The sequence below is a fragment of the Pseudomonas xionganensis genome (assembly GCF_009763245.1).
Taxonomy (GTDB): Bacteria; Pseudomonadota; Gammaproteobacteria; order Pseudomonadales; family Pseudomonadaceae; genus Aquipseudomonas; species Aquipseudomonas xionganensis.
The window spans coordinates 697528-810160 of record NZ_WKJZ01000001.1 but is presented as its reverse complement, the minus strand read 5'-3'; the positions used below and the strand labels follow the sequence as shown (position 1 = coordinate 810160).

Genomic DNA, 112633 nt, shown 5'->3' with positions numbered 1-112633 from the left:
AACTCAAGCTGTCGATCCGCGACCTGAAACACGAAGTCGCCCACCTGATCGCCCTGCGCCCGGATGCCGACCTCTTTATTCAGGCGCTGCGCAAAGCAGGCAAGCAGGTGGTGCTGATCACCAACGCCCACCGCGACTCACTGTCGCTGAAGCTGGAGCGCATCGAACTGGCGCCCTATTTCGATCGTCTGATCAGTTCCCACGACTACGGTTTCCCCAAGGAAGACCAGCAGTTCTGGCATGCCCTGCAGCAGGACATCGAGTTTGCGCCTGAACGCAGCCTGTTTATCGATGACAGCCTGCCGATCCTGCGCAGCGCCGCGCGCTTTGGCGTTGCCCAACTGCTCGCCGTGCGCCAGCCGGACAGCCAGGCCGGACCCAAGGACACCGAGGAGTTCGCAGCAGTCGAAGACTACCGCGCCCTATTGCAGGGGCTGTAGGGTGGCAAAGCGCGAAGCGCTTTCCACCTGTGGCCGCCGCAGCCCCCTCCGGCAGATGTAAACGCGACAACCGCTCTACGGAATGCGCAGCACCTGACCCGGATAGATCTTGTCCGGGTGGCTGAGCATCGGTTTGTTGGCCTCGAAGATTTGCGGATAGGCATTGGCGTTGCCGTATTCGGCCTTGGCAATCGCACTGAGGGTATCGCCCTTCTTCACCGTCACAAAGCGCGCCGCCGGAGCGGGCGTGGCCACGCTGATATGGTCTTCCACTTCGGCGACACCGGCCACGTTGCCCAGGGCCAGAAGAATTTTCTCCTTCTCTTCCTGGCTGGCCACTTCGCCTCGGGCAATGACCTTCTCGCCCTCAACACTGACCTGAATATTGGGGTTGCCCAAACCCACCTTGGCCACATGCGCCGTCAGTGATTCGGCGGCCTGCGCCTCATTCCCTACCAGCGATTCCCACAGTTTGACACCCGCCTCTTTGACAAAAGCAAACATACTCATGCGCAATCCTCTGCTATCGATCAATCCGACAGACCTGAATTGGCCTGCCGTCGGTGAGTCTAGACAGAGTTTCCCAGCTTGGGACTGAGCGCCAACAAATCGCCGACTGACGCCTGCACGCTTTGCCGTCTCAGACAGGCACCAACAATGCGGCCAGGGCTGTCCGCAAGCGCTCGGGAATGCTCACCGGCCGGTTGCTGGCACGGTCGACAAAGACGTGAACAAAGCGCCCCGCCGCACAGGCCTCGTTCTCCCCGGCCTTGAACACCGCCAGCTCGTACTGCACCGAGCTATTACCCAGCTTGCCGACGCGCAGCCCCACCTCGACGGCCTCGGGAAAGGCGATGGAGGCGAAGTAGTCGCACGCCGAACTGACCACAAAACCCACCACCTCGCCGTTGTGGATATCCAGGCCACCGACCTCGATCAGGTAGGTGTTCACCGCGCTGTCGAAGTAGCTGTAGTAGGTGACGTTATTGACGTGGCCATAGAGGTCATTGTCGTGCCAGCGCGTGGTGATCGCCTGGAAGTGACGGTAGTCGCTGCGTAGATGCTGGGGTTGGCTCATCGATAGTCCTTGGGTTATCTCGGTGCGCGCGGCGCACCAATGGCAATCTCGTTTCAGTAGGCCGCCTGGTAGATGGCCAGGGCCTGCTCCTGGTTGATTTCGCGCGGGTTATTGACCAGCAGGCGCTGCTGCAGCATGGCGTCCGCCGCCAGGGTCGGCAACAGCGCCTCGCTCACCCCGGCATCGCGCAAGCGCGTGGGCAGACCACTGCGCAGGCTGAAGCCGACCAGCGCCTCAATCAGTTGCTCGGTTTGCTCCAGGGCACTGCCGGCGCGCAGCTGCGCCCCCAGCACCAGCGGCGCCAGCTCGGCGTATAGCGGCGCAGCCGCCGGCGCATTGAAGGCCAGCACTTGGGGCAGTACCAGGGCGTTGGACAGCCCATGGGGAATATGGCAATGCCCGCCCAGCGGATAGGCCAGGGCATGCACCGCTGCCACCGGGGCGTTGGCGAAGGCCTGGCCGGCCAGGCAGGCGCCGAGCAGCATGGCCTGACGCGCGTCGCGATCAGAGCCGTCCTGCACCACCCTATCCAGATTGGCCGCCAGCAAACGCAGGGCCTCGCGGGCCAGCAGATCGGACAGCGGGTTTTTCTTCAGCGCGCTGGTGTAGGCCTCGATGGCATGCACCATGGCATCGATACCGGTGGCGGCGCTCACCGCCGGTGGCAGACCGAGGGTCAGGTCGGCGTCGAGCAGGGCCAGATCCGGCAGCAGCAGCGGTGAGACCACGCCCATCTTGGTCGTCTCACCGGTGGTGACGATGGCAATAGGCGTCACCTCGGAGCCGGTGCCGGCGGTGGTCGGCACCTGGATCAGCGGCAGCCGCCGCCCCCGGGCATTGCCCACGCCATAGAGCTCGCCCAGGCCCTGGTCACAGTCCGGATGGGCCAGCAGCGCCACCAGCTTGGCCACGTCCATGGAGCTGCCACCGCCAAAGCCGACCAGCAACTCAACCTGCAGCTCACGGGCCTGGGCCACGGCATCCAGCACCACGGCCTCGGGTGGATCGGCTACGACCCGGTCGAATACCTGCACAGCCATGTCGGCGCGGGCAAAACCCGCCAGCACGGCATCGAGCAGCCCCAGGCGGGCGATCCCGGGGTCAGTGACGATCAGCACGCGGCGGGCGCCGCGCTCGCGACAGAGTTCGGCCAGACGCACGGCCGCGCCGGCTTCGCAGAGGATCTGCGCGGTGGTGGCGAAGCTAAATGGGTGCATGGGGTGCTCCTCTTGTTATTCGATACAATTCGGTGCGCCCGGCGCACCCTAAGGGTTTATGCACAGGGTGCGCCTCCTATGTAGGGTGCGCCGTGCGCACCAACAGTTCGCCGTTAAAACGCAAAACTCTCCTCAGGCATCGCCATCAGGCACTGCGCACCGCCCAACAACGCCTCGCGGTGGCCGCTGGCGCGCGGCAGCACGCGGCGCAGGTAGAACGCGGCGCAGTCCAGCTTGGCCTGATAGAAGGCCACCTCCTGAGTACCCGCGTCCAGCGCATCCTGTGCCCGGGCGGCCGCCTGCAACCAGAAACCGGCCAGCAGTACATAGGCCGAATACTGGAGAAAGTCCACCGAAGTGGCGCCGATCTCCTGGGCATCGCGCTGGCAGGCCGCGATCACCTCGGTACTCAGCTCACGCCATTCGCCCAGGCGCGCCTGTACCAGACTGGCCATCTGCGCCAGAACCGGACGGGGCAGCTGCGTCTCGCACAGCGCGCTAAATTCGGCCTGCAGCGCACTCAATTCGGCGCCGCCGTCAAACAGCAGCTTGCGCCGGATATAGTCCAGCGCCTGGATACCGTTGGTGCCCTCGTACAGCTGGGTGATGCGGCTGTCGCGCATCAACTGCTCCATGCCCCATTCGCGGATATAGCCATGGCCGCCATAGACCTGCACACCCAGGCTGGCCACTTCCTGGCCCATATCGGTACAGAAGGCCTTGACGATGGGAATCAGCAGCGCCGCACGCCTGCCGGCTGCCTTGCGCGCCTCGGGCGAAGCGGCGCCGTGCTCCAGGTCGAGCTGCCGCGCGGTATAGGCGGCGAGCATGCGGCAGCCTTCCACCAGGGTCTTCTGGGTCAGCAACATGCGCCGCACATCCGGATGCACAATGATCGGATCGGCCGGTTTGTCGGCGGCCTGCACACCGCTCAGACCGCGAGATTGCAGACGCTCCCGGGCGTAGCGCAAGGCGCCCTGGAAGGCGGCCTCGGCGATACCCACCCCCTGCAGACCGACCTGAAAGCGCGCGTCGTTCATCATGGTGAACATGCAGGCCAGGCCCTGGTTGGCCTCGCCGATCAACCAGCCCGTGGCGCCGTCGAAGTTCATCACACAGGTGGAGGCGCCCTTGATGCCCATCTTGTGTTCGAGGGCACCGCAGCTCAGGGCATTGCGCGCGCCCGGCGTGCCATCGGCCGCGGCAATAAACTTGGGCACCAGCAGCAGCGAAATACCCTTCACGCCCGCCGGTGCATCGGGCAGACGCGCCAGCACCAGATGAATGATGTTCTCCGACAGATCCTGCTCACCGCCGCTGATAAAGATCTTGCTGCCCGTGACCTTGTAGCTGCCATCGGCCTGGGGCTCGGCGCGGGTGCGCAGCAGGGCCAGGTCGGTGCCGGCCTGGGGTTCGGTCAGGCACATGGTGCCGCTCCAGCGGCCGCTGACCATTTTTTCCAGATAGGCCTGCCTGAGCGTTTCGCTGCCGTGCTTGTGCAGCGCCAGCACAGCACCTTCGGTCAGCCCGGAGTAGACGCGAAAGGACAGTGAGGCGCTCATCAGCATCTCGTGGAAGGCAAAGCTGACCAGCTGCGGGAAACCCTGGCCGCCATATTCCAGCGGCCCGGTCATGCTCGCCCAGCCGTTGTCCACGTACTGCCGGTAGGCCTCGGCAAAGCCTTTGGGTGTGGTCACCGCGCCGTCCACCAGTTGGCAGCCCTGCTCATCGCTATTGCGGTTGAGCGGGGCAATCTCGCCGGCGGCAAAGGCCGCGGCCTCCTCCAGCACGCCGTCGATCAGCTCGCGATCCAGGCCGTTGCCCAGGCGCTCGCAGTGAGCGGCGGCATCGAACAGTTCGTGCAGCACAAAGCGCATCTCACGCAGGGGCGCCTGATAGCTCATACCCGGCCCTCCTGCACATCCGCGAAACGCTTGCCATCGGCAACCAGCCGCTCGATCAACGGCGCCGCCTGCCAGTGCTCGCCTAAGCGGGCCTGCAGGGTGCCGAGACGATCGAGGATGGCGCCCAGGCCCTGGCCGTCGGCCCAGTTCATGGGCCCGCCCTGGTCCATGGGGAAGCCGTAGCCGTTGAGGTAGACCAGGTCGATATCTGCACTACTGCGGGCAATGCCCTCTGCGAGAATCTTCGCCCCCTCGTTGACCAGGGCCAGCAGGCAGCGTTCAAGAACTTCCGCGTCAGTGATCGCGCGGCGGGCAAAGCCCAGCTGCTCGGCCACCTGCAGCACCAGGGCGTCCACCGCCGGGTCATGCAGCGCCTCACGGCTGCCCTCGGCATAGCGGTAATATCCCAGTCCGACCTTCTGCCCGAAGCGGCCCAGGCCGCACAGCCGATTATCCACCTGCACCGCCACATCATCCTGGCCACGGCCGGCCAATTCGCGGGCGCGCCACTCCAGGTCGATGCCGACCACGTCGTACATGCGGAACGGGCCCATGGCAAAACCGAAGGCCTGCAGGGCGGCGTCCACCTGTTGCGGCAAGGCACCTTCGAGCAGCAGCATGCGTGCCTCGCGCACATAGGTATGCAGCATACGGTTGCCGATAAAGCCGTGGCAGTTGCCGGCCACCACCGCCACCTTACCGATGCGCTCGCCCAGGGCCAGGGCCGCGTCCAGCACCGCCGGGGCTGTCCTGGCGCCGCGCACGATTTCCAGCAGTTTCATGATGTGCGCCGGGCTGAAGAAATGCAGGCCCAGGACCTGCTCGGGCCGCGCCGTCACGGCGGCGATGGCGTCGATATCCAGCGCCGAGGTGTTGCTGGCCAGGATCGCCGAAGGTTTCAGCACGGCATCCAGTTCGCGAAAGATGCGCTGCTTGAGTTCGAGGTTTTCGTATACCGCTTCGATCAGCAGATCGACCCCGGCCAGGGCCGCATAGTCCGTCACCGGGGTTACCCGAGCCAGGCGCGCGGCGGCGTCCTGCTCGCTGATACGCCCGCGCTGCACCTGCTGGGCATTGGTCTGCGCCACCAGGGTCAGGCCCTGGTCGAGCACCTGCGGGTTGTTATCCAGCCACAACACCGGGATGCCGGCGTTGACCAGGCTCATCACGATACCGCGGCCCATGGTGCCGGCACCGATCACCGCGGCCTGGTTGAGGGTAAAAGCAGGGTGGGTCATCGCAACGCCTCCGGGACGAGAAAAAATCAATCGCCCGCCACCTTATGCAAGACGCTACTATTTTTGAAATTTAGTCTTGTGATACGTCATATTCGCCCAATGAATAGCCAGAACTTCGACCTCAACCTGCTGCGCGTCTTCGATGCCCTGATGCGTGAGCAGAATGTCTCCCGCGCTGCCGAGCGCCTGGCCCTGAGCCAGCCGGCGGTGAGCAATGCCCTGGGGCGCCTGCGCGAGCTGCTGGACGACCCGCTGCTGGTACGGGTCGGCCGGCGCATGCGCCCGACGCCCCGCGCCCTGGCCCTGGAAGGGCCGATTCGCAGCGCCCTGCAGCAGATCGAACAGAGTGTCGGCGCCAGCGAGGCCTTCGACCCGGCCAGCAGCCGCCAGCGTTTCTGCATCGCCGTCACCGACTACGTCGAGCAACTGTGCATGCCGCGCCTGCTGCAACAACTGGGCGAACAGGCGCCGGCCATGCGTATCGATATCCGCCACCTCAGCCCCAGCCTGCCGGCCGAAGCCCTGGACCGTGGCGAGCTGGATCTGGTGCTGGGCCGCTTCGATGAAGTGCCGGCGCGCTTTGCCCGCCAGCACTGGCTCAGCGAGACCCTGCTGCTGGCCCTGCGCCGCGACCATCCCCTGGCGACAGGCAGCATGGACCTGCCGCGCTTTCTGCAACTGCGCCATCTCTGGGTGCATGGCGGCCAGACCCGCGGCATGGTCGACCAGTGGCTCGGCGAACAGGGCCTGTGCCGGCAGATCGCCTACAGCACGCCGAACTACCTGCAGGCGGCCCATATCGTCGCCGGCAGTGAACTGGCCGCGGTGTTGCCCAGCCAGCTGGCCCGGTATTTCGCCAGCCTGCTGCCCCTGCAGCTGTTCGAGCTGCCCTTCGCCCTCGGCCCCTTCCACCTGGAGATGGTCAGCCTGGTCCAGCGCCAGCGCGAACCGGCCCTGCACTGGCTGATGACACAGATCGCCGCCATCGGGCAAAGCGCCCCGGTGTAATGCCACAGGCTTTCTATACTCAGGGGACGAAAAACGGAGGTGGCTATGGGCAAGTCGGGCTGGATGCTGCTGCTTGGGCTCTGGAGCGCCGCTGGCTGGGCGAAGAGTCTGGATGTACAGCTGCTGGACAACAAGGGCAAGGCCCTGGGCGAGGCGGTGCTATGGATCGAGCCCGGCCCGGCCCTGGGGCCTGACACACCCGCCCTGATGGATCAGAAGCGCCGCCAGTTCACCCCCTATATCCTGCCGGTGCAGGTGGGTACTACGGTGAGCTTCCCCAACTCGGACCCGATCAACCACCACGTCTACTCCTTCTCTCCGGCCAAGCGCTTCGAGCTGCGCATGCACCAGCACAAGGCCGCCCCCCAGGAGGTGCTGTTCGAGCAGCCCGGCCTGGTCACCCTGGGCTGCAATATCCACGACTGGATGCTCGGTTTTATCCTGGTGCTGGACAGCCCCTGGTTCACCCAGACCGATAAGGACGGTCGCGCCCGCCTGGACTTCAGCCCCGCCGCCGGTCAGCGCCTGCATGTCTGGCACCCACGGATCAACGAGACCAGCGAAACCACCCAGCGCCCCCTGGGCGGCGAGACCAGCCTGACCTGGCAACTCAGCAGCCCGCTCAAGCGCGACCCCAGACCGAAAACGCCGAAGATGCGACCCCAGGGCAAGGGCGGCTACGTGCCATGACCCTGCGCGGCAAGATCCTCGGCTTCTTTCTGCTGTTGCTTCTGGCGGTGATGGTGCTGTTGCTGGCCTTGGTGTATCGCTCCACCTACCAGCACACCCTGCGCCAGGTGGCCAGCCAGCTGGACTTCGCCCATGGCGTGCTGGCCCACGAGCTGCAGAGCCGACGCCAGGCGCAGAGCGCCATGGCCGACCTGATCGCCAAGGACTTCACCCTGCTCGGCGAGATCGCCGACCTGGTGGCCAGCCCGCAGCAGCAGGCGCAGTCGCTGTCTGCCGCCCTGGAATCCTTCGCCGCCCGCAGCCAGGCCAGCTTCGCCCTGGTCAGTGCGCCCCAGGGCCAGGTGCTGGCCGGCACCAGTGACGAGCTGCTGCCCGGCGCAGCACTGCCCTGGCGCGATCTGCTGGATGAAGAGGACCCCGAGAGCGCTGAACGCCTGGTGGTGTTCGCCGGCCGGGTGCTGCATGTCAACGCCACGCCGATCTTCGCCCCGCGGCCCAACCTGATGGGCTGGCTGCTGATGGCCTTCGAACTGGACGATCAGGCCACCACCCTGCTGGCCGAGCTGAGCGGGGCCGATGTCGCCCTGCTCGACGGCGCACCCGGCGCCTACCGGGTGCTGGCCAGCAATCTGACGGGGCTGCCCCGGGCCGAGCTGGCCGGGCAACAGCTGAGCCAGGCACCGGGGGTGTTTCGCTTCGAGCTGCAGAACCTGCAACAGGTGGCCCTGCGCGCGCCCCTGGGCGACACCCAGGACGACCTGCAGGTGCTGCTGATGCGCTCGCTGTCCGCCGAACTGGCCGACTACCAGCCACTGCAATGGCAACTGGCGGGCATCTTCGCCATCGCCCTGCTGCTGGCCGGCCTCGGCGCACTGTGGATCGCCAACACCGTCAGCCGTCCCCTGAGCCAGATGGTCGCGAGCGTGCGGCGCATCGCCGGCGGCGATTACCATGCACCCATGGCCACCCAGATCGGTGGCGAAGTGGGCCTGCTGGCGCGGGAATTCGTCGCCATGCAGCAGGGCATTGCCGAGCGCGAGGCCACCATCAGCTTTCTCGCCTACCGTGACCCGCTGACCGAGCTGGCCAACCGCAACCGTTTCGTCGCCGAACTGCAGCAGGCCCTGGCCCGCTGCGCCCCCGGTGACAGCGTGGCGGTGCTGCTGATGGACCTGGACAACTTCAAGGACCTCAACGACACCCTCGGCCACGACGCTGGCGACCAGCTGCTGTGCCAGCTGGCCGAGCGCCTGCAGCAGCGCCTGCGCGCGGATGAGCAACTGGCACGCCTGGGCGGCGACGAGTTCGCCCTGCTGATTCCGCGCTGCGACCCCGGCCAGGTCATCCCCGCCGCTGAGCACTACCGCGGCGCCCTGCAGCAACCCTTCGCCGTGCGCGGCATCAGCATGACCCTCAACGCCACCCTGGGCATCGCCCTCTACCCGGATCACGGCGAAAGCGCCGGCAGCCTGCTGCAGCATGCCGAGGTGGCCATGTACCTGGGCAAGGCGCAGCGCTCGCCCTATGCCCTGTACCGCCCCGAGCTGGACCGCCACAGCCTGCTGCGCCTGGCCCTGATGAGCGAGCTCAAAGGCGCGGTGGAAGGCGGCCAGCTCAGCCTCTATCTGCAACCCAAGCTGCATATCCACAGCCGCTGCCTGTATGGCGTGGAATGCCTGGTGCGCTGGATTCATCCGGTGCACGGCTTTATCCCGCCGGACGACTTTATCCCCCTGGCCGAGCAGACCGGCAATGTCTGCGCCCTGACCCGCTGGGTGGTGCGCACCGCCGTGGCCCAGGGCCGCGCCTGGCAGGAACAGGGCCTGGAGCTGAAGACCGCGATCAATGTCTCCGCCCTGGACCTGGCCGACCCCGGCTTTGCCGCCTTTATCGCCGAACAGCTCTCCGAGCAGGGCCTGAGCGCCGCCAGCCTGATCGTGGAAATCACCGAAAGCGCGGTGATGGCCGACCCGGAACAGGCCATGGGCCAGCTGCAGCAGCTGTGCGAGCTGGGCGTACTGCTGTCGATCGACGACTACGGCACCGGCTACTCGAGCATGGCTCAGCTCAAGCGTCTGCCGGTGCATGAGCTGAAGATCGACAAGTCCTTCGTGCAGGATCTGCTAAGCAACCCGGACGACGACATCATCGTGCGCTCCACCATCGAGCTGGGGCACAACATGGGCCTGAAAATCGTCGCCGAAGGGGTGGAAACCGAGGCCATTCTCGAACGCCTGGATCAGCTCGGTTGCGATATCGCCCAGGGCTATCTGCTGAGCAAACCCCTGCCACCAGCCGCCTTCGCAGAGTGGTTGGCCGCCACTCATTGGCAGGTGCCAGGTCTGCCGGACTGAGCCGGGCCGTGCTGCAGCCTATGGCGACGGGACACGACGACTCGCCTGCAGTCGCCTATCGCCCAGCACCGACGCAAAAAGGCCGCTGGTGCCCTCTGCGGAGCGCCAGCGGCCTTTCTGAAGAATCTGCTGTTACAGCGAGGCTTCGCCGATCAGCATGCCATGCATCACCCAATAGATCTTGCGCCCGGACTGCAGGGTCAATGGGCTGCGGCTGGTAATCGCCCAGCCCTTGGTCAGCAAGTTGTCGATATGGGCACGTAATGCCGGCAACGTGCGCTGTTCCTGCTTGGCTGATTCCATGAGGTTCGTCCCTGAGTCCGTGTGCCAAAGGCCAACCCGGCAAGAGTTGGCATTTCATCCGTGAGCCATGTCGCAAAGCATAGTGGCCCTGTGCCTTATGCCAAAGCGCCAGCCAGCCAAGCTGGTGTCAGCCAAAGGCGCCGTCCGTATATGGCCAATGGCTTACACCGCTTTGTCCAGACCATCGACCATTGCGACTGCGGCAGGGCGCGGCGCACTGAACTCCAGGTAGTCATCCTGCAGCCGGCCATAGCGCAGCAGCGCCAGATCCAGCAGGTAGTTCTGGTAGAGCTTCCAGGGCGCGCGGTCGCCCTGTTTGGGGATTCTGTCGGCGGCGCGCTGGATATAACCACTGGCCAGGTCGAGAAAGGGCGCCTCACGCACGCTGCCTTGGCTATCGCGCGGCGTGCACTGGCGCATGCCGATGGCGTCCATATGCCGGATCAGGCGGCAGAAGTACTCGCTGGACAGATCCGCCTTGAGCGTCCAGCTGGCGTTGGTGTAACCCAGCACCACGGCGGCATTGGGCAGATCGCGCAGCATGATGCCGCGATAGCCCATGCTCCTGGCCGCATCGAAGGGCACGCCATCCACCGCCACCTGCATGCCGCCAAACAGCTGCAGCTCCAGCCCGGTGGCACTGACGATCACGTCCGCCGCCAGCTCCTGACCGTTTTGCAGGCGGATACCGTGCTCGGTCAAGCTGTCGATCTGCGCGGTGACCACCGAGGCCTTGCCCTGGCGCAACACGCGAAACAGATCGCCATCGGGCACCGCGCAGACCCGCTCGTCCCAGGGTTTATAGCGCGGGCTGAAATGGCGCATATCAAAATCCGCCCCCAGCTGGCGCCGGGCCAGACCCAGCAGCACCTTGCGCACCAGCTTCGGCATGGCCTTGGACAGCTTGTAGAACAGCAGTTGCAGGGCCACATTGCGCGTACGCGCCAGGCGATAGACCCAGGTCTGCGGCAGAAAACGGCGCAGCCAGTTGGACAGCGGATCCTGCTCGGGCAGGCTGACCACGTAGGTGGGCGAGCGCTGCAGCATGGTCACATGCCGGGCCTTGTCGGCCATGGCCGGTACCAGGGTCACGGCCGTGGCACCGCTGCCGATCACCACCACGTTCTTGCCGCTGTAGTCGAAGCCCTCGGGCCACAGCTGCGGGTGGATAAAGTCCCCCCGGAACTGCTCACGCCCCTTGAACTCCGGGGTGTAGCCGGCTTCATAGCGGTAGTAGCCGGTACACAGCAGGAGAAACTGGCAGCCCAGCTGGATCGGCTCGGGCTCATCACCGCGCTGTACCTGCAGGGTCCAGCGGGCACTGCTGCTGCACCAGTCGGCGGCCAGCACCCGGTGGCGGTAGCGGATCTTCGCCTCGATGCCGTATTCCCGGGCGGTTTCCTCGATATAGCGGCGGATCGACGGGCCATCGGCAATGGCCTTGGCATCGGTCCAGGGCTTGAAGTTGTAGCCCAGGGTAAACATATCCGAGTCGGAGCGGATGCCGGGGTAGCGGAACAGGTCCCAGGTGCCGCCCAAGGCCGCGCGCCCTTCGAGCAGGGCGAAACGCTTGTCCGGGCACTGGCGTTGCAGATGACAGGCAGCCCCCACGCCGGACAGGCCGGCACCGATAATCAATACGTCCAGATGTTCCACCACCACACTCCTGCCCTGAAGGTTGACCCTAGCAGCCTACACCGGCTGCCCCAATACGCCAGGCTCAGGCTTTGCCATGTGCCTGTCAGCCAACCTTTAGCCGGTGCCAGGACGCTGGTTTACACTGCCGCCCCACTGAGCCCAAGGACATTGCCCCCGCCATGCACAGCACCGCCCTCGCCACCCTGGAGCAGCATCTGCTGCACGCCCTGAGTCCAGCGCCATCAGAAACCCGCCGCCTGTTCCACGGCCGCGGTCGCTGCTGGCCGGGGCTGGAGCAGATCAGCGTGGATTGGCTGCAGGGCATTGTGCTGGTCACCCTGTTCAAGCAACCGGAAGATGAACAGCTGGCCGAGCTGCAAGCAATGCTTATGCGCCTGACCCGGAATCCGGCCTGGCAGGCCAGTGGCGCCCACAGCCTGTTGCTGCAGCAGCGCTATCTGGCGGACAGCCCCAGCCACTGGCTGCTGGGCGAGCCGCGCGGGCAGTGGCCGATCCGCGAGCACGGGCTGCACTACCTGCTGGACCTGGGTCACAAGCAGAACACCGGCCTTTTCCTCGATATGCGCCTGGGTCGTCAGTGGGTGCAGCAGCAGGCCGCCGGCAAGCGGGTGCTCAACCTGTTCGCCTACACCTGCGGCTTCTCGGTGGCGGCCATCGCCGGCGGCGCCCGCCAGGTGGTCAATCTGGATATGGCCAGGGCCGCCCTGAGCCGAGGCCGCGACAACCACAGACTGAATGATCACGACCTGAGCAAGGTGGTGTTTCTCGGCCATGAGCTGTTCAAGTCCTGGGGCAAGCTGAGCAAGTACGGCCCCTATGACCTGATCATCATCGACCCGCCATCCTTCCAGCGCGGCAGCTTCGTGCTGGGCAAGGACTACCCCCGGGTGCTGCGCCGCCTGCCACAGCTGCTGGCTGCCGATGGCCAGGTACTGGCCTGCTGCAACGACCCGGAAGTCGGCCCCGACTACCTGATCCAGACCATGGCCGAGGAAGCGCCGACACTGCACTTCAGCCAGCGCCTGGCTAACCCACCGGAGTTCCCCGACAGCCAGCCGGACAGCGCGCTCAAGGCATTGGTGTTTCAACTGAGCCGCAGCTGAATGTGCGCGGGAGCACAACGGGCCTGCGCTATGGCAAAAGGCTTACACGCCGCCAGGCCATTGCCCCCTGTTGCCAAAGGATTTGCCGCACTAATCTGCACCCATCCACTGAGCGACAGGATGCGCTCGGGATCAGGGACGATCGACCATAGCCAGGCAGGTTGCCAACAGGATGTTGGAATGGTCAGGAAAAAACCCGCTTCGGCGGGTTTTTTGTTGTCCGTTATTCCTGGCGCCGCCGCTACGCGGGGCCAACCCTGCGCCAGGAATTGCTCGTGCGTGCAGCGGCAGCGGGCTATAGCAGCGACTGCAGCTGCACCTCTTCCACCCCGGCAGTCCGCTCCGGGGCCTGCACGCCAGTCAGCTCGCTGATCAGCTGCCACTGCTGATCCAGCTCATGGCTGACCGCTTCCATTCTGCCAATCATCTTCGTCGCGGCATGGCGCACACCAGGGTCCGGGCTGCGCAGCAGGTCGAAGGCCAGCGAAGTCAGCGACGCCGTCAGGTGCGTCAGGCTGCGCGAGGTCAGGCTCAGCAATTCGCTCAGTTGCTGCTCTTTGTTACTCATGGGGTGGCCATCCTTGCCGGGGCAGTCAATATTGAGGAGGGGCGACGAACCAGGTTGCCGTGTAGCAGAGCAGCAACAGGGCGGACGCAACAATGATGAGCTTGTCGAGCATGGGCGAGATCCTTTCGCAATTGAGAAATGTGCGGTACAGCTTTACCCCAATGCATCCGCGTAGAGCAAGGGCTTTCTCTCTGAATCCCTGCGCCAACCAGCCGGCGACCGAGCAGAGTGCGCCATGCGTGCTACCTTGAATCAGACCTGACTGTTTCCCGCCCCGGAGATGTTCCATGTCTACTCTGTATCGCCTGGTAACCCGCAGTGATTTCGACGGCCTGGTCTGCGCCGCCCTGCTCAAGCACCTCGACCTGATTGACGACATTCTGTTCGTCCACCCCAAGGACATGCAGGACGGCAAGGTGGCGATCACCGCCAACGACATCACCACCAACCTGCCCTATGTCCCAGGCTGTTACCTGGCGTTCGATCACCACCTGAGCGAGACCCTGCGCAACCAGCCGGCCAGCAACCATATCATCGACCCCGATGCGCCCTCGGCGGCACGGGTGGTGTGGCAGCACTATGGCGGCTACGACACCTTCCCGCGGGAATGGGACGAAATGATGGACGCGGTGGACAAGGCCGACGCCGCCCAGTTCAGCCGCGAGGACATCCTCGACCCCGAGGGCTGGGAGCTGCTCAGCTTTATCATGGATGCACGCACCGGCCTGGGGCGCTTCCGCGATTTCCGCATCGCCAACTACCAGTTGATGATGCAGCTGATCGACTTCTGCCAGACCCACGGCATCGACGAAATCCTCGAACTGCCCGACGTGGCCGAACGGGTTGCCCTGTACAAGGAGCATGACCAGTTGGCGCGCCAGCAGATCCAGCGCTGCGCCACGGTGTACAACAACCTGGTGGTGCTCGACCTGCGTAATGAGGAGACCATCTATGCGGTCAACCGCTTCGTCATATACGCCCTCTACCCCCAGTGCAACATCTCCATCCATGTGATGTGGGGCGTCAAGCAGCAGAACACCGTGTTCGCCATCGGCAAGTCGATCCTCGACCGCAGCTCGCAAACCAATGTCGGCGAGTTGTGCCTGCGCTACAACGGCGGCGGTCATGCCAACGCTGGCACCTGCCAGGTGGCCAATGAGGAGGCCGCCGAAACCCTGCGCGAACTGATCAGCGAAATCACCGCCGATGGTTAGGCAGAACGCCGCTGGCCAGCGTCCATCTGTTGATTTAGATCGCTGGGCAGGCGCTCCTCATCGGGTTTAAGCTGTTGCTCATGAGCACAGCCCCCTTTATCGAGCCGCTTGCCCACAGCCGCACGGATGCGCCTTCAGGGCTGCGTATCGGTGGAGACTGGACGCTGGCTCATTACGCCCAACTGGAGCCCCAGGTGCTGGCTCTGCAAGGCCATCTGGATAACCACTCCAGCATTGACCTGACCGAACTGGGCGCCCTGGACACCGCCGGCGCCGCCCTGCTGGTGGGGCTGCTTGGCAGCCAGCGCCTGGCCCAGCTGGCGACCCAGGCGCCCAATCTGGCTACCGAGCGCCGTGCACTGCTACAGACCGTGGGCCAGGCCATGGCTGCAGCGAGCGACATGCCCCCGCATCGCCCTCTGGCCACCTGGCGCGAGGTGCTCGGGCATATCGGCCAGGCCCTGGAAGAGTTCTACCAGCAGTGCGTTGACCTGCTGGGCTTTATCGGCCTGACCCTGGCGACCATGCTGAAGATTCTCCTGCGCCCGGGGCGCTGGCGCATGACCTCACTGGTGGCCCATCTGGAGCAGAGCGGGCTGAACGCGGTGCCCATCGTCGCCCTGCTGACCTTTCTGGTCGGCGCGGTAGTGGCTTTTCTCGGCGCCACCGTGCTCGCCGACTTCGGCGCCAGCATCTACACCGTGGACCTGGTGGCCTTCTCCTTCCTGCGCGAGTTCGGCGTATTGCTCACCGCCATCCTCATGGCCGGGCGCACCGCCAGCGCCTTTACCGCGCAGATCGGTTCGATGAAGGCCAACGAGGAAATCGACGCCATCCGCACCCTGGGCCTCGACCCGCTGGAACTGCTGGTGCTGCCGCGGGTGTTCGCCCTGCTGATCGCCCTGCCGATCCTGACCTTTATCGCCATGCTCAGCGGCATCCTCGGCGGCGCCGTGGTCTGCGCCCTGAGCCTGGATATCTCGCCAACCATGTACCTGGCCATGCTCCAGGAAAATATTGCCCTCAAGCACTTTCTGGTGGGCCTGGCCAAGGCACCGGTCTTCGCCTTTCTGATCGCCGTGATCGGCTGCCTGGAAGGCTTCAAGGTCACCGGCAGCGCCCAGTCGGTAGGCGAGCGCACCACCTCCAGCGTGGTCCAGTCGATCTTCGTGGTGATCCTGCTGGACGCCCTCGCCGCACTGTTTCTGATGGAGATGGGCTGGTGACGGGCGAATCGATCATCCAGGTGCGCGGGCTGGTCAACCGCTTCGGCAGCCAGACCGTGCACCAGAATCTGGACCTGGATCTGTACCGCGGCGAAGTGCTGGGCGTGGTCGGCGGCTCCGGCACCGGCAAGTCGGTACTGCTGCGCTGCATACTCGGCCTGCGCCGGGCCAATGCCGGCAGCGTGCGGATCTTTGGCGAAGAACTGCTCAACCTGCCACCGCAGCGCCGCTCACAACTGGAGCGGCGCTTTGGCGTGCTCTACCAGCGTGGCGCGCTGTTCTCCTCGCTGACGGTGACGGAAAACATCGCCCTGCCGCTGATCGAACACGCCAGCCTCACCCGCCCGGCCGCCGAGCGCCTGGCCCTGGTCAAGCTGGCCCTGGTCGGTCTGCCCCGCGAGGCCGGCGACAAATACCCCAGCGAACTGTCCGGCGGCATGATCAAGCGCGCGGCCCTGGCCCGTGCCCTGGCCCTGGAGCCGGATATCCTGTTTCTCGACGAACCCACCGCCGGCCTCGACCCCATCGGTGCGGCGGCCTTCGACCAGCTGATCCTGACCCTGCGCGACGCCCTGGGCCTGAGCGTGTTTCTGGTCACCCATGATCTGGATACGCTCCATACCATCTGTGACCGCATCGCCGTACTGGCGGAGCAGCGCGTGCTGGTGGCCGATCGCCTGGAAGTGGTGGCGGCAACCCGCAACGCCTGGATTCATGATTATTTTCACGGCCCGCGTGGACGCGCGGCCGCACAGGCCGCCACTGGCGTGCCAGGGAGCAACTGAATGGAACCCCGTGCCCATCATGTGCTGATAGGCCTGTTTACCGTGTTGATGGTGGCCGCTGCCCTGGGCTTTGCCCTGTGGCTGAGCAAGGCCAGCTCGGAGCGGGAATTCAGCGACTACGATGTGATCTTCACCGAGGCAGTCAGTGGCCTGTCCCAGGGCAGTGCCGTGCAATACAGCGGGATCAAGGTGGGTGACGTGATCAGCCTGAGCCTGGATGCGGACGATCCGCGCAAGGTCCATGCGCATATCCGCGTCAATGCCAGCACCCCGATCAAGCAAGACACCCGCGCCCGCCTGTCCATCACCGGCATCACCGGCGCGGCCCTGATCCAGCTGCACGGCGGCAGCCCGGAAAGCCCGAGACTCCTGAGCCAGGATGGCAAGCGCGCAGAAATCATCGCCGACCGCTCGCCGCTGTCGCGTCTGATGGCCAATGGCGAGGACCTGCTGATCAGCGTCACCCGCCTGCTGGGTAGGGCCAATCAGGTGCTGTCGCGGGAGAACGTCAAACGCATCAGCAACACCCTGGACAACCTGGAGCAGACCAGCGCCGCCGTCGCAGAGCAGCGCGACGAGCTGCGCCAGGCCCTGCAACAGATCAGCCGCGCCAGCCGTGAGGCCAGTGAACTGATGCGCAGTGCCAACCAGCTGGTCAACACCGAGGGGCGCGCCGCCTTCGCCAACGCCAACCGCTTGCTGGCCTCCCTGGAACGCAGCAGCGGCCAGGTGGAAAGCCTGCTCGGCGACAATCGCGCCGCCATCGACGGCGGCCTGCAGGGGGTCAGCGAGCTGGGCCCGGCACTGATCGAGCTGCGCGAAACCCTCAGTGCCCTGCGCTCCTTCGCCCGTCGCCTGGAGGAAGATCCGGCCGGCTACCTGCTGCGCAGCGACAGTATCAAGGAGTTCCAGCCATGAGCCTTTTCCGTCCCCTGCTCGCCCTGCTCCTGAGTGGCCTGCTCGGCGCCTGCTCGATCCTGCCCAAAAGCGAGGTGCTGAGCATCTATCGCCTGCCGGCCCAGCCCCTGGCCAGTCAGCCGCCTGCGGCGAACTGGGCGCTGCGGGTCAACAAGCCCTACAGCAGTCAGCTGCTCGACAGCACACGCATCGCCGTGCTGCCACCGGGGGATCAGATCAGCGCCTACCAGGGCGTACGCTGGAGCGACCGCGCCCCGCTGCTGCTGCGCGACCGGCTGATCGATGCCTTCCGTGACGACGCGCGCATTGCCGCGGTGAGCAGCGATGACAGCCGCCTGCATGCCGAGCTGGAGCTGAGCAGCGACCTGCGCGCCTTCCACAGCGAATACTGGGATGGCCGCGCCGAAGCGCGAATTCTGCTGGATGTGCGCCTGGTGCAGAGCGGCAGCCTGCGCATTCTCGCCAGTCGTCGCTTTGCCGTCAGCCAGGCAGCGGCCGATACCTCGGTTGGCGCCGTGGTGCAGGCCTTTGGCCTGGCCGCCGACCAATTGGCAGAAGAGCTGGTGAGCTGGACCCTGGAACAGGGCCAGGCCACCCATAAGCCTTAACAGGAGAGCGCCATGGACGCCTTTATGCAAGCCGCCATCGACGAAGCCCGCCAGGGTCTGGCCGAAGGCGGCATTCCCATTGGCTCGGTGCTGGTGCACAGGGGCCGGATTATCGGCCGCGGGCACAACCGCCGGGTACAACAGGGCAGCGCCATCCGCCATGGCGAAATGGATGCCCTGGAAAACGCCGGCCGGCAGAGCGCCCAGACCTACCGCGAGTGCGTGCTCTACACCACCCTCTCACCCTGCGCCATGTGCAGCGGGGCGATCCTGCTGTACGGCATCCCCAAGGTGGTCATCGGCGAGAACCAGACCTTCCTCGGCGAAGAGGCCCTGCTGCGTGAACGCGGGGTGCAGCTTGAGGTGCTGCACAACGGTGAATGTCTGCAGCTGATGCAGGCCTTTATCGCCGCCCAGCCGAGACTATGGAACGAGGATATCGGCGAGTAGGGATTAGCCCTGCTGCGCCGCCAGCCACTCACGCACCTCGGCATAGGGGTAGTCCTGCAGCGCGGCAAAACCGCCGAGCTGGCGGGCCTTGAGCTTGCTAAACAGCGGCACGCTGATGCCGCAGAGAAAGCGCGTTAGGCACTCAGCGCTCGGCTCGCTGCCTTTTAGCTCGCGGTACTTTTCAGTAAAGGCAGCGCACAAACGCTGAGGCTCCTGCCCTGCAAGCGGCGGCAGGGCCAGTGGCGCCGGCAGCTCAGCGACCTGGCCCCGGCACACCGAGCAATGGCCGCACTGCTGCGGCGCGTTGCCATCGCCGAAATAGGCGGCCAGGCGCTGACTCAGGCACTGCTCGCTGGCGAACAGGGCGAGCATGGCGTGAATTCGCTGGATCTCGCTGCGTTCATGCCGGCTGAAATAGCCATACAGTTCAGCGCTGAGTGCGACCGGATCGAAACCCGGATCGAGCAGGGCATAGACCTCGGTCATCTGCTTGCTTTCCAGTTCGATCCAGCCCTGCTCCTGAAAATAATCCAGCGCCTTGATCACCCGCACACGCTCGGCTCGGTGCTCCCGATACAGCCGCTCGAAGTCCACCGTGCACCAGGTCCGCGCGCGCTGCGAAGTGCTGATCAACGCCTCGACAAACTGCCGTCGTTCGCCCTCGAATCTGGCGGCCAGTGCTTCGGGCTCGATCAGGTATTTGAAGCGATAGTCGGCAAAATAGGCATAACGCGGGGCGATGATGCCCTTGAGTTCAAGCTGCACCAGCAGGGTCTTGAGCGGCAGCTGGCGGATATTGCTCTGCTCGCTCAAGGCATTCAGCATCAGCTCCCACTCGCCGTTCTGGCTGTCACTGAGCAGCTTGTCCAGCACGCAACGAATGCCGGAAAGCTCCGGCGTATCGCCGTAGATGAAGTTTTCCAGCACATTGAGGCTGTCGCGATTGGCCAGCACCAGGCAATCCGAGGGCTGGCCATCACGGCCGGCGCGGCCGACTTCCTGGCTGTAGTTCTCGATGGACTTGGGCAGGTCGAAGTGCACCACATTGCGAATATCGGCCTTGTCGATGCCCATGCCGAAGGCAATGGTGGCAACGATGCAGTTGATCTGCCCGGCCATAAACTGGCGCTGCAGCGCCTCGCGCGCGTCATGGGCCATGCCGGCATGGTAGGCGCGGGCAGCGATGCCCCGCTGGCTCAGGCGCTCGGCCACCTGCTCGGCAGTCTTCTGCTGGGTGACGTAGACGATGCTCGGCTGTCCGACTTTCTCCGCCAGCCACTGCTGCAGGCGGCGCTGCTTGTCTATGCCGGCGACCGGCTCCACCAGCAGGTTGAGATTGGCCCGGTAGAAACCGGTGGTGACCACATCCGCCGCGGCGATGGCGAACTTCTGCTGCATATCGGCCACCACAGGCGGCGTTGCGGTGGCGGTCAGCAACAGCACCTGGGGAATACCGAACTGGCGCTGGTAGTCCGGTAGCTTGAGGTAGTCCGGGCGAAAGTTGTGGCCCCACTCGGACATGCAGTGAGCTTCGTCGATCACCAGCAAAGAGATCGGCACCTGGGCAATAAAGTGGCGAAAGCGTTCGTTCTTCAGGCGTTCCACCGAGATCATCAGAATCTTCAGCTCACCGGATTTAGCCCGCGCCATCACCTCAGAGGCCTGCTCGCGGTTTTGCCCCGAATCGATACTGGCGGCGCTGATGCCACGCCCATGCAAAAAGGCCAGCTGGTCCTGCATCAGCGCCAGCAGGGGAGATACCACCAGGGTCAGGTGCGGCAGGTGCAGGGCCGGCAGCTGGTAGCACAGCGACTTGCCAGCACCAGTGGGGAAGATCGCCGCCGCCGAACGCCCGGCCAGCACCGCGCTGACCACCCGCGCCTGACCCGGCCGCAATTGCTGAAAGCCAAACACAGATTCCAGGGTACTCATGGCTGTCACTCCATCGACCGCAGCCGAGCTAAAAACGATTAAGACCTACAAGCCGCCCTGCTATTACCAATCCAACTAACACCAGCGGCCACACAGGCGTACAGTCAACTCATGCCAATAAGAAAGGAGATGGGTATGCAGCTATCGGGTTTCAGCGGCAGCCTGCCGTGAGCTTTACCCAGACCAGCACCTGACGCCGCCATGCAATTCGAAAGCGCCAGCGGCCTCTCGCGACATATCGACACCTCTCTGGCAGTAGCCAGTTGTGCTGAAGTCGACAGCCCGAGGCAAGGCACTGGAAATCGCCTGAGTTGCCAACCCGTAAGGCTTCTGGTTCGGGTCAGCTACAGAGCAACACCCGAGGCCGTGCAGAGCGGCCACCTGAGTTGAGTTAAGCGCAACCTTAGCAAAATGTGCCTGATCTGTTCGCAGATACGCACCCAAAGCCGCCTCCGGGCGGCTTTTCCTTATTCCATCACCACCAACGCAAAAAACCGCCCGAAGGCGGTTTTCTGTGTGGCCAGCGCTGCAGCTTAGAGCTGCGGGCCGGCGTTCTTGATGGCGTCGCTGACGTCGAACTTCTGGAAGTTGTCGATAAACAGCTTGGCCAGGCCTTTGGCGGCTTCGTCGTAGGCGTTCTGGTCAGCCCAGGTGTTGCGCGGGTTGAGCAGGTTGGTTTCCACACCCGGCACCGACTTCGGCACGCTCAGGTTGATGATCGGCAGCAGCTCGGTCTCGGTGCCGATCAACGCGCCGCTCTGAATGGCCGCGATCACGCCACGGGTGGTGGGGATGTTGAAGCGCTTGCCGACGCCGTAACCACCACCGGTCCAGCCGGTGTTGACCAGGTAGACCTTGGAGTTGAAGCCACGGATACGCTTGATCAGCAGCTCGGCGTACTCGCCAGCCGGACGCGGGAAGAAGGGTGCGCCGAAGCAGGTGGAGAAGGTCGACTTGATGCCGCTGCCGCTGCCCATCTCGGTGGAACCGACCAGAGCGGTGTAACCGGAGAGGAAATGGTAGGCCGCCTGCTCTTCATTGAGGATCGACACGGGCGGCAGTACGCCGGTCAGGTCGCAGGTCAGGAAGATCACCGCATTGGGCTCGCCACCCAGGTTCTTCTCGCTGCGCTTCTCGACAAACTCCAGCGGATAGGCGGCACGGCTGTTCTGGGTCAGGCTGTCGTCGCTGTAGTCCGGCACGCGCTCGGCGTCGAGCACCACGTTCTCCAGCACGGTACCGAACTGGATGGCTTTCCAGATCACCGGCTCGTTCTTCTCGGACAGGTCGATGCACTTGGCATAGCAACCACCCTCGATATTGAACACCACGCCCTCGCCCCAACCGTGCTCGTCGTCACCGATCAGGTAACGCGACTCGTCGGCGGACAGGGTGGTCTTGCCGGTGCCGGACAGGCCGAAGAACAGGGTCACATCGCCTTCTTCGCCGATGTTGGCGGCGCAGTGCATGGGCAGCACGTCCTTTTCCGGCAGCAGGAAGTTCTGCACGCTGAACATGGCCTTCTTCATTTCACCGGCATAACGCATGCCGGCGATCAGCACTTTCTTGGCGGCGAAGTTGATGATCACGCAACCATCGGAGTTGGTGCCATCGCGCTCGGGCACACACTCGAAGTTGGCAACGTTGAGGACTTTCCACTCGTCCTTGCCGGCCGGGTTGTAGGCGCTCGGGTTGATGAACAATTGGCGGCCGAACAGGTTCTGCCAGGCAGTGGCGGTGGTCATCTTCACCGGCAGGTAGTGATCCTCGGCGGAACCTACATGAACGTGGGACACGAAGAAGTCCTGGCCACGGTTGAACTCTTCCACGCGATCCCACAGGGCATCGAACTTGTCGGCCGGGAACGGACGGTTGATGGCGCCCCAGGCGATCTTGGCCTCGGTGCTCGGCTCCTGCACGATGTAGCGGTCGGCAGGCGAGCGGCCAGTACGATGGCCGGTGCGCACCACCAGCGCGCCATTGGCGGCCAGCTCGCCTTCGCCGCGGCGAATGGCTTCTTCGACCAGTTGAGCGGCACTGATGTCGGTGTACACGGCAGTGTTGGCTTGCGTCATGTGGGTCCCCGTCGGCCGGCAGGCCGAGTCTTCCGAACGTTTTGTAGTAGAGAACTGAGCACTACTACAGCGAAAAAAGTGCGCCGGATTATGCCAGAAAAGCCGGCTGCGGGTGCAGCCTCTGATCAGAACAAATCCGGCCCTGATGCGACCATTTGACTCAGTGGCGGGTATCCGCCGGTCCCTGGCTACCACCACCGGCAAACAGCTGGGCAATATCGGCAGCATCAAAGGCGTAGCGCTCATTGCAGAACTGGCAGTCGATTTCCACCTGGCCGCCATGCTCCTGTACCAGCGCCTCGGCATCCGTCTGGCCCAGACTGATCAGGGCTCGGCTGGAGCGCTCGCGCGAGCAGCTGCAGCGGAACTGCAGGGCGCGGGGCTCGAACAGACGCAGGGCCTCCTGATGATAGAGGCGGTGCAGCAGGGTTTCGTTGTCCAGGCCCAGCAGCTCTTCCAGCTGCAGGGTATCGGCCAGGGTCACCGCATGCTGCCAACTGGCTTCACGCTCTTCCGGCTCTTTCAGGCGATCCGCAGGCAGTTGCTGCAGCAACAGGCCACGGGCGCGCAGACCATCGGCGGCCAGCCAGAAACGGGTGGGCAGCTGCTCGGAGGTGGCGAAGTAATCGGTCAGGCTATCGGCCAGAGTGGCGCCACTGAGCTCGACGATACCCTGATAACGCTGCCCACTCCTGGGGTCGACGGTCATGGCCAGCACGCCATCGGGCATCAACTCGCGCAGGCCGGCGTCAGCACCGATCTGCTCGGCCTGGTAGCGAGCAATGCCGCGCACCTCACCCTCGCTGGAGCACTCCACCATCAGCAGAGGCACGGCACCGCTGGAGCTGGCCTGCAGCACCAGCAAGCCCTCGAACTTCAGCGTCCCCACCAACAGGGAGGCGGCCGCCAGCAGCTCGCCTAACAACTGGGCCACCGGCTGCGGATAGTCGTGTTTGGCCAGCACATGGCGATAGCTGTCGCTCAGGCCAACCATTTCACCGCGAATATCGCTGTCATCGAACAAGAAACGCTGGGAAAAATCAGGCATGCCACTTTCACTGAATCTAATCTGGCCGCCGATTTTAGCGATAAACCGGCTGCCTACCTAGCACCTCTTATCTATAGCCTGCGCAGGCAAAAACTATGGTCGTCATACGCCCGGGGAACTAATCGACAAACGGGGGGGTTATCGCTTTGCATTGTGCAAGGCGACTCCCTAACATTCGCGCGCGCTAAAAACAGTCACCCACGACAGGGAAGCTTTTTCGATGTCCACTCACTTGTTCACGCCTCAATGGCGCCCGCGCGCCCTGCTGGCCTGCCATATTGTCGCCCTGCTGCTGCTCGCCAGCTGGCTGTGGCTGCCAACCCGCAACCTCTGGAACCAGTTCGACCTGCAACTCTTCACCCTGCTCAATGAGCCCGTACATGGCGCCGGCCTGTGGGCCCATATCTGGGCCATCGGCAGCATGCGCCCGGTGGACCTGGGCGTGGGTGTGCTGATGCTGGCCGTGATGCTCAAGGCCAACCTCGTGTTCAGCGCAGCCCAGGTGCGCAAGGCGCTATATGGCTTCCTGAGCGCACTGCTGGTGATGCTGCTGTTTCGTGTGGGCTTTGCCGAACTGGTCAAGCTGATGGACTGGCAGCGGCCCAGTGCCTCTCTGGTGGTGGAAGGCGCGGCCCGCCTGACCGAACTGTTCCCCGACTGGGAAGAACGCTGGGACATGAAGGACAGCGCCAGCCGCAGCTTCCCAGGTGACCACGCCTCGGTGCTGCTGATCTGGGCCATGTTTATGAGTTTCTTCGCGCGCACCTGGCGCCTGCTGCTGGTCTGGACGATGGCCCTGATCTTTATCCTGCCGCGTCTGGTGGCGGGTGCTCACTGGGGCTCGGATGCCTTTGTCGGCGGCGTGTTTCTCGCCCTGCTGGGCCTGGCCTGGGCCTGCTTTACCCCCTTCGCCTACCGGGCCAGTGAATGGCTGGAGAAGGTCACCCTGCCGCTGACCCAGGAGCTGGCCAAGCTGCCGCTGCTGGGCCAGTTGAGCCTGATCCGCGGGCGCTGATCCGAGATTGAGCAGTGCGGGGCGCACTAGCGCCCTGCAGCTTCAAGGCGACCGCAGTGCATTTATCCTGAGTGATGCGCGCCTGCTGGGGCGAATATATCCGCGAATTTCGCAGTTCAAGGCGCGCCTGTATCAGCAGCGGATGGGGCAGTGCCACAAAAAAGCCGACGCTAGCGTCGGCTTTTTGCGTTACCCAGGAGCGCTTAGAACTGCGCGGCATCCAGCAGATAGAGCGACTCGCTACCGGCCTTGACCGAAGCCGTCAGCGAGTGGATACGCGGCAACAGGCGGGCGAAGAAGAAACGCGCGGTGCCCAGCTTGCTCACGTAGAACTCGTCCTGATCCTGCTTGGCCAGGGCAGTACGGGCCATCAGCGCCCACATGTAGGCGTAGGCGGTGTAACCGAACACCTGCAGGTACTCGACCGAGGCGGCGCCTACTTCGTTCGGGTTGGCCTTGGCCCGATCCAGCAGGTCGCTGGTCATCAGTTCCAGGTTGGCGATGGCGTCTTTCAGCGGGCCTGTGAACTCGGCCAGCGAGGCGTCGGCGCTGTCGGTAAAGGCTTTGATCTCTTCAGCGAAGTGCTTGTAGAACGCACCGCCGCTGCCCACCACCTTGCGCCCGACCAGGTCGAGCGCCTGAATACCGTTGGTGCCTTCGTAGATCTGGGTGATGCGGCAGTCGCGGATCAGCTGCTCCTGGCCCCACTCGCGGATAAAGCCGTGGCCACCGAAGATCTGCTGGCCGTGCACGGTGGTTTCCAGGGCCATATCGGTGAGGAAGGCCTTGGCTACCGGGGTCAGCAGGGCGACCAGTTCTTCGGCACGCTTGCGGGTCGCGGCGTCTTCGCTGTACTTGGCGGTGTCCAGCTGCATAGCCACATAGCTGGAGAAGGCACGACCGCCCTCGTTCAGCGCTTTCATGGTCAGCAGCATGCGGCGCACGTCCGGATGCACGATGATCGGGTCAGCCACCTTGTCCTTGGCCACCGGACCGGTCGGCGCGCGGCTCTGGATACGGTCGCGGGCGTATTCCACGGCGTTCTGATAGCTGCGCTCACCCAGGGACAGGCCCTGAATGCCGACGCCCAGACGCTCGTAGTTCATCATGGTGAACATGGCGGCCAGCCCCTTGTTCGGGGCATCGACGATCCAGCCGGTGGCACCGTCAAAGTTCATCACGCAGGTGGCCGAGGCCTTGATGCCCATCTTGTGCTCGATGGAGCCGCAGGACAGCGAGTTCTTCTCACCCAGGGAGCCGTCGTCATTGACCATGACCTTGGGCACCAGGAACAGCGAGATGCCTTTCGGGCCCGCCGGAGCATCGGGCAGCTTGGCCAGCACCAGGTGGATGATGTTCTCGGTCAGGTCGTGCTCGCCGCCGGTGATAAAGATCTTGGTGCCGGTGATCTTGAAGCTGCCATCGGCCTGCGGTTCAGCCTTGGTGCGGATGATGCCCAGGTCGGTGCCGGCATGGGGTTCGGTCAGGCACATGGAGCCGGCCCAGACGCCCGAATACATGTTCGGCAGGTATTTCTCTTTCAGCTCTTCGCTGGCGTGGGCATTGATCGACAGGCAGGCCCCGGCGGTCAGCATGGGGTACAGGCCGAACGACAGGTTGGCCGAGTTGACCATTTCCTCGACCTGAGCCGAGATCACCTTGGGCATGCCCATACCGCCGAATACCGGGTCACCACCGACACCAACCCAGCCACCCTCGGCGTAGGTCTTGTAGGCCTCGGGGAAGCCGGCCGGGGTTTTCACCGCACCGTCGGTCCAGGAGCAGCCTTCCTCATCGCCACTGCGGTTAAGCGGGGCGATGGTACCGGCAGTAACCTTGCCGGCTTCTTCGAGAATGGCGGCGGCGGTGTCTTCGTCCACCACTTCAGCCAGGCCGGGGAGCTGCGCCCACAGCTTGGAAACTTCAAACACTTCATTGAGCACGAAGCGCATATCGCGCAGGGGAGCTTTGTAGTCAGCCATGGAGCAGATCCTCGAACAAACCAGCAGGTATACGGATGTGCCTGAAGTCTAACCGAACAACTTTTTAGACACATAGCGTCGCGTAATGACCAGTTGGTCGCCATTCGTTTGATCGGCCGCACTCAGCAAAAACCCGCCAACGGGCGGGCTCTTGCGGGTGTCTGCCGTCCGTCAGAGGACGAAGTGCTCGGCCGGCAAGTCCATCATGCAGGCACTGCCTGCCTCGGCCGCCGCCAGATGGGCAGCGGTGCGTGGCAGCAGGCGCTGGAAGTAGAAGGCGCAGGTGGCCAGCTTGGCCTGGCAGAAGGCCACCTCCCCCGCCCCGGCGGCCAGCTTCTGCTCGGCGACCACGGCCATCCGCAGCCAGAAATAGGCCAGGGTGACGTAGCCGGAGTACATCAGGTAATCCATCGACGCCGCCCCCACTTCATCCGGGTTCTTCATGGCCGCCAGGCCGATTTTCTGGGTCAGCGCGCCCCACTGCTGGTTAAGGCTCGCCAGCTGGGCAACATAAGCCTTGAGCTGTGGATGCTCGGCCTGGGCCTCGCAGAACTTATGCACGATCCGGGTAAAACCGCGCAGCAGCTTGCCCTGGCTGCCGAGCACCTTGCGCCCGAGCAGGTCGAGGGCCTGGATGCCATTGGTGCCCTCGTAGATCAGGGCAATGCGGCAATCGCGCACCAGCTGCTCCATGCCCCATTCGCGGATGAAACCATGGCCGCCGAACACCTGCATGCCATGGTTGGTCACCTCCAGACCGGTCTCGGTCATAAAGGCCTTGCAGATCGGGGTGAGGAAGGCCAGCAGGTTCTCGGCTTCCTCGCGCTGCTCGGCGCTGGTACCACGATGGGCCTGATCGAGCAGCTGCGCGGTGAAATAGGCCAGGGCGCGGTTGCCTTCGTTGAAGGCCTTCATGGTCAGCAGCATGCGTCGCACATCGGGGTGAACGATGATCGGGTCGGCGGCCTTATCCGGCGCTTTCGGCCCGGTCAGCGCACGCATCTGCAGGCGCTCGGTGGCGTACTTGATCGCCCCCTGGAAGCTCGCCTCGCCCAGACACAGGCCCTGCATGCCGGTGCCCAGGCGCGCGTGGTTCATCATGGTGAACATGCAGTTGAGGCCCTTGTTGGCCTCGCCAATCAGGTAGCCAGTGGCGCCGTCGAAGTTCATCACGCAGGTGCTTGATGCCTTGATGCCCATCTTGTGCTCGATCGAGCCACAGCTGACGCCATTGCGCGCGCCGGCTTCACCGGCGGCATCGGGGAGGAACTTGGGCACGATAAACAGCGAGATGCCCTTGGTGCCCGCAGGAGCGTCGGGCAGTTTGGCCAGCACCAGATGGACGATGTTCTCGCTCATATCGTGCTCGCCGGCGGAGATAAAGATCTTGCTGCCGGTCACGGCATAGCTGCCGTCGGCCTGGGGCACGGCACGGGTCTTGATCAGGCCCAGGTCGGTGCCGCAGTGGGCCTCGGTCAGGCACATGGTGCCGGTCCAGCGGCCCTCGGTGAGCTTGCTCAGGTAGGTCTGCTTCTGCGCTTCGCTGCCATGAGCATGGATGGCCGACATGGCGCCGTGGGTCAGGCCGGGGTACATGCCCCAGGCGGTGTTGCTGGCGCCAATCATCTCGCTGATGATCAGCCCCAGGGAGTGCGGCAGGCCCTGGCCACCGTAAGCCGGGTCAGCCGCCAGGCCGTTCCAGCCGCCCTCGACATACTGGGCAAAGGCTTCCTTAAAGCCGCGAGGCGTACTCACTTCGCCATCGTTGAACCGACACTCTTCTTCATCACCGCTGCGGTTCAGCGGTGCCAGTACCTGCTCGCAGAACTTGGCACCCTCTTCGAGAATCGCGCCGAGCATATCCGGGCTGGCATCGCTGGCCCCCAGGGCGGCGTAGCTGCCATGAAAGTCGAAGACATCATCGATCAGAAAGCGCATATCGCGCAGCGGGGCCTTGTATTCGGGCATGCTCGTTCTCCATCAGCAGGCGTGCGGGGCGCGGGTTTAGAGCCCGAGCTTCGGCCACCCTGGAGCACAGCACAACGACGCTGCATGGGCTGAATGCGCTGCCATAACCAGCCCAGCAAACGGGTCGTTATCCGCCGCCGGATATAAACCTGAACGCCAGCGCGGCGTTCGCCTTGCTGGCAGCCATAAAAAAACCGCCGCCCCATTCGGGGTGGCGGTTTTTGTGCAGCAACTGCGGGTGGCTTAGTAGCCCAGGGCGAAGTCTTCTTCGGCCATGTCCATCAGGTTGCTGGCGCCGGACAGCATGGCTTCCACATGGGTGCGGGTACGCGGCAGGATGCGCGCGAAGTAGAAGCGGGCGGTCTGCAACTTGGCCTTGTAGAAGGCCTCGTCGTCAGTACCGGCAGCCAGCTTCTCGGCAGCCAGGCGCGCCATGTCGGCCCAGAAGTAGGCCAGGCAGGCGTAACCGGAATACATCAGGTAGTCCACCGAAGCGGCACCGACTTCTTCACGGTCCTTCATCGCGGCCATGCCCACTTTCATGGTCAGGTCGCCCCACTCCTTGTTCAGCTTGGCCAGCGGCTCAACGAATTCCTTGACGGCATCGTTGGACTCGTTGGTCTGGCAGAACTTGTGCACGATCTTGGTGAAGTTCTTCAGGGCGCCGCCCTGGGTCATCAGGATCTTGCGGCCCAGCAGGTCGAGGGCCTGAACGCCGGTGGTGCCTTCGTACATCATGGAGATGCGGCAGTCACGCAGGTTCTGCTCCATGCCCCACTCGGCGATAAAGCCGTGGCCACCGTAGATCTGCATGCCGTGGGAAGCGGACTCGAAGCCGACTTCGGTCATAAAGGCCTTGGCGATCGGAGTGAGGAAGGCCAGCAGTTCGTCGGCGGCTTTCTTCTCTTCTTCGTTCTGGCTGTACTTGACGATGTCGACCTGCTTGGCGGTGAAGTAGACCATGGCACGGTTGCCTTCGGCGAACGCCTTCATGGTCAGCAGCATGCGACGCACGTCCGGGTGCACGATGATCGGGTCGGCCGCCTTGTCCGGCGCTTTCGGGCCAGTCAGGGAACGCATCTGCAGACGCTCGCGAGCGTACTTCAGGCCACCCTGGAAGCCGATTTCGGCGTGGGCCAGGCCCTGCAGGGCGGTACCCAGGCGGGCGGTGTTCATAAAGGTGAACATGCAGTTCAGACCTTTGTTGGCCGGGCCGATCAGGTAACCGGTGGCGCCGTCAAAGTTCATCACGCAGGTGGCGTTGCCGTGGATGCCCATCTTGTGCTCGATGGAGCCACAGGACACGGCATTGCGCGCGCCGATGCTGCCATCTTCCTTCGGCAGGAACTTGGGCACGATAAACAGCGAGATACCCTTGGTGCCTTGCGGGGCGTCGGGCAGGCGGGCCAGGACGATATGGACGATGTTGTCGGCCATGTCGTGTTCGCCAGCGGAGATAAAGATCTTGGTGCCGGACACCTTGTAGCTGCCGTCAGCCTGCGGCTCGGCCTTGGTGCGCAGCATGCCCAGGTCGGTACCGCAGTGCGGCTCGGTCAGGCACATGGTGCCGGTCCACTCGCCGGATACCAGCTTGGTCAGGTAGGTGTGCTTCTGCTCGTCGGTGCCGTGGGCGTCCAGGGTGTTCATCGCACCGTGGGACAGGCCCGGGTACATGCCCCAGGACCAGTTGGCGCTGCCGACCATCTCGCTGATCACCAGACCCAGGGACTCCGGCAGGCCTTGGCCGCCGTGGTCAACGTCATGGGCCAGGCTCGGCCAGCCACCTTCAACGAACTGCTGGTAGGCCTCTTTGAAGCCAGTTGGGGTTTTCACGCCTTCCGGGGACCAGGTACAGCCTTCGGTGTCACCCACACGGTTCAGAGGAGCGATCACCTGCTCACAGAACTTGGCGCCTTCTTCGAGAATGGCGTCGACCATGTCCGGAGTAGCGTCCTGGCAGCCAGGCAGGCTTTGATAGTGCGCTTCGTAGCCGAGCAGTTCGTCGCGAACGAAACGGATATCACGCAAGGGGGCCTTGTAATCAGGCATAGCGGTTAACCTCTGCGGTGGATTCTTGGTGTGTAGGTGACCGTCACGCGGTCGTTTTCGGGACCATTCCCGCACCTGGCTTGCCACTGACAAACCAGGCAAATCAAACAGGCGTTTGAAACATACGTTTATGCCCTGGTGATGTCAACACCCCCTGGCGACTGTCAGGCCTGCAGATTGATCAGCTCGCCGATGGGCGGCAGCGCAGCGGCGCGCTGGTAAAGATCAAGACTAGGCGGTGGCGGCAGATCCTGCTGCACGGTGCTGCTGCTTTTTGTCTGCTCGGCCGCCTGCTGCTCAGCCTCCCGTTGCTTGGCTTCTTCCGCACGCTGAGCCTGAGCTTCGCGACTGGCCTGGGTCTCCTCCCGGCGCAACTGGGACAATTCGGCCCGGGCCTGGGCCATCTGCACCTGGGCCTGGGCGGCAACACGCAGGTCCTGCGCCGAGGGCTCAGCCGGGGCCAGGGCGGCACGCAGGACGATTTCCATCTTGCGCAGGGTGGCTTGCGGGTCATTGGGAATCGGGCCGCTGTCGATGCTGACCTCGCCCCCTACGGCGTAGCGCTTGCCATCCGGCCCACGGGTGTAGGTATAGCTGGGGGCGCCGGTGTAGCGCCCGCCGACGGCAGCGTGGGCCTGCTCATGGGCGCGGACTTCCTGGTCGCGCTGGCTGAGCTTGGCAAGCTCCAGCTGTTCAAGACGCTCCTCGCGCGGGCTGGCCTGCTCCCGACCATCGGCACGGCGTTCTGCGTTCTGTTCACTGGACTTATCGGCCTCTTCGCGAGCCGAAGCAGATTGTTCGTCCGCCAGAGCCTGGGGGGCACTGGCGGGCGGCTGGGTGGCGCGGGCTATATCGGCACTGACGTCCGGGGAAACACTGGACGAAACAGGTCGTGCCGGCAGTAATGAGGCTGCAGGCGCAGGATACGACGAGGCGCCGCCTATCTGCATGCAATCACTCCTCGCCCCTGAGTCACCTGCTCCCTTTGGCCCTGATTACGCTCGGGGCTAGCGTGTCAGGCGCTGGTATCGATCAGGGTGCCGAGCACTTCATCGGCGGTCTTGACCACCTTGGCGCCGGCTTCAGCCTCGTTCTGCCCCTGACGCAGGGCCACCAGGCTTTCCGCCAGATCGGGACGACGCTGCTCGGCAGAGCTGGGCGCCGGATTGACCTGGGTGGCCGGCGGCGCAGAGCTGGGCTGAGGTTGTGCTGCGACCGCATTGCTGGCGATATCCGCAGCGGCCTGATCAACCCGGCGCTGGCCGGCTTGAATGGTATTGATGCCTGAGTTGAAGGCGCTTCCAGAAATTTCCATGCGCAAGCTCCCGCTATGGCAAGTCGGTAACGCTTCAATTGAAGCAGACTTTGCTCAAAAAATGTACGAGCAAAAGGCTATGGCTTTGTTACTGCTTATAGCTGATGCTGCAAAAAACCCAGGTCCAGATGGCTGGCCACTGCGGCCGGCATGGCCTGCGCCAGGCGCGGCACAAACCCCAGACAAGGCGCTGACAGGCGCTCGGCCAGGGTGGCCAGGTTATCCTCCAGACGCGAGGTCTGTGGGTCGACCAGGTTGGCCACCCAACCGGCCAGCGGCAGCCCGTCACGGGCAATGGCCTCGGCCGTCAGCACAGCCTGATTGATGCAACCCAGGCGTACGCCGACCACCAAGATCACCGGCAAGCCCAGGGCCACGGCCAGATCAGACAGATTCTCGCGGCCGGCCAGCGGCACGCGCCAACCGCCCGCGCCTTCCACCAGGGTCAACTCGGCGCCCTTGGCCAAGATAGCCTGGACCGGCCCGAGCAGACTGGCCACATCCAACTGTACCCCCGCCTCACGGGCGGCCAGATGGGGCGCGATGGCGGGCTCGAAAGCCAGCGGGTTGACCTCGTCATAGCGCAGCGCCAGGCTGCATTCACCCAGCAGCGCCAGGGCGTCGTCATTGCGCAGACCGTCAGCCGTGCGCGCACATCCCGAGGCTACCGGCTTGGCCGCGGCGGTGGTCAGTCCACTCATCCGCGCGGCATGCAGCAGACCGGCGGCGATGGTGGTTTTGCCGATTTCCGTATCCGTACCCGTAACAAAAAAAGCTGAAGGCATGGCTATTGCTCCTTACGCAGCAGGCCGTAGACCACCTGATAGGTGGCGGGCAGCCCCTGGGGCTGGCGGAACTGTTCATAGGCATCGAGCAGCGCCCGCATACGCGCCCGCCCGGTCAGACCACCGGGCCGGCCGGGGTTGAGATTATGTGCCCCCAGAGCTTTCAGCTCATGGGTCAGGCTGCGCAGATCCGGGTAATGCAGCACTTCAGCCTGGCGCTGCAGGCTTAGCAGCTGCAAGCCGGTTTGGTCGCACAGGCGCTGGTAATCCTCGAAGCGGCGGAAGCGGTTGACGTGAACAAAGCCGTCTACCGCCTGCCAGCTATCGCGCAGCTCCTGCAGGGTGCCAACGCACAGGCTGCTGAAAGCCAGCACGCCACCGGGACACAGCACCCGTTCGGCTTCGCTCAGCACCGCCTGGAAATTCGCGCACCACTGCAATGCCAGGCTGGAAAACAGCAGGTCGCAGGACGCCTCACGCAACGGCAGGCGTTCGGCATCACCGGCGATAAACTGCTGTGCACCGCCCAACGGCTGCGCATGGCGCAACATGCCTTCGGCGATATCCATAGCCACGCCCTGGCTGGTCGGGAAACGCTCGCCCAGGGCGCGACTGAAATAGCCGGTGCCACAGCCCAGATCGAGCCAGCGCGCTGAGCTGATCGTGGCGGGCAACTGCGCCAGCAGCTGCTGGCCGACCGAACGCTGCAGGGCGGCGACACTGTCGTAGCTCTCGGCGGCGCGGGAGAAGGAGGCGGCCACCTGGCGCTTGTCTGGCAGGCCGCCAGCCTGGAAGGCTTCAGTCATCGGCTAACCTCGGCGTAGGGTGCGCCGTGCGCACCATGGCAGCCTCTGAGGCGGTGCGCACAGCGCACCCTACACAGAACTCAGTCATCGCCGGCCTCATGCAGAAAGCCCTGGATCGCCGCGGCCACTTCATGGGGTCGCTCCAGAGGAAAGGCGTGGCTGGCCTGATCGATCAGGCCGATTTCGATATCGGGCAACAGCTCCAGCAAGGCTGACGCAGCGCCAGCCGGTACCAGGCCATCGGCGCCGGCAAATAGATGCAGTTGTGGGCCGACAAACCCCTGCAGGGCCGCGCGGGTATCCAGGGCCGCCAGCAGATCCAGACCCGCCAGCAGGGGCTCAGCCTGGGGCTGCGGCGCGGCGCCGAGCAACTGCCGCGACAGGCCACGGGCATCCGCGGCGCCCTGGGCACAGAGCAGGGCAAAGCGTTTCAGGGTGGCGGACGCATCGCTGGCGCAACCCTGGCGAAAGACATTAAAGGTCTCGGCCGGCATAGCCGCAGGCCAGCTTGGCGCGGCGACAAAGCGCAGATTGCTGGCCAGGGTCAGCAGACCGGCACAGCGCTCGCCCCGGCGCGCGGCCAGCTCGGCGGCCAGCATGCCACCCAGGGACCAGCCGCCGAGCCAGGCATCCTGTGGCAGATTGGCATCCAGCTGATCCAGCCAGTCGGCGGGGTCGCTGGAATCCAGCGGCGGCAGCGGTTCGATCTCGACATGCAGGCGCGGATCGAGGCCACGCAGGGCAGCCGCCAACGGCTCCAGCGGCGCAGTGCCGAGGCCCCAGCCGGGCAGCAGGATCAGGCGATCACGCATGGACGGTATCCTCGCCAGCCAGCAACGGCCAGCACTCGGCCAGGGCCTCCAGCAGCAGTTCCAGCTGCTCCCGACTATGGGCGGCGGACAGGGTCACGCGCAGGCGCGCGCTGCCGGCCGGCACGGTGGGCGGGCGAATGGCGGTGACCAGCAGGCCGCGCTCGCGCAGCAACTGCGACAGCTGCAGGGCGCGACCGCTGTCGCCGACCAGGATCGGCTGGATCGGCGTGGCGCTGTCCATCAGCTCCAGGCCGATGGCCTGGGCGCCCTCGCGAAAGCGCCGGATCAGGCCATTCAGGTGTTCGCGGCGCCAGTGCTCGCGGCGCAGCAGCTCCAGGCTTTTCAGGGTGGCGCAGGCCAGGGCCGGCGGCTGGCTGGTGGTGTAGATATAGGGGCGGGCGAACTGCACCAGAGTCTCGATAAATTCTTCGCTGCCGGCGACAAAGGCGCCAGCGGTGCCGAAGGCCTTGCCCAGGGTGCCGACCAGCACCTGCACATCCTCCACACCCAGGCCGAAGTGCTCGACGATGCCAGCGCCGGTGGCGCCCAGGGGGCCGAAGCCATGGGCGTCGTCGACCATCACCCAGGCGCCGACCTTGCGCGCTTCGGCACAGAGCGCCGGCAGATCGGCCAGGTCGCCATCCATACTAAATACGCCATCGGTAACGATCAGCGTGTTGCCCGTCACTTTGCGCAGGCGATTGGCCAGGCTCACCGCATCGTTATGCAGGTAGCGGGAAAAGCGCGCGCCGGACAACAGCCCGGCATCCAGCAACGAGGCGTGATTAAGCCGATCCTCCAGCACGCTGTCGCCCTGCCCGACCAGGGCGGTGACCGCGCCCAGGTTGGCCATATAACCGGTGGAAAACAGCAGCGCACGGGGCCTGCCGGTAAATTCGGCCAGGGCTTCTTCCAGCTCATGGTGCGGGGTGCTGTGACCGATCACCAGATGCGACGCGCCGCCGCCCACGCCCCACTTCTGCGCCCCGGCACGCCAGGCTTCGATCACCTCGGGGTGGCTGGCCAGGCCCAGGTAGTCGTTGGAGCAGAAGGCCAGCAGCTCGCGGCCATCAACCTGCACCCGCGGCCCCTGCGGTGATTCCAGCAGCGGGCGTTGGCGATAGAGGTTGGCGGCGCGGCGCTCGGCGAGGCGAGTGGCAAGATCGAAAGGCATGGCAAAACCCGGTGGATAACCGCAAGCGGGTTATCCACCCTCAAAGGACTACGTCGGGTGGATGACGCGAAGCTCATTCACCGCCTGAATTCAGACCGCGGCGTTATAGAACTGCTGGGAGTCGCGCTGTTCCACCAGGGCCTGCTCGATGGCCGCCTGGTGCACTTCGTCGGCGTGCTCTTCGCGCGCTTCCGGCTGGATGCCGAGGCGGGCGAACAGCTGCATATCCTTGTCGGCCTGGGGGTTGGCGGTGGTCAGCAGCTTCTCGCCGTAGAAGATCGAGTTGGCGCCCGCGAAGAAGGCCAGGGCCTGCATCTGCTCGTTCATCGCCTCACGGCCGGCGGACAGGCGCACATGGGACTTGGGCATCATGATCCGCGCCACGGCGAGCATGCGGATAAAGTCGAAGGAGTCGACGTCCTGCTCATCAGCCAGAGGCGTGCCCTTGACCTTGACCAGCATATTGATCGGCACGCTTTCCGGGTGCTCCGGCAGATTGGCCAGCTGGATCAGCAGCCCGGCGCGATCATCCAGGGACTCGCCCATGCCGAGGATGCCGCCGGAGCAGATCTTCATCCCCGCCTCACGCACGTGGGCCAGGGTTTCCAGGCGCTCGGCGTAGGTGCGGGTGGTGATGATATTGCCGTAGAACTCCGGCGAGGTGTCCAGGTTGTGGTTGTAGTAGTCCAGGCCGGCGGCGGCCAGGGCCTGGGTCTGCTCCTTGTCCAGCTTGCCCAGGGTCATGCAGGTTTCCAGGCCCAGGGCCTTGACCCCTTCGACCATCTTCAGCACATAGGGCATGTCCTTGGCGCTCGGGTGCTTCCAGGCCGCGCCCATGCAGAAGCGGGTGGAGCCAATAGCCTTGGCCTCGGCGGCCGCTTTGAGCACCTTTTCCACTTCCATCAGTTTTTCTTTATCCAGACCGGTGTTGTAGTGGCCGGACTGCGGGCAGTACTTGCAGTCTTCCGGGCAGGCACCGGTCTTGATCGACAGCAGGGTGGACACCTGCACGCGGTTGGCATCGAAGTGCTGACGGTGCACGGTCTGCGCCTGGAACAGCAGGTCATTGAACGGCTGCTGAAACAGCGCCTTGACCTCGGCGAGGGTCCAGTCATGGCGGGTGGAGATGGCGGCAGTGGCACTCATGGCAATTCCTTCGACGCGGGTGGCGTTCTGGTTGGGGCTGCGCGCATCACCATGGGCGACGCGGCATTCAGGCTTAGGGCATCATATGTGGATCTTGGATGCTGTCAACCAAACACAAGACACAGGTTTACATCTGATTATTTTTTAATCGCTCTCTCGCAGGACTCTTTATGCAGGTAGAAGGCTTTTTTGGCTGGCTGGGCCACGCCATTGGCAGTGTCATTCGCTTTGTGGTGGATCTGTTATCGGGCTTTCTCGGCGGCATTGCCGATGCCATCGATGATTTCTTCGCCGGCATGGCCCAGGCCATTGGCATCAACCAGTCGATCTTCAGCTTTATCTTTCTGGCCCTGGGCCTGTTCCTGCTCTACAAGGGGGTATGCGCGCTGACACGCAAGGCCTTTGTCGCCGGCGTGCTGTGGCTGCTGCTGGGTCTGATGCTGCTGGGCTGGCTGATCCGCTGAGGCCGACCTAGAGTAATGGCATTTGCTCAAGGAAGAGCCGCATGTCGTTACTGCCCCTGCGCCGCCCCTGCTGGTTACAACAGCGCCCCTGCTGCCTGCTCTGCGACGAACCGGCCGAGCCCGGACACCCCCCCATCTGCAGCCCCTGCGAAACCGACCTGCCCTGGCTGGGCAGCCACTGTCGGGTCTGTGCCCTGCCGCTGCCCCTGGCGGACATGAGTTGTGGCGCCTGCCTGAGCAAGCCACCCAGTTTCAGCCGAGTGGAAGCGCCCTGGCGCTATGCCTTCCCGGTGGACAGCCTGATCACCCGCTTCAAGCATCAGAGCCACTGGCCCATCGGCCACCTGCTTGGCGAATTGCTCGCCGAGCATCTGCGTCATGCCTTTGATGAGGGCCTGACGCGCCCCGACCTGCTGCTCCCCGTTCCCCTGGCCAGGCAACGTCAGCGCCAGCGCGGCTTCAATCAGGCCGCCATGCTGGCCCGCTGGCTCAGCAAGCCGCTTGATCTGCCCCTGCAACTGCATTGGCTGCAACGGGTGATCGACACCCCCGCCCAGCAGCAACTGGACGCCGCCACCCGCAAGCGCAACCTGCGTCATGCCTTCGCCCTGGCCCCCGGCAGCCAGGTCAAGAGCCTGCACCTGGCCCTGATCGATGATGTGCTGACCACCGGCGCCACCGCCGAACGCCTGGCACGCCTGCTGCTGGACGCCGGCGCGGCACGGGTGGATGTGTACTGCCTGGCGCGCACACCGAAGCCGGGGGATTAAGCGGCCAGCTACGGATAAGCGCTACACTCTGCGGCCAATTACCCTGGAGTCGCCCATGTCCCATCCCTTTGCCGCACTCACACCCGATCTGGTGCTGGATGCCGTGGAGAGCATCGGCTACCTCAGCGACGCCCGCGTGCTGGCCCTGAACAGCTACGAAAACCGCGTCTATCAGGTGGGCATCGAGGATGAAACGCCGCTGATCGCCAAGTTCTACCGCCCCGGGCGCTGGTCTGACGCGGCGATACGCGAGGAGCACAGCTTCAGCTTCGAGCTGGCCGAGTGCGAGGTGCCGGTGGTGGCGCCGCTGGTGCGCGACGGTGAAACCCTGTTCGAACACGCCGGCTTTCGCTTTGCCCTGTTTCCAAGACGCGGCGGCCGGGCGCCTGAGCCGGGCAATCTGGATCAGCTTTACCGCCTCGGCCAGCTGCTCGGCCGCCTGCATGCGGTGGGTTCACTCAAACCATTCGCCCATCGCGAGGCACTGGCGGTCGGCAACTTCGGCCACGAATCCCTGGCCACCCTGCTCAATGGTGGTTTTATTCCGCGCAGCCTGCTGCCGGCCTACGAGTCGGTGGCGCGCGATCTGCTCAAACGCCTGGACGCCCTGTTCGCCGCCCACCCGGTGCAGGCCATCCGCCTGCATGGCGACTGCCACCCCGGCAACCTGCTGTGCCGCGACGACACCTTCCATATGGTCGACCTGGACGACTGCCGCATGGGCCCGGCGGTACAGGATCTGTGGATGATGCTGGCCGGCGAGCGCCACGAACGTCTCGGCCAGCTGTCCGAACTGATGGACGGCTATCAGGAGTTCCACGACTTCAACCCCCGCGAACTGCCGCTGATCGAAGGGCTGCGCAGCCTGCGCCTGCTGCACTACAGCGCCTGGCTGGCGCGACGCTGGGACGACCCGGCCTTCCCCATCAGCTTTCCCTGGTTCGGCAGCGAACGTTACTGGGGCGAGCAGATTCTGATTCTGCGCGAACAGCTGGCCGCGCTGGATGAAGAACCGCTCAAACTGTTCTGACGCGCTCTGGGTAAACCGGATGCGCCCCGGATTGCATCCGGGCTACAGGACTGCTTTCGGGACCAATGCGTAGGGTGCGCCGTGCGCACCCTACGAACGCGGGTTTCTACAGAGAGACCGCTACAGTTACCCGGCTATGTGTAACGCCTTTTTTACAGCCAGGTGGCGTTTGCCCACACAGAAAAACCTGCCCATCCAGACAAGCTCATCGCCCGCCGACTAGAATCCCGGCCTTTACCAGTGCCTCAACAAGGACTCCCCATGGCCACCGCCAACCCGCGTCGCGGGTATATTCTCGGCCTGACCGCCTACATTATCTGGGGCCTGTTCCCGCTCTACTTCAAGGTGATCGAGCAGGTACCGGCACTGGAGATCATCGTCCACCGGGCGCTCTGGTCGGCCTTGTTCGGCGCCCTGTTGCTGCTGGTCTGGAAACACCCCGGCTGGCTGCGCGAGCTGCGTGACAATCCATGGCGCCTGGCCGTACTGGCTGCCAGCGGCCTGCTGATCGCCAGCAACTGGCTGGTCTATGTGTGGGCAGTCAACAATGAACGCATGCTCGAAGCCAGCCTGGGTTACTACATCAACCCGCTGGTGAATGTGCTGCTCGGCATGCTGATTCTCGGCGAGCGCCTGCGTCGCCTGCAGTGGCTGGCCGTGGGCCTGGCCGCCCTGGGCGTGGCGCAGCAGGTGTGGCAACTGGGCAGCCTGCCCTGGGTGTCCCTGGTGCTGGCCCTGACCTTCGGCTTCTACGGCCTGATCCGCAAGCAGGCGCCGGTCGCCGCCCTGCCCGGCCTGGTGGTGGAAACCTGGCTGCTGCTACCCCTGGCCATGGGCTGGTTACTGCTGCATCCGGTGGCACTGAGCACCCAGGCCGAGTTCTGGAGCACGCCCCAGGCGCTCTGGCTGATCGCCGCTGGCCCCATCACCCTGGTGCCGCTGGTGTGCTTCAACGCGGCGGCACGCCATCTGCCCTACACCACCCTGGGTTTCCTGCAGTACCTGGCGCCGACCCTGGTGCTGTTACAGGCGATCTTCCTGTTCGGCGAGCACTTTAGCCCCAGCACCCTGTTGGCCTTTACCTTTATCTGGGCCGGCCTGGGGCTCTACAGCCTGGATGCCTGGCTCAGCCTGCGCAAACGCCAGTCTGCCTAGGGCAGAATGCAGGGGGCAATGGGTAGGGTGCGCTGTGCGCACCGAGGCTGGCAGCCAAGCACAGGTGCGCACAGCGCACCCTACTGAGTTCAAGCAGCGCAAACACCTGCCTGTATAAAAAACGATCAACCAGGCACAGCCCTGGCCACGCCTGGGCTATGCTCGCTTACCCCCGGCTTATCCACAGAAGCATCCCCGGCCCTTGTGCAAAACAGCGCGGTAACTGCTTAATTTCCAACCACTTAGCAAAAAGCCCCGGGACACTAGGCGGTGCTCCGGGGCTCCTCATGCTACCCACAGTCTTATCCACAGACCGCGTGGATAAGGCTGTCAGCTGTCGGAATGCAGCTTAAGTTCCACCATCAGATCATCGGCCAGGGTTTCCAGTTGGCTCTGCAGCTGTTCCAGGGCCAGGCTCTGCGGCACCGCCAGCAAGGCTTCGGCGCGGAACAGCAACTCGCCACTCATGGGTGCCGGCAGCACCTCGGTGTTCAGGCTTTCCAGGTTGACCCCATGGCTGCTGAGCAGACGGGTGATATCACGCACGATACCAGGGCGATCATTGCCCACCAGCTCCAGACGAATCTCCTGCCAGGCCTGGGTCGGCGCCTCGCCACCCGGCGCCACCAGCACACGAATGCCCTGGGCCTGCAGGCCATCCAGAGCCGCCACCAGATCGGCATGGGCCGCCCGGGGCACTTCTACCCGCAGAATGCCGGCGAACTGCCCGGCCATACGCGCCATACGGCTTTCCAGCCAGTTGCCACCCTGCTCGCTGATGCACAGGGCGATGCGCTCCACCAACCCCGGTTGATCCTGAGCGATAACCGTCAATACCAGATGATCCATAAACAACTCCTTGCGCGGCACTCAGTCGAGCGCCAACCAGTAGGTATAGAACACCTCGTCTCGCACATAGCCAAGGCGTTCATAGAGGGCCTGTGCAGCCAGATTGCCTCTTGCCGTCTCCAACTGCAAACCGCAGGCTCCCGTGGCCAGGGCATGCTGCCGGGCCGCATTCATCAACGCCTCGCCCAGGCCCTGACGCCGTGCCAGGGGGCTGACATACAGATCGCTCAGCAGCCAGGCCGGACGCAAGGCCAGGGAGGCGAAGAAGGGATAGAGCTGCACAAAGCCCAGCCCCCGGCCCTGCTCATCCAGGGCGAGGAACAGCTGCGAATCGCCACGCTGCAGCCGGGTTGCAACAAAGTCGCGCACCTCGCCAGCCGGCTTGGCCACTTCATAGAAGGCCAGGTAGTCGGCAAACAGCGGCGCCAGAAGATCGAGATCGGCCAGGGTGGCCGTACGGATGGGCATAGACCAAGGCCTCATTGTTCGGAGCCTTGAGTATAGGCAGGCTGACAGGGATGACCGAGCCAATATCTTGTATACAGTTTTTGAGTATTTATGTAACAATAATATTGAGAACAAGTGACAAAAAGCCGCACAGAGTGACTGCAAAGCACTTCTTGGTCGCAGAGCGACGCACACCCACTGATTTTCCCCGGATCTTGATGTAGTATGCCGCGCCTCGGACTACAAGACTTAAATTCCCGGGTCCGACGCGGCTATTGAGTAGAGCTGAGCAGAGTGAGGCAAGTGATGACTGAACGCGTTCAAGTCGGTGGCCTGCAGGTCGCCAAAGTGCTGTTTGACTTCGTCAATAACGAAGCCATCCCCGGTACCGGCATCGCTGCCGAGAAATTCTGGGCGGGTGCCGAAGCGGTCATCAATGACCTGGCCCCGAAAAACCGTGCCCTGCTCGCCAAGCGCGATGCGATCCAGGCGCAGATCGACGCCTGGCACCAGGCCCGTAAAGGCCAGGCCCATGACGCGGCCGCCTACAAGGCTTTCCTCCAGGAAATCGGCTACCTGCTGCCGGAACCGGAAGACTTCCAGGCCACCACCGCCAACGTCGACGAAGAGATCGCCCGCCTGGCCGGCCCGCAGCTGGTGGTGCCGGTGATGAACGCACGTTTCGCCCTGAACGCCTCCAATGCCCGCTGGGGCTCGCTGTACGATGCCCTGTACGGCACCGACGTGATCAGCGAAGAAGGCGGCGCCGAGAAGGGCCGTGGCTACAACAAGGTTCGTGGTGACAAGGTGATCGCCTTCGCCCGCGCCTTCCTCGACGAAGCCGCGCCCCTGGCCGCCGACTCCCATGTCAACGCCACCCGCTACCACATCGAAGACCGCACCCTGCTGGTGGAACTCAAGGACGGCAGCACCACCGGCCTGAAAGACGCCAGCCAGCTGATCGGTTTCCAGGGCGATGCCCATGCACCGGTCGCCGTGCTGCTCAAGCACAACGGCCTGCACTTCGAAATCCAGATCGATGCCAGCAGCCCGATCGGCAGCACCGACGCCGCCGGTGTCAAGGACGTGCTGATGGAAGCCGCCCTGACCACCATCATGGACTGCGAAGACTCGGTCGCCGCCGTCGATGCCGACGACAAGGTCGTGGTGTACAAGAACTGGCTGGGCCTGATGAAGGGCGACCTGGCTGAAGAAGTCAGCAAGGGCGGCCAGACCTTTACCCGCACCATGAACCCGGACCGCGTCTACACCAAGACCGACGGCAGCGAGCTGACCCTGCACGGCCGCAGCCTGCTGTTCGTGCGCAACGTCGGCCACCTGATGACCAACCCGGCCATTCTCGATGCCGAAGGCAACGAGATCCCGGAAGGCATCCAGGACGCCCTGTTCACCAGCCTGATTGCCATCCATAACCTCAATGGCAACACCAGCCGCAAGAACACCCGCACCGGCAGCGTGTATATCGTTAAGCCGAAGATGCACGGCCCGGAAGAAGTCGCCTTCACCACCGAGATCTTCGGTCGCGTGGAAGACGTGCTGGGCCTGACCCGCAACACCCTGAAAGTCGGCATCATGGACGAAGAGCGCCGCACCACCGTCAACCTCAAGGCGTGCATCAAGGCCGCCAGCGAGCGCGTGGTATTTATCAACACCGGCTTCCTCGACCGTACCGGTGACGAGATCCACACCTCCATGGAAGCCGGCGCCGTGGTGCGCAAGGCCGCCATGAAGGCCGAGAAGTGGATCAGCGCCTACGAGAACTGGAACGTCGATATCGGCCTGGCCACCGGCCTGCAGGGCCGCGCACAGATCGGCAAGGGCATGTGGGCCATGCCTGACCTGATGGCCGCCATGGTCGAGCAGAAGATCATGCACCCCCTGGCCGGCGCCAACACCGCCTGGGTCCCGTCGCCGACCGCCGCCACCTTGCACGCCCTGCACTACCACAAGGTCGACGTGTTTGCCCGTCAGGCCGAGCTGGCCAAGCGCGAGCGCGCCTCCCTGGACGATATCCTCAGCATCCCCCTGGCCCAGGACACCAACTGGTCGGCCGAGGAAATCCAGAACGAACTGGACAACAACGCCCAGGGTATCCTCGGTTACGTGGTGCGCTGGATCGACCAGGGCGTCGGCTGCTCCAAGGTGCCGGATATCAATGACGTGGGCCTGATGGAAGACCGCGCCACCCTGCGCATCTCCAGCCAGCTGCTGGCCAACTGGCTGCGTCATGGCATCGCCACTGAAGAGCAGATCGTCGCCAGCCTCAAGCGCATGGCGCCGGTGGTTGACCGTCAGAACGCCAGCGATCCGCTGTACCGTCCGCTGGCACCGAACTTCGACAGCAACATCGCCTTCCAGGCCGCTCTGGAGCTGGTGATCGAAGGGGCCAAGCAGCCCAACGGCTACACCGAGCCGGTCCTGCACCGCCGTCGCCGCGAGTTCAAGGCCGCCAACGGTCTGTAATCCGCGACTGCAGCAAAGAGAACCGCCCTCCGGGGCGGTTTTTTTATTCCTGGGTCAAACCATGGCGGGCATACAGGGCGGCAACCCAGTCCTCTGCATAGAGTTGATGCAGGGCGGCCTGCAGGCGCTGTTGCAACTGCGGATCGAACTGCGGGTGGCAGGCAATTTCCTCCATCAGGGTGAGAAAGGGCAGCACCTCCCGCGGCGGTTCGCGGCCATTAAAACTGCTGACCACCGTGGCACTGGTGGCCCACAGACGTGCCCGACCACGCTGCAGCATGCTCAGGTTGAGAGCTTCCTTGTTCGAGTTGATCACCTGCAAGCCGACACTGCTGAGGTATTCGCCGGCACCGGAACCCTGATGACTGAGAATACTCAAGCCGCGGGCCTGCTCCAGACTGGCCAGCTGCAGGTCATCGCCGGCGCGGGCATAGAGGCCCAGACGGGAGATCAGCAAGGGGCCGATCCAGCTGTAGTAAGGGTCGCGCTCCTGACGCCGCTCCACCAGCAGCACACAACTGCCCGGCTCCCGCTGCACCTGGCGCATGGCCCGTTGCAGTGGCAAGAAACTCAGTTGATAGGACGCACCCGCGCGACGAAACAGCTCCGCCACCAGCTCGGGCACCAGGCCCCTCGCCTCACCGCTTTCACTCAGCTGCACCCGCGGCGGTCGCTCCCAGGCATACAGCCGCACCTCGGCCTGCAACGGCAGGCCGCACAGCAGCAGAACGAGGCCGAACAACGACTTAATCCCAGGCATGCAGCGCCTCCGTGTAGGGCAGCGTCTGCCCCGCCGGGCGTTCGTTCCCCAGGGCTGGCCAGGGCGCACCGGGTTGCTGCAACCAGAACAGCGCGCCCTGCTCGGGATTGAGCCTGGGGGCGCAGGCATGCCGCTGACGCTGACCGGCCGCCAGCAAGTATCGGTCGAAGGCGCGAGCCAGGTTCTGTAGGGCCTGAGTCGCACTCAGCTCACCGCTGACCGCCGGGTGCAACTGGCGCCACCAGAGATTGGCCATGCCGCTGTAGTCCGGCACATTGGCCCCGGTCGGCGTCCAGCGCCGCGCCGCCGGGCTGCGGTAGAACTCCACCAGGCCGCCCAGCTTGGGCGCTGCCGCCAGCATGGGCGCGGAGTCCAGGTCGGAACGGCGGATTGGCGTCAGCCCCACCAGGGTCTTGCGCAGCGATACGCTTTTGGCGGTGACGAACTGGGCATATAGCCAGGCGGCCTGCTGTTGCTTGAGCGGGGTGGATTTGAGCAGCGTCCAGGCGCCCACATCCTGATAACCGGATTTCATCCCCTCGCGCCAATAGGCGCCGCGCGGCGAAGGCGCCACCCGCCACCTGGGCAGGCCCTGCTCGTCCACCACGGCGCTGCCTGGCTGGGTGTAGTCGGCGGTAAAGGCGGTGTACCAGAATATCTGCTGGGCGATATGGCCTTGCGCCGCGACATTGCCAGCCTGGTTGAAACTCATCTGCTGCGCCTCGGGCGGCGCATAACGCTTGAGCCAGTCGATATAGCGCTGCAGGGCATAGACCGCCGCCGGGCTGTCCAGGGCGCCGCCACGGGCCATGCTGGCACCGGCCGGCTGGCAGGCTTCGACGCGAATGCCCCAGTCATCCACCGGCAGGCCATTGGGCAGACCCAGATCGGCGACTCCGGCCATGCCCAGCCAGGCATCGGACAGGCGCCAGCCCAGGGAAGGATCGAAGCCACCATAGTCCATATGGCCATAGACCCGCTGCCCGTCTATTTCCTTGACCTGCTCGCTGAAGAAAGCCGCGATATCCTCATAAGCCGACCAGTTCTGCGGCACATCCAGCTCATAGCCATAACGCTGGCGGAAGGCCTGGCGCAATTCCGGGCGTTCGAACCAGTCCTGGCGATACCAGTAGAGGTTGGCGAACTGCTGATCCGGCAACTGGTACAGCTCGCCGTCCGGGGCGGTGACAAAGGGCAACCCGATAAAGTCGGCCAGATCCAGGCTCGGCAGGGTCACCGCGGCGCCCTCCCCATCGATAAAGTCGGACAGTATCAGCACCTGATCGTCGCGAAAGTGCTGGCCGAGCAGATCGCTGTCGCTGATATAGGCGTCATACAGCGGCAGCCCGGTCTGCTGCTGGGTGCGCAGCTTGTTGACCACATCGTCCTCGCCGCTGATCTCGTGAATCACGCGGATGCCGGTCAGCTGGCTGAACAGCGGTGCCAGCACATTGGCCTCGTACCAGTGGGTGGGAATATGCTCGGCGATCACCCGCACCTGGGTGCCGCGCAGAGGCTTGGCCGCCTCGATAAACCACTGCAGTTCGGCCTGCTGCTCGGCCCGACTGAGGGTGCTCGGCTGCAACTCGGAAAGGGCCGCTTCCATGGGCTCCACAGCCAGCGCCACAGCACTGCAATACAAGGCCAGGCCAATCAGAAAACGCATGCACCACTCCCCCACTCCGTGACTTCCACTGTAGCAGAGGGCTGCCCCCGTGCCGGACCCGCATCGCTCCGGGCGCCGCAGAGCGGAGCTAGACTTATGTCCAATGGCCGGCTTGACTGTGCGGCGCGAAGATCCTCATACCCCTTACTCCCGAGGCCGCCCATGAGCTCAGCCGACGCCATCGCCCAAGCCGGCAAGACCGCGGTGTTGCAGAACATCCACGGCACCATGGCGTTCCTGCAGAAATTCCCGCCATTCAACCAGATGGACACCGCGCACCTGGCCTATCTGGTGGAGAACTGCCAGCTGCGCTTCTACGGCGAGGGCGAAACCATCATCCAGCCTAGCGATGGCGTGGTGGAGCACTTCTATATCGTCAAGCAGGGCCGGGTGCACGGCGAGCGCCCGCACACGGCCAAACGCGGCACCGAGACCACCTTCGAGATCGCCACCGGTGAATGCTTCCCCCTGGCCGCGCTGATCGGCGAGCGCGCCACCCGTACCGCCCACCTGGCCGCCGAGGACACCTTCTGCCTGCTGCTGGCCAAGGCTGCCTTCGTCAAGCTGTTCGCCCTGTCCAACCCGCTGCGCGACTTTGCTTTGCGTGGGGTTAGCAGCCTGCTCGATCAGGTCAACCAGCAGGTGCAGATGCGCGCGGTGGAAACCCTGGGCGCCCAGTACTCCCTGGACACCCGCCTGGGTCAGCTGGCCATGCGTCAGCCCATCGGCTGCTCACCGGAAATGCCGCTGCGCGAGGCCGTACGCCTGATGCACGAACAGCAGGTGGGCAGCATCGTGGTGGTCGATCCGGCCAACAAACCCCTGGGCATCTTTACCCTGCGCGACCTGCGCCGGGTGGTGGCCGATGGCGTCGACCTCAGCCAGCCGATCAACCAGCTGATGACCCCGCAGCCCTTCCATCTGCCGCCGGATGCCAGCGCCTTCGATGCGGCCATGGCCATGACCGAGCGGCATATCGCCCACGTCTGCCTGGTGGAAAACGATCAGCTGTGCGGGGTGATTTCCGAGCGCGACCTGTTCAGCCTGCAGCGTGTCGACCTGGTCCACCTGGCCCGCACCATTCGCCACGCCGGCCGGGTCGAGACCCTGGCCGCGCTGCGCAGCGAGGTACGCCAGCTGGTCGACAGCATGCTGGCCCACGGCGCCAGCTCGACCCAGATCACCCAGCTGATCACCCTGCTCAACGACCACACCGTGTGCCGGGTGATCGAGCTGACCCTGGAGGACATGGGCGACCCGGGCATCCCCTTTACCTGGCTGGTGTTCGGCAGCGAAGGGCGCAGCGAGCAGACCCTGCACACCGATCAGGACAACGGCATTCTGTTCGAGGCCCAGGACGCCGCCGAGGCCGCAGCCATTCGCGCGCGCCTGCTGCCCCTGGCCGTGGAGATCAACCAGCGCCTGGCGCAGTGCGGCTTTACCCTGTGCAAGGGCAATATCATGGCCGGCAATCCCGAGCTGTGTCTGTCGCGCCTGGAATGGGCCAAGCGCTTCAACCAGTTTATCCATGCCGCCACCCCGGAAAACCTGCTCAGCTCCTGCATCTACTTCGACCTGCGCGCGGTCTGGGGCGACCCCCAGGGTTGCGAGCAGCTGCGCCAGGCGCTGCTCAGCGACGTGGCCGGCAATATCCTGTTCCAGCGTATGCTGGCCGAAAACGCCCTGCTCCAGCGCCCGCCCCTGGGCCTGTTCCGCGACTTCGTGGTGGCCCGCAAGGGCGCCGAGAAACACACCCTGGACCTCAAGGTGCAGGGCCTGACGCCCTTCGTCGACGGTGCGCGCCTGCTGGCCCTGGCCCACGGCGTGACAGCCTGCAACACCCAGGAACGCCTGCACGCCCTGAGTCAGCTGGGGGTGATCGAGCCCCTGGACGGCGCCGCCTACGAAGAGGCCTACCACTACATTCAGCAGGCCCGTCTGCAGCAGCACCAGCTGCAGGCCCGTGATGGCCTGCCCTACTCCAATCGGGTCGACCCCGACCACCTCAACCACCTGGACCAGCGCATCCTGCGCGAGTCCTTCCGCCAGGCGCAGCGGCTGCAGAGCAGCCTGGCCGTGAGGTATCAGCTATGAGCAAGTTCACCTGGTTCAGTGGCCGTGGCCCGGCCCTGACCCACAATCAGCTGGAACGCCTGCGTGCGCTGCGCGAGCCGGCCGAACTGGATGAACGCAGCCTGCGCCAGCAGCGCTTCGTGGTGCTGGATCTGGAAACCAGCGGGCTGAACATGCGCCGCGATCAGGTGCTGTCGATTGGCGCGGTGGTAATCGACAATGGCGCCATCGATCTGAGTCAGCAGTTCGAATGCACCCTGCAGCGCGACGGTCACCAGGCCAGCGCCAGCACCCTGATCCACGGCATCGCCCCCAGCCAGATCGCCAACGGCGTGGAACCGGCCGAAGCCCTGCTGGACTTTATGGAGTTCGTGGGCGACAGCCCTTTGCTGGCCTTCCACGCCGAGTTCGACCAGCGCATGCTGGCCCGCGCCCTCAAGCAGAGCCTGGGCTACCGCCTGCGTCATGCCTTCCTCGATGTGGCCGAGATCGCCCCCCTGATCTGCCCCCAGGCCAAACCGGGCCTCGCCGGCCTGGATGACTGGACCGCGCATTTCGGCCTGCAGGTGCAGGAACGCCACCACGCCAGCGCCGATGCCCTGGCCACCGCCGAACTGGCCCTGATCCTGCTGAGCAAGGCCCGCCAGCAGCAGCTGGACAGCCTCCCGGCCCTGCTCCAGGCCCTCAACAGCCGCCGCCGCCAGCGCGCCTATTCGATGTAGTTCCTCAGCCACCACCTCGTAGGGTGGATGACGCTTTACCCATCCACCAGGATTGCGACGCAGCCCTGCGGTGGATGAAAAGAGCGTCATCCACCCTACGCAGCATCATTAGTTCTGCTTGCCGCCAGCAGCCCTACAAATCGCGCATCAACAGGCCGTGGTCCAGCTGCACCTCGGCCGGCAACGGCAGGTACAGCACATGACCATCGCCCGGGGCGACCGACACGGCCTGGCCCTGGCGGTTTTCCAGCTGCTCCAGGCTAAAGCGCAGATTGCCCTGGGGCGTCATCAGCTCCAGGCCATCACCCAGGGCAAAGCGGTTCTTGACCCGCACCTCGGCCAGCTCGCCACGGCGCTCGCCGGTCAGCTCACCGACAAACTGCTGCTGTTCCGAGACCGAGCTGCCGCGCTCGTAGTTCTGGTATTCGTCATGCACATGGCGGCGCAGAAAGCCCTCGGTGTAACCGCGATGGGCCAGGGACTCCAGCCCCGCCAGCAGGCTGCGGTCGAAGGGCTTGCCGGCCAGGGCGTCATCGATGGCGCGGCGATAGACCTGGGCGGTGCGCGCCACATAGAAGTGACTCTTGGTGCGCCCCTCGATCTTCAGCGAATGCACACCCATGCGCACCAGACGCTCGACATGCTGCACCGCGCGCAGGTCCTTGGAGTTCATGATGTAGGTGCCGTGCTCATCCTCATAGGCGGCCATCTGCTCGCCGGGACGGGTGCTGTCTTCCAGCAGAAACACCTGATCGGTGGGCGCACCTACACCCAGGGTCGGTTCGACCATGCGCACGATATCGCCCAGCTCGTTCTCGGCGGCCGGCTCGGCCTTGTATTCCCAGCGGCAGGCATTGGTGCAGGTGCCCTGATTGGGGTCGCGCTTGTTGATATAGCCCGACAGCAGGCAGCGCCCGGAATAGGCCATGCACAGCGCGCCATGCACGAACACCTCCAGCTCCATGCCCGGCACTTGCTGGCGAATCTCCTCGATCTCTTCCAGCGATAATTCGCGCGACAGGATCACCCGGGACAGGCCCTGCTGCTGCCAGAACTGCACGCTGGCCCAGTTCACCGCATTGGCCTGCACCGACAGATGGATAGGCATCTGCGGGAAGTGCTCGCGCACCAGCATGATCAAGCCGGGGTCGGACATGATCAGCGCATCCGGTCCCATCGCAATCACCGGCTCGAGATCCTTCAAGAAGGTCTTTAACTTGGCGTTATGCGGCGCGATATTGACCACCACATAGAACTGCTTGCCTTGGGCATGGGCCTCGGCAATACCCAGGGCCAGGTTGGCGTGGTCGAACTCGTTGTTGCGCACCCGCAGGCTGTAACGCGGCTGCCCGGCATACACCGCATCGGCACCGTAGGCGAAGGCGTAGCGCATATTCTTCAGGGTGCCTGCAGGCGACAGCAATTCGGGGTAACGAGGGGAAATGGCCATAAACCGCGAGCTCGGCAATCCAAGGGGGTCGCGATTCTAAAGACGCGCCCGGGCGGGCGCATTGATCTGGGTCTATATCGGTAACTGCGGAGGAATGAGCATCAGGACGCCGGTTTCACCTTTAAAGCTTCTTCGCAGATGCAGTTATTCGTTTTTGTTAATGCGGCGCAGTATGGGTCAAAGCAACTAGCCAAAAGCGTTACACTTCGGGGCGAAAGTTGATGGTTGAGCTGCCCCACTACGGCGATTCACATCCACCCTGAGCCTTGGAAAGCTAGCGCTATCCAACAGCATCTGCTCTCTAAGCCAGATGATATTCATCAAGTCATTTGCAGCCTGACCTGTAGGGCTTGGCAGTGGTGCCAGATAGCTTACCCACCCGCCTGCAGAGCCCTGACTATCCCCGGCCTTGTGTGGTTTACCCAGGCCGGGAGAGATGGAGGGCTGAGATTAGCGGCTTACGGCACCGGCCTGCTTCCTGTCGCTTGAAGCCCTACGCACCACCTCTGCCATCAAATGGAATATCGAGCTTTGGGGATGACGTTGGCGCAGGTTTGCCAGCAGTTCGCGTTGCCTGAGCAGTTCGTCACTGGGCTTGGCCCATTGTTCGGGGGGCAGAGGCTCTGACCAAGCGCGCATGGCTTCGGGAACATTACGTTGGTGCATTCGCTTGACCCGGCCTATGTCCCACTCGGTGAGGTGGAAAGGTAGAGTCCACAAGGTGCATAGGTGATAGAGATACCAACCAAGCACATACCACTTGCCGACCTCGCCTTCGCGGTAGCGACGGCGCATGCGCTCTCTGGCGCTGTAGAAGGTGTGCAGGCCCTCATGGGGTGGGTCGTCCGGGCCTTGCAAGTCGAAGGTATCCTGAATGTCCTTGAGGCTATGAATCTCGTGATCCATATAGGCGCGAATGGCTTCCCAGTTGCCAATGGCCATGCCCAGGCCGCCAGTGGCGAACTCCAGTGTGTAATCCTGGCCGCTTGGCGTATGGTGAAACCCCACGCCCATGGCGAACTGGCTTTGAACACCGTATTGGGTAACCCCACGCGCCTCGATTACCCAAGCAGATACCTGTTCCCAGGGTACGAAGATGGGCTCGGTATGACCCTCGGGTACAAAGCAAACTTCACGGCGTTGGCGGTTGAAGCGCGTGGCGATAACGGTTTTGTGTTGAATATGATTGTGCCACCAGGTGGCTAGGGCTAGGACTAACATTGCTAGTGCGCCCATTGAACCTATTTTTAGCCCCTCCTCGAACATCCCGACAGTCATTTGCCATGTGTCGAGAAGCGTTCCACCGATCAATGGGATCAGAAGGGCAATCAGGAGAGGAAATAGGATGCCTGGCATGATGATGCCGACGGAAAATGGGCCGCCTAGCCTTAGTTGCCAACCAAATACAGGTGGCAAGCCAGTACCAAAGCTCAGGTAGGTGTCATTCACCTCGCCAATGGCGTGGGCATAGTCATGGGGCGGCTCACCCGTTGGCAGTGGCAGTGGCGCCAGGTAGCTAACCCGCCCACCTGGAAAGCCCTGGCTATCCCCTGCCTTGCGTGGTTTATCCAGGCCCTGTGGGGTAGTGGTTTGGGTGTCAGCGGTTTGCGGCATCTTGGGCACCCAGTAATAGCAAAGGGTCGATCTGCAGCCTGGCTGCGGCCTGACCTTGAATAGTTGCCTGGCTGGCGGGATACCCGCCTGGCTTATCGGGCGCAAGGCGCATGGTATGGCGTTCTTCGCGGTACTGGCCGCGCCACAGCCGCTGGATAAAGTGCAGGTCGCTTTCGTCGTAATGCACGCAGTACTCGCGCTCGGGGTAGAGCGAACTCACGACGTTGGATTTCTCGCAGATAGCCGGGGGTCGTGCCGCTCAGCATGCTGTGCGGCACGATGTCCTCTGTATGGCCCCACGGCAGGCGCGAGCTGCCAAAACGGAACAACCAACTGCGCTTGACCGCTGCCGGCTGATCGGGAATGCGCGCCGGCTGGTAGGCGCTGGGGCTGTAGTGGGCAGTCATAGCGCATCCTTACGGCTGGCTGTCCGAATGGGTCTGTTCGTTGGCCCAGAAGGGCTGCTTGGTTTTGGCAAAATCCGGCTCCCCATGGTTTGTTGGGTTGTAGCTCAGCACATCGGCCGGAGCAGGTGCGGGGAAGATCCAATCACGCCCCTCCCCCTGCAAAATCACCTGCGCGCGCACTGCGAGAGCGTACGTCTGCCATTGATAGGGTGCACGACGTGGCATGCTTTGGGGCACCTCGTAGAACAGTTCCAGGGCGTCGGGGAACAGGCGCTAGGCCAGGGGCTGGATAGGTAACTGCTGCACTGCTGGGCTGGCGGTGGTCGCTGAAATTGGCTCAGCCCAGAGTGACAGCCAACCTTGGCAGCTTGATTTCCTAAACAGGAAAGTCCGCAGGAACAAACGCATTATTCAATGTGAGACGCTGATTACCCTTGATGTCGATGATCAGTGCTTTGAACAACGGATAACGGCGTAACCGGATCGCCTCAATATCCCGCCTAGGGATCGTGACCTGGTAGTTCTTTGCATCATTGCGAAACACCAAATCATTACCCACAGCCGAGACGCTGACCTGCCGGCCGCGCTCACTGACGGCGCTGATAGTGAACAATACCGCGCTGCAAAAAAGCCCAAGGTAGAGCGGCCAAGACCAATCCAACCAGTAGTTCACCACGGCGATAATCAACAACCCATTGAGCGCCAGACTTGGCCAGAACAGGGCTGTGATCTTGAGATGGGCAGGTGCATTCCAGATAGCTTGTGACATGTTTCTTCCTTGAGGAGTTAAGTTGCAGTTTGAGAAATAGCAGCTGACGCCTGTTCCAAATCTATCAGTCGAGTTGTAGGCCCATCACTCTTAAGGCGCTCACGGACGATATCTGGCCATTGACTGCGAGTACGGCGCTTGGCCATCGCCAAAGTAAAGTCCCATAACACATAAGCGGGATACATCAGCAGCTCATATGCCAACATGAACACTAGACTCGGCCACTCCATATGCTGCCGACGCTTCCAAGTCAACTTGATGGCATCACGCTTTCTATTCCACCCATAAGAAAGCTGCTCCCGAATAAAAGCATTATCCTCAGTCCTTTTTCCCTCCGCATCAAACCAAGGTCCATTTTCCATATAGCAGCGCAAATACTCCCAAAACTGCCTCTGCAACTCGATACTTTTTCCGACCGGTACACCCAAATTAATCAATAACTGCTGTTCAGGCTTACCATAGCGATGTACCAGCACCTCCAGCGGAGCCTGACTCATTGAGCCGGTATTCTGATGCACCATCTGATATTCATAAGCCACCGCCGCTATGCCGTTCCAAGGGGTGTGATAGAGCTCACCCTTATGATCGAAATAAACCTCACGTGTACGTCTATTGAACATGATCGGAAGGGGCAAGGGACTTAGAACCTCCCAAACAAATGGAATAACAAAAAAAACCGAGGCTAGCAGTAGCATGCTAGAAAACTCTTCTACATTGCCATTGAGCAATTGAGCCATTGAGACTATTAGCGAAGCCACCCCTAGAACACCACCGCAAAATCCGGTAGGAAGTCCCTTGGAAAATTCATCCCCACTCTTAAGCGTCAAGTATTGTTCAGTATGCTCATCAACCTCACCGGGCTGTACAGGGGGTAGCCCTGTAGAAATATGCGCCCTTAAAGTGATGCTAGGGCACTCTCGGCCCAGCTTTTCGCCTAACAGAGATAAAATTTTATCTATAGACATGTAGTGTCATTAAAACGCCAGTAACGCTGGTTAATTATGGGCTGCCGGCAGAGCGCCAGTTCAAGGCCGACACCTAGGTATAGGCGAGTCTTGAGGTAAAATAGACTTAAATTATATTTTATTAATGGACTTATACTGAAAAGCGTTATGGATCCCCTTGGCCGCGATTATGCCTGCGCCAATTGCCATAACAACATACCCCCAACCGGCATCATCACCCCATTGAAATTCACGCAAAGCCAAATAAAGAGCATAACCAACTCCTGCAAGCCCTCCTAAAACCATTACACTGGCGCAAAAAATAAAGTCTATTTTTGTTTCTAAAGCATTCATATGGCGTCCTTACATTTACACTTACAAAAATTTAAGCCGTCTTCCGGGGTGAATACGAATCCATACAACATCCCCACCCACGCTCCAAAGTATACTCAAGGAGAGAAGGTAACCCTCTACAAAACCAGTACCAGATAAATTCCCGCGAACCAGAGTATGCTTGCAAAAATAAAGTCTGGAGATAGCCGCGCCAGACCGGGAAATACCAGCAAGTGGGAAATATTTATGTAGGGGCATGCCTAACTGGGCAAATCAAACCCTCGAATATCGAAGAACTCTTGCCCACTCAGCTGCTTAACTGAGCGCTGAGCCACACTTGATGCGAGGCGGTCGTGGACGAAGTGACCAAATAATCGGTGTATGGGCTCGCTGATGGCTCTTGATGGCTCGTCAAACCATGCTGAGAGCAATACCACCCATAAATCTGCCTGCTCTCGCGTTCCGGCAGCGCGCCAACCTCGAACAGGGTTATTCAGTGCGGCGAGCATGTCTGTAGCTTCTTCGTTAACTGCCTCCAGCCAGCCCAGGTTGGCGCGAAGCTGCGCCCTTTCCTGGCTGATGGCCTGCAGGCCTTGTTCACGCGCCTGGCGCTGCACCGCACTTTCTCGCGAGATACCCAGCATGCCGGTCATGCTGCCCAGTGCGCCGGCGCGCAGTTGGTCTTCCTCTTCGTTGAGCTGCTGCAAGCGCGCCTGGTAGGGCTTCCAGAGCGCGGCCAGCCAGCGGATATACACGCGCATATGGGCGGCGAACAGTTGCTGCTCGCGACGCATGGGAGCACTGGAAAAAGCAGGTTTAAACGCCCTGACTTCCGCCAGGCTGGCTTGCGCTTCGCGCTCATAGTGGCGGCTAAGCCCTTTGGCGCTGACGTTATTGAAGTGGTCGTTGAAGACGAATAGCTCGGCCGTGTCTGCGTCTTGCTCGTACAGCTGATCCAGCTCTGGGAACGGCGCACCTGCGCGGCGGGCGGCGTTATACATCTCATGCAAACTCACCAAGGCTAGCTCGGCGCTGGGCTTCTGCTCGCCTGGCAGCAGGCTGCCGCCGACATCCTCACTAACACCAGGCACCCATTTTTCTCGCCAATTTGCTTTGCCACTACCAAGCAAACGCGCGCGACGATAGAAGCGCCGCTCATGGGCGGCCACTAGATGCAGCGCCTGTTTTACCCGGTCAGGTAGCGGGCCGCCATCGTCCAGCACGGTGCGCAGTGGTAGCGGCAAATAGGGGAAATCGACATGGCTACGGTCAACACCATCGAACAGGCCGGCAAACAGAATGGTCAGCTTTATGCCCTGATAGCTATAGGTGTCACCTGAGGGCTGCGGCTCGCGACTGAGCAGCTCGTGCAGAAAGGCCCGGGCCAGGGTGGCCCCGTAGTCATAGCCGTACACGGTCAACTCGATATGTTTGAGCGGGGGCTGGTCGTGTTGAGATTCAACCTTGCGGATTACCTCGTTGAGGAAATCAATTGCTCCCTGAATTCGGGTATCACCGCCGGTTTTTAACAACTCGGCAGCAAAGCGGCTATCGCGTACCGGGGCCAAGACTTCGAGGGTGGCGTCGATAACGGCACCTTTGAGCAGGCCCATTAGGTTGAGCGGCTTGTGCAACAGCTCTTTAAGGTTACGGCTGATGCGCTCCCACCAGTTACGCCTAGGGTCGAGCACATCCTTGGCCGACTCTATGGCTTGATCCTTGGCCGCATCGGCGGGTACCTCGCTGGCCGTATTGCCAAAGCTGGTCACGGCACTGTTGGCGGTAACATTCAGATCGGCAGAAAAGTCTTCGCCCAACCCGGAAGCATAAAAAGCTCTATAGCTAAACAGGGGCTCGTCTGCCTGATCGTCAGGATGAACGAGAAAGAGTTTGCCGATATTACTGACCCTGCCTGTTTGCATGTCCTTAATACGATGACGACCAAAACCATCGAAAAAGAAACCGACTTTCAAGGTGCGAGCGCAGTGAGTGATATGCGGGCTGGCTAAAGATGGCCTACAGCGAGCGGCCATTCCTGCTGCCTGCTCGGTGATGCGAGTACTCATGGCGTTTGCTCCTTGCCATCAGGCGTTTCCTTGAGATTTTCATAACGGCTGTCCATATTTGGGCTCCAAAACAAGCGAACCTGATCGCCTGGAAAGAAGTGCACATGCAGGTATTTGTCTTGTCGGGTGCGTGGTGGATTGGGCACCTCCAACGTCACGGTCTCTTTCTGCACGCCTTGGCGGACTTGTTCTCCGGTACGTCCCTTAATCCACTCCACCGTCAGCACATCGCCCTCAATGCGCGAGCAGCAAGTAACCTTTCCGCCGCCATAAGCGAAAGCATTTCCACCCCAGGCCTCGTTGACGGCATACCCGGATATGGGGCGATCAGTATGGTTGTGCACATAGAGCATGGCCCCCGGCATTCGGGTATACGCCCAGGCCACATAGCCAAGTACTACCCCCCCAAAAAGGGCCAGGCTAAACAGGGATTTAGCGAGCGCGGGTAGCGATTTCCAGCGTTTAAGTAATACGTTGACGTGCTTCACTGTTGAACCTCTTGATCCGGGACTTCCGTGAGGTCTTCGAAGGGGCTATCCAAATTGGAGCTCCAAAACAGGCGAACCTGGTCGCCTGGGAAGAAGTGCACGTGCAGGTACTTGTCCTGGCGAGTACGCGAGGGATTGGGAACTTCCAGCGTTACGGTCTCTTTCTGCACGCCTTGGCGGACTTGTTCGCCGGTACGGCCCTTGATCCACTCTACCGTCAGCACATCGCCCTCAATGCGCGAGCAACAACTAGCGCCCCCCCCGCCATAGGCGGACGCATTGCCGCCCCAGGCTTCGTTGACGGCATAACTGAAAATGGGCCGATCCGTATGGTTATGCACATAGAGAATGGCACCGGGCATTTGGGTGTAGGCCCAGGCCACGTAGCCAATTACCAACAGCCCAAAAAGCGCCAGGCTCAGCAAAGATTTAACGACCGCAGGTAGCGATTTCCAGCGTTTAAGTAATACGTTGACGGGATTCACTGTTGAACCTCTTGATCCGGTGCTTCCTTGAGCCCTTTGTAAGGACTGCCTAGGGTGGAACTCCAAAACAACCGCACTTGGTCACCTGGGAAGAAGTGCACGTGCAGGTACTTGTCCTGGCGAGTACGCGAGGGATTGGGAACTTCCAGCGTTACGGTCTCTTTCTGCACGCCTTGGCGGACTTGTTCGCCGGTACGGCCCTTGATCCACTCTACCGTCAGCACATCGCCCTCAATGCGCGAGCAACAACTAGCGCCACCCCCGCCATAGACGGACGCATTGCCGCCCCAGGCTTCGTTGACGGCGTAGCTGAAGATGGGCCGATCCGTATGGTTATGCACATAGAGCATGGCGCCCGGCATCCGGGTGTAGGCCCAGGCCATATAGGCGAGGGCCAGCAGGGCTACTGATGCTGTGCTCAGCATGCCCCTGCGCTGCATGATCTTTTGCCAATTCACCCTTGGCTGTCCTCGTCCAGTTCCACTTGGATCTGAGCCAGTGGCTGGCCGCCTTGTTCTACGCGCTGCAGTATCTCCGGCCAGTTCGGGTTCTGGTTGATGGGTTTGCCGCCCAGCAGGCTATAGAGAGCATAAAAATATTGATCAGACTGGCGCGTCAGGCCGGCCTCCCGCGCCTGTGACAAAGCCTGGCCAGCCTGGTTCAGCCGCTCACCATGGCATTCGCTGACGAAAATTTCGGGGGCATTGGCCTGCAGTTCAGTGACCAATGCCTGCGCGTGAGGATCAATACCCAGCGCATCCACAAGCGGTTGGTCGAGCTCAATGGGGTGATAGGGCGGCACCTCGCTTTGTGCCAAGCCTTGCAAAGGCTGCCAGCCCTGTGAGGTCGGTAACCACCACTGGACGATGGGGCCGAACAACCACGTGTGCCAGGGTTGTTCGTGCCGCGCATGCAGGATGGGTAATACATTGTGGGCATAACTGCGGATCAACAGTGTTTCGCCATCAATGTTGCGACAGGCAAGGGCATCGCCCAGGTGTTTTTGCAGTTCGATTATGTCCAACCGGCTGCTTAACCAACCATGCCGCGCGCTCCGTGTGAGCTGTTCGTGAAGCTGTATATAGTTGGCGTAAGGCTGGCCGTTCAGTTCGATTAGGGCCGGGCCTTCATTGCCTAGATGGGTCACGCCCGGTTGGAGTAGCAGTGGCCAGACTGTATGCTCGGTGAAAAGGCGAAGGCGAGATTCATCAGAAAGTAGCCCAAGCTCTACCACCATTACCAATGTCTGCTCGGCCGCCAGCGCGGCCTCCCAATCATTGCGCGCCACATCTTGCTCAGTCATACGGCAGCTCCTGCTAGGGTCGCATTACCTTCACGCATGGCTTTGCGCAAACAGTCGAGGCATATGCCTTGGGGCGGTGCCAGCCTCAACCCGGCCTGGGCCCGTTCCAACAAGTCCCCCGCCTTATCCGCATCCGCCGGTTTAGCAACCCCCGGCAAAATCGGCGCCGCCCCCGAGCCACTGCCCGGCGCGCCGCCGGAGTTGAATTTGATAATCGGGCCAACCAGGGTGATGCCGCCGGCATCCAGCTTGATAAAACTACCGGCGGCTTTGAAGGTCAGTTCGCTGCCGGCTTCAAGCACGACTTTCTGGCCGCTGGAGAGGTGGATCTCGTTGCCGGCGTTGACGAACTGGCCGGTGCCGATCTTGATGTGCTGGTTGTTGCCCACGGTCAAATGGTCGTTGGCCTTGACCTCGACCTTGCGGTCCAGATGGGTGGTGCGGTGTTCTTCAGCCAGAAATTCGCTGTAGCTGTTGGCTTCGACGGTGTCGTGGCGCTCGTGGCCGACGCGGATTTTCTGGTCGTGCTCGATGTTTTCATCCCAGTCGCGTTCGGCGTGGATATAGATCTGTTCGGCGCCCTTTTTGTCTTCGATGCGGATTTCGTTGTAGCCGCCACCGCCAGGGCTGCTCAGGGTCTTGAACACGCTGCGGGTCTTGTTGGCTGGCAGGTCGTAGGGGACGACGTGTTCCTTGTGGTACAGGCAGCCGGTGACCAGGGGCTGGTCGGGGTCGCCTTCAAGGAAGGTGACCAGCACTTCCATGCCGATACGCGGAATGGCGATGGCGCCGTAGCGGTCGCCGGCCCAGCTGGAACTGACGCGCAGCCAGCAGCTGGTTTTGTCATCGGCCTGGCCCTCACGATCCCAGAAGAATTGCACCTTGACCCGGCCATACTGGTCGCAGTGGATTTCTTCGCCGGCGGGGCCGGTGACCACGGCGCTCTGGCTGCCGAGGATGCGCGGTTTGGGGTGCTTGAGCAGCGGACGGTAGGGCACCGTCCAGGGGGTGGCGGTAAAGTGGTTACGGTAGCCCTGCTGGAAATCGGTGATGTCTGCTTTCCCCTCTCCCCGGCCCTCTCCCCAGAGGGGCGAGGGGGTCGTTCCGCGTTGGCTACCAAAATCGGTGACCGACTCCTCCAGCACCTGCGGCTGTTTGCCCTGGTGGTGAATTTCGCTGAGCAGCCAGAGGTCGTTCCAGTTGGCGCGGGGGTGGTCGCTCAGGGGCAGGAAGTGGCCGCTGCGCAGCCCGGGCTGATCGCTGTCGCCCTGGGCCAGTTCGAAGTCGTGGCGGTGACGTTCCAGGGCGCGCTGGCTCAGGTGTTTGCCGCGTTCACGCTCAACAAAGCGGCCGGGGTAGTCGTAGTCCTCAAGATCGGGGACACATTCACTCTTGGCCGCGGCCTCCATCAGCAGCTTGGGCTTTTCAAAGTCGTAGTCGCGGCGGGTCACCCGACTGGTGCGGGTTTCCACGCGCACACCGAAACGTTTGACCACCGGCTGGTCGGCGACCAGGCCGCTGTCTTGCTGATAAGCGGTGGGGGCCAGTTTGGGAAAGGGCGTCTGGTCATCGCCGAAGACCAGTACATGGCCCTGCTCGCTGTGCTGGAAGTGGTAGTGAATCCCCTCCTCCTCGCACAGCCGCTGGATAAAGTGCAGGTCGCTTTCGTCGTACTGCACGCAGTACTCGCGCTCGGGGTAGAGCGAGCCGAGTTGGAATTGGTAGGCGTCCGCCTGAATGCCATGTTCTTCGAGCACTTGGCCGATGATCTGGGCCACCGTCAGATGCTGGAAAATGCGCTGGTTGCTGCGGTGTGCCAGGTACGCCAGTTGCGGGCGCAGGCTCAGGTGATAGCGAGTCAGGCGTTTGCCGGATTCGCCCACGGCCATGCGGTAGATCTGCCCATGGATACCGTTGCCGGTTTGATCGAGGGCCAGAAAGGCAGCCTGATGCAGCAGGCTTTGCAGATCCAGGTCGGGACGTTCGCTGACCAGCTCCAGTTCGAACTCGAAGGGCTGGCTGATCGCCTCGCGGCCACGGAATTCGAGCACCTGCAGATCGTGCTCGACGCCTTCGATCTTCAGGCTGAAATGGGTCTGATTGGCGGGGGCGAACATTCGTTGTTCCTCCGTTCCATGAGCCGGGGCTCTGGGAGTTATCGTTCCATGAATAAGCCGGCCATTTTACGAGCACATCGGCTCGATAACTGGACGTATTCGACGTTTATCGCCTGACGCCTGAGGCGCCACGGTGGACAAGGCTTCGCCATGTCACACCCTACGGGGGTTGTGCACGCAGGTGCCGAGAGTGAAACGCTTCGGCCAGGACGATGCCTGGCCGAAGCGGTGCTAAACGAACTCAACCAATACTTAGGCGGAGATCGGGGTACGCCAGTCGTCGGAGCCGGAAGTGCCGGAGACTTCGTGGGTCCAGACGATTTTGCGGTAGGTGAAGTAGACGTCTTCCAGGTGGGTGAAGTGAGCCATGCCTGGGTCCTGGCAGTTCGGCATACGCGACTGCACGTCGACGATCACGGCGTCTTCCAGTTCGATGGTGAAGTAGTGCTCCTGGGTACCGGTGGAAGAAGTGCGATACCACTCCAGACGGCACTTGGACAGACGCTCACCGGAGGTCAGGGAGTTGAAGATCAGCGGCGAGGATTTGTCGAAGACTTTGGTGATCATCAGCGGCTTATGCACGCGCTGGCCAGTCGGCTGACCGGACTGCGGGTCACGCGGGATGATGACCTGATGGTTGAATGCCTGGACCAGAATCTGGTCTTCATGACCTTCCTGGAAAATATTGCCGACCGAGTCCTCGGTGAAAGTGCCAGCGGTGATCAGACCTTGCTTGGTGCCTTCGAGGGACAGGTACGCGGGTGTTGGCATGAGTGCTCTCCTTGCCTTGGGTCATGGATCTGCAGTGATCCGGGAGCCCTGCCTGGAGCGATAAGCATGCCATCTTTATAAAATCCTTAACTATCAATAACTTGTCGTGACCAAAAGCCCAAAAAAGTCATATCGTGCGCCAGCGCACCCAAAGCTGCGCAGCTTGTTGCACAGCGCTGCGCAAGAAGCTGCGCAACCACGCCAGGCCAATGACTGGCGGGCGATACAGGAGAGTACCCACAGACTTACCCACAGATCGCTGCGCAATAAGCTGCACAGCGCCATGGCGACGCTACTGACACGCCTCCCGATACAACACCTCTTCCCGGTCGATCCGTTTCAACTGTTTCAGCAACGGCTGCTTCTGCGCATCCAGCGGCAGCAACTCGGCCGTGCTGCAGTTGAGCAGGTGTGGCTGATGGCTGACGTGATCGATATGCTGCTTCTCGAAGCGGTACAGGTTGAAGGCCACAATCGCGCCGCCCTCGGCGTCCTGGCGCTGCAGGCTGTTGCGGTCGAGCACGGTAAAGGCGGTGGTCATCGGCCAGTGATAGCTCCAGGGACGCCAGAACACCTGGCCGGCTTCGCGGGCCACCAGCGCCGACTCCGGAGGCTGACGCAAGATCTGATGATCGAACCAGGAGTACTCGTAATAGATCTGGTAGCTGAGCATGCCCAGGCCACCAAACACCGGAATGATCCACTTCGGCAGTCGGTTACCCGTGAGTTTGCGCAGCAGCAGGCCAATACCGGCCGCGCCGAGGCCGGACACCACAATGGCAAGCAAGGTCCACAACATAGGTTTTTTCCCGAAAAAAGACGGGCCTCCAGTGGAGGCCCGTCGCTAAGACCCTAGGCCGTCAGGCCCGGATTATGCTTAGTGACTCAGCGCGGCACCAGCACCTTTGGGGGTCCGTACGCTTTCCACCAGGTCCTGGATTTCCTTGGGCGGGGCGACTGTGACCGTCGACACGGCATAAGCCACGGCGAAGTTGATCACGGCACCGATGGAGCCGAAGGAGGCCGGGGAGATACCCATAAACCACTGGTCTGGGGTATTGGGCAGCATGTTGGTTCCGGGAATGAAGAACCAGCCCAGGTAGGTGAAGATATACAGCAGCGTCACCACCAGACCGGCCACCATGCCGCAGATCGCGCCCTTGTCGTTCATGCGCTTGGAGAAGATCCCCATCATCAGCACCGGGAACAGGGTGGCGGCGGCGATACCGAAGGCCAGTGCCACCACCTGCGCGGCAAACCCTGGTGGATTCAGGCCCAGATAGGTCGCCAGCAGGATCGCACAGGCCATGGAGATCCGCGCGGCGCGCATCTCGTTCTTCTCGCTGATCTTCGGATTGATCAGGGTCTTGATCAGGTCATGGCTGATGGCCGAGGAAATTGCCAGCAGCAAGCCCGCAGCCGTGGACAGCGCAGCGGCAATGGCACCTGCGGCAATCAGACCGATCACCCAGCCAGGCAGGTTGGCGATCTCCGGGTTGGCCAGTACCAGGATGTCGTTGTTCACGGTCAGCTCGTTACCGTTCCAGCCACGTTCCTGGGCAGTCGGGGTGAAGGCTGGGGTCGCATCGTTGTACATCTGGATGCGGCCATCGGCATTCTTGTCTTCCCACTTGATCAGACCGGTCTGCTCCCAGGTCTTGACCCACTCCGGACGCTCTTCATAGGCCAGGGCCGGTGCCGAGGTGCCTTCCGGATAGATGGTGGTCGCCAGGTTCAGACGTGCCATGGACGCCACAGCCGGCGCGGTGAGGTAGAGCATGGCGATAAACACCAGGGTCCAGCCAGCGGACCAGCGCGCATCCGCCACTTTCGGCACAGTGAAGAAGCGGATGATCACGTGGGGCAGACCGGCGGTACCGATCATCAGCGACAGGGTGAACAGCACCATGTTCAGCTTGTTGGTGGTGTCGGCGGTGTAGGCGGCAAAGCCCAGGTCGCGAACCACTTCATCAAGCTTCTGCAGCAGCGGCAGGCCGGAATCGACATGGTCACCGAACAGGCCCAGCGGCGGGATCGGGTTACCGGTCAGTTGCAGGGAGATAAAGATGGCCGGAATGGTGTAAGCGATGATCAGCACCACGTACTGCGCCACCTGGGTGTAGGTGATGCCCTTCATGCCACCGAATACGGCGTAGGCGAACACCACGGCCGCGGCGATCCAGATACCGGTGGAGTTGCTGACTTCGAGGAAGCGCGAGAAGGCCACGCCGGCACCGGCCATCTGGCCGATCACGTAGGTGACGGAGATGATCACCAGGCAGATCACAGCGGTCAGACGCGCACCACGGCTGTAGAAGCGGTCACCGATAAAGTCCGGCACGGTGAACTTGCCGAATTTGCGCAGGTAGGGCGCCAGCAGCATCGCCAGCAGCACATAACCACCGGTCCAGCCCATCAGGAAGGAGGAGTTGGCATAACCACCGGCAGCGATCAGACCGGCCATGGAGATAAAGGAAGCGGCCGACATCCAGTCAGCGGCCGTGGCCATGCCATTGGTGACCGGATGGACACCGCCGCCGGCGACGTAGAACTCTTTGGTGGAGCCGGCACGCGCCCAGATGGCGATACCGATATAGAGCGCGAAAGACGCGCCCACGAACAACATGTTGATCATGAATTGGCTCATGGCCTTTACTCCTCGACGCCAAATTCTTTATCGAGTCGGTTCAGTCTCCACGCGTAGTGAAAAATGAGCCCGATAAAGGCCAGGATGGAACCCTGCTGGGCAAACCAGAATCCGAGATCGGAGCCGCCAACCGAGATGCCTGCGACCAGGGGGCGCAGAATCATGGCGAAGCCAAAGGAAACCAGCGCCCAGACAATCAGGCTCCAGGTGATGAGCCGCACATTGGCTTTCCAATACGCTGTGGCATTTGCTTGTTCAGAAGTCATAACCCCTCCGGATTTATTATTTTCATGCAGCTTCAAGCTAGCAGCAGGTTGCGCCAAGCGCACAGCTAGACCTTGGTCTTAGCCTGCTCACGGCTTTTCCGGATGATGGATTTTTCGCTTAGTTAACAAGCACTTGGCCTTATCATTGAACAGACTTTGGCGGCACTGGCCCACTTTCGTCTAACAACCGCGCCAGCCCGGAGCCGGGCAGATCGGCCAAACGCCAGGACAATGGACGGGTTGGCGCCGCGCGAACCGGGCCACTGTCACCTCGGGCCTGGACAAACAGACGCGTGATGCGCCGCGCCAGCAGATGCCCCAGGCGCGCGTCCTCACGCAAGCCGATATGCCCGCTCATGACCAATACCACAGACGGTAGAAACCCAGCCCCAGCACTACAGCCAGCTGCCCCATGGCCGCACAGAGGTTGAGAAAGGACTGCACCATGGGGTTCTGCGGCGCATCGACCAGGCCGGTCAGGCTGTACCAGAGACTGTCCGGCAGCAGCGCCAGGCTGAGCCTGGCCAGGGGTTTGCCGCTGAGCATCAGGCCCTCGATCAGGCTGAACTGCCCGACAAACATCAAGCCCACCAGCAGCAGAACGATTACCAGCAGGCCCAGGGCGCAGCAGGCGGAAAATTGCAGAATAAAGCGCATGGTTATGCCTCCTGGCGGGGCGACCAGGCCGCCCCACGCTGCCCTCAGACCTGTTCACCCGTCCCTGTTTGATCGCTCGATGCATCCCCCCGCCCCAGGCTACGGCCCACGCTGTACCAGTCCAGCTTGCGGGTCAGGAGCATAAAGCCGGCCAGCACCGCGAATACCAGCACCGAGCCCAGCAGCAGGGCGTAATCCTCGGCGCCGAGCAGGCCGAACAGCAGGGCATAGAGCAGCCCCAGCAACCCGGCGAAGGCGCTGCCCCGCAGGGCGCTGTGCAACACATGGCTGACATAGATGCCGATCAGCACCACGCAGGCGCTCGCCGCAAGGCCGTAGGCCAAGGCAAAGCCCAGGTGCTCGGAGAGCGACAGCAGGAGCAGGTAGAACAACGCCAGCGACATACCCACCAGGGCGTACTGCACCGGGTGCACCGCCAGGCGGCCGAGCACCTCGCAGAGGAAGAACAGGGCGAAGGTCAGGCCGATAAACAGCAGCGCATATTTGATCGAGCGCTCGGTCTTCAGGTACTGATCCACCGGGTCGACAAAGCTCACCCCAAAGTGGCGGGCACCCAGCCCCTTGCAGTTATTGCGGGTCACGCAGTCCTGCAGCACCTGCTCCATATCGGTGGCGAAGAAGCTGGTCTGCCACAGGGCGCTGAAGCCGCTGCCGCTGACCTCGCGGCTGGCCGGCAGGTATTCACCGACAAAGCTGGGGTGTGGCCAGTCAGAACTCAGCTCGACCCGGCTGTCGCGGCCCACCGGGGTGATCCCCAGCTGTTCGGTACCCTGCAGCTTGAGGTTGAAGGCAAAGGCCAGGGGCTGCTCGCCGCGGCTGTCGAGGGCCGGCAGCAGGGCATGCACCCCGGTACCGAAGCGCTCGTCACCGCTGCCCGGGGCAAACCCCAGACTGGCGCCATTGAACTGCAACTTGAGGTCACTGCTGATGCCGCGGATATCGCTGATCCCCACGGTCAGAAAAGGCCGGTCGAAGCGGTACTGCCCCAGGTTCGCCCCCAGGCCCAGGTTCGCCGGCAGTTTGAAGCTGCCACTGATCTGATTATCGCTGCGATACAACAACGCCTTGTAGATGCCCCGGGCGCGCTGCTCGGTATCCACCTGGCCGTTGAGCACGAATGTCTCCGGCAGAAAATACAGGCGCCCGCGGCGCTGCCGTTCCTCCTGATAACGCTCGCCGGTCTTGGCGTGGGTTTTCCACTCCAGCCAGTGGCGGGTGTAGGGCAACACCAGGATCGGTCCGGTGATCTGCTGGCGATAACTGGAGCTGCGGGCGATGTCCTGCAACACCGCCTCGCGCTGATACTGCCGCTCATTGACCAGCCCCTCGATCATCGCCAGGGGGATCAGCAGCAACAGGATCAGCAAGGCAATGGCGCCCAGCTTGAAACCCAGGGTACGGTTCATGATGCATTCTCCGATGCAGTTAAGGTGAGCCGAGTCTGGGCCTGCCGGGTGGTGGCTTTATGCAGGGAATATGGAGAATGCGTGGTGATTCTGTGCAAAGTGCCACAGGGTTCGTGGACAGCCGCCCCTGGTCTGACTAGCCTTGGCTGCTTTCCCGCCAACAAGGATGCCGGCCATGACCCCAGACAACCCCTACGCCACGCCCCAAGCTGCAGTTATAGAAGCTGACAGCCCGGAACAGCTGATCGCCAGCCTGCCCGTCTCGGCCAAGTGGCAGGCGCGCTTTCGCGCCATCGCCCGCGCCGGTGGCCCGAAGATGCCCCATTACAAGGAACTGCCCGCCGCCGACCGCCGCGCCGCCTTCGGCTTCAATATCCTCGCCTTCCTCTTCGGCCCCATTTACTACGCCTGCAAGGGCATGTGGAAAAAGGGCCTGGCGCTGTTTCTGCTGTGCGCCGTGGTGGTAATCAGCCTGGGTCTGCTGCTCGACCAGTTCGGCTACGAGAAGCTTGCCAACGCCCTGGGCTATGGCGTGGGCGCCGTGTTCGCCGTACGCGCCAATATCGACTACTACAAGAAGAGGGTGCTGGGCGATAACGGCTGGTGGTAACCATGGAGGACAGCGCATGCTTTGCCATCATCTCCGCCCCCTGGAACAGGAACTGCTTGCCGCCGGCGTCCGTGAAACCTACCGCGGCACGCCCTGGTCGCAGAACTGCCGCGAGTGGGTGTATTTCGATGTGGTGCTGGATACCGCCAGCCTGGTGGCGCGCCTGCAGTTCGAGCCCTGTGTGGAAGTCAGCGAGAACCTCGATGCCAAGTCCGGCACCGAGCGCGGCTTCTATTGCCGCCAGTGCCAGGATGCGCTGATGGGGTTGCTCCAGGGCGCGCGGCGCTACGGCTAGGTCGGCCTTATTGCGTTCAGGCGCCCGGCAACTTCAGCAGCACCTCGACCCCACCCTCGATATTGTCGATCTGTAGGCTGCCGCCATGCAGTTCGGCCACTTCCTGCACAAAGTTCAGCCCCAGCCCGGTGCTTTTCCGCCCGCCGTTGGGGCGTGGCAGGGAATAGAAGCGCTCACTCAGGCGCGCCAGGGCATAGTCGGGTATCGCCTCCGCCTGGTTGAACAGGCGCAACTCAATCTGCCCGGCGCGGGCTTGGGCGCTGAAGCGGATCAGCCCGCCTGCCGGGGTGAAATCCAAGGCGTTATCCAGCAGGTTGGCCAGGGCCTGGCGCAGCAGAAAGGCTTCGCCGCGCGCAGCCAGTTCGGCACCGATCTGGTTGTCGAGCTGCAGCCCGGCCGCTTCGATACGCGCCATCTGCGCCTGCAGCAGTTCTTCGCTAAGCGCCCGCAGCGGCACCCTCACCTGCTCTTCCAGGCCCTGGCGCTGCTCGACCTGAGCCAGGTGCAGCAGGCGTTCGATCAGCTGCTGCAGGCGTGCGCCTTCCTGCTGGATATTGGCCACAAAACGCTGACGCTGCTCGGCCGGCATTTCGCCGTCGAGCAGTTCGGCGGCGCCACGAATGGCCGCCAGGGGGCTTTTCAGCTCATGGGTCAGGGTGTGCACATAGCGTTCGACATAGGCCTTGCCTTCCAGCTCGGTGCGCATGTGCTCGATGGCGTCGGCCAGTTGCGCCAGCTCGCCGCCACGCACCCTGGGCAGCTCGGCACGCTGTCCGGCGCTGACCGCCTGGGCGTAGCGGGTCAGCTTGCCCAGGGCGGCACTCAGCCACCAGGACAGCAGTGCGCCGATCAGCAGACCGAGGCCGATCAACCCGGCGCCGAGCCAGCCCAGGCGGGTCTGCGAACGCTCGATATAGGGTTGCAGGGTGCGGTTGGGCTTGGCCACCGAAACCACACCGATAATCCGCTCGCCGTCCTTGATCGGAGCGGCCACATACATCACCGAAGAGTCCGCATCGTTCGGGTCTTCCTTGGTCGAGCGGGCGCCGTACTCACCGCGCAAGGTACGCAGCACATCGTTCCAGCGTGAATAGTCCTGGCCCACGGCCACGCCCGTGGAGTCGAGCAAAACGATGCCCTTGGCGTCTGTGACATAGATGCGGTGGTTAACCTGGGTCTTCTCCACCCCCCAGATCTGCGCCTGGGGCTGACGCTGGCCGTAGGCGGCAAGCAGCTCGGGCAGGCGGCTCTGACTCAGACTGCCCGCCTTGACCTCGTCGCGCAGAATCTCGGCCAGCAGGTTGGCGGTATCTACCAAGGTTTCCTCGGTGCTCTGGCGCACGCCAGGGCGGATCTCGTCCATCACCGTGCTCAGGACAAACCAGCCGGCCAGGCCGACGAACAGGAAGTAGACCAGGAAGATGCGTATGCCCAGTGGCATCAGGCGTGCCTCGGCGAGTAGCTGTAGCCCAGGCCACGATGAGTCTGGATCGGCTCGGCGGCGGCCTGTACCTGGCGCAGCTTGGCGCGCAGGCTTTTGATATGGCTGTCGATACTGCGCTCGTAGCCGGCATCGGGCGCCACACCCAGGCCATCGAGTAGCTGTTCGCGGGAGAACACCCGCTCGGGTTGAGCCAGCAGCAATTGCAGCAGACGGAACTCGTGTCGGGTCAGGCTCAAGAGCTGGCCGTGGTAATGGATCTGCACCCGCTCGCCATCCACCCGGAAGGGGCCTGACGGCGCAATTTCCGGGGCCGGCTCACGGGGCGCCATACGCTTGAGGATGGCCTTGACCCGGGCGGCCACCTCCCGCGGACTAAAGGGCTTGACCACATAATCATCGGCGCCGATTTCCAGACCTACCACCCGGTCGATCTCCTCGCTGCGGGCGGTAAGGAAGATCACCGGCACCTCGGAGAAGCGGCGCAGGCGCTTGCAGACCTCGAAGCCGCTGATATCCGGCAGGCCGACATCGAGAATCAGCAGGTCGGCGGGTTGATTCTGCTGAGCGGCCAGCGCCTGCTCACCCAGGCTCAGCCAGGTGGTGCCGAAGCCTTCGCTCTGCAGGGCGAAGATCAGGGTGTCGGCGATGGCGGCTTCGTCTTCGACAATCAGAATATGCGGCATGGGCGTCCTGCTCCGGGCAACTGGCGGGGAGCCTGAGCCAGCCGGCCGATAGCGTCAAGGGTAAGCCCCCTGCAAACGGGCGATAGCCTTAGACACTATTTAAGATCTCGCGAGCTAGAGTCCTGCAAGGCAAAAACAGGCGAGGAAGCGGAGTGTACTTTTGTACATGAGCATTCCGAGCCTGTTTTTAACGCAGCAGGGCCGACGCGCAGCAGATCGCAGCCAGACCTTAATCCAGCTTGAAGCGCCCGGTATTCTGCTCCAGAGCGAGGCTGCCCTGGCGCAGCTGCTCGGCGGCGGTGCTGACCGCCTGGGCACCTTCGAGCAGGGTGCTGGCGGCGTGGTCGACCTGCTGGATATTGCCGCTGACTTCATCGGCGGTAGCGGCCTGCTGTTCGGCGGCGGTGGCGATCTGCGCCAGGCGGTCGCTGACCAGCTGCACCGATTCGACGATGGCGGCCAGGTCCTCGCCCATGGCCAGCACGCTGCCCACGTCACCCTCGGCCTGGCGCACGGCATCTTCCATCTGGGTCACGGACTGGCCCACCACGCGGTGCAGGTTGGCCACGGTGTCGGCGATTTCGGCAGTGGAGTTCTGCGTGCGCTGCGAGAGGGAGCGCACCTCGTCGGCCACCACAGCAAAACCGCGCCCCTGCTCACCGGCCCGGGCCGCTTCGATGGCGGCATTCAGCGCCAGCAGGTTGGTCTGTTCGGCGATGCCCTTGATCACATCCACCACCCGGGTGATCTGCTCGGTCTGCTCGCGCAGCTGCTGCAGGGTGCTGGCGCTGTCGCCCAGGCGGCTGCTGAGCTGACGCATGCTCTCGCTGGTGCGGGTACTGCGCTGGTTGCTCTGGTCGGCAATGTCGCGGGTCTGGCTGGCTTCCACCGCGGCCTGTTCGCAACTCTGCGCCACGCTCTGGGCAGTGGCGGCCATTTCGGTGGCGGCGGCGGCAATCTGGCTCATCTGCGCCTGCTGCTGCTCCACCGACTGCAGGGCGGTCTGCGCCTCGTGATTAAGGGCCTGCACGGTGCCACCCAGTTGCTGGCTCTGCTGGTTGACCCCCTGCATGGAATCGCGCAGCTGGCCCACGGCCAGGTTCAGGGCCTGGGCGATGCTGGCCAGATCGTCCTGACCATGCACCTGCATGCGTACCCGCAGATCCCCGTCGCGCAGGCCCTCGGCGGCTTCGATAATGCCGGCGGTGCTACGCCGGATCGAGGCATTGAGGCAAAACAATACATAGAGGGCCAGGGCGGTCAGCAGGCTGAACACCCCCACCACCTGGATCATGGCGGTCAGCGCCTGCTGCCGGTACTCGCCCAGACTGGCGGAAAACTGGCGGGATACCGCCTGCTGCAACCCCTGCAACTGCCCTTGCAAGGTCTCCACCCGCTGCACGAACTGCTCAGGGGTCAGGCTCATGGGGCTGGCCTCGAACATGTCGCGGTCGATGCCGGCGAGGAAACTTTCATAGCCTTCCAGCGCTTCGGTAAAGGGTGCCTGCAACTGCAGCATGGCCCGGGGCGCCTCCTGGCGCAGGGTGGCCTGGGTCTTCAACAGCTGGCTGCGCGACTCATCCAGATTGCGCCGCAGGTCGCGGATCAGCACCCGGCTCTGCAGGGTGAAATGCTGCGACACCACCGCGCCATAGCCATGGCTGGCGAAGCTGCCCAGCTGCTCCAGCAGGCGCGGCAGGGTGTAGGTCAGCTGCTCCATCATCAGGTAGGTGTCGAGATTGGGATCGAGGATCAGGCCGCTGTCGGTGGCCACCTGCTCGCGCAGAGCCAGCAGGCCGAGCAGGGTCGTTTGGTAACGTTCCAGGGCGTCTGGCAGGGCCATCTTGCCCAGGGTATCAACGCTGAGAGCGCTGCGACCGGCCTGCAGGCTTTGCAGGTTCTGCCGCGCCTGATCGCTGAACAGGCTGGCCTCAAGCGGCCCTTGCAGTTGCGCCAGGGCTTCGTCCAGATTGGCCGCGCGCTGCTGCAGGATGCCTTGGGCCTGGCTGTCGGTGCCCTTCCAGCGGGCCAGCAGGGTGCGCTGATCGAGCAGGGCCTGCTGCACCCCGGCCATCAGTTGCAGGGCCTGCCCGCCCTGCAATTCGTGATCGACGCTGCGCAGACGCTCCAGATAACCGCTGCCGATCACCCACAGGGAAAAGCCCAGGGGCAGGGCGAACAAGACGAATACCAGCTGAAACTTGCGCGCGAAGCTGAAACGCTCCAGCAGCCGCACGCCGGGTTGGAGTAAACCAGTCATATACACCTCAAGCTGTGGGCGCGCGGTTGTCACCCACGCACCAAAGCGGTTCACAAAGCAAGAACCGCGCCTGATGGCATTTAGCCAAGGTTATGACTTGAGGATAGCTGCCCCGCTCAACTTCTGCTGCCGGGCTAGCCCGGCAGCCCACTCCACAGCTGGTCGATATCACGAAAACCCCAGTCCTGGGCCGACTCGCGGGCGACGATGCGCTCACGCCCGGCCAGCTTGGCCAGATCCAGCACCTCCTGGGGGATGGGGGTCTTCGACTTGGCGGAGAAGAACACCCGCACCCTGGGCGTCAGCAGGGAGCCGGCCTGCTGTTCCAGCACCACCCCGATACGGCCACTCTGCAGGCGCACCAGCGAACCTGTGGGGTAGATGCCCACGGTCTTGATAAAGGCTTGGAACACCGCTGGATCGAAGTGCCCCTTCCATTCCGCCATCTTGCGGATCGACTCGGCCGGATCCCAGCCGGCCTTGTAGGGGCGATTGGAGGTGATGGCGTCGTACACGTCGCAGACCGCACCCATACGGGCGAGCAGGCTGATCTGCTCACCGGCCAGGCGGTGCGGATAACCCGTACCATCGAACTTCTCATGGTGGTGCAGGCACACATCCAGCACCAGGGCACTGACCTGCCGGCAGTCACGCAACATCTGCGCGCCCGCCACCGGGTGATCGCGCACCACGACAAACTCGGCATCGCTGAGCTTGCCCGGCTTGTTCAGCACCTCATTGGGGATGGCCATCTTGCCGATATCATGCAGCAGCCCGGCCAGCCCGGCCTCGCGCACCAGGGCTTCATCCAGGCCAAGCTGGCGGGCCAGGGCGATCATCAGGGCACAGACCGCCACCGAGTGCATATAGGTGTACTCGTCGGCATGTTTAAGCCGGGCCAGACTGATCAGGGCATTGGGGTGGCGCATCACCGAGTCGCTGATTTCCGTGACCAGGGCATCGGCCTGCCCGAACTGCAGGGCCTGGCCCATGCGCGCGTCCGCGAACATGCTGATGACCGCGGCCTTGGAACGGGCACAGAGCTTGGCCGCACGGCGCAGCTCCTCATCCAGGCCACTGGCGCGCGGCAGGGCGCTGATCACGGCCGCCGCCTGCAACTGCTGTTCGACCTCTGCGGCGGCCTGTTCGGGGCTGACACTGGCCACGCCGCTTTCCACATCCAGGCCCTTGCTGGTGTCGATCCACAGCTCGGTGATGCTGCTGGCGCGAATGCGCTGCAAATCCTTGTCGGTCTTCAGGAGGAATTTCGACTTCCAGAAGGGGTGGTCCATCCATGCGCCACAGAACTCGTGAATAAACATGCCGACCCGCAGATCGGCCACGGCAATGCACTTGAGCATGGAAAGCACTCGGTAATCACACAACGGGCAAAATTGTCCGACAAGAATAGACCAACCACCCGCAAAACTTGCCTATGCGTGCCATAACCAATAGCAATAAGCCGGCAGCCTTACTGCGGCTTGGAACAGAAGTACAGCCTGCTTATCATCGCCCCACCTGCGCTTCACAAGGAATTGCCATGCGCCGCCTGCTGACCGCCCTGAGCGTGCTGACCCTGCTGCTGCTCAATACCCTGGTGCTGATCGGCCCGCTGCTGCTGATTGCCCTGGGCAAATTCATCCTACCGGGCAAGGCCCTGAAGACCGCCAGCTCCCGCGGGGTGATGTGGGTGGCGGAAACCTGGGCCGAGCTGAACAAGCGGATCTTCGCCAGCCTCTTGCCCACCCGCTGGGACATTCGCGGCAACGCCGAGCTGCGCCAGAGCACCTCCTACCTGGTGATCAGCAATCACCAGAGCTGGGTGGACATCCCCGCGCTGATCCAGGCCTTCAACCGCAGGACGCCCTACTTCAAGTTCTTCCTCAAGCAGCAGTTGATCTGGGTACCCTTTATCGGCCTGGCCTTCTGGGCCCTGGACTACCCCTTTATGCGCCGCTACTCCAAGGCCTTTCTGGCCAGGCACCCCGAACTCAAGGGGCAGGACCTGGCCATCACCAAACGCGCCTGCGAGAAGTTCAAGGACCTGCCGGTAACCGTGGTCAACTACCTGGAAGGCACCCGCTTCACCCCGGCCAAGCAGGCCCAGCAGCAGTCGCCCTACCGCTACCTGCTCAAACCCAAGGCCGGTGGTGTGGCGTTCGTGCTCGCCGCTCTGGGCGAACAGCTGGACAAGGTGCTGGACGTCACCCTGGTCTATCCGGGCGAGCGCATTCCGGGGTTCTGGGAGTTGATCAGTGGCCAGGTGCCGCGGGTCATCGTCGATATCCAGACCCGCGAACTGGACCCGGCGCTGTGGCAGGGCGACTACGAAAACGATGCGCTGTTTCGCCAGCATGTCCAGGACTGGGTCAGCGGCCTGTGGCAAGCCAAGGATGCGCGCATCGCCCAGCTGCGCGCCGAACTCAGCGCGGTAGCTCGCGACGAATCATCCAGTGCTCGGTCGGCGGCATCAGTCGACTGATATCGAAATCAGGCAGGCGGCGCTGGTCGAGCATTTCGATCCGCGGGCTGACCAGCCGCGCATGGGGCTTGCCTTCCAGGGCACGAATGGCCAGGTCCACGGCAATGCGTGCCTGCAGTACGGGCGAATCGGTAGGCGCGGCCAGAATAAAACCATCGCGAATCTGCTCGACTATGCGCTCGGTGGTGTAGGTGGCCAGTACCTGCGTGGCGTACCTGGCCCCCGAGGTCTGCACCAGCTGGGCAGCAAAACCGGCAGCCTCGGCATTGCCGAGCAAATAGTCGAGGCGCGGCTGGCTGCGCAGCAAGCGGCGCACCAACTGGGCCTGGCTGGCGCGATCGACAGGTCCATAACCGGCGTGATGAAGCGTAAGGCCACCACTGGCCGCAGCCTGTTCGATGCTGCGTTCGGCATCCATCACCCAACCTGCGCCCTCGGGCCCGGGCAACCAGCCCAGGCTGACGGGCCGATCCCCGCCCAGGGCGTGAATGTAGTCCAGGCTGGCCTGAGCCATATCGGCAAAGTCCACCCGGGAGCTGGCACTCAGGTCCGGACAGTCCAGGCGATTGACCAGATCAATCACCGGCACGCCTTGACTGCGCAGCACGGCAATCTCCGGGCATAGATCGCGGGTATTGATGGCGGCGATCAGATAGGCCTGGGCCTCCAGCCGTCGACAATGCTGCAACTGTTGCAGCTGCACCTGAGGGTTTTCATAACCGCCTGCCTCATAGATGCCCAACTGCACGCCCTGGCGCGTGCCCTCTTCGTCAATTCCCCAGGCCACGCCCCACCAATAGCGGTCCTTGCCATGGGGCAACAACACACAGATACGCCAGGCCTCTGCCGCCTTTGTCAGAGGCTGATAGTTCAGGCTCTCACCATCAGACTGTACCGCCACCGGATACCAGGGCGCAGCCAGTAGGGAGTTGCTCAGGCCCAAGCAAAGCAAGATGCTGCAGAGAATCCGCATAAGACTCCTGAACGGGATCATGGCCACCGATGGAGCATAGAAAATATGGCGCAAACAGGCTAGCGAGTCATTTTCTTGACAAAAACCACCACAAACAGCGCCATGGTAAAGCTGCCGGTAAAGGCCTCGATGGCCGCCAGGGCCCGCGTCAACCCTACCGGCACGATGTCGCCATAGCCCAGGGTGGTAAAGGTGACCACGCTGTAATACAGGCAGTTGAGCAGGGTCAGCCCATTGGCCCACAGCCCCTGCTGGGCATCGAACACCAGCAGCTGCTCGCCATAACGCACCCCGAAGGCGAAATAGAGCAGGGCGAACACCAGGATAAAGGCCAGGGAAAACACCACCACCCGCAGCGGTTTTTCCCCATAGCCACAGAACATATCCACCAGCCAGGACGCCTGCCGACGCCAGGAGCCCAGGGGCATCTGCAGACGGCGCATGACCATTTCACGGTGAAAGAAGTGCCCGGCCTGCTCGAACAGCCCGGCCTGCTCCAGGCTCAGGCGCAGGTTGCGGTAGGTTTCCTCGGCCTGCTGCAGCAGGTCGCGCATCAACTCCGGCTGGCCCCGGCGCCCGGCGGCCACCGCCTGGCCTTCCTGTACCAGGCGCTCGCCCCAGCGCACGTTGTCCAGGCGCGCGCCCTCCAGCTGCACGCCCAGCAGATTGGCCCCGCGCAGGTCGGCGCAGTGCAGGTTGGCGCCGCGCAGATCCGCCTTCATCAGCGAGGCGCCACGCAGGTCGATGGCGAACAGATGGGCGCCCTGCAAATTGGCGCGGTACAGGTCGCTGCCGCTCAGGTCATAGCCGCTGCTGCTGCCGCGACGCACCAGGTCAATACCCGCGAGATCGGCATATTTAAGGCTGAAACCGCGCATCGGCCGCGCCTCTCGGGCGCGCGCCAGCAAGGCCTCGGCAAGATCCGCGCAACCGCGCTTGTCCTGTTCGGCATCGGTCCAGAAGCTTTCCGGGTAATCCACACCTGGCATAAAGGAGACTCCTCCCCTGCAACTTCTGCCAGCTTAGTCGGCAGCCACGCCCCCTGCCCTGCCGGAATGCCGCACAGCTGCTATACCCTGCAAAGAGGCACAAGAGCACACGCGCATGCAGCACAGCATAGGCTTTCGCCTTAACGCCCTGTTCGTCATCCTGGTCACCGCCCTGCTGGCCGGCTCCGGGGCCTGGGCCTACTGGCGCCTGGACGCCCAGCTCAACCAGGACTTCCAGCGCAGCCGCCAGGCCCTGCAGCAGCGCCTGCAGATCAACCTGATCACGCCGCTGTGGAACATGGATCGGCAAACCCTCAGCGAAAACCTGGTGGCCGAGGTGCAGGGGCCGGTGCTGGGCATTACCGTCTATCTGGACACCGGCGAGCTGCTCAGCCAAAGCGGTGTACTGGACCCGGCCCAGGCCTCGGCCTGGCATGAGCGCCTGGAGTTTGCCCTGTATACCGACAAGTTCGACGAGGCCGTGCCCCTGGGCCGGGTCAGTGTGCTGCTGTCACGTCAGGAAGTGGCCAACACCCTGCGCCGGCAGATCTGGCAGCGCCTGGGGGAGATTCTCGCCCTCGACCTGCTGCTGATCACCGCCCTGTCCCTGAGCCTGCGCCTGCAGGTGCTCAAGCCGTTGAAGGCCCTGCGTGACGCCTTGCTGCAGGCCGCCGGCCACCGCGACAGCTCGGCCTCGCTGCTGCAGCTGGGGCAGCGTCACGACGAGTTTGGCGAGGTGGTGGAAGGCTTCAACCGTATCGCCCAGCGCCTCAACGCCGACCTGGCGGCCAAACAGCAGGACGAGGAGACCTTGCGCCAGGCCTACGAGGAGCTCAAGCAGGCCCAGGCCTCGCTGGTGGAGGCGGAAAAGCTCGCCGCTCTTGGTGGCCTGGTGGCCGGCGTCGCCCATGAGATCAACCCCCCCCTGGGCATCAGCCTGAGCAGTGCCAGCCTGCTGGCCGAGGCCACGCGCCGCTTTGCCACCCAGCTGGACAGCGGCCAGGTGAAGAAATCCGAACTGCAGGACTATCTGGCCACCGCCCGGGAAAGCGTCGAGCTGATCCTCAGCAATGCCCAGCGCGCCGCCCATCTGGTGCAGAGTTTCAAGCAGGTGGCGGTGGACCAGACCAGCGAGGCGCGGCGCAGCTTCGACCTGGCCGAGTACCTGGACGAGGTGATCGAAAGCCTGCAGCCCACCTTCAAGCGCCGTCCCGTGCAGGTGCGCAACGACTGCCCACCGGGCATCCCGATGGACGGCTATCCCGGCGCCCTGGCCCAGGTGGTGACCAACCTGCTGGTCAATGCCCTGACCCATGCCTTTGCCGCCGAGGACAGTGGCCTGATCCGTCTGTCAGCGGAGCGTCTGGATGGGGAGGTACGGCTGTGCTTCGAGGACAACGGCCAGGGCATCGCTGCCGAGCACCTGGGGCATATCTTCGAGCCCTTCTTCACCACCCGCCGCGGGTCGGGTGGCAGCGGCCTGGGCCTGCATCTGGTCTATAACTTGGTTAACAAGCGCATGGGCGGTCAGATCGCAGTCAGCAGTACGCCAGGGCAAGGAACGCACTTTACGCTGACGCTGCCTCTGCACGCGCCCTAGCAGGGGGAGACAGGTCTATGATCGACGCACCACCGCAGGACAATGGCCAGGACTGGCTGGTGGACGATACCGCCACCGGGTGTGGCACCCCTGCCCAGGCCACGCCCTGGCGGGTGCTGATCGTCGACGACGAGCCCGATGTGCACAAGGTGACGCGCCTGTCCCTGCGCGATATCCACTACAAGAATCGCCCCCTGGAGCTGCTGCATGCCTACTCCGGGGCCGAAGGCTTCCACCTGCTGCGCGCCCATCCGGATACCGCCCTGGTGTTGCTGGACGTGGTGATGGAAAGCGATCACGCCGGCCTGCTGCTGGTACGGCGTATCCGCGAGGAGCTGAACAATCATCTGGTACGCATCGTCCTGCGTACCGGCCAGCCGGGCCAGGCGCCGGAACAGGAAGTGATCCTCGGCTACGACATCAACGACTACAAGGCCAAGACCGAGCTCAGCGCCCAGCGCCTGTTCACCACGGTGATCGCCTCCCTGCGCGCCTATGAGAGCCTGCTGTCGATCGAGCGCAGCCGCCAGGGCCTGAGCCAGATCCTCGACGGCTCCAGCAATCTCTACCAACAGCACTCCCTGCGTGAGTTTGCCTCCGGCGTGCTGGGCCTGGTCGGCGCGGTGCTGGATGTGGGCACCCAGGGCATTCTCTGCCTGCGCGAGGATGCCCGCAGCGCACCCCAGGTGCTCGGCGCCACCGGGCGCTTCAGCGATCTGGAGCAACAGGCCCAACTGGACCCGAAAAACCCGCTCTATCCGCAGATCCAGGCGGCCTTCAAGCACCGCGCCAGCCAGCACCAACCCAGCCATGAGGTGCTCTATATCCCGACCCAGGCCAGCCACGAATTCGCCCTGTACTTCACCCCGCCACGGCCCCTGACCGAGGTCGACAAGGGCCTGCTGGAGGTGTTCTGCAGCCGTATCTCGGCGGCCTTCGACAACCTCAACCATCACCTGCAGATGGAGCGTGCCCAGGAAGCCACGGTGGTGGCCCTGGCCGACCTGGCCGAGTACCGCGACAACGACACCGGCGAGCACGTGCTGCGGGTGCGCCACTGGACCGACCGCACCGCCCGGCGCCTGGCCGAACTGGGCCACTACACGGACGAGCTGACCCCGCGCTTTCTCGACCTGGTGGGCATGGCCAGCATCCTCCACGACGTGGGCAAGGTGGCCACCCCGGACGATGTGCTGTTCAAGCCAGGGCAACACGATGCGGAGCAGCAGGAGGTGATGCGCCAGCACGCCTTGATCGGCGCCAGCATTCTCGAACGGGCCGCACAGATGGTACCGGGGCAGAGCTATCTGTCCCTGGGCGCCGAGATCGCCCGCGGCCACCACGAACACTTCGACGGCCAGGGCTACCCGGATGGTCTCAAGGGCACGGCCATTCCCCTGGCAGCGCGCATCGTCAGCGTGGTGGATGTCTGCGACGCCCTGCTGCACAAGCGCCCCTACAAGGAACCCTGGCCCCTGGAGCAGGCCCTGGACTTTATCCGCCAGCACAGCGGCAGCCAGTTCGACCCCCTGGTGGTGCAGGCCTTTCTTGATGTGATGGAACAGGAATACACCAGCTATAGCCAAGAGCCAAAGCCCTAGACGTGCGATAGCCGGCTCCGTTAGTCACTGGTGCAGCCGCCTTCACCCGAGGCGGCAGAGTTCGTAGGGTGCGCTGTGCGCACCCTACCTAGGCAGGGCCGCCAGCAGGCTGGTGTCTACAGCGAAGATCCCCGCCTCAGGCCACCGCCTGCTGCGCCGCCAACTGCTTGGCCTGCTCGCGCAGGACAAACTTCTGCACCTTGCCGGTGCTGGTCTTGGGCAGGGCGGTAAACACCACGCAACCGGGCACCTTGAAGCGCGCCATGCGCTGCTGACAGAAGGCGATCACCTCCTCGGCCGTCAGCTCGGCCCCCGGTTTGGGGGTGACGAAGGCGCAGGGGGTCTCGCCCCATTTGGCGTGGGCCATGGCCACCACGGCGGCTTCCAGAATCAACGGATGACGATAGAGCACATCCTCCACCTCAATGGAGGAGATGTTCTCGCCGCCGGAGATGATGATGTCCTTGCTGCGGTCCTTGATCTCCACATAGCCGTCGGCATGCCACACCGCCAGGTCGCCGGAGTGGAACCAGCCGCCGGCGAAGGCTTCGGCGGTGGCCGTGGGGTTCTTCAGGTAACCCTTCATCACCACATTGCCGCGCATAAAGATTTCGCCGATGGTCTGGCCGTCCTTGGGTACCGGCTGCAGGGTATCCGGGTCAGCCACCATCAGGCCGTCCAGCAGCGGCGCACGCACGCCCTGGCGGGATTTCAAACGGGCGCGCTGCTCCGGCGTTTCGCTGTCCCACTCGCTCTTCCACTCGCAGGCCACGCTGGGGCCGTAGGTTTCGGTCAGGCCATAGACGTGGGTCACGCGAAAATCCAACGCTTCCATGGCCTCGATCACCGCAGCAGGTGGCGCGGCGCCGGCGGTCAGCACCTTGACCAGCTGGGTCTTCAGCGCCTTCAGCTCGTCACTGGCATTGGCCAGCATGTTCAGCACGATGGGCGCGCCGCAGAAGTGATCGACTCCTTCCGCCGCCAGCAGCGGGTAGATGGCCTCGGCGCGCACATGGCGCAGGCACACATTGACCCCGACATAGGCGGCCAGCGCCCAGGGAAAGCACCAGCCGTTGCAGTGGAACATCGGCAGGGTCCAGAGGTACACCGGGAAGCGGCTCATGTCCCAGCACATGGCGTTGGACAGGGCATTGAGGTGGGCGCCGCGGTGGTGGTAGACCACGCCCTTGGGGTTGCCGGTGGTGCCGGAGGTGTAATTGAGGGCGATGGCCTGCCATTCGTCGGCGGGCATCTGCCAGGCATAGTCGGCGTCGCCTTCGGCCAGCAGCGCCTCGTAATCCAGCTGACCGATCAGCTGGCCTTCGTCATATTCCGGGTCGTCGATGCCGATCACCAGAGGCGGTTGCGGCAGGTGGCTGACCACGCGCAGGGCCAGCTCGCCGAATTCCTTGTCCACCAGCAGCACCTTGGCTTCGCCGTGCTGCAGGATAAAGGCAATGGCTTCGGCATCCAGGCGGGTGTTGATGGCATTGAGTACCGCCCCGCACATGGGCACGCCGAAATGCGCCTCGAACATCGCCGGGCCATTGGGCGCCAGCACCGCCACGGTATCGCCCAGGCCGATGCCGCGCTGGCTCAGTGCCGAGGCCAGACGAATACAGCGCTGGTAGGTGTCACCCCAGTTCTGCCGCAGGCTGCCGTTGACCAGGGCCAGGCGCTGCGGATAGACGCTGGCGGCACGTTCCAGAAAGGTCAGCGGGCTGAGGGCCTGAAAGTTGGCCGCATCCCGGGGCATACCGTATTCGTAAGGGTTGACGCTGTGCATTGTTGTTCTCCAGCTGGGCCTTTATGCGCAGAAACCTTATCAGTCATGCGGTTTTGTCAAAGCCCTACCTTGGTCGCAACCGTGACTCGCAAGTCAGCAATCACGTCAGCATAGGCACCCCGGGAGCCATGCCGCGTACTTTTACGGCACCCCTCCAGCACAGAAACCCCACGGCAAGCTGTTATCACCTTAGCTGCGCTTGCCCGGCCTATTGTTCAAGGAGTTTTCGAGTGACCGCACGCTTACCTGTGATCGTTGGTTTTGGTGGCTATAACGCGGCCGGCCGCAGCTCCTTCCACCATGGTTTCCGCCGCACCGTGCTCGAATCCCTGGACAGCGCCGCCCGCCAGCAGACCCTGGCGGGCCTGGCGGTAATGATGAAACTGGTCAAGGTGGTCGAGGGTGCCTATCAGGACGATGAAGGCCAGGTGCTGACCCCGGCCGAGATCGAAGCGCGCTTCGCCGAGCAGATCCTCGCCTCGACCCTGGTGCGACGCATCGAGAAGTCCTACCTGGATGTCGACGCCGCCCACTGGCAGAAAACCATCGATATCAGCGCCACCGCCGGCCAGCCACTAAGTTTTATCACCCTGCGCAAACACCTGCCCGAGCCGCTGCCCAGCGACTGGACGGTGGACGAGCTGAACGCCAGCGAAGTGCTGGTGACCCTGCACGACAACTGCGAATTCAAGGTCGACAGCTACCGCGCACTGCCGGTGAAATCCGCCGGCCAGCTGCCCAGCGGTTTCGAGCCGAGCGAGCTGTACAACGCGCGCTTCCACCCGCGTGGCCTGGCCATGACCATAGTCGGGGTCACCGACGCCCTGCGCGCCACCGGCATCGACTGGCAGACCATCATGCAGCACGTGGCCCCGGACGAAGTGGCGGTGTTCGCCGGCAGCATCATGAGCCAGCTGGACGAAAACGGCTTCGGCGGCCTGATGCAGTCGCGCCTCAAGGGCGGCCGGGTCACCGCCAAGCAGCTGGCCCTAGGCCTGAACACCATGCCGGCGGACTTTATCAACGCCTATGTACTGGGCAGCGTCGGCACCACGGGCAGCGTCACCGGGGCCTGCGCCACCTTCCTTTACAACCTGCAGAAGGGCATCGAACTGATCAGTTCGGGCAAAGCGCGCGTGGCCATCGTCGGCAACAGCGAGGCGCCGATCAATCAGGAGTGCATCGAGGGTTACGGCGCCATGGGCGCCCTGGCCACCGAGGACGGCCTGCGCCAGATCGAAGGCAACGAGTCCGTAGATTTCCGTCGCGCCAGCCGCCCCTTTGGCGAGAACTGCGGCTTTACCCTGGCCGAAGCCAGCCAGTTCGTGGTGCTGATGGACGACGCCCTGGCCCTGGAGCTGGGCGCCGATATCCATGGCGCGGTACCGGATGTGTTTATCAACGCCGACGGCTTCAAGAAATCCATTTCCGCCCCCGGCCCGGGCAACTACCTGACCGTGGCCAAGGCCGTGGCCAGTGCCGTGCAACTGCTGGGTGTCGAGGCCGTGCGCAGCCGCAGCTTCGTGCATGCCCATGGCTCCAGCACCCCAGCCAACCGGGTGACCGAATCGGAAATCCTCGACCGCGTGGCCGGCGCCTTCGGTATCGAGCAGTGGCCGGTGACCGCGGTCAAAGCCTTTGTCGGCCACTCCCTGGCCACCGCCAGCGGCGACCAGGTGATCTCGGCCCTGGGCAGCTTCAAGTACGGCATCATCCCGGGGATCAAGACCATCGACGCGGTAGCCGAAGACGTGCACCAGCAGCACCTAAGCTTCGCCACCACCGACCGCGCCCGCGCGCCCGAGCAGCTGGACGTCTGTTTTATCAACTCCAAGGGTTTTGGCGGCAACAACGCCAGCGCCCTGCTGCTGGCGCCCCATGTGGCCGAGCGCATGTTGCGCAAGCGCCATGGCGAGGCCGCCTTTGCCGCCTACCTGCAGCGCCGTGAGGCCACCCGCAGCACAGCCCAGGCCTATGACGCGCAAGCGCTGCTGGGTGATCTGGGCATCATCTACAACTTCGGCCACGATCTGATCGATGATCGCGAGATCGAGATCAACGCCGAGCAGATCCGCGTACCCGGTTTTGCCCAGCCCCTGCGCTTCAAAAAGGACGAACGCTACGGCGATATGCTCGACTAAGCTGCGGCATGCGGCCAGCGCCACGCCCGATGAGAAAGCAGGGTGCGCACAGCGCACCCTACCCAGGGCGCCGCCACAACCCGATCTGGGGCACGACCTGGGTCACTCACACCTTGGTGCTTGAAGCCACCGGCCCGAAAGCCGAAACTAGCGCCATGAAGAACACAGCCCCCAGCTTTCTCAAGCATCACTTCCTGATCGCCATGCCGCATATGGCCGATCCGCACTTTGCCCAGACGGTCACCTACCTGGTCGACCACAACGAGCAGGGCGCCATGGGCCTGATCATCAACCGGCCCAGTGGCCTCAACCTGGCCGACGTGCTGGAGCAACTGCGCCCCGACGAGGAGCCTGCCGCCCTGTGCCACAGCCTGCCGATCTTCACCGGCGGCCCGGTACAGACCGATCGCGGCTTTGTCCTGCACCCGGCCGGCAGCCAGTTCCAGGCCACCCTGGAGCTGGGCGAGCTGAACCTGTCCACCTCCCAGGACGTGCTGTTCGCCATCGCCGATGGCAGCGGCCCGGATCAGTACCTGATCACCCTCGGCTATGCCGGCTGGGAAGCCGGTCAGCTGGAAGCCGAGCTGGCGGAAAATGCCTGGCTGACCTGCCCGGCGGACAACGCCATCCTTTTCGAGCTGCCCTTCGACCAGCGCCTGAATGCCGCTGCCGCGCGCCTGGGCATCAACCTCAGCCTGCTCACCTCGCAAGCCGGGCACGCCTGATGGCCGAGGCGAAACCCCTGCGCCTGCTGCTGGGCTTCGACTACGGCAGCAAACAGATCGGCGTCGCCGTCGGCCAGGTGATCACCGGCCAGGCCCGCGAGCTGTGCGTGCTCAAGGCGCAGAACGGCGTGCCGGACTGGCACAAGGTCGAGGCCCTGATCAAGGAATGGCAACCGGACGCCATAGTCGTCGGCCTGCCGCTGAATATGGACGGTACGCCGAGCGAGATGAGCGAGCGCGCGGAGAAGTTCGCCCGCCGTCTCAATGGCCGCTTCAACCTGCCCGTGCACACCCACGACGAACGCCTGACCACCTTCGAGGCCAAGGGCCAGCGCCTGCGTCAGGGCCAGAGCGGCGGTTATCGTGAGCGCCCGGTGGATGCCATTGCTGCAGCGCTTCTGCTGCAAGGCTGGCTGGAAGAAAACTGCTAGGAGGCTGTCAGAGAATGGCGAGTGACGCATCAAACATGAGGTGTCGGCTAATTTGTGGTCTTACCCATTGCTGCGATCCCCGTAGGGTGGGTTAGGCGCACCCTGCCGATCGCAATTAACCCGCAAGATCCGTTGCGCCGTAACCCACCATTGGCGCAACGCAGGAAGATCGCCTGGTGGGTTACACGGCGCGCCACGCTGGCGGTGTCTGATCGTTTGGAGTTTGGCGCCGCTAACCCACCCTACAGTGATCTGTTTTTCACACTTGGAGTTTTGCCATGTTACCCAACCCCGCCGAGCTGCTGCCGCAGATGGCCAGCGCCCTGACCCAGCACCTCAACCAGCGGCAGATCAGCGCGCCGCGCTTTATCGGCATCCGCACTGGCGGCGTATGGGTGGCCCAGGCCCTGCTCGATGCCCTGGGCCGTGACGACACCCTGGGTGTGCTGGATGTGTCCTTCTACCGCGACGACTTCAGCCAGAACGGCCTGCATCCCCAGGTGCAGCCCTCCGAGCTGCCGTTCGAGATCGAAGGCCAGCATCTGGTGCTGATCGATGATGTGCTGATGAGCGGGCGCACCATCCGCGCCGCCCTCAACGAGCTGTTCGACTATGGCCGTCCGGCCAGCGTGACCCTGGTCAGCCTGCTGGATCTGAACGCCCGGGAGCTGCCGATCCGCCCCGATGTGGTCGGCGCCACCCTGTCCCTGGCCAGCGATCAGCGGGTAAAATTGGCCGGCCCTGCCCCCCTCAGCCTTGAGCTGCAAACCCTCGCCAACCGAGATTGATCGCGATGACGCCCATTGACGCCAAGCGCCCGCTGCAACTGAACGAACAAGGTCAGCTGCGCCATTTTCTCTCCCTCGACGGCCTGCCCCGGGAACTCTTGACCGAGATCCTCGACACCGCCGACTCCTTTCTCGAAGTCGGCGCCCGGGCGGTGAAGAAGGTGCCGCTGCTGCGCGGCAAGACCGTGTGCAACGTGTTCTTCGAGAACTCCACGCGCACCCGCACCACCTTCGAGCTGGCGGCCCAGCGCCTGTCGGCCGACGTGATCAGCCTCAACGTCTCCACCAGTTCCACCAGCAAGGGCGAGACGCTGTTCGACACCCTGCGCAACCTCGAAGCCATGGCCGCCGATATCTTCGTGGTACGCCATGCCGACTCCGGCGCCGCGCACTTTATCGCCGAACATGTGTGCCCCAACCTGGCCATCATCAACGGCGGTGACGGCCGTCACGCCCACCCGACCCAGGGCATGCTCGATATGCTGACGATCAGGCGGCACAAGGGCAGCTTCGAGAACCTCTCGGTGGCCATAGTCGGCGACATCCTGCACTCGCGGGTGGCGCGCTCCAACATGCTGGCACTGAAGACCCTGGGCTGCCCGGATATCCGCGTGATCGCACCCAAGACCCTGCTGCCAATCGGCCTGGAACAGAGCTACGGCGTGCGCGTGTTCAGCGATGCCAATGAAGGCCTCAAGGATGTCGACGTGGTGATCATGCTGCGCCTGCAGCGCGAGCGTATGCAGGGTGGCCTGCTGCCCAGCGAGGGCGAGTTCTACCGCCTGTTCGGCCTCACCGAACAGCGCCTGGCCCTGGCCAAGCCGGATGCCCTGGTGATGCACCCGGGGCCGATCAACCGCGGCGTGGAGATCGAGTCGGCGGTGGCCGACGGCCCGCAGTCGGTGATCCTCAACCAGGTCACCTACGGCATCGCCATCCGCATGGCCGTGCTGTCCATGGCCATGAGCGGGCAGAACGCCCAGCGTCAACTCAATCAGGAATCCGAGGAGTCCAACTGATGCGCACCTCCATCCTCGGCGCCCGCGTGATCGACCCCCACAGCGGCCTGGATCAGGTCAGCGACCTGCATCAGGAAGGCGGCAAGATTGTCGCCATCGGCCAGGCCCCGGTGAGTTTCGTCGCCGACAAGATCATCAATGCCCAGGGCCTGGTGGCGGCCCCCGGCCTGGTCGATCTGAACGTCGCCCTGCGTGAACCGGGCTACAGCCGCAAGGGCAATATCGCCAGCGAAACCCTGGCGGCCGCTGCCGGCGGCGTCACCAGCCTGTGCTGCCCGCCTTTTACCAAACCGGTGCTGGACACCCCGGCCGTGGCCGAGCTGATTCTCGACCGCGCCCGCGAGGCCGGGCACGCCAAGGTGTTCCCCATCGGCGCCCTGAGCAAGGGCCTGGCTGGCGAGCAGTTGGCCGAACTGGTGGCCCTGCGCGACGCCGGCTGCGTGGCTTTCGGCAACGGTCTGGACAACTTCCGCAGCAGCCGTACCCTGCGCCGTGCCCTGGAATACGCCGCCACCTTCGACCTGACAGTGATCTTCCACTCCCAGGACCATGACCTGGCCGAAGGCGGCCTGGCCCATGAAGGCCCCACCGCCAGCTTCCTCGGCCTGGCCGGCATCCCGGAAACCGCCGAGACCGTGGCCCTGGCCCGCGACCTGTTGCTGGTGGAACAGAGCGGTGTGCGCGCCCACTTCAGCCAGCTGACCAGCGCCCGCGGCGCCCAGCTGATCGCCGAAGCCCAGGCTCGCGGCCTGCCGGTTACCGCCGATGTGGCCCTGTATCAGCTGATCCTGACCGACGAGGCGCTGCAGGACTTCTCCAGCCTCTACCATGTGCAACCGCCGCTGCGCTCGCAAGCCGACCGCGAAGGTCTGCGCGAAGCGGTGAAAAGCGGGGTGATCAGCGCCATTGCCAGCCATCACCAGCCCCACGAACGCGACGCCAAGCTGGCGCCCTTCGCCGCCACCGAGCCAGGCATCAGCAGCGTGCAGTTGCTCCTGCCCCTGGCCATGAGCCTGGTGCAGGACGGTCTGCTGGACCTGCCCACCCTGCTCGCGCGCCTGTCCAGCGGCCCGGCCAACGCCCTGCGTCTGCCCGCCGGGCGCCTGGCCGTAGGCGTGGCAGCGGATATCCTGCTGTTCGACCCTAAGGCCTCTACCCTGGCTGGGGAAAGCTGGTACTCCAAGGGCGGCAACTGTCCCTTTATCGGCCACTGCCTGCCCGGTGCGGTGCGCTACACCCTGGTGGATGGGCATATCAGCTATCAGGCATAAAAAAGAAACCCGCCGCTGGCGGGTTTCTTTTTACTGGCGCGCTCTCAGGCACGGCGGGCGTTCTGGATGGAAATCTGCGTGTTCATCGTCCAGAAGTCATACAGCACCCCCAGGCCGAGAAAACCGAAGGTCAGCAGGTAGAGAATGCCGCTGATCCACTTGCCCTGGTACATGCGGTGCACGCCGAAAAAGCCGAGGAAGGTCAGCAGAATCCAGGCCACGTTGTAGTCGGTATCACCCGCGGTAAAACGCAGATCGGCCTCGCGGTCCATGGCCGGGATCAGAAACAGGTCGATGATCCAGCCGATAAACAGCAGGCCCAGGGTGAAAAACCAGATGGTTCCGGTCACCGGCTTGCCGTAATAGAAGCGATGGGCGCCGAGAAAGCCGAAAATCCACAAGAGATAGCCGATGACCTTGCTGTGGGTATCCTGTCGTTGCATGTGCCGCACTCCCTGAAATGGTGTGGGTGCAATCTAAACGAGGTTGAGGGGCGATTGAAACAAGGCATTGCGCCCTCTTGAAGAACAGCGCGACGCGCCAGATACTGTATATATAAACAGTCAACTGGAAAGTCGCATGCAACTGATCGAGAAGCTCACCGTGCTGGCCGACGCCGCCAAGTACGACGCCTCCTGCGCCAGCAGCGGCGCGCCCAGGCGCAGTTCCAAGGGCAAGAGCGGCCTGGGCTCGACCAACGGCATGGGCATCTGCCACAGCTTTACCCCGGACGGACGCTGCGTGGCCCTGCTGAAAATCCTGCTGACCAACTTCTGCCTTTACGACTGCCAGTACTGCGTCAACCGTCGCTCCAGCGATGTGCCGCGCGCGCGCTTTACCCCGGAAGAAGTGGTGACCCTGACCCTGGACTTCTACAAGCGCAACTGCATCAGCGGCCTGTTCCTGAGCTCCGGCATCATCCGCTCGGCGGACTACACCATGGAGCAGCTGATCCGCGTGGCCAAACTGCTGCGCGAGGAACATGAGTTTCGCGGCTATATCCACCTCAAGACCATCCCCGACGCCGACCCCTTGCTGATCGAAGAAGCCGGCCGCTATGCCGACCGCCTGAGCGTGAATATCGAACTGCCCACGGAAACCAGCCTGATCCGCCTGGCCCCGGAGAAACAGGTGCGCACCATCAAGCAGGCCATGCACTCGATCCATCTCGGCGAGCGTCAAGCCCGTGCGGAAAAACGCGCGCCACGCTTTGCTCCGGCCGGGCAGAGCACCCAGATGATCATCGGCGCCGATGCCACCGACGACAGCACCATCCTGCACACCGCCGCCTCGCTGTATGGCGACTACCACCTGCGCCGGGTCTACTACTCGGCCTTTAGCCCCATCCCGCAGAGCCCGAACACGGTGCCCTTTGCCGCGCCGCCACTGCTGCGCGAGCATCGCCTGTACCAGGCCGACTTTCTTCTGCGCGGCTACGGATTCCAGGCCAGCGAACTGCTTAGCGGCCCCGGCAACCTGGCGCTGGATATCGACCCCAAACTGGCCTGGGCGCTGAACAACCGTGAGCACTTCCCGGTGGACCTGAACCGCGCCGAACTGGCGATGATCGCCCGCGTGCCCGGCATCGGCGTGCTCAGCGCCAAGCGCCTGGTGGCCCTGCGCCGGCACAAGCGCATCCGCTTTGAAGACCTGACCCGCCTGCGCTGCGCCCTGGAAAAGGCCAAGCCCTTTGTCGTCACCCAGGATTACCGGCCAGCCCTGGCCGAACCTGGCTCGGCACTGCTGCGTCAGCAGCTCAGCGAAACCCCGGCACAGATGGCCCTGTGGTGATGCATAACGCCCATTTCGACGGCAGCTTCGGCGCCTGGCGCGAGATCGCCCGCAGCCTGCTGCAACGCGGTATCGCGCCGCATCAGATCAACTGGTGCGATAACCCCGGTAGTGCCGGCCTGTTCGAGCAGAGCAACGACAGCCTGGAATCGGCGCCGGCCGCCCCGGCTCCACGGGTGCCGCGACAATTGCTGGCACTGCTGCAGAGCGCCGCCTGCTTTCGTATGGAAGATCGCTGGAGCCTGCTCTATCGCATCCTCTGGCGCGTCAGCCTGGGCGATCGCAGCGCCATGCTGGCCGGGGACATGGACGGCAGCCAGCTGCACAAGCGGCTCAAGGCGGTGCGCCGCGAAGCCCATCACCTGCATGCCTTTGTGCGTTTTCACCCGCGCCCGGACGGCACCGGCGGGCCGCAGTACGTGGCCTGGCATGAGCCGGCCCACGATATTCTGGCCAGCGCCAGCGGCCATTTTGCCGAACGCCTGGGCCGCAGTACCTGGCTGATTGCCACGCCGCAGGACGGGGTGTATTGGGATGGCCAGCAGCTGCACTACCAGCGACCCTGCCCGGCCGAGTGGCAACAGCTGGCGCAAAACCCTGAGGATGAGGGCGAAGCGCTGTGGCTGGCCTATTACGGCAGCACCTTCAACCCGGCACGCCTCAACCGCAGCGCCCTGGAAACCAGCCTGCCGGTGCGCTTCTGGAAAAATCTGCCGGAAGGCCCACTGATCCCCCAGCTGATGAGCCAGGCGCGGGCCGGAGCCCAGCGCGACGGCCAGGCCGAAGGGGTGGCGCGACAGCCCGGCAAGCAGATTCGCCAACGGGCTGCACGGGGCGCAGCGGTCAGCGGAAACGGCGACCCGGATCTTCCTCGCTGATCTCCAGGGACAGGCCCTGGGCCATGCTGCTCAGGTGTTCGCCATCGGACTCCGAACCCAGCTTGATCATCAGGCGCAGGTCGTTGGCCGAATCGGCATACAGCAGGGCGTCCTCGTAAGTGATCTCGCCCTGGCTGTAGAGGTTGTACAGCGCCTGGTCGAAGGTCTGCATGCCCTGCTCGGTGGAGCGCTTCATCAGGGCCTTGAGCTCGTGCACCTCGCCCTTGCGGATCAGGTCGGCGGCCAGCGGGGTGTTGATCAGCACCTCGATTACCGCGCGGCGGCCCTTGCCGTCCGGGGTCGGCACCAGTTGCTGGGCGACGATGGCCTTGAGGTTGAGGGACAGATCCATCCACACCTGATTCTGCCGGTCGGCGGGGAAGAAGTTGATGATGCGGTCCAGGGCCTGGTTGGCGTTGTTGGCGTGCAGGGTAGCCAGACACAGGTGACCGGTTTCGGCGAAGGCCACGGCGTGGTCCATGGTCTCGCGGGTGCGCACCTCACCGATCAGAATCACGTCCGGGGCCTGGCGCAGGGTGTTTTTCAGCGCCACTTCGAAGGACTCGGTGTCGATGCCCACTTCACGCTGGGTGACGATGCAGCTCTGGTGCTGGTGGATATATTCGATCGGGTCTTCGATGGAGATGATGTGGCCGCTGCTGTTCTTGTTGCGGTAGCCGATCATCGCCGCCAGGGACGTGGATTTACCGGTACCGGTGGCACCGACGAACAGCACCAGGCCGCGCTTGGTCAGGGCCAGCTTCTTGAGGATCTCCGGCAGCTTGAGTTCATCGATGGTGGGGATATTGGTTTCGATACGGCGCAGCACCATGCCGGCCAGGTTGCGCTGGTAGAAGGCGCTGACGCGAAAACGACCCACGCCCCGGGCGCTGATGGCGAAGTTGCATTCGTGGTTTTCGGCGAAGTCGCGGCGTTGCTGCTCGTTCATCACCGAATGCACGGTTTCGCGGGTCTGCTCCGGCGACATGGGCATCTTGGTGATCGGCATGATCTTGCCGTTGACCTTCATCGACGGGGGCACACCGGCGGTGATAAACAGGTCGGAGCCGCCCTTTTCCACCATCAGGCGCAGCAGTTTTTCGAATTCCATGGGTTGTCTCGCCGTCAACATCACGCGTTGCTACAAAGCCAGCAGGTGGTGCGTGTTTCTCGCCGCTGGCGAGCCCGGTGCGCATGCGCGGCCGGGCCTTGGCCGAATCAGAAGTTTTCCGGGGTCTTGGCTTTTTCCTTGGCCGCCTCGCGGCTGACCAGGCCCTTGGACACCAGGGTCTTGAGGCAGGAATCGAGGGTCTGCATGCCCAGCGAACCACCGGTCTGGATCGCCGAGTACATCTGCGCCACCTTGTCCTCGCGGATCAGGTTACGGATCGCCGGGGTGCCGATCATGATCTCGTGGGCCGCCACCCGGCCGCCGCCGATCTTCTTCAGCAGGGTTTGGGAAATCACCGCCTGCAGGGATTCCGAGAGCATGGAACGGACCATGGACTTTTCTTCGGCGGGGAACACGTCCACCACCCGGTCGATGGTCTTGGCCGCGCTGGTGGTGTGCAGGGTACCGAACACCAGGTGCCCGGTTTCCGCGGCGGTAAGGGCCAGGCGGATGGTTTCCAGGTCACGCATCTCGCCCACCAGGATGATGTCCGGGTCTTCACGCAGGGCCGAACGCAGGGCCTCGGAGAAGCCGTGGGTGTCACGGTGCACCTCGCGCTGGTTGACCAGGCACTTCTTCGACTCATGAACGAATTCGATGGGGTCCTCGATGGTGAGGATGTGGTGGTACTTGTTGCTGTTCAGGTAGTCGAGCATCGCCGCCAGGGTGGTCGACTTGCCCGAGCCGGTAGGGCCGGTGACCAGCACCAGGCCGCGCGGCACGTCGGTGATCTTGCGAAAGACCTCGCCCATGCCGAGGTCTTCCATGGTCAGCACCTTGGACGGAATGGTGCGGAATACCGCGCCGGCACCGCGGTTCTGGTTGAAGGCGTTGACCCGGAAACGCGCCACGCCCGGCACTTCGAAGGAGAAGTCGGTTTCCAGAAATTCCTCGAAATCCTTGCGCTGCTTGTCGTTCATGATGTCGTAGATCAGCGCATGCACCTGCTTGTGATCCAGGGCCGGCAGATTGATGCGGCGCACATCGCCGTCAACCCGGATCATCGGCGGCAAGCCGGCGGAGAGATGCAGGTCCGATGCACCTTGCTTGGCGCTGAAGGCCAGCAATTCAGTGATATCCATAGGACTCCCTAATGACGGTAGAATGCCGCAAACCCCAGGCGGCGGGCGCAGGTAATGTCCACGATAGCAGAGAATATTGCAAAGGTCGGTGCGCGCATCCGTGAGGCGGCGCAAGCCTCAGGACGCGATTCTTCCCAGGTTGGCCTGCTGGCCGTGAGCAAAACCAAGCCGGCCGCCGCCATCCGCGAGGCCCACGCCGCAGGGCTCTGCGATTTTGGCGAAAACTACCTGCAGGAAGCCCTGGAAAAACAGGCCGAGCTGAGCGACCTGCCGCTGGTCTGGCATTTTATTGGGCCCATCCAGTCGAACAAGACCCGGCCGATTGCCGAGCACTTTGCCTGGGTGCACTCGGTGGATCGCCTGAAAATCGCTCAGCGCCTGTCCGAACAGCGCCCGGCAGGCCTGCCGCCGCTGAATATCTGCCTGCAGGTCAATGTCAGCCTGGAGCCGAGCAAGTCCGGCTGCCTCCCCGAGGAGTTGCCGGCCCTGGCCCAGGCCGTGGCGCAACTGCCGAATATCCGCCTGCGCGGCCTGATGGCCATTCCCGAGCCGACCGAGGATGTGGCCCGCCAGCACGCTGCCTTCGCCCAGCTGCGGCAGTTGCGCGATGACCTGAACCTGGGGCTGGATAGCCTGTCCATGGGCATGAGCGACGACCTGGAAGCGGCCATCGGCGAAGGTGCCACCTGGGTGCGCATCGGCAGCGCGCTGTTTGGCGCCCGCAGTTATGCCAACACCTGAATACATTCACCCGAGCAAGGAACCCCTTATGAGTTCTCCCCGCATCGCCTTTATCGGCGCCGGCAATATGGCCGCCAGCCTGATCGGCGGCCTGCGCGCCCAGGGCATCCCGGCTGCTGCCATCACCGCCAGCGACCGCGGCGCCGAGCAGCGCGCACGTATCGCCGCCGAACACGGTATCGAGCTGTTCGAGGGTAACGCCCAGGCCGCCGCTGGCGCCGAGATCATCGTGCTGGCGGTCAAGCCCCAGGTAATGAAGGACGTCTGCCTGGAACTGGCGCCGCATCTGCATGAAGGCCAGCTGCTGGTGTCCATCGCCGCCGGCATCAGCTGCGCCAGCCTGGAAAACTGGCTGGGCCCGCGCGCCATCGTGCGCTGCATGCCCAATACCCCGGCGTTGCTGCGCCAGGGCGTCAGCGGCCTGTTCGCCAATGCCCGGGTCAGCAGCGCCCAGCGCCAGCAGGCCGAGCTGCTGCTCAGCGCCGTGGGCCTGGCCCTGTGGCTGGATGAGGAAGCGTTGATCGATGCGGTGACTGCCGTTTCCGGCAGCGGCCCGGCCTATTTCTTCCTGCTGATCGAGGCCATGACCGCCGCCGGCAGCAAGCTCGGCCTGCCCCAGGCTACCGCCGCCCGGCTGGCCCAGCACACTGCCCTGGGCGCGGCGCGCATGGCCTGCGAAAGCGAGGTGGATGCCGCCGAGCTGCGCCGCCGGGTGACCTCGCCGAACGGCACCACCGAGGCGGCGATCAAGACCTTCCAGGCCGGCGGCTTCGAGGCGCTGGTCGAGCAGGCACTGAATGCCGCTGCTGCGCGCTCGGCCGAGCTGGCCGAACAACTGGGCAAATAAAGGAATAGAACATGATCGGATTGAATACCGCCGCGGTGTATATCCTGCAGACCATCGGCGGGCTGTACCTGCTGATTGTCCTGCTGCGCTTTATCCTGCAACTGGTGCGGGCCAACTTCTACAACCCGCTGTGCCAGTTTATCGTGCGCGCCACCCAGCCCCTGCTGCAGCCGCTGCGCCGGCTGATCCCGAGCATCGGCGGCCTGGACACCGCCTCCCTGGTGCTGGCCATCATCGTCCAGCTGGTGCTGATGGCCCTGACCCTGATGCTGCTCGGCTACGGCGTGGACAATCCTGTGCAGCTGCTGATCTGGTCGATCATCGGCATCACCGCGCTGTTTATCAAGGTGTTCTTCTTCGCCCTGATCATCAGCGTGATCCTCTCCTGGGTCGCCCCCGGCACCCATAACCCGGCCGCCGAGCTGATCAACCAGATCTGCGAACCGCTGCTGGCACCAATCCGCCGCTTTATGCCGAACCTGGGCGGCCTGGATCTGTCGCCCATCGTCGCCTTCCTGCTGCTCAACCTGATCGACATGCTGGTGGTGCGCAACCTGGCAATCATGACCGGCATGTACAAGGGCCTGAGCCTGGCGATCTGATGGCCTTCTACCGCTGGGACGGGGCCGACCTGATCCTCGACTGCCATCTGCAGCCCAAGGCCAGCAAGGATGAAGTCGCCGGGCTGCACGGCGAGCGCCTGAAGATCCGTCTGACGGCGCCGCCGGTGGAGGGCAAGGCCAATGCCCAGCTGCTGGCCTTTCTCGCCACCTGCTTTGCCGTGAGCAAAAGCCAGGTCAGCCTGGAAAGCGGCCAGCAGAGCCGGCAGAAGCGCGTGCGTATTCGCCAGCCGCAACAGCTGCCCGCCGAGCTGGGCATCGAGCTGGGCAGGCCATAAGGCTGGAGTGTGACGGCGTGCAATTGACGCCTGGCCCCGGTACTCCATAATGCCGGCAACCCCTCCCACACCGCAGCCCCCAGCAGAGGTGCACCCGGATGAGCATGGAACGTCTCAGTCAGCAGGTCGATGCCTACGTCAGCTGGAAACGCGAGCTGATGCGTGAGATCACCCGCTACCGCAGCTGGTTGCTGAACAACCGACTGCACTCCGAGGCGGTCGAAGCCAAGCTGGAACGCGCCCTCAAGCTGCTGCGCACCGACCATATCACCCTGGCCTTTGTCGGCGAGTTCTCCCGCGGCAAGACCGAACTGATCAACAGCCTGTTCTTCTCCCAGTATGGCCAGCGCATGCTGCCATCCCAGGCCGGGCGCACCACCATGTGCCCCACCGAGCTGTTCTTCGATCCGCGCTCGCAACGCTCCTATATCCGCCTGCTGCCCATCGAAACCCGCGGTTCGGACGCCAGCATCGCCCAGTTCAAGCGCATCCCGCGGCACTGGGTGAATATCCCCCTGGACACCAGCGACCCGGACAACATGGCCCTGGCCTTCAACCAGGTGGCGCGCTGCAAACCCATGGCGGTGGAGCAGGCCATTGCCCTGGGCTTTCACCCGGACATGCTGGAAAGCACCGGCAAGCCCGGCGAGGTGCTGGTGCCAGCCTGGCGTCATGCCATGGTCAACTTCGACCACCCGCTGCTGCGCCAGGGCCTGCGCATCCTCGACACCCCGGGGCTCAACGCCCTGGGCAGCGAGCCGGAACTGACCCTGTCGATGCTGCCCAGCGCCCAGGCGATCATCTTCCTGCTGTCGGCCGACACGGGCGTCACGGCCAGCGATATGCAGATCTGGCAGGAGCATATCCGCCAACTCGACGAGGACACCCAGAGCAGCCTGTTCGCCGTGCTGAACAAGATCGACATCCTCTGGGACGACCTGGCCGGCGTGGCCTTCGTGCACAACGCCATCCGCCAGATCCAGAGCAGCACCGCACGCCAGCTGGGCATCCAGGTGGACGAAGTGCTGCCGCTGTCGGCCAAGCAGGCCATGCTGGCCAAGGTGCGCAAGGACGATGCCCTGCTCGCCCGCAGCCAGATGAGCAACCTGGAAAACCTGCTGTGCGAGCGCATCATCGCGCAGAAGGAGCAGCTGCTCGAAGAGCGCGTGGTCAACCAGGTGCTCGGCCTGCTACAGAACAGCCAGCGGGTGCTCAAGCTGCGCCAGGAAAAGGTCGACGAACAGCAGGCCCTGCTCAGCAACCATCAGCAGGACAACGGCCAGCTGCTGTTCGAGCTGACCGCCAAGACCAAGGACGAGCACAGCCAGCATCACCGCCGCCTGCTCAACCTGAAGACCAACCAGCGCCTGCTCAAGCGCCAGGGCGACCTGCTGCGCGCCGCCGCCCGCAGCGAACGCCTGGATGAACACCTGAGCAAGGTGCGCAAAAACCTCACCGGCAGCTGGACCACCCTGGGCATCAACCAGGCCATCCTGCACTTCTTCAATTCGGTGGAGCACGACCTGCACAACCTGGCCCTGGAAGCCGAGATGGCCAACAAGATGGTGGCCGCCATCTACCGCCGGCACAACGAAGAAAACCCGCTGCAGGGGGTCGATGAGCCGCAGTTCAACGTGCAGCGCTACCTGCGCGAGCTCAAGCAACTGCGGGCCAAGGCCGACCAGTTCCGCCTCAACCTCAAGACCCTGCTGACCGAACAGCGCAGCCTGAGCAAACGCTTCTTCGCCACCCTGGTGCAGGAAGTGATCGACCTGCACCAACGCATGCGCCGCGAGGCCGAGCAGTGGGCAGCCGACGCCCTGATGCCGCTGATGCAGCACAGCCTGGAGCACAAGCAGATGCTCGAAAGCCATATGCTCAAGCTCAAGGCCCTGGCCCAGGAAACCCAGCAGGCCCAGCGCCGTGGCCAGCTGCTGCAGCGCTACAGCGGCGACCTGCAGCAACAGCTGGCCGAGGCCGCCGATATGCTGCGCATCCTGCGCCGCCCGGCACCGGTACAACGCCAGGGCAAGGTCGTCACCCTCCCCGGCGCCGGTCGCCCCCAGAGTGTGGGCGAATAGCCTGCCGCTTCAGCACTGTCACATCCGCAGCACCCAGCCGCCCCACGCGCTTGCCGCCTGGGGCGGCGCTCTTTAGACTGCGGCTCTTTCCTTTTATCTTCCTTTCCTTATTTGCGAGCAGGGCCGATGCCGACTGCCTTTCCCCACGACTCCGTAGGCCTGGTCACCCCCCAGGTCATGGATTTTGCCGAGCCCCTGGCCCTGGCCTGCGGGCGCAGCCTGGGCAACTACCAGCTGGTCTATGAGACCTACGGCGAGCTCAATGCCACGGCGAACAACGCCGTCCTGATCTGCCATGCCCTGTCCGGTCATCATCACGCCGCCGGCTACCACAGCGCCGAAGACCGCAAACCGGGCTGGTGGGACAGCTGCATCGGCCCGGGCAAGCCGATTGACACCAACAAGTTCTTCGTCGTCAGCCTGAACAACCTGGGCGGCTGCAATGGCTCCACCGGCCCCAGCAGCACCAACCCGGCCACCGGCAAGCCCTTCGGTGCGGACTTCCCGGTGATGACTGTGGAAGACTGGGTGCACAGCCAGGCGCGCCTGGCCGATCGCCTGGGCATCACGCAGTGGGCGGCGGTGATCGGCGGCAGCCTGGGCGGCATGCAGGCCATGCAGTGGACCATCAGCTACCCCGAGCGGGTACGCCACTGCCTGTGCATCGCCTCGGCACCCAAGCTGTCGGCGCAGAACATCGCCTTCAACGAGGTGGCGCGCCAGGCCATTCTCACCGACCCGCAGTTCCACGGCGGGCACTTCCAGGAACATGGCGAGATTCCCAAGCGCGGCCTGATGCTGGCGCGCATGGTCGGTCATATCACCTACCTGTCCGACGACGCCATGGGCGAGAAATTCGGCCGTGGCCTGAAGAGCGAGAAGCTCAACTACGACTTCCACAGTGTCGAGTTCCAGGTGGAAAGCTACCTGCGCTACCAGGGCGAGGAGTTCTCCACCCGCTTCGACGCCAACACCTATTTGCTGATGACCAAGGCCCTGGACTACTTCGACCCGGCGGCCAGCCATGACGGCGACCTGGCCAAGACCCTGGCCCATGTCACGGCGGATTTCTGCGTGATGTCCTTTACCACCGACTGGCGCTTCTCCCCCGCGCGCTCGCGGGAAATCGTCGATGCCCTGACCGCCGCGCGGAAAAACGTCTGCTACCTGGAGATCGACGCGCCCCAGGGTCACGATGCCTTCCTCATGCCGATCCCGCGCTATCTGCAGGCATTCGACAGCTATATGAAACGGATTGAGGTGTAGCCATGCGTGCGGATCTGGAGATCATCCAAGAGTGGATTCCCGCCGGTAGCCGGGTGCTCGATCTGGGCTGCGGCAATGGCGAGTTGCTGGCCTGGTTGACCGAACACAAGCAGGTGTCCGGCTATGGCCTGGAGATCGACGCGGACAATATCGCCCAGTGCGTGAGCAAGGGCGTCAACGTGATCGAGCAGAACCTCGACAAGGGCCTGGGCAACTTCGCCAGCAACAGCTTCGACGTGGTGGTCATGACCCAGTCGCTGCAGGCCCTGCACTACCCGGACAAGGTGCTGGCGGAAATGCTGCGGGTCGGCAAGACCTGCATCATCACCTTCCCCAACTTCGGCCACTGGCGCTGTCGCTGGTACCTGACCACCAAGGGCCGCATGCCGGTGTCGGATTTCCTGCCCTACACCTGGTACAACACGCCGAACATCCACTTCTGCACCTTCGAGGACTTCGAGCGCCTGTGCCATGCGCAGAACGCGCGGATCAAGGACCGCCTGGCAGTGGACCGCGACCATCGGCACGGCTGGGCCAGCCGCATCTGGCCTAATCTGTTAGGTGAGATCGGCATCTACCGCATCAGCGGCCCGACCACCTGACGCCCCACCCCGAGGAGAGCCATCATGCAGCGCCTTGTCCTTTGTTTACTTGCCCTGTGCCTGAGCCTGCCGGCCCTGGCCGAACGCAAGCACAGTTTCGGCGACCTGGACGCGCACTACAGCGTCTTCAACTCCAGCTTCCTGCAGCCGGATATCGCCGCCGCCAACGCCCTGGTACGCAGCAAGGAGCAGGGGGTGGTGAATATCTCCGTGCTCAAGGGCGGCCAGGCCCAGAATGTCAGCGTAACCGGCGAGGTGCGTGACTTGCTGGGGCGCGACCAGGCCCTGAACTTCAAGCAGGTCAATGAAGGCGCGGCCATCTACTATCTGGCCCAGTTCAAGTTCAGCCAGCGCGAGGTGCTGCGCTTTACCATCAATGTGACCGGCAGCGATGGCATGGCCCGCAGCTTCACCTTCAACCAGGAAGTGTTTCCCGACCCATGATGCCTTTTACCGAACTGGTGCTGGCCAGTCATAACGCCGGCAAACTCAAGGAACTGCAGGCCATGCTCGGTGAGCATGTGCGGGTGCGCTCGATTGGCGAATTTTCCAGCGTCGAGCCGGAGGAAACCGGCCTGTCCTTTGTCGAGAATGCCATCCTCAAGGCCCGCCATGCCGCCCGCGTGTCCGGCCTGCCGGCCTTGGCCGATGATTCCGGCCTGGCAGTGGACTTTCTCGGCGGTGCCCCGGGCATCTATTCGGCGCGCTACGCCGATGGCCAGGGCGATGCGGCCAATAACGCCAAGCTGCTGCAAGTCCTGAAAGATGTGCCGGATGCCGAGCGTGGCGCCCAGTTCGTCTGCGCCCTGGCCCTGCTGCGGCATGCCGACGATCCGCTGCCGATCCTCTGCGAAGGCCTGTGGCACGGGCGCATTCTGCACGCGGCCCAGGGTGAGCAGGGCTTTGGCTACGATCCGCTGTTCTGGGTGCCCGAGCGCGGTTGCTCCAGCGCCGAACTGACCAGCACCGACAAGAACCAGATCAGCCACCGTGCCCGGGCCATGGCCCTGCTTAAGCAGCGGTTGGGGATATGAACAAAGCGGCAAGCGACAAGCCTCAAGCTGCAAGTAAAGGCACCACAGACAACTTGCAGCTTGCAGCTTGCAGCTTCGAGCTGCCGCCCCTGGCGGCCTACATCCACATCCCCTGGTGCGTCAAGAAGTGCCCCTACTGCGACTTCAACTCCCACGCCGCCGGCCCGAGCCTGCCGGAAGAGGCCTATGTCGACGCCCTGCTGGCCGATCTGGATGCCGACCTTGAGCAGGTACATGGCCGCGCGCTGACCTCGATCTTCTTCGGTGGCGGCACCCCCAGCCTGTTTTCCGCCAAGGCCCTGGGCCGTCTGCTGGAAGGCGTGCAGCGGCGCGTGGCCTTTGCGAACGATATCGAGATCACCCTGGAGGCCAACCCCGGTACCTTCGAGCAGGCCAAGTTCAGGGATTACCGCGCCTTGGGCATCAATCGCCTGTCCATCGGTGTGCAGAGTTTCCAGGCCGAGAAGCTCCAAGCGCTGGGACGCATCCACAATGGCGACGAAGCCATTCGCGCCGCCGATATGGCCCGCGCCGCCGGCTTCGACAATTTCAACCTGGACCTGATGCATGGCCTGCCTGGGCAATCCATCGAGGATGCCCTGAGCGATTTGCGCACGGCCATCGCCCAGCAACCCACGCATCTGTCTTGGTATCAGCTGACCATGGAGCCCAATACGGTGTTCTGGAACCAGCCGCCCGAGGTGCCCGAGGACGATGTGCTCTGGGACATTCAGGAAGCCGGCCAGGCCCTGCTGGCGACCGAGGGCTACGGGCAATATGAAGTGTCGGCCTATGCCCAGGCCGGCCGCGCGGCACGACATAACCTCAATTACTGGACCTTCGGTGATTTCCTCGGTATCGGTGCCGGTGCCCACGCCAAGTTGAGCAACCCGGATGGACGCATCCTGCGCAGCTGGAAGACCCGCCTGCCCAAGGACTACCTCGACCCGGCCAAGGCCTTTCAGGCCGGCACCCGTCCGCTGACCGCCGATGAGCTGCCCTTCGAGTTTCTGATGAATGTGCTGCGCCTCACCGATGGCGTGCCCGCCAGCCTGTTTACTGCCCGCACCGGCCTGCCCCTGGCGCAGCTCGGCAAGGCCCGCCGTGAAGCCGAGCAGCGCGGCCTGCTGCAAGCGGACCCTCAGCGGCTGCGCGCCACGGCCGAAGGCCAGCTATTTCTCAACGACCTGCTGCAACACTTTCTGCCCTGACACTCTCTGCCCAACACTTTCGCCCGAAGGCTAAGGAAACCGGATGGACCTGCTACTCGACCTGATCGTCACCCTGTCACGCTGGAGCCGCAGCCACCTCTACGACATTTCCCTGGCGATCATGGCCACCCTGCTGGTGCTGTTCGGTCCCGGCATCAACGCCTGGGTGCAACGCCACACCGCCAGCATGAACTTCCTGCTGCGCACCCTGATCTTTATCCTGCTGTGCGCGGTGGGCTACGGCCTGCTGATCATCTTCGCCACGCCCTGGCTGGCCAAGGGCCTGGGCCACTTCAACAACTTCACCCTGGCCCCGGTGCTGATTCTGGTGTTTGTGGTGATCGGCATTCTGGCGGATCGCAACTAGGCGGCCTGACGTCAAAGGGTCTTCGCCAGACATGGAAAACAGCGCTGATACCAGACTGGCCGTTTGTGTGCGGCGTCACCGGTGTAGTGGCATGACCCATTTTGTGTCGCCTGGTCAGACGGCGCGGTAATGAATAGTGCCCAATCATCAGCAGCACACCCTTCATTGACAGCCCGGTGCCCCCCTTCTTCCCCAAAAAAACCCGAAGCCCCGATCAGAACGGTTTGATCGCCACCTTGAGCACCCCGTCACGTTGGTGGGCGAACAGGTCATAGGCGGCGACGATATCGTCCAGAGCATATTCATGGGTGACCAGGGGGCTGAGATCGATACGCCCGCTGGCCACCACATTGATCAAGCGGCGCATGCGCTCCTTGCCGCCGGGGCACAGCGAGGTGACGATCTTGTTGTCACCCAGGCCGGCGTGAAACGCACCCAGGGGGATGGTCAGGTCACTGGAGTAGACCCCCAGGCTGGACAGGGTGCCACCGGGCTTGAGCACGCGCAGGGCGTTCTCGAAGGTGGACTGCAGGCCCAGGGCCTCGATGGAGGCATCCACACCGCGGCCGCCGGTCAGGCGCAGGATTTCCGCCACAACATCCACCTGATTGAAGTTGAGGGTGATATCGGCGCCCATCTTGCGGGCGATCTCCAGGCGCTGCTCGACACCGTCCACCACGATGATGCAGCTGGCGCCACGCAGCTTGGCCCCGGCGGTGGCGCACAGGCCGATGGGGCCCTGGGCGAATACCGCGACCACATCACCGATCCGGATATTGGCCGCTTCGGCGCCGGCAAAGCCGGTGGACATGATGTCCGGGCACATCAGCACCTGCTCATCGCTCAGGCCATCGGGTACCGGCGCCAGGTTGCCCTGGGCATCGGGCACCAGCACGTATTCGGCCTGGGTGCCGTCGATGCTGTTGCCGAAGCGCCAGCCGCCCATGGGCTTGTAGCCATGGCAGCTGCAGCCGCCATCCTGGGCCGGGTAACCGTCCTGGCTGGCGTAGGAGCTGAAGCTGGGGCAGATGGCCCCGGCGATGACCCGCTGACCTTCCTGGTAACCCTGCACATTGCTGCCGAGCTTCTCGATGATGCCTACCGGCTCGTGGCCCACGGTCAGGCCCCGGGCCACCGGGTACTCGCCCTTGAGGATATGCACATCGGTGCCGCAGATGGTCGTGGTGGTGATGCGCACCAGGGCATCGTTGGGGCCCACGGGCGGAATCGGTTTGTCCACCAGTTCGATCCGCCCCGGTTCGATAAAGACCGCCGCTTTCATCATGCTCATCACCTTGCCCCCTGAATGGATCAATAGACCTTGATCCTAGACCAGAGACAGCGCGGCGCATGTTGCCCTGCATCAAGGGCAGAAACGAAAACCGCCCCGAAGGGCGGTTGGCTGACTCAGTTGCCTTCCCGGCGCAGGGCCTGGGGCGTGAAATCCCGCGGGCTCAGCTTGGCGTTGAAGTCATACATCGGCTCGTTGTTGTCCATGCCATCGGCGAAGTAGCGCTTGCCCTTGAAGTCGTAGATGGTCTCCAGGGTGCTGCCGAACATGGGCACGTCGTAGTAGCTGATCGGGTGGTTTTCTTGCAGGCCGGTCAGGTTGCCGTTCTTGTCATAGAGGTCGACCGCGAGGATCTGCCAGCTGTCCTCGTCCAGGTAGAAGCGCCGCTTGCCGTAGGGGTGGCTGTGGCCCTTGCGCAGATCGGCCTCCACCACCCAGACCCGGTGCAGCTCATAACGCAGCAGTTCGGGGTTGACGAAGCTGCTCTGCAGGATGCGCTCATAGGGAATGCCCTGCTGATGCACCGCATAGCTGTTGTAGGGCACCAGCATTTCCTGCTTGCCCATCAGCTGCCACTCGTAGCGATCCGGCGCGCCGTTGTAACCGTCGACCTGATCGGCCAGCGCCATGCCGTTGGTATCCGGCTGCAGGGCGTCATAGGCCAGCATGGGCAGGCGGCGCACCCGACGCTCGCCACGGTTGAAGCGCCAGGCCTTGCGGATGGCCAGGATCTGGTCGAGGGTCTCCTGCACCACCAGAGCCGAGCCGGCCAGTTTGGACGGCGCCGCCACCTTGTACTTGTAGAAGAACAGGGTGTTGTCCAGATCCCGCGGACTCACCCCTTCACGGCCATAGAGGAAATAGATGTTACGTTCCAGCTTGAGCAGGTTGTAAGCCCCACTGGAAAGCACCGCCGCCTGGTTGGTGACAAAGCTGATCTGGTCACCACGGTAGCGCATGATGTGGTTCCAGATCGCCTCCTGGCCATTCTGCGGCAGGGGGAAGGGAATCCCGGCAGCCGCACCCTCGACCCCATTGCCGCCGGAAATCAGCTCGGCGTTAAGGGCGTTGAAACGGGTCGCATCATAGATACGCTGCGGCGCTGCAGCGCTGCGGCGGGTGGGGAAAACCTGGAGAAAATACTCCGGCTGCTGGCTCAGCAGGGCCTGCAAACCCTGGGGCAACTGGGCGCGGTGCTGCTCCAGGTTCTGTGCCGTAACGCGATACAGCGGCAGATCGGCGGCATAGGGGTCGGGGTGATGCATGCCCGCTTGATAGTTGGCCGGAGGCGTGGCCAAGCCGCCATCCCAGGCGGGGATGGTGCCGGCGGCATTACCGGCGCGTTCGCCGCCCAGCGGCATCAGATCCTGGCCAAGTCGAGCGGCCTGGGTGGGGTCGACCTTGGCCTGGGCCTGTAAGGCAAAAGCAGTCAGCAGTAGCAGGGAAAAGACTTTCAACACAGCAATCTCCTCGCAGCCTGGCCGAAGCAGGGCTGCTGTTCTTATGACCCACGCCTCAGCGCGCAGGTTGATAGGCCGTCTTGGTGAGGTGCCTTCCTGGCCAGTGCCGACTCAAGCCGGTCTTCTGCCGTCATCCCTGTGTTTTGTATAGCGTTGAATCAGTCGACACGCTGAAACTTCAGATCCCATACGCCGTGGCCGAGACGCTCGCCGCGCTTCTCGAACTTGGTGCTGGGGCGCTCCTCGGGGCGCGGCACATACTGGCCATCGGCAGCCAGGTTGCGATAGCCCGGGGCAGCGCTCATGACCTCCAGCATATGCTCGGCATAGGGTTGCCAGTCGGTGGCCATATGCAGCACGCCGCCAACCCTGAGTTTCTGCCGCACCAGCTCGGCAAAGGCCGGCTGCACGATACGGCGCTTGTTGTGCTTGGCCTTGTGCCAGGGGTCGGGGAAGAACAGCAGCAGCCGATCCAGGCTGGCGTCGGCCACGCACTGGCGCAGCACGTCCAGGGCATCACAGCTGTACACCCGCACATTGCTCAGGTTCTGCGTGATCAGGCCGTTGAGCAGGGCACCGACCCCGGGCTTGTGCACCTCGACGCCGATAAAGTCCTGCTCGGGGGCGGCGGCAGCCATTTCCAGGGTGGAGTGGCCCATGCCAAAGCCGATCTCGAAGGTACGCGGGGCGCTGCGGCCGAAGACCTGATCGAAGTCACGCAGACCATCGGCCAGTTCCAGGCCAAATTTCGGCCAGCCCTGCTCCAGACCACGCTGCTGGCCCTCGGTCATGCGCCCGGCGCGCATCACGAAACTCTTGATGGTGCGCAGGCGACGCGGGGCTTCGCCCTCACCGGCCTGCTGGATTTCGTCGCTCATGGCGTTCTCTCGCAACCTGTGTCAGCGCACGCCCCTTGGGGGTGCGCAAAAGGCGCGCAGTTTACCCCGTGCGGGGCGCACTGCCGAGTCCGTTCTGTCGCGTTCGATTTAGCGAATCAGACCGTCGAGGGGGGAAGAGGCACTGGCATACAGCTTCTTCGGCATGCGCCCGGCCAGATAGGCCATGCGCCCGGCGATGATCGCGTGCTTCATCGCCTCGCCCATCAGAATCGGGTTCTGCGCATGGGCAATGGCGCTGTTCATCAGCACTGCCTCGCAGCCCAGCTCCATGGCGATGGTGGCGTCGGAGGCCGTACCCACGCCGGCATCCACCAGCACTGGCACGGTGGCCTCTTCGAGGATGATGCGCAGGTTGTAGGGGTTGCAGATGCCCAGACCGGTGCCGATCAGGCCGGCCAGGGGCATCACCGCGATGCAGCCCATTTCGGCCAGCTGACGGGCGATGATCGGGTCGTCGCTGGTGTACACCATGACGTCGAAGCCGTCCTTGACCAGCACTTCGGCGGCCTTGAGGGTTTCGATCACATTGGGGAACAGGGTCTTCTGGTCGGCCAGCACTTCCAGCTTGACCAGCTTGTGCCCATCCAGCAGTTCGCGGGCCAGGCGGCAGGTGCGCACCGCCTCGGCGGCGTCATAGCAGCCGGCGGTGTTGGGCAGGATGGTGTACTTGTCGGGACTGATCACATCCAGCAGGTTCGGCTCATCCGGGTTCTGCCCGATATTGGTCCGGCGCACCGCCACGGTGACGATCTCGGCACCCGAGGCTTCGATGGCCAGGCGGGTTTCTTCAAGATCCTTGTACTTGCCGGTACCCACCAGCAGACGCGACTCATAGGTACGGCCGGCCAGGGTAAAGGGCTTGTCGCTGGGAAGATGGCTCATCGGGTATTCCTCAAGACGTGGTCAAAGGCGTAAGCGGGAGGGTAGACAGCGTCAGCCGCCGCCGATGGCATGCACCACTTCAACCCGGTCACCCTCGGCCAGAGCGGTGGTGGCATGCTGGCTGCGCGGCACTATGTCCAGATTGAGCTCGACCGCGACCCGGCGCCCGGCCAGATCCAGGCGCTCGATCAGGCCGGCGACGGTTTCGCCGGTGGGCACTTCGAAGGGTTCACCGTTCAACTGAATCTGCATGACGGAGCGGTCACAAGATGGCAAGGGGCCCGCATTCTAGCCCGATACCCTGGGATGACCAAGGCTGCGCAGCGCCATCCGTCCATTTTTCTGACTCAAAAGTCAGCCATGTTCAGGTTTCAGCCGCAGAGCCAGCAGGCCGAGGCATAACCAGCCCAGCAGAAAGGCCACGCCACCAAAAGGCGTGATCATGCCCAACCCGCGGACGCCACTGAGCGTCAGCAGATAGAGGCTGCCGGAGAACAGCACAATGCCGACCGCGAACAGGCCGCCGACCAGATTGATCAGGCGCCCCTGCCGTTGCAGCGCCAGCAGCCCCACCCCGAACAGCGCCAGGGCATGGATCAGCTGGTAGTGAGTGCCAGTCTGGAATACCGCCAGGTACTCCGGGCTCAACTGGTGCTTGAGGCCATGGGCGGCAAAGGCCCCCAGGGCCACCCCGGTAAAGCCAGTGAAGGCAGCCAGCAACAACCATAGACGCGCCATGCATCACTCCAGACAGGTCATACAAGGTGGCTATAATGGCGGCCAACCCCCTAAACGCCAAGCATCATGCTCCAGACCTTACTGCGCCGCCTGTTCAAACTGCTGCTGGGCCTGCTGCTGGGCTCGGCCCTGGTGGTGCTCGCCCTGCGCTGGCTGCCGCCACCGGGCACGGCGCTGATGGTCGAGCGCAAGATTGAGGCCTGGCAGGCCGGCGAAGCCCTGGAACTCAAGCGCAGCTGGCGGTCCTGGGACGAGCTGCCGGACGACCTGAAGATGGCGGTGATCGCCGCCGAAGACCAGAAATTCGCCGAGCACTGGGGCTTCGACACCGCAGCGATCCTCGCCGCCCTCAGGCACAACAGCCAGGGTGGCTCGCTGCGTGGCGCCAGCACCCTGAGCCAGCAGGTGGCCAAGAACCTGTTTCTCTGGTCCGGCCGCAGCTGGCCGCGCAAGGTGCTGGAAGCCTGGTTTACCGGGCTGATCGAGCTGTTCTGGAGCAAGGAGCGGATTCTCGAGGTCTACCTCAACAGCGCCGAATGGGCTGAGGGCGTTTTCGGCGCCGAGGCCGCCGCCCAGCATCATTTCCAGCGCGGCGCCCCCTACCTGAACCGCCAGCAGGCCAGCCTGCTGGCCGCCATATTGCCCAACCCGCGCTATCGCAGTGCCCGCCAACCCAGCGCCCAGACCCTGCGCCGCGCCGCCTGGATTCGCCAGCAGATGTGGCAACTGGGCGGCAGCCACTACCTCAATCGCCTGCAACCAGATCACCCCGACTGGTGGCCGGCCTGGCTGTAATCGGCCTAGCGCTGCTTAAGCAGATGCCGTGGCACCACATAGAGAAAGAACAGCTCTTCCTCCTGCAGATGGGCGGTCATGCCCAGCTCGGGGTAGACCCAGGCCTGCCCCTCGTCCAGCTCCAGGGTCAGGCGCGGCTGACCAATGCTGGCGGCCAGACGGGCGGCATCCAGCGGCTCGGGTGGTAACAGGGTCAGGGACAGCAGGGCGTGGCGGCCCAGGGCCTCCAGCAACTGCGCACTGAGCGGCTGCTCGCCATCGCCAAGATCAAGGCCGGCCGCCGCCAGCAAACTGCTGCGCTCGGCCTCGCTCAGGGCCACCTCGGCCTCCACCGACCAGCCCTGCTCGTCGCCTGCTAGCTGGGCGCGATAGAGCAGACGGGCGCCACCCAGATTGGCCTGCAACCACAGCTCGCCGTCCTGCAACTCGGCCAGCTGCGCCAGGGCCAGACGATCCTCGGCCAGAGGCTGCAACACCCGGCTCTGCCACTGGCTCAACCAGGGCAGCGGTTCGGCAGCTGGTTGCGGGCGCATCAGCCAGGCGCCCCAGGCAAAGAACAGGGCAGCCACCACGGCCAGCAGCAGCCAATCCTGGGGGCGCAGGGAAGAAAGTTTCATACAGTTCCGGTCCTATGGCGACGGCCCGCAGCAGCGGCCGGCTGGAGGCATAAAAAAGCCGCACCTAGGTGCGGCTTTTCAGAAGGCTGGCGTTACGCCGCGATGGAGCCCTTGAGCTTGTTCATGGCGTTTTTCTCCAGCTGGCGAATACGCTCGGCAGAGACGTTGTACTTGGCCGCCAGGTCATGCAAGGTGGCCTTCTCCTCGGCCAGCCAGCGCTGGTAGAGGATGTCACGGCTGCGCTCATCCAGGCTTTCCAGAGCTTCGTGCAGGTTGCTGCTGGCGCTGTCACTCCAGTCGGCATCCTCCAGTTGGCGGGCCGGGTCGTAACGGTGGTCTTCGAGGTAATGGGCCGGCGACTGGAAGGCGCTGTCGTCATCGGCTTCGGCAGCCGGGTCAAAGGCCATGTCGTGACCGGACAGGCGGCTCTCCATCTCGCGCACTTCGCGCACTTCCACACCCAGGCTCTCGGCCACGGCATGGGCTTCGTCGTTGTTCAACCAGGCCAGACGCTTCTTCTGGCTGCGCAGGTTGAAGAACAGCTTGCGCTGGGCCTTGGTGGTGGCGACCTTGACGATGCGCCAGTTCTTCAGGATGAACTCGTGGATCTCGGCGCGAATCCAGTGCACGGCGAAGGACACCAGGCGCACACCCATTTCCGGGTTGAAACGCTTGACCGCCTTCATCAGGCCGACGTTGCCTTCCTGGATCAGGTCGGCCTGGGCCAGGCCATAACCGGAGTAGCTGCGGGCGATATGCACGACAAAACGCAGGTGAGCCAGGACCATCTGCCGGGCGGCTTCCAGGTCCTGCTGGTAGAAGAGACGGTCGGCCAGTTCACGCTCCTGCTCGGGGGTCAGCAGCGGGATGCCGTTGACCGCATGCACGTATGCCTCCAGGTTGGCACCCGGAACCAGAGCATGAACAGGTTGCAAAGAAGTGGACATTTGAATCCTCCAACTTACGAATCGTGGGGCAGTCTAGCACTGCACCATGGGACTTTATACGACTGTACAAGTTCCCTTACACATAGTGAGTATCAACTAAAACAATGACTTAGCGGGGCGCCAGCTCGTTGAGGTGACGAGCGACGGCCAGCCAGGCGCCAATATAGCCCAGGAACAGGGCGCCGAGTAGCAGGGATAGACCATCGGCCAGGGGCACCCCGGCCAGGGCGAAATCGCTGCTGTACAGCCCCGCCAGGCGCACCACTGCACCATTCAGCCAGGCCAGGCCATAGGCCAGCAGGCCCCAGGCCATCAACCCCGCACCCAGACCGTAGAGGGTGCCCATATAGAGGAAGGGCCGGCGCACATAGCTGTCGGTGCCGCCGACCAGCTTGATCACCTCGATCTCGCTGCGGCGGTTCTCGATATGCAGGCGGATGGTGTTGCCGATCACCAGCAACAGGGCCATCACCAGCAGCAGGGTCAGGCCGAAGACAAAACGCTCGCCCAGTTTGAGCATGGCACTCAAGCGCTCGACCCAAAGCAGGTCGAGCTGGGCCTGCTGCACCTGGGGCAGCTCGGCCAGGCGCAGACGCAGGGCCTCCAGGGCGACCTTGTCGATTTCCCTCGGCGTCACCACCACCACGCCGGGCAGGGGGTTGTCCGGCAGCTCCTTGAGCGCCTCGCCCAGGCCCGACTGCTGCTGGAACTCGTCCAGAGCGCGCTCGCGGCTGATCCATTCGGCCTCGGCCACGTCGTCCATTTTCTCGATCTGCTCGCGCAACGCCTGTCCCTGGGCGTCCGTGGCCTCCAGCTGGAGAAACAGGGAGATCTGCGCGGCGCGCTGCCAGGAGCCGCCCAAACGCTCGACGTTGTCCAGCAGCAGGGCCAGACCCATGGGCAGGCTCAGGGCCACGGCCATCACCAGGCAGGTAAAGAAGCTGCCGATGGGCTGCTTGGCCAGACGGCGCAGGCTGTCCACCAGGCTGGCGCGGTGGCTTTCCAGCCAGGCATTGAGCTGGCTGCGCAGATCCGGCTCGTCGCCGGACTTGGGGTTGTCGTTCTTCTTCGGCGCCGCGCCGACGCGCTGGGCCGGCTGCGGTGGCGGCATGCGGGTGGCGCTCATGCGGCCTCCCCATCGCCGATCAGGCGACCGCGTTGCAGGGTCAGCATGCGATGGCGCATACGGGCGATCAGGGCCAGGTCGTGGCTGGCGATCAATACGGTCGTGCCCAGGCGGTTGATATCTTCGAACACCCCCATGATCTCCGCGGCCAGGCGCGGGTCGAGGTTGCCAGTGGGCTCGTCCGCCAGCAGCAGGGCCGGGCGATGTACCACGGCGCGGGCGATGCCGACGCGCTGCTGCTGGCCGGTGGACAGATCGCCGGGGAACTGCTCGGCCTTGTCCGCCAGGGAGACCCGCTCCAGGGCGGTGCGCACGCGCTTGCCGATCTCGTCCTTGGCCAGGCCGAGGATCTGCAGCGGCAGGGCGACGTTGTCGAACACGCTGCGGTCGAACAGCAGCTGGTGGTTCTGGAACACCACACCGATCTGCCGGCGCAGGTAGGGAATCTGCGCATTGGTGATATGCGACAGATCCTGCCCGGCCAGCAGCAGCTTGCCGCTGCTGGGGCGTTCCATGGCCAGCAGCAGGCGCAGCAATGTGCTCTTGCCGGCGCCGGAGTGACCGGTGACAAAGAGGAACTCGCCACGGCGCACGTGAAAGCTCAGCTCGTGCAGCCCGACATGGCCGTTGGGGTAGCGTTTACCGACCTGCTCGAACTTGATCATCCCTATTTCTCCGCGAACAGCGCCTGGACGAAGGTATTGGCCTCGAAGGTGCGCAGATCGTCGATGCCCTCACCCACGCCGACATAGCGGATCGGCAGGGCAAACTGCTTGGCCAGGGCGAAGATCACCCCGCCCTTGGCGGTGCCGTCCAGCTTGGTCAGGGCAAGACCTGTGAGGTTGACGGTCTGGTTGAACTGCTTGGCCTGGCTGATGGCGTTCTGCCCGGTGCCGGCGTCCAGCACCAGCAGCACCTCGTGGGGCGCCGTCTCGTCCAGCTTGCCGATCACCCGACGGACCTTCTTCAGCTCCTCCATCAGGTTGTCCTTGGTGTGCAGGCGCCCGGCGGTGTCGGCGATCAGCACGTCCACGCCGCGGGCCTTGGCCGCCTGCACGGCATCGAAGATCACCGAGGCCGAATCGGCGCCGGTGTGCTGGGCAATCACCGAAATCTGGTTACGTTCGCCCCACACCTGCAACTGCTCCACAGCGGCGGCGCGGAAGGTGTCGCCGGCGGCCAGCATGACCTTCTTGCCATCCTGCTGCAGCTTTTTCGCCAGCTTGCCGATGGTGGTGGTCTTGCCGGCGCCATTCACGCCGACCACCAGAATCACATAGGGCTGCTTGCCGCTATCGATCTGCAGCGGCTGCTCCACTGGCTTAAGCAGGGCCACCAGCTCGTCCTGCAGGGCCTTGTACAACGCGCCACTGTCGGCCAGTTCCTTGCGCGCCACGCGCTTGGTCAGGTTACCGATGATGGCGGTGGTGGCCTCGACGCCGACGTCGGCGGTCAGCAGGCGGGTTTCCAGATCCTCCAGCAGGCCATCGTCGATGGCCTTCTTGCCCAAAAACAGGCTGGCCATGCCTTCGCCCAGGCTGGCACTGGTTTTGGACAGGCCCTGCTTAAGGCGTTCCAGCAGACTGACGGCGCCGTCTGCCGGCTTGCTCGGTTCGACCACAGGCGCCGGCACCACCACCGGCTCGGGCGGCAGTTCAATATGGGCGTGCAGCACCTCGCTGCCGGCATTGATACGAAAACGCGAGGGGCGCGGCGCGGCGCCAGGCTCAGCGCCCTGGGCAACGGAAGCCGGAGTGCTGGCGGGGCTGACCGGGGC

The 112633-nt window shown here is 63.6% G+C and carries 109 protein-coding genes and 1 pseudogene (1 of these 110 cut by a window edge); 44 read left to right on the top strand and 66 right to left on the bottom strand.

The window, feature by feature from the left end:
• Positions 1-440 carry the 3' portion of a GMP/IMP nucleotidase gene (gene yrfG, locus GJV18_RS03720; RefSeq protein WP_160343372.1) on the top strand. It extends 220 nt beyond the left edge of the window, so only the last 440 of its 660 coding nucleotides appear in the window; its start codon lies beyond the left edge, outside the window; it ends in the stop codon at positions 438-440.
• Between the two features lie 75 nt (positions 441-515).
• Here yrfG and lysM read toward each other — a convergent pair whose 3' ends face one another.
• From lysM to GJV18_RS03695, 5 genes are all read right to left on the bottom strand, one after another.
• Positions 516-950, bottom strand: coding sequence for a peptidoglycan-binding protein LysM (lysM, locus tag GJV18_RS03715; RefSeq protein ID WP_160343371.1), 435 nt, complete (start codon positions 948-950; stop codon positions 516-518).
• 130 nt (positions 951-1080) lie between these two features.
• The gene (locus tag GJV18_RS03710; RefSeq protein WP_160343370.1) at positions 1081-1518 is read right to left on the bottom strand and encodes an acyl-CoA thioesterase; all 438 of its coding nucleotides are present in this window, start codon (positions 1516-1518) and stop codon (positions 1081-1083) included.
• A gap of 53 nt (positions 1519-1571) precedes the next feature.
• Positions 1572-2735 (bottom strand): iron-containing alcohol dehydrogenase, encoded by a 1164-nt coding sequence (locus tag GJV18_RS03705; protein WP_160343369.1) that lies wholly within the window; start codon positions 2733-2735, stop codon positions 1572-1574.
• Positions 2736-2848: 113 nt separating this feature from the next.
• The gene (locus tag GJV18_RS03700) at positions 2849-4639 is read right to left on the bottom strand and encodes an acyl-CoA dehydrogenase C-terminal domain-containing protein (RefSeq protein ID WP_160343368.1); all 1791 of its coding nucleotides are present in this window, start codon (positions 4637-4639) and stop codon (positions 2849-2851) included.
• A complete protein-coding gene (locus GJV18_RS03695; RefSeq protein ID WP_160343367.1) occupies positions 4636-5877 on the bottom strand; it encodes a 3-hydroxyacyl-CoA dehydrogenase in 1242 nt (413 codons plus the stop codon). The genes GJV18_RS03700 and GJV18_RS03695 overlap by 4 nt, the downstream gene beginning before the upstream one ends.
• 99 nt (positions 5878-5976) lie before the next feature.
• Here GJV18_RS03695 and GJV18_RS03690 point away from each other — a divergent pair, with 99 nt between their 5' ends.
• From GJV18_RS03690 to GJV18_RS03680, 3 genes are read left to right on the top strand one after another with little or no spacing between them, the layout of a single operon-like run.
• Complete coding sequence (locus tag GJV18_RS03690) at positions 5977-6885, top strand: LysR family transcriptional regulator (RefSeq protein ID WP_160343366.1); 909 nt, start codon at positions 5977-5979, stop codon at positions 6883-6885.
• A gap of 45 nt (positions 6886-6930) precedes the next feature.
• Positions 6931-7575: a methylamine utilization protein gene (locus tag GJV18_RS03685; RefSeq protein ID WP_160343365.1), complete on the top strand. Its 645-nt coding sequence runs from the start codon at positions 6931-6933 to the stop codon at positions 7573-7575.
• Entirely contained in the window at positions 7572-9929 is a 2358-nt protein-coding gene (locus tag GJV18_RS03680; RefSeq protein ID WP_160343364.1) for a putative bifunctional diguanylate cyclase/phosphodiesterase, read from the top strand. The genes GJV18_RS03685 and GJV18_RS03680 overlap by 4 nt, the downstream gene beginning before the upstream one ends.
• A 132-nt stretch (positions 9930-10061) precedes the next feature.
• Here the strand turns inward: GJV18_RS03680 and GJV18_RS18495 are convergent, their stop codons facing one another.
• Both GJV18_RS18495 and GJV18_RS03675 read right to left on the bottom strand, forming a co-directional pair.
• Positions 10062-10232 carry a hypothetical protein gene (locus GJV18_RS18495; protein WP_178113410.1) on the bottom strand — a complete coding sequence of 57 codons (171 nt, stop codon included), beginning with the start codon at positions 10230-10232 and terminating at the stop codon, positions 10062-10064.
• Between the two features lie 162 nt (positions 10233-10394).
• Positions 10395-11894 (bottom strand): flavin-containing monooxygenase, encoded by a 1500-nt coding sequence (locus tag GJV18_RS03675; protein WP_160343363.1) that lies wholly within the window; start codon positions 11892-11894, stop codon positions 10395-10397.
• Positions 11895-12049: 155 nt separating this feature from the next.
• On the opposite strand from GJV18_RS03675, the gene GJV18_RS03670 reads away from it, so the two are divergent.
• Positions 12050-12994 (top strand): class I SAM-dependent methyltransferase, encoded by a 945-nt coding sequence (locus GJV18_RS03670; protein WP_160343362.1) that lies wholly within the window; start codon positions 12050-12052, stop codon positions 12992-12994.
• A gap of 295 nt (positions 12995-13289) precedes the next feature.
• Here the strand turns inward: GJV18_RS03670 and GJV18_RS03665 are convergent, their stop codons facing one another.
• Positions 13290-13562 carry a hypothetical protein gene (locus tag GJV18_RS03665; protein WP_160343361.1) on the bottom strand — a complete coding sequence of 91 codons (273 nt, stop codon included), beginning with the start codon at positions 13560-13562 and terminating at the stop codon, positions 13290-13292.
• A 287-nt stretch (positions 13563-13849) separates the two neighbouring features.
• Here GJV18_RS03665 and GJV18_RS03660 point away from each other — a divergent pair, with 287 nt between their 5' ends.
• The 6 genes from GJV18_RS03660 to GJV18_RS03635 all read left to right on the top strand — a co-directional run bounded on the left by GJV18_RS03660 (position 13850) and on the right by GJV18_RS03635 (position 18763).
• Entirely contained in the window at positions 13850-14776 is a 927-nt protein-coding gene (locus tag GJV18_RS03660) for a DHH family phosphoesterase (protein ID WP_160343360.1), read from the top strand.
• 80 nt (positions 14777-14856) lie between these two features.
• A complete protein-coding gene (locus tag GJV18_RS03655) occupies positions 14857-16002 on the top strand; it encodes an MlaE family ABC transporter permease (RefSeq protein WP_160343359.1) in 1146 nt (381 codons plus the stop codon).
• Positions 15999-16787 carry an ABC transporter ATP-binding protein gene (locus tag GJV18_RS03650; protein WP_160343358.1) on the top strand — a complete coding sequence of 263 codons (789 nt, stop codon included), beginning with the start codon at positions 15999-16001 and terminating at the stop codon, positions 16785-16787. The genes GJV18_RS03655 and GJV18_RS03650 overlap by 4 nt, the downstream gene beginning before the upstream one ends.
• Complete coding sequence (locus tag GJV18_RS03645; protein ID WP_160343357.1) at positions 16788-17705, top strand: MlaD family protein; 918 nt, start codon at positions 16788-16790, stop codon at positions 17703-17705.
• Positions 17702-18313, top strand: coding sequence for an ABC-type transport auxiliary lipoprotein family protein (locus GJV18_RS03640; RefSeq protein ID WP_160343356.1), 612 nt, complete (start codon positions 17702-17704; stop codon positions 18311-18313). Before GJV18_RS03645 ends, GJV18_RS03640 begins: the two co-directional genes overlap by 4 nt.
• Positions 18314-18325: 12 nt before the next feature.
• The gene (locus GJV18_RS03635) at positions 18326-18763 is read left to right on the top strand and encodes a nucleoside deaminase (protein WP_160343355.1); all 438 of its coding nucleotides are present in this window, start codon (positions 18326-18328) and stop codon (positions 18761-18763) included.
• A 3-nt stretch (positions 18764-18766) separates the two neighbouring features.
• Here the strand turns inward: GJV18_RS03635 and GJV18_RS03630 are convergent, their stop codons facing one another.
• The 3 genes from GJV18_RS03630 to hslO all read right to left on the bottom strand — a co-directional run bounded on the left by GJV18_RS03630 (position 18767) and on the right by hslO (position 23818).
• Entirely contained in the window at positions 18767-20695 is a 1929-nt protein-coding gene (locus GJV18_RS03630) for a RecQ family ATP-dependent DNA helicase (protein WP_160343354.1), read from the bottom strand.
• Between the two features lie 533 nt (positions 20696-21228).
• On the bottom strand, positions 21229-22770 hold the full coding sequence (locus GJV18_RS03625; protein ID WP_160343353.1) for a phosphoenolpyruvate carboxykinase: 1542 nt from the start codon (positions 22768-22770) through the stop codon (positions 21229-21231).
• Positions 22771-22930: 160 nt separating this feature from the next.
• The gene (gene hslO / locus GJV18_RS03620; RefSeq protein ID WP_160343352.1) at positions 22931-23818 is read right to left on the bottom strand and encodes an Hsp33 family molecular chaperone HslO; all 888 of its coding nucleotides are present in this window, start codon (positions 23816-23818) and stop codon (positions 22931-22933) included.
• Between the two features lie 220 nt (positions 23819-24038).
• Here hslO and GJV18_RS03615 point away from each other — a divergent pair, with 220 nt between their 5' ends.
• On the top strand, positions 24039-24833 hold the full coding sequence (locus GJV18_RS03615; protein WP_160343351.1) for a phosphatase PAP2 family protein: 795 nt from the start codon (positions 24039-24041) through the stop codon (positions 24831-24833).
• Between the two features lie 203 nt (positions 24834-25036).
• Here the strand turns inward: GJV18_RS03615 and GJV18_RS03610 are convergent, their stop codons facing one another.
• The 10 genes from GJV18_RS03610 to bioB form a co-directional block, all read right to left on the bottom strand.
• On the bottom strand, positions 25037-26815 hold the full coding sequence (locus GJV18_RS03610; protein ID WP_160343350.1) for an acyl-CoA dehydrogenase C-terminal domain-containing protein: 1779 nt from the start codon (positions 26813-26815) through the stop codon (positions 25037-25039).
• 171 nt (positions 26816-26986) lie between these two features.
• Positions 26987-28783, bottom strand: coding sequence for an acyl-CoA dehydrogenase C-terminal domain-containing protein (locus tag GJV18_RS03605; RefSeq protein ID WP_160343349.1), 1797 nt, complete (start codon positions 28781-28783; stop codon positions 26987-26989).
• Between the two features lie 243 nt (positions 28784-29026).
• On the bottom strand, positions 29027-30832 hold the full coding sequence (locus GJV18_RS03600; protein ID WP_160343348.1) for a phenylacyl-CoA dehydrogenase: 1806 nt from the start codon (positions 30830-30832) through the stop codon (positions 29027-29029).
• A 164-nt stretch (positions 30833-30996) separates the two neighbouring features.
• Complete coding sequence (locus tag GJV18_RS03595) at positions 30997-31782, bottom strand: putative metalloprotease CJM1_0395 family protein (RefSeq protein WP_160343347.1); 786 nt, start codon at positions 31780-31782, stop codon at positions 30997-30999.
• 65 nt (positions 31783-31847) lie between these two features.
• A complete protein-coding gene (locus GJV18_RS03590; RefSeq protein ID WP_160343346.1) occupies positions 31848-32147 on the bottom strand; it encodes a hypothetical protein in 300 nt (99 codons plus the stop codon).
• A 95-nt stretch (positions 32148-32242) separates the two neighbouring features.
• Positions 32243-32932 carry a dethiobiotin synthase gene (bioD, locus tag GJV18_RS03585; protein ID WP_160343345.1) on the bottom strand — a complete coding sequence of 230 codons (690 nt, stop codon included), beginning with the start codon at positions 32930-32932 and terminating at the stop codon, positions 32243-32245.
• Positions 32933-32934: 2 nt separating this feature from the next.
• Entirely contained in the window at positions 32935-33738 is an 804-nt protein-coding gene (gene bioC, locus GJV18_RS03580) for a malonyl-ACP O-methyltransferase BioC (protein WP_160343344.1), read from the bottom strand.
• An 80-nt stretch (positions 33739-33818) separates the two neighbouring features.
• Positions 33819-34550: an alpha/beta fold hydrolase gene (locus GJV18_RS03575; RefSeq protein WP_160343343.1), complete on the bottom strand. Its 732-nt coding sequence runs from the start codon at positions 34548-34550 to the stop codon at positions 33819-33821.
• A complete protein-coding gene (bioF, locus tag GJV18_RS03570; RefSeq protein WP_160343342.1) occupies positions 34543-35724 on the bottom strand; it encodes an 8-amino-7-oxononanoate synthase in 1182 nt (393 codons plus the stop codon). Before bioF ends, GJV18_RS03575 begins: the two co-directional genes overlap by 8 nt.
• A gap of 90 nt (positions 35725-35814) precedes the next feature.
• Entirely contained in the window at positions 35815-36870 is a 1056-nt protein-coding gene (gene bioB / locus GJV18_RS03565) for a biotin synthase BioB (RefSeq protein WP_160343341.1), read from the bottom strand.
• Positions 36871-37040: 170 nt separating this feature from the next.
• On the opposite strand from bioB, the gene GJV18_RS03560 reads away from it, so the two are divergent.
• From GJV18_RS03560 to rarD, 4 genes are all read left to right on the top strand, one after another.
• On the top strand, positions 37041-37334 hold the full coding sequence (locus GJV18_RS03560) for a hypothetical protein (protein ID WP_160343340.1): 294 nt from the start codon (positions 37041-37043) through the stop codon (positions 37332-37334).
• A 41-nt stretch (positions 37335-37375) separates the two neighbouring features.
• A complete protein-coding gene (locus tag GJV18_RS03555) occupies positions 37376-38104 on the top strand; it encodes a ComF family protein (protein WP_160343339.1) in 729 nt (242 codons plus the stop codon).
• Between the two features lie 55 nt (positions 38105-38159).
• On the top strand, positions 38160-39134 hold the full coding sequence (locus GJV18_RS03550; RefSeq protein ID WP_160343338.1) for a serine/threonine protein kinase: 975 nt from the start codon (positions 38160-38162) through the stop codon (positions 39132-39134).
• Positions 39135-39395: 261 nt separating this feature from the next.
• Complete coding sequence (gene rarD, locus GJV18_RS03545; protein ID WP_160343337.1) at positions 39396-40289, top strand: EamA family transporter RarD; 894 nt, start codon at positions 39396-39398, stop codon at positions 40287-40289.
• A 330-nt stretch (positions 40290-40619) separates the two neighbouring features.
• Here the strand turns inward: rarD and GJV18_RS03540 are convergent, their stop codons facing one another.
• Both GJV18_RS03540 and GJV18_RS03535 read right to left on the bottom strand, forming a co-directional pair.
• Positions 40620-41138, bottom strand: a complete 519-nt coding sequence (locus tag GJV18_RS03540; RefSeq protein ID WP_160343336.1) for a glycine cleavage system protein R — start codon at positions 41136-41138, stop codon at positions 40620-40622.
• Between the two features lie 21 nt (positions 41139-41159).
• Complete coding sequence (locus GJV18_RS03535) at positions 41160-41606, bottom strand: GNAT family N-acetyltransferase (protein WP_160343335.1); 447 nt, start codon at positions 41604-41606, stop codon at positions 41160-41162.
• Between the two features lie 285 nt (positions 41607-41891).
• On the opposite strand from GJV18_RS03535, the gene GJV18_RS03530 reads away from it, so the two are divergent.
• The gene (locus tag GJV18_RS03530; RefSeq protein WP_160343334.1) at positions 41892-44069 is read left to right on the top strand and encodes a malate synthase G; all 2178 of its coding nucleotides are present in this window, start codon (positions 41892-41894) and stop codon (positions 44067-44069) included.
• Positions 44070-44112: 43 nt separating this feature from the next.
• On the opposite strand, the gene GJV18_RS03525 is transcribed toward GJV18_RS03530, so the two are convergent.
• Both GJV18_RS03525 and GJV18_RS03520 read right to left on the bottom strand, forming a co-directional pair.
• Complete coding sequence (locus tag GJV18_RS03525) at positions 44113-44829, bottom strand: substrate-binding periplasmic protein (RefSeq protein WP_160343333.1); 717 nt, start codon at positions 44827-44829, stop codon at positions 44113-44115.
• Positions 44816-46495 (bottom strand): ABC transporter substrate-binding protein, encoded by a 1680-nt coding sequence (locus GJV18_RS03520; RefSeq protein ID WP_160343332.1) that lies wholly within the window; start codon positions 46493-46495, stop codon positions 44816-44818. Before GJV18_RS03520 ends, GJV18_RS03525 begins: the two co-directional genes overlap by 14 nt.
• Positions 46496-46657: 162 nt before the next feature.
• Between GJV18_RS03520 and GJV18_RS03515 the strand changes: the two genes are divergently transcribed.
• Both GJV18_RS03515 and GJV18_RS03510 read left to right on the top strand, forming a co-directional pair.
• Complete coding sequence (locus GJV18_RS03515) at positions 46658-48589, top strand: putative nucleotidyltransferase substrate binding domain-containing protein (protein WP_160343331.1); 1932 nt, start codon at positions 46658-46660, stop codon at positions 48587-48589.
• The gene (locus GJV18_RS03510) at positions 48586-49290 is read left to right on the top strand and encodes a 3'-5' exonuclease (RefSeq protein WP_160343330.1); all 705 of its coding nucleotides are present in this window, start codon (positions 48586-48588) and stop codon (positions 49288-49290) included. Before GJV18_RS03515 ends, GJV18_RS03510 begins: the two co-directional genes overlap by 4 nt.
• Positions 49291-49423: 133 nt before the next feature.
• Here GJV18_RS03510 and trhP read toward each other — a convergent pair whose 3' ends face one another.
• From trhP to creD, 20 genes and pseudogenes are all read right to left on the bottom strand, one after another.
• Positions 49424-50740, bottom strand: a complete 1317-nt coding sequence (gene trhP, locus GJV18_RS03505; protein WP_160343329.1) for a prephenate-dependent tRNA uridine(34) hydroxylase TrhP — start codon at positions 50738-50740, stop codon at positions 49424-49426.
• Between the two features lie 450 nt (positions 50741-51190).
• On the bottom strand, positions 51191-52354 hold the full coding sequence (locus GJV18_RS03500; protein WP_233280067.1) for a hypothetical protein: 1164 nt from the start codon (positions 52352-52354) through the stop codon (positions 51191-51193).
• Positions 52338-52574: pseudogene (locus GJV18_RS03495) on the bottom strand (contractile injection system protein, VgrG/Pvc8 family); the annotation flags it as partial. The gene GJV18_RS03500 and the pseudogene GJV18_RS03495, both read right to left, overlap by 17 nt.
• 196 nt (positions 52575-52770) lie before the next feature.
• Positions 52771-52986: a hypothetical protein gene (locus GJV18_RS03490; RefSeq protein ID WP_233280066.1), complete on the bottom strand. Its 216-nt coding sequence runs from the start codon at positions 52984-52986 to the stop codon at positions 52771-52773.
• A 151-nt stretch (positions 52987-53137) separates the two neighbouring features.
• The gene (locus GJV18_RS03485; RefSeq protein WP_160343327.1) at positions 53138-53530 is read right to left on the bottom strand and encodes a hypothetical protein; all 393 of its coding nucleotides are present in this window, start codon (positions 53528-53530) and stop codon (positions 53138-53140) included.
• A 17-nt stretch (positions 53531-53547) separates the two neighbouring features.
• Positions 53548-54495, bottom strand: a complete 948-nt coding sequence (locus GJV18_RS03480; protein ID WP_233280065.1) for a DUF6708 domain-containing protein — start codon at positions 54493-54495, stop codon at positions 53548-53550.
• A 111-nt stretch (positions 54496-54606) separates the two neighbouring features.
• The gene (locus GJV18_RS03475) at positions 54607-54828 is read right to left on the bottom strand and encodes a hypothetical protein (protein ID WP_160343326.1); all 222 of its coding nucleotides are present in this window, start codon (positions 54826-54828) and stop codon (positions 54607-54609) included.
• A gap of 239 nt (positions 54829-55067) precedes the next feature.
• Positions 55068-56873: a DUF2235 domain-containing protein gene (locus tag GJV18_RS03470; RefSeq protein WP_233280064.1), complete on the bottom strand. Its 1806-nt coding sequence runs from the start codon at positions 56871-56873 to the stop codon at positions 55068-55070.
• Positions 56870-57361: a DUF3304 domain-containing protein gene (locus tag GJV18_RS03465; protein ID WP_178113409.1), complete on the bottom strand. Its 492-nt coding sequence runs from the start codon at positions 57359-57361 to the stop codon at positions 56870-56872. Before GJV18_RS03465 ends, GJV18_RS03470 begins: the two co-directional genes overlap by 4 nt.
• Positions 57358-57846, bottom strand: coding sequence for a DUF3304 domain-containing protein (locus GJV18_RS03460; protein ID WP_160343325.1), 489 nt, complete (start codon positions 57844-57846; stop codon positions 57358-57360). The genes GJV18_RS03465 and GJV18_RS03460 overlap by 4 nt, the downstream gene beginning before the upstream one ends.
• The gene (locus tag GJV18_RS03455; RefSeq protein ID WP_325065237.1) at positions 57843-58304 is read right to left on the bottom strand and encodes a DUF3304 domain-containing protein; all 462 of its coding nucleotides are present in this window, start codon (positions 58302-58304) and stop codon (positions 57843-57845) included. Before GJV18_RS03455 ends, GJV18_RS03460 begins: the two co-directional genes overlap by 4 nt.
• Positions 58301-59149, bottom strand: a complete 849-nt coding sequence (locus GJV18_RS03450; protein WP_160343324.1) for a DUF4123 domain-containing protein — start codon at positions 59147-59149, stop codon at positions 58301-58303. The genes GJV18_RS03455 and GJV18_RS03450 overlap by 4 nt, the downstream gene beginning before the upstream one ends.
• On the bottom strand, positions 59146-61266 hold the full coding sequence (gene tssI, locus GJV18_RS03445; protein ID WP_160343323.1) for a type VI secretion system Vgr family protein: 2121 nt from the start codon (positions 61264-61266) through the stop codon (positions 59146-59148). Before tssI ends, GJV18_RS03450 begins: the two co-directional genes overlap by 4 nt.
• 252 nt (positions 61267-61518) lie before the next feature.
• Positions 61519-62037 (bottom strand): Hcp family type VI secretion system effector, encoded by a 519-nt coding sequence (locus tag GJV18_RS03440; RefSeq protein ID WP_090443843.1) that lies wholly within the window; start codon positions 62035-62037, stop codon positions 61519-61521.
• Positions 62038-62329: 292 nt separating this feature from the next.
• Positions 62330-62836, bottom strand: a complete 507-nt coding sequence (locus GJV18_RS03435) for a hypothetical protein (RefSeq protein ID WP_160343322.1) — start codon at positions 62834-62836, stop codon at positions 62330-62332.
• Positions 62837-62914: 78 nt separating this feature from the next.
• Positions 62915-64684 (bottom strand): sodium:solute symporter family protein, encoded by a 1770-nt coding sequence (locus GJV18_RS03430; RefSeq protein WP_160343321.1) that lies wholly within the window; start codon positions 64682-64684, stop codon positions 62915-62917.
• A gap of 5 nt (positions 64685-64689) precedes the next feature.
• Entirely contained in the window at positions 64690-64950 is a 261-nt protein-coding gene (locus GJV18_RS03425; RefSeq protein ID WP_160343320.1) for a DUF4212 domain-containing protein, read from the bottom strand.
• 142 nt (positions 64951-65092) lie between these two features.
• Complete coding sequence (locus GJV18_RS03420; RefSeq protein WP_160343319.1) at positions 65093-65308, bottom strand: hypothetical protein; 216 nt, start codon at positions 65306-65308, stop codon at positions 65093-65095.
• Positions 65305-65607, bottom strand: coding sequence for a hypothetical protein (locus GJV18_RS03415; protein ID WP_160343318.1), 303 nt, complete (start codon positions 65605-65607; stop codon positions 65305-65307). Before GJV18_RS03415 ends, GJV18_RS03420 begins: the two co-directional genes overlap by 4 nt.
• A gap of 44 nt (positions 65608-65651) precedes the next feature.
• Positions 65652-67034, bottom strand: coding sequence for a cell envelope integrity protein CreD (gene creD, locus GJV18_RS03410; protein ID WP_160343317.1), 1383 nt, complete (start codon positions 67032-67034; stop codon positions 65652-65654).
• Between the two features lie 175 nt (positions 67035-67209).
• Here creD and GJV18_RS03405 point away from each other — a divergent pair, with 175 nt between their 5' ends.
• Together GJV18_RS03405 and GJV18_RS03400 are read left to right on the top strand one after the other, a co-directional pair.
• Positions 67210-67644: a DUF2628 domain-containing protein gene (locus GJV18_RS03405; protein ID WP_160343316.1), complete on the top strand. Its 435-nt coding sequence runs from the start codon at positions 67210-67212 to the stop codon at positions 67642-67644.
• A gap of 16 nt (positions 67645-67660) precedes the next feature.
• Complete coding sequence (locus tag GJV18_RS03400; RefSeq protein WP_160343315.1) at positions 67661-67939, top strand: hypothetical protein; 279 nt, start codon at positions 67661-67663, stop codon at positions 67937-67939.
• Positions 67940-67955: 16 nt separating this feature from the next.
• Here GJV18_RS03400 and creC read toward each other — a convergent pair whose 3' ends face one another.
• From creC to GJV18_RS03380, 4 genes are all read right to left on the bottom strand, one after another.
• Positions 67956-69380: a two-component system sensor histidine kinase CreC gene (gene creC, locus GJV18_RS03395; RefSeq protein ID WP_160343314.1), complete on the bottom strand. Its 1425-nt coding sequence runs from the start codon at positions 69378-69380 to the stop codon at positions 67956-67958.
• Positions 69380-70066 (bottom strand): two-component system response regulator CreB, encoded by a 687-nt coding sequence (creB, locus tag GJV18_RS03390; protein ID WP_160343313.1) that lies wholly within the window; start codon positions 70064-70066, stop codon positions 69380-69382. The genes creC and creB overlap by 1 nt, the downstream gene beginning before the upstream one ends.
• A gap of 229 nt (positions 70067-70295) precedes the next feature.
• On the bottom strand, positions 70296-72326 hold the full coding sequence (locus GJV18_RS03385; protein ID WP_160343312.1) for a methyl-accepting chemotaxis protein: 2031 nt from the start codon (positions 72324-72326) through the stop codon (positions 70296-70298).
• 134 nt (positions 72327-72460) lie between these two features.
• Positions 72461-73687, bottom strand: coding sequence for an HD-GYP domain-containing protein (locus GJV18_RS03380; protein ID WP_160343311.1), 1227 nt, complete (start codon positions 73685-73687; stop codon positions 72461-72463).
• A 179-nt stretch (positions 73688-73866) separates the two neighbouring features.
• On the opposite strand from GJV18_RS03380, the gene GJV18_RS03375 reads away from it, so the two are divergent.
• A complete protein-coding gene (locus GJV18_RS03375) occupies positions 73867-74808 on the top strand; it encodes an acyltransferase (RefSeq protein ID WP_160343310.1) in 942 nt (313 codons plus the stop codon).
• On the opposite strand, the gene torT is transcribed toward GJV18_RS03375, so the two are convergent.
• Together torT and GJV18_RS03365 are read right to left on the bottom strand one after the other, a co-directional pair.
• Positions 74750-75781 (bottom strand): TMAO reductase system periplasmic protein TorT, encoded by a 1032-nt coding sequence (gene torT, locus GJV18_RS03370; protein ID WP_160343309.1) that lies wholly within the window; start codon positions 75779-75781, stop codon positions 74750-74752. The genes GJV18_RS03375 and torT overlap by 59 nt on opposite strands.
• Before the next feature lie 59 nt (positions 75782-75840).
• The gene (locus GJV18_RS03365; RefSeq protein WP_160343308.1) at positions 75841-76770 is read right to left on the bottom strand and encodes an ion channel; all 930 of its coding nucleotides are present in this window, start codon (positions 76768-76770) and stop codon (positions 75841-75843) included.
• Between the two features lie 115 nt (positions 76771-76885).
• On the opposite strand from GJV18_RS03365, the gene GJV18_RS03360 reads away from it, so the two are divergent.
• Positions 76886-78370, top strand: a complete 1485-nt coding sequence (locus GJV18_RS03360; protein WP_160343307.1) for a sensor histidine kinase — start codon at positions 76886-76888, stop codon at positions 78368-78370.
• A gap of 17 nt (positions 78371-78387) precedes the next feature.
• Positions 78388-79971: a response regulator gene (locus GJV18_RS03355; RefSeq protein WP_160343306.1), complete on the top strand. Its 1584-nt coding sequence runs from the start codon at positions 78388-78390 to the stop codon at positions 79969-79971.
• 136 nt (positions 79972-80107) lie between these two features.
• Here the strand turns inward: GJV18_RS03355 and GJV18_RS03350 are convergent, their stop codons facing one another.
• The gene (locus tag GJV18_RS03350; protein ID WP_160343305.1) at positions 80108-81757 is read right to left on the bottom strand and encodes an acyl-CoA synthetase; all 1650 of its coding nucleotides are present in this window, start codon (positions 81755-81757) and stop codon (positions 80108-80110) included.
• Positions 81758-81987: 230 nt separating this feature from the next.
• Here GJV18_RS03350 and GJV18_RS03345 point away from each other — a divergent pair, with 230 nt between their 5' ends.
• The 6 genes from GJV18_RS03345 (at position 81988) to GJV18_RS03320 (ending at position 88132) form a co-directional block, all read left to right on the top strand.
• A complete protein-coding gene (locus GJV18_RS03345) occupies positions 81988-83898 on the top strand; it encodes a beta-ketoacyl synthase (RefSeq protein ID WP_325065236.1) in 1911 nt (636 codons plus the stop codon).
• Between the two features lie 155 nt (positions 83899-84053).
• Positions 84054-84623: a YqgE/AlgH family protein gene (locus GJV18_RS03340; protein WP_160343303.1), complete on the top strand. Its 570-nt coding sequence runs from the start codon at positions 84054-84056 to the stop codon at positions 84621-84623.
• The gene (ruvX, locus tag GJV18_RS03335; protein WP_160343302.1) at positions 84623-85054 is read left to right on the top strand and encodes a Holliday junction resolvase RuvX; all 432 of its coding nucleotides are present in this window, start codon (positions 84623-84625) and stop codon (positions 85052-85054) included. The genes GJV18_RS03340 and ruvX overlap by 1 nt, the downstream gene beginning before the upstream one ends.
• Positions 85055-85332: 278 nt before the next feature.
• Positions 85333-85842, top strand: coding sequence for a bifunctional pyr operon transcriptional regulator/uracil phosphoribosyltransferase PyrR (gene pyrR, locus GJV18_RS03330; RefSeq protein ID WP_160343301.1), 510 nt, complete (start codon positions 85333-85335; stop codon positions 85840-85842).
• A gap of 5 nt (positions 85843-85847) precedes the next feature.
• The gene (locus GJV18_RS03325) at positions 85848-86861 is read left to right on the top strand and encodes an aspartate carbamoyltransferase catalytic subunit (RefSeq protein WP_160343300.1); all 1014 of its coding nucleotides are present in this window, start codon (positions 85848-85850) and stop codon (positions 86859-86861) included.
• The gene (locus GJV18_RS03320; RefSeq protein WP_160343299.1) at positions 86861-88132 is read left to right on the top strand and encodes a dihydroorotase; all 1272 of its coding nucleotides are present in this window, start codon (positions 86861-86863) and stop codon (positions 88130-88132) included. The genes GJV18_RS03325 and GJV18_RS03320 overlap by 1 nt, the downstream gene beginning before the upstream one ends.
• 44 nt (positions 88133-88176) lie before the next feature.
• Here the strand turns inward: GJV18_RS03320 and GJV18_RS03315 are convergent, their stop codons facing one another.
• A complete protein-coding gene (locus tag GJV18_RS03315) occupies positions 88177-88575 on the bottom strand; it encodes an NINE protein (protein ID WP_160343298.1) in 399 nt (132 codons plus the stop codon).
• Between the two features lie 136 nt (positions 88576-88711).
• On the opposite strand from GJV18_RS03315, the gene GJV18_RS03310 reads away from it, so the two are divergent.
• Both GJV18_RS03310 and GJV18_RS03305 read left to right on the top strand, forming a co-directional pair.
• Positions 88712-89923, top strand: coding sequence for a putative DNA modification/repair radical SAM protein (locus GJV18_RS03310; protein ID WP_160343297.1), 1212 nt, complete (start codon positions 88712-88714; stop codon positions 89921-89923).
• On the top strand, positions 89923-90801 hold the full coding sequence (locus GJV18_RS03305; RefSeq protein WP_160343296.1) for a TIGR03915 family putative DNA repair protein: 879 nt from the start codon (positions 89923-89925) through the stop codon (positions 90799-90801). The genes GJV18_RS03310 and GJV18_RS03305 overlap by 1 nt, the downstream gene beginning before the upstream one ends.
• On the opposite strand, the gene GJV18_RS03300 is transcribed toward GJV18_RS03305, so the two are convergent.
• Positions 90767-91912: a PilT/PilU family type 4a pilus ATPase gene (locus GJV18_RS03300; protein WP_160343295.1), complete on the bottom strand. Its 1146-nt coding sequence runs from the start codon at positions 91910-91912 to the stop codon at positions 90767-90769. The genes GJV18_RS03305 and GJV18_RS03300 overlap by 35 nt on opposite strands.
• A 107-nt stretch (positions 91913-92019) precedes the next feature.
• Positions 92020-93054 (bottom strand): type IV pilus twitching motility protein PilT, encoded by a 1035-nt coding sequence (gene pilT, locus GJV18_RS03295; RefSeq protein WP_160343294.1) that lies wholly within the window; start codon positions 93052-93054, stop codon positions 92020-92022.
• 54 nt (positions 93055-93108) lie between these two features.
• Between pilT and GJV18_RS03290 the strand changes: the two genes are divergently transcribed.
• The 11 genes from GJV18_RS03290 to GJV18_RS03240 all read left to right on the top strand — a co-directional run bounded on the left by GJV18_RS03290 (position 93109) and on the right by GJV18_RS03240 (position 102101).
• On the top strand, positions 93109-93795 hold the full coding sequence (locus GJV18_RS03290) for a YggS family pyridoxal phosphate-dependent enzyme (RefSeq protein WP_160343293.1): 687 nt from the start codon (positions 93109-93111) through the stop codon (positions 93793-93795).
• A 28-nt stretch (positions 93796-93823) separates the two neighbouring features.
• On the top strand, positions 93824-94642 hold the full coding sequence (gene proC, locus GJV18_RS03285; protein WP_160343292.1) for a pyrroline-5-carboxylate reductase: 819 nt from the start codon (positions 93824-93826) through the stop codon (positions 94640-94642).
• A gap of 11 nt (positions 94643-94653) precedes the next feature.
• A complete protein-coding gene (locus tag GJV18_RS03280; protein ID WP_160343291.1) occupies positions 94654-95244 on the top strand; it encodes a YggT family protein in 591 nt (196 codons plus the stop codon).
• Positions 95244-95540 carry a DUF167 domain-containing protein gene (locus tag GJV18_RS03275; protein ID WP_160343290.1) on the top strand — a complete coding sequence of 99 codons (297 nt, stop codon included), beginning with the start codon at positions 95244-95246 and terminating at the stop codon, positions 95538-95540. Before GJV18_RS03280 ends, GJV18_RS03275 begins: the two co-directional genes overlap by 1 nt.
• A 98-nt stretch (positions 95541-95638) precedes the next feature.
• On the top strand, positions 95639-97621 hold the full coding sequence (locus GJV18_RS03270; RefSeq protein WP_160343289.1) for a dynamin-like GTPase family protein: 1983 nt from the start codon (positions 95639-95641) through the stop codon (positions 97619-97621).
• 126 nt (positions 97622-97747) lie between these two features.
• Positions 97748-98887: a homoserine O-succinyltransferase MetX gene (gene metX, locus GJV18_RS03265; RefSeq protein WP_160343288.1), complete on the top strand. Its 1140-nt coding sequence runs from the start codon at positions 97748-97750 to the stop codon at positions 98885-98887.
• Positions 98888-98889: 2 nt separating this feature from the next.
• Positions 98890-99489, top strand: coding sequence for a methionine biosynthesis protein MetW (metW, locus tag GJV18_RS03260; protein WP_160343287.1), 600 nt, complete (start codon positions 98890-98892; stop codon positions 99487-99489).
• A 24-nt stretch (positions 99490-99513) separates the two neighbouring features.
• Positions 99514-99933 carry a DUF4426 domain-containing protein gene (locus tag GJV18_RS03255; protein ID WP_160343286.1) on the top strand — a complete coding sequence of 140 codons (420 nt, stop codon included), beginning with the start codon at positions 99514-99516 and terminating at the stop codon, positions 99931-99933.
• Positions 99930-100523: an RdgB/HAM1 family non-canonical purine NTP pyrophosphatase gene (gene rdgB / locus GJV18_RS03250; RefSeq protein ID WP_160343285.1), complete on the top strand. Its 594-nt coding sequence runs from the start codon at positions 99930-99932 to the stop codon at positions 100521-100523. Before GJV18_RS03255 ends, rdgB begins: the two co-directional genes overlap by 4 nt.
• Positions 100520-101734 carry a radical SAM family heme chaperone HemW gene (gene hemW / locus GJV18_RS03245; RefSeq protein ID WP_160343284.1) on the top strand — a complete coding sequence of 405 codons (1215 nt, stop codon included), beginning with the start codon at positions 100520-100522 and terminating at the stop codon, positions 101732-101734. Before rdgB ends, hemW begins: the two co-directional genes overlap by 4 nt.
• Before the next feature lie 43 nt (positions 101735-101777).
• Positions 101778-102101: a DUF3392 domain-containing protein gene (locus tag GJV18_RS03240; RefSeq protein ID WP_160343283.1), complete on the top strand. Its 324-nt coding sequence runs from the start codon at positions 101778-101780 to the stop codon at positions 102099-102101.
• Positions 102102-102315: 214 nt separating this feature from the next.
• Here GJV18_RS03240 and GJV18_RS03235 read toward each other — a convergent pair whose 3' ends face one another.
• The 6 genes from GJV18_RS03235 to GJV18_RS03210 form a co-directional block, all read right to left on the bottom strand.
• Positions 102316-103395, bottom strand: coding sequence for an NAD(P)-dependent alcohol dehydrogenase (locus GJV18_RS03235; RefSeq protein ID WP_178113408.1), 1080 nt, complete (start codon positions 103393-103395; stop codon positions 102316-102318).
• 113 nt (positions 103396-103508) lie between these two features.
• Complete coding sequence (locus GJV18_RS03230; RefSeq protein WP_160343281.1) at positions 103509-104852, bottom strand: DUF1329 domain-containing protein; 1344 nt, start codon at positions 104850-104852, stop codon at positions 103509-103511.
• A 158-nt stretch (positions 104853-105010) separates the two neighbouring features.
• A complete protein-coding gene (trmB, locus tag GJV18_RS03225) occupies positions 105011-105682 on the bottom strand; it encodes a tRNA (guanosine(46)-N7)-methyltransferase TrmB (RefSeq protein ID WP_218572028.1) in 672 nt (223 codons plus the stop codon).
• A 156-nt stretch (positions 105683-105838) separates the two neighbouring features.
• Entirely contained in the window at positions 105839-106633 is a 795-nt protein-coding gene (locus GJV18_RS03220) for a thiazole synthase (RefSeq protein WP_160343279.1), read from the bottom strand.
• Between the two features lie 51 nt (positions 106634-106684).
• The gene (gene thiS, locus GJV18_RS03215; RefSeq protein ID WP_160343278.1) at positions 106685-106885 is read right to left on the bottom strand and encodes a sulfur carrier protein ThiS; all 201 of its coding nucleotides are present in this window, start codon (positions 106883-106885) and stop codon (positions 106685-106687) included.
• Positions 106886-106987: 102 nt separating this feature from the next.
• Positions 106988-107371, bottom strand: coding sequence for a DUF423 domain-containing protein (locus GJV18_RS03210; RefSeq protein WP_160343277.1), 384 nt, complete (start codon positions 107369-107371; stop codon positions 106988-106990).
• Positions 107372-107437: 66 nt separating this feature from the next.
• On the opposite strand from GJV18_RS03210, the gene mtgA reads away from it, so the two are divergent.
• Positions 107438-108166, top strand: coding sequence for a monofunctional biosynthetic peptidoglycan transglycosylase (gene mtgA, locus GJV18_RS03205; RefSeq protein WP_160343276.1), 729 nt, complete (start codon positions 107438-107440; stop codon positions 108164-108166).
• A gap of 5 nt (positions 108167-108171) precedes the next feature.
• Here the strand turns inward: mtgA and GJV18_RS03200 are convergent, their stop codons facing one another.
• The 5 genes from GJV18_RS03200 to ftsY form a co-directional block, all read right to left on the bottom strand.
• Positions 108172-108783 (bottom strand): hypothetical protein, encoded by a 612-nt coding sequence (locus GJV18_RS03200; RefSeq protein ID WP_160343275.1) that lies wholly within the window; start codon positions 108781-108783, stop codon positions 108172-108174.
• Positions 108784-108875: 92 nt separating this feature from the next.
• Positions 108876-109730 carry an RNA polymerase sigma factor RpoH gene (gene rpoH, locus GJV18_RS03195; protein ID WP_160343274.1) on the bottom strand — a complete coding sequence of 285 codons (855 nt, stop codon included), beginning with the start codon at positions 109728-109730 and terminating at the stop codon, positions 108876-108878.
• 109 nt (positions 109731-109839) lie between these two features.
• Complete coding sequence (gene ftsX, locus GJV18_RS03190) at positions 109840-110856, bottom strand: permease-like cell division protein FtsX (RefSeq protein WP_160343273.1); 1017 nt, start codon at positions 110854-110856, stop codon at positions 109840-109842.
• Positions 110853-111521: a cell division ATP-binding protein FtsE gene (ftsE, locus tag GJV18_RS03185; protein ID WP_160343272.1), complete on the bottom strand. Its 669-nt coding sequence runs from the start codon at positions 111519-111521 to the stop codon at positions 110853-110855. The genes ftsX and ftsE overlap by 4 nt, the downstream gene beginning before the upstream one ends.
• A 2-nt stretch (positions 111522-111523) precedes the next feature.
• Positions 111524-112633 (bottom strand): signal recognition particle-docking protein FtsY (gene ftsY / locus GJV18_RS03180; protein WP_233280063.1); only part of this gene is annotated, 1110 nt, incomplete at its 5' end.

Bases quoted from the DNA above. Each gene is read 5' to 3' on its own strand.
- lysM (WP_160343371.1), bottom strand. From the start codon at position 950: ATGAGTATGTTTGCTTTTGTCAAAGAGGCGGGTGTCAAACTGTGGGAA.
- GJV18_RS03710 (WP_160343370.1), bottom strand. From the start codon at position 1,518: ATGAGCCAACCCCAGCATCTACGCAGCGACTACCGTCACTTCCAGGCG.
- GJV18_RS03705 (WP_160343369.1), bottom strand. From the start codon at position 2,735: ATGCACCCATTTAGCTTCGCCACCACCGCGCAGATCCTCTGCGAAGCC.
- GJV18_RS03700 (WP_160343368.1), bottom strand. From the start codon at position 4,639: ATGAGCTATCAGGCGCCCCTGCGTGAGATGCGCTTTGTGCTGCACGAA.
- GJV18_RS03695 (WP_160343367.1), bottom strand. From the start codon at position 5,877: ATGACCCACCCTGCTTTTACCCTCAACCAGGCCGCGGTGATCGGTGCC.
- GJV18_RS03690 (WP_160343366.1), top strand. From the start codon at position 5,977: ATGAATAGCCAGAACTTCGACCTCAACCTGCTGCGCGTCTTCGATGCC.
- GJV18_RS03685 (WP_160343365.1), top strand. From the start codon at position 6,931: ATGGGCAAGTCGGGCTGGATGCTGCTGCTTGGGCTCTGGAGCGCCGCT.
- GJV18_RS03680 (WP_160343364.1), top strand. From the start codon at position 7,572: ATGACCCTGCGCGGCAAGATCCTCGGCTTCTTTCTGCTGTTGCTTCTG.
- GJV18_RS18495 (WP_178113410.1), bottom strand. From the start codon at position 10,232: ATGGAATCAGCCAAGCAGGAACAGCGCACGTTGCCGGCATTACGTGCC.
- GJV18_RS03670 (WP_160343362.1), top strand. From the start codon at position 12,050: ATGCACAGCACCGCCCTCGCCACCCTGGAGCAGCATCTGCTGCACGCC.
- GJV18_RS03665 (WP_160343361.1), bottom strand. From the start codon at position 13,562: ATGAGTAACAAAGAGCAGCAACTGAGCGAATTGCTGAGCCTGACCTCG.
- GJV18_RS03660 (WP_160343360.1), top strand. From the start codon at position 13,850: ATGTCTACTCTGTATCGCCTGGTAACCCGCAGTGATTTCGACGGCCTG.
- GJV18_RS03655 (WP_160343359.1), top strand. From the start codon at position 14,857: ATGAGCACAGCCCCCTTTATCGAGCCGCTTGCCCACAGCCGCACGGAT.
- GJV18_RS03645 (WP_160343357.1), top strand. From the start codon at position 16,788: ATGGAACCCCGTGCCCATCATGTGCTGATAGGCCTGTTTACCGTGTTG.
- GJV18_RS03640 (WP_160343356.1), top strand. From the start codon at position 17,702: ATGAGCCTTTTCCGTCCCCTGCTCGCCCTGCTCCTGAGTGGCCTGCTC.
- GJV18_RS03635 (WP_160343355.1), top strand. From the start codon at position 18,326: ATGGACGCCTTTATGCAAGCCGCCATCGACGAAGCCCGCCAGGGTCTG.
- GJV18_RS03630 (WP_160343354.1), bottom strand. From the start codon at position 20,695: ATGAGTACCCTGGAATCTGTGTTTGGCTTTCAGCAATTGCGGCCGGGT.
- GJV18_RS03625 (WP_160343353.1), bottom strand. From the start codon at position 22,770: ATGACGCAAGCCAACACTGCCGTGTACACCGACATCAGTGCCGCTCAA.
- hslO (WP_160343352.1), bottom strand. From the start codon at position 23,818: ATGCCTGATTTTTCCCAGCGTTTCTTGTTCGATGACAGCGATATTCGC.
- GJV18_RS03615 (WP_160343351.1), top strand. From the start codon at position 24,039: ATGTCCACTCACTTGTTCACGCCTCAATGGCGCCCGCGCGCCCTGCTG.
- GJV18_RS03610 (WP_160343350.1), bottom strand. From the start codon at position 26,815: ATGGCTGACTACAAAGCTCCCCTGCGCGATATGCGCTTCGTGCTCAAT.
- GJV18_RS03605 (WP_160343349.1), bottom strand. From the start codon at position 28,783: ATGCCCGAATACAAGGCCCCGCTGCGCGATATGCGCTTTCTGATCGAT.
- GJV18_RS03600 (WP_160343348.1), bottom strand. From the start codon at position 30,832: ATGCCTGATTACAAGGCCCCCTTGCGTGATATCCGTTTCGTTCGCGAC.
- GJV18_RS03595 (WP_160343347.1), bottom strand. From the start codon at position 31,782: ATGCAGATAGGCGGCGCCTCGTCGTATCCTGCGCCTGCAGCCTCATTA.
- GJV18_RS03590 (WP_160343346.1), bottom strand. From the start codon at position 32,147: ATGGAAATTTCTGGAAGCGCCTTCAACTCAGGCATCAATACCATTCAA.
- bioD (WP_160343345.1), bottom strand. From the start codon at position 32,932: ATGCCTTCAGCTTTTTTTGTTACGGGTACGGATACGGAAATCGGCAAA.
- bioC (WP_160343344.1), bottom strand. From the start codon at position 33,738: ATGACTGAAGCCTTCCAGGCTGGCGGCCTGCCAGACAAGCGCCAGGTG.
- GJV18_RS03575 (WP_160343343.1), bottom strand. From the start codon at position 34,550: ATGCGTGATCGCCTGATCCTGCTGCCCGGCTGGGGCCTCGGCACTGCG.
- bioF (WP_160343342.1), bottom strand. From the start codon at position 35,724: ATGCCTTTCGATCTTGCCACTCGCCTCGCCGAGCGCCGCGCCGCCAAC.
- bioB (WP_160343341.1), bottom strand. From the start codon at position 36,870: ATGAGTGCCACTGCCGCCATCTCCACCCGCCATGACTGGACCCTCGCC.
- GJV18_RS03560 (WP_160343340.1), top strand. From the start codon at position 37,041: ATGCAGGTAGAAGGCTTTTTTGGCTGGCTGGGCCACGCCATTGGCAGT.
- GJV18_RS03555 (WP_160343339.1), top strand. From the start codon at position 37,376: ATGTCGTTACTGCCCCTGCGCCGCCCCTGCTGGTTACAACAGCGCCCC.
- GJV18_RS03550 (WP_160343338.1), top strand. From the start codon at position 38,160: ATGTCCCATCCCTTTGCCGCACTCACACCCGATCTGGTGCTGGATGCC.
- rarD (WP_160343337.1), top strand. From the start codon at position 39,396: ATGGCCACCGCCAACCCGCGTCGCGGGTATATTCTCGGCCTGACCGCC.
- GJV18_RS03540 (WP_160343336.1), bottom strand. From the start codon at position 41,138: ATGGATCATCTGGTATTGACGGTTATCGCTCAGGATCAACCGGGGTTG.
- GJV18_RS03535 (WP_160343335.1), bottom strand. From the start codon at position 41,606: ATGCCCATCCGTACGGCCACCCTGGCCGATCTCGATCTTCTGGCGCCG.
- GJV18_RS03530 (WP_160343334.1), top strand. From the start codon at position 41,892: ATGACTGAACGCGTTCAAGTCGGTGGCCTGCAGGTCGCCAAAGTGCTG.
- GJV18_RS03525 (WP_160343333.1), bottom strand. From the start codon at position 44,829: ATGCCTGGGATTAAGTCGTTGTTCGGCCTCGTTCTGCTGCTGTGCGGC.
- GJV18_RS03520 (WP_160343332.1), bottom strand. From the start codon at position 46,495: ATGCGTTTTCTGATTGGCCTGGCCTTGTATTGCAGTGCTGTGGCGCTG.
- GJV18_RS03515 (WP_160343331.1), top strand. From the start codon at position 46,658: ATGAGCTCAGCCGACGCCATCGCCCAAGCCGGCAAGACCGCGGTGTTG.
- GJV18_RS03510 (WP_160343330.1), top strand. From the start codon at position 48,586: ATGAGCAAGTTCACCTGGTTCAGTGGCCGTGGCCCGGCCCTGACCCAC.
- trhP (WP_160343329.1), bottom strand. From the start codon at position 50,740: ATGGCCATTTCCCCTCGTTACCCCGAATTGCTGTCGCCTGCAGGCACC.
- GJV18_RS03500 (WP_233280067.1), bottom strand. From the start codon at position 52,354: ATGCCGCAAACCGCTGACACCCAAACCACTACCCCACAGGGCCTGGAT.
- GJV18_RS03490 (WP_233280066.1), bottom strand. From the start codon at position 52,986: ATGCCACGTCGTGCACCCTATCAATGGCAGACGTACGCTCTCGCAGTG.
- GJV18_RS03485 (WP_160343327.1), bottom strand. From the start codon at position 53,530: ATGTCACAAGCTATCTGGAATGCACCTGCCCATCTCAAGATCACAGCC.
- GJV18_RS03480 (WP_233280065.1), bottom strand. From the start codon at position 54,495: ATGTCTATAGATAAAATTTTATCTCTGTTAGGCGAAAAGCTGGGCCGA.
- GJV18_RS03475 (WP_160343326.1), bottom strand. From the start codon at position 54,828: ATGAATGCTTTAGAAACAAAAATAGACTTTATTTTTTGCGCCAGTGTA.
- GJV18_RS03470 (WP_233280064.1), bottom strand. From the start codon at position 56,873: ATGAGTACTCGCATCACCGAGCAGGCAGCAGGAATGGCCGCTCGCTGT.
- GJV18_RS03450 (WP_160343324.1), bottom strand. From the start codon at position 59,149: ATGACTGAGCAAGATGTGGCGCGCAATGATTGGGAGGCCGCGCTGGCG.
- tssI (WP_160343323.1), bottom strand. From the start codon at position 61,266: ATGTTCGCCCCCGCCAATCAGACCCATTTCAGCCTGAAGATCGAAGGC.
- GJV18_RS03440 (WP_090443843.1), bottom strand. From the start codon at position 62,037: ATGCCAACACCCGCGTACCTGTCCCTCGAAGGCACCAAGCAAGGTCTG.
- GJV18_RS03435 (WP_160343322.1), bottom strand. From the start codon at position 62,836: ATGTTGTGGACCTTGCTTGCCATTGTGGTGTCCGGCCTCGGCGCGGCC.
- GJV18_RS03430 (WP_160343321.1), bottom strand. From the start codon at position 64,684: ATGAGCCAATTCATGATCAACATGTTGTTCGTGGGCGCGTCTTTCGCG.
- GJV18_RS03425 (WP_160343320.1), bottom strand. From the start codon at position 64,950: ATGACTTCTGAACAAGCAAATGCCACAGCGTATTGGAAAGCCAATGTG.
- GJV18_RS03420 (WP_160343319.1), bottom strand. From the start codon at position 65,308: ATGAGCGGGCATATCGGCTTGCGTGAGGACGCGCGCCTGGGGCATCTG.
- GJV18_RS03415 (WP_160343318.1), bottom strand. From the start codon at position 65,607: ATGCGCTTTATTCTGCAATTTTCCGCCTGCTGCGCCCTGGGCCTGCTG.
- creD (WP_160343317.1), bottom strand. From the start codon at position 67,034: ATGAACCGTACCCTGGGTTTCAAGCTGGGCGCCATTGCCTTGCTGATC.
- GJV18_RS03405 (WP_160343316.1), top strand. From the start codon at position 67,210: ATGACCCCAGACAACCCCTACGCCACGCCCCAAGCTGCAGTTATAGAA.
- GJV18_RS03400 (WP_160343315.1), top strand. From the start codon at position 67,661: ATGCTTTGCCATCATCTCCGCCCCCTGGAACAGGAACTGCTTGCCGCC.
- creC (WP_160343314.1), bottom strand. From the start codon at position 69,380: ATGCCACTGGGCATACGCATCTTCCTGGTCTACTTCCTGTTCGTCGGC.
- creB (WP_160343313.1), bottom strand. From the start codon at position 70,066: ATGCCGCATATTCTGATTGTCGAAGACGAAGCCGCCATCGCCGACACC.
- GJV18_RS03385 (WP_160343312.1), bottom strand. From the start codon at position 72,326: ATGACTGGTTTACTCCAACCCGGCGTGCGGCTGCTGGAGCGTTTCAGC.
- GJV18_RS03380 (WP_160343311.1), bottom strand. From the start codon at position 73,687: ATGCTCAAGTGCATTGCCGTGGCCGATCTGCGGGTCGGCATGTTTATT.
- GJV18_RS03375 (WP_160343310.1), top strand. From the start codon at position 73,867: ATGCGCCGCCTGCTGACCGCCCTGAGCGTGCTGACCCTGCTGCTGCTC.
- torT (WP_160343309.1), bottom strand. From the start codon at position 75,781: ATGCGGATTCTCTGCAGCATCTTGCTTTGCTTGGGCCTGAGCAACTCC.
- GJV18_RS03365 (WP_160343308.1), bottom strand. From the start codon at position 76,770: ATGCCAGGTGTGGATTACCCGGAAAGCTTCTGGACCGATGCCGAACAG.
- GJV18_RS03360 (WP_160343307.1), top strand. From the start codon at position 76,886: ATGCAGCACAGCATAGGCTTTCGCCTTAACGCCCTGTTCGTCATCCTG.
- GJV18_RS03355 (WP_160343306.1), top strand. From the start codon at position 78,388: ATGATCGACGCACCACCGCAGGACAATGGCCAGGACTGGCTGGTGGAC.
- GJV18_RS03350 (WP_160343305.1), bottom strand. From the start codon at position 81,757: ATGCACAGCGTCAACCCTTACGAATACGGTATGCCCCGGGATGCGGCC.
- GJV18_RS03340 (WP_160343303.1), top strand. From the start codon at position 84,054: ATGAAGAACACAGCCCCCAGCTTTCTCAAGCATCACTTCCTGATCGCC.
- ruvX (WP_160343302.1), top strand. From the start codon at position 84,623: ATGGCCGAGGCGAAACCCCTGCGCCTGCTGCTGGGCTTCGACTACGGC.
- pyrR (WP_160343301.1), top strand. From the start codon at position 85,333: ATGTTACCCAACCCCGCCGAGCTGCTGCCGCAGATGGCCAGCGCCCTG.
- GJV18_RS03325 (WP_160343300.1), top strand. From the start codon at position 85,848: ATGACGCCCATTGACGCCAAGCGCCCGCTGCAACTGAACGAACAAGGT.
- GJV18_RS03320 (WP_160343299.1), top strand. From the start codon at position 86,861: ATGCGCACCTCCATCCTCGGCGCCCGCGTGATCGACCCCCACAGCGGC.
- GJV18_RS03315 (WP_160343298.1), bottom strand. From the start codon at position 88,575: ATGCAACGACAGGATACCCACAGCAAGGTCATCGGCTATCTCTTGTGG.
- GJV18_RS03310 (WP_160343297.1), top strand. From the start codon at position 88,712: ATGCAACTGATCGAGAAGCTCACCGTGCTGGCCGACGCCGCCAAGTAC.
- GJV18_RS03305 (WP_160343296.1), top strand. From the start codon at position 89,923: ATGCATAACGCCCATTTCGACGGCAGCTTCGGCGCCTGGCGCGAGATC.
- GJV18_RS03300 (WP_160343295.1), bottom strand. From the start codon at position 91,912: ATGGAATTCGAAAAACTGCTGCGCCTGATGGTGGAAAAGGGCGGCTCC.
- pilT (WP_160343294.1), bottom strand. From the start codon at position 93,054: ATGGATATCACTGAATTGCTGGCCTTCAGCGCCAAGCAAGGTGCATCG.
- GJV18_RS03290 (WP_160343293.1), top strand. From the start codon at position 93,109: ATGTCCACGATAGCAGAGAATATTGCAAAGGTCGGTGCGCGCATCCGT.
- proC (WP_160343292.1), top strand. From the start codon at position 93,824: ATGAGTTCTCCCCGCATCGCCTTTATCGGCGCCGGCAATATGGCCGCC.
- GJV18_RS03280 (WP_160343291.1), top strand. From the start codon at position 94,654: ATGATCGGATTGAATACCGCCGCGGTGTATATCCTGCAGACCATCGGC.
- GJV18_RS03275 (WP_160343290.1), top strand. From the start codon at position 95,244: ATGGCCTTCTACCGCTGGGACGGGGCCGACCTGATCCTCGACTGCCAT.
- GJV18_RS03270 (WP_160343289.1), top strand. From the start codon at position 95,639: ATGAGCATGGAACGTCTCAGTCAGCAGGTCGATGCCTACGTCAGCTGG.
- metX (WP_160343288.1), top strand. From the start codon at position 97,748: ATGCCGACTGCCTTTCCCCACGACTCCGTAGGCCTGGTCACCCCCCAG.
- metW (WP_160343287.1), top strand. From the start codon at position 98,890: ATGCGTGCGGATCTGGAGATCATCCAAGAGTGGATTCCCGCCGGTAGC.
- GJV18_RS03255 (WP_160343286.1), top strand. From the start codon at position 99,514: ATGCAGCGCCTTGTCCTTTGTTTACTTGCCCTGTGCCTGAGCCTGCCG.
- rdgB (WP_160343285.1), top strand. From the start codon at position 99,930: ATGATGCCTTTTACCGAACTGGTGCTGGCCAGTCATAACGCCGGCAAA.
- hemW (WP_160343284.1), top strand. From the start codon at position 100,520: ATGAACAAAGCGGCAAGCGACAAGCCTCAAGCTGCAAGTAAAGGCACC.
- GJV18_RS03240 (WP_160343283.1), top strand. From the start codon at position 101,778: ATGGACCTGCTACTCGACCTGATCGTCACCCTGTCACGCTGGAGCCGC.
- GJV18_RS03220 (WP_160343279.1), bottom strand. From the start codon at position 106,633: ATGAGCCATCTTCCCAGCGACAAGCCCTTTACCCTGGCCGGCCGTACC.
- thiS (WP_160343278.1), bottom strand. From the start codon at position 106,885: ATGCAGATTCAGTTGAACGGTGAACCCTTCGAAGTGCCCACCGGCGAA.
- GJV18_RS03210 (WP_160343277.1), bottom strand. From the start codon at position 107,371: ATGGCGCGTCTATGGTTGTTGCTGGCTGCCTTCACTGGCTTTACCGGG.
- mtgA (WP_160343276.1), top strand. From the start codon at position 107,438: ATGCTCCAGACCTTACTGCGCCGCCTGTTCAAACTGCTGCTGGGCCTG.
- GJV18_RS03200 (WP_160343275.1), bottom strand. From the start codon at position 108,783: ATGAAACTTTCTTCCCTGCGCCCCCAGGATTGGCTGCTGCTGGCCGTG.
- rpoH (WP_160343274.1), bottom strand. From the start codon at position 109,730: ATGTCCACTTCTTTGCAACCTGTTCATGCTCTGGTTCCGGGTGCCAAC.
- ftsX (WP_160343273.1), bottom strand. From the start codon at position 110,856: ATGAGCGCCACCCGCATGCCGCCACCGCAGCCGGCCCAGCGCGTCGGC.
- ftsE (WP_160343272.1), bottom strand. From the start codon at position 111,521: ATGATCAAGTTCGAGCAGGTCGGTAAACGCTACCCCAACGGCCATGTC.